This window comes from Chloroflexota bacterium (assembly GCA_016875875.1).
GTDB lineage: Bacteria > Chloroflexota > Dehalococcoidia > GIF9 > UBA5629 > 9FT-COMBO-48-23.
In genome coordinates this window covers 142,501-257,843 of sequence record VGOP01000001.1, presented here as the reverse complement: position 1 = coordinate 257,843, position 115,343 = coordinate 142,501, and the positions used below count along the sequence as shown (strand labels likewise).

The following is a 115,343-nucleotide window of genomic DNA, read 5'->3' as shown; positions in this document are numbered from 1 at the left end:
GCCTCCACAGTATCTAAACCCTGGTCTTGAAGAGCATAAGCTCGCAATTTATTATGGAAACCTATCCCCCTACCCTCCTGTCGCATGTAAAGAAAGACACCACGCCCCTCGGCAGCAATCTTCTCCATTGCCAATGCAATTTGACCACCACAATCGCAGCGTAGACTGCCGAAAACATCACCAGTAAGGCATTCACTGTGAACTCGCACTAGCACCGGCTCGTCACCAGATATATCGCCTCTAACCAAGGCTACCTGTTCATCTGGATCAACATTGCTCCTATAGGCAATAACGACAAATTCGCCATACCTGGTAGGCAATTTGGCTTCAGCTATCCTTTCCACCAACTTCTCATTGCGACGGCGATAGGTTATCAAATCGGCTATACTCACAATCTTAATTCCAAACTTATCTGCCATCACTTCAAGCTGAGGCAAACGGGCCATAGTACCATCTTCGTTCATAATCTCACAGACAACACCGGCCGGGTAAAGCCCCGCAAACCTGGCTAAATCTACTATAGCCTCGGTATGGCCAGCACGCACCAGCACACCACCCTCTCTAGCTCGAATAGGAAATGTATGGCCGGGACGAGCTAAATCCTCAGGTTTAGTACTGGGGTCAAGTACAGCCTTTACAGTTGCTGCACGGTCATGAGCTGAAATACCACTAGAAGTCTTATGTTTAGCCTCAATAGACACGGCAAAGGCTGTGGAGAACTTCGCCGTATTCTCCTGAACCATCAGTGGGACCCTCAATTCATCTAAGCGGTGACCGATTATAGGCAGGCATATCAGTCCACGAGCATGCCTGGCCATAAAATTAATTGCCTCTGGAGTAATCACTTCCGCAGCAATTGCCAGGTCACCTTCATTCTCACGGTTCTCATCATCAACTATGATGATAAATTTGCCAGCTTTTATATCTTCGATTGCCTCAGGAACAGTAGCAAATCCCATTTGAAATTCACCTCGTTTTTAAGAAGCCATGCTCCTCAAGGAAACCCGGCGTCACACCACGATTATCTCTTTGTTTAAGCCGCTCTATATACTTAGCGAAAATGTCCACCTCAAGATTAACCATATCGCCTGGTTTCCTACTACCCAATGTAGTATGCTCACGGGTGTAAGTCACCACAGAAACCAAAAAGGAAAAATCGTCATAATCAATAACAGTAAGGCTAACACCATCAACAGCGATAAAGCCCTTGGTCACCACATAAGACAGCAAATTAGCCGGTGCTGAAATTCTGGCAATACAAGCGCCCTCTTCAGGCTGTAATGACAGGATTTCCCCAACATCATCCACATGTCCTTGCACAAAATGGCCACCGACGCGTCCTTCAGCCAAAATAGCTCTCTCTAAATTCACCAGGTCTCCATAATGGAGCCTACCAAGATTTGTGCGCTTGATTGTTTCCGGCATAACGTCAACAGAAAAATTATCTTTCCTTATCAATGTCACTGTTAAGCAAGCTCCGTTTACAGATATGCTATCACCTAGCTTGGTGTCTTCAAGCACCTTTTTCGCCTCCATGGTCAAGCGCCCAGGGCTAACCCCCCTAACTATACCAATCTCCTCAATTATCCCAGTAAACATTACTATTTGCCACCCACATAGCCACTGATCAAAAGGTCATCGCCAAATTCTATTATCTTAACCTGGTTTAGATGTAGAGCATCAGCAACCTTGTTAACGCCGTTACCACCGACAGCGCTCTTGGCTTCATCCCCACCAATTATTATAGGCGAAATGAAAGCCAGCACTTTATCTACCAGACCACGGTCGAATAACGAACCGAAAAGTCCGCTCCCCCCCTCAACCAAAACACTGGCGACCTCCCGCTTCCCCAACACGTTCAATAGCTCCTGCAAATCTATTACACCTTTCTTGGCTGGCAATTCCACAATTTCAGCGCCAGCCTTCCTAAAGTCATCCGCCTTTTTCGCATTAAAGGGGGTAGCTACGGCAACGAGAGTTTTTCCTGGTTCTTCAAAAACCCGAGCTGATATTGGTGTCCGACCTCTACCATCAACAATAACCCGCAAAGGCTGCAGCTTGGTCTTACCCCCCCTACCACTGCACCCCCTGGCCGAAAGCTGAGGATCATCAGCAACTACGGTATTTGCTCCCACCATAATGGCATCAACTATATGACGCAGGTAATGCACAAATTTCCGGGATTCTTCGCCACTTATCCATTTAGAATCGCCATTTTGAGTGGCAATTTTGCCATCAAGACTCATAGCGAATTTGGCAATCACAAATGGGATACCAGTAGAAATAAACTTAATGTAACCCTCGTTTAGCTCCCGAGCTCCCTCCTCACAATGACCAACGAACGTCTTAATTCCAGCTTCTTCCAATATTCTTACTCCCTTTCCCGAAACCAAGGGGTTGGGATCGATCAAAGCTATATGAACTTCAGAAATGCCGGCGTCAATTATGGCTTGGGTACATGGTGGTGTACGTCCATGATGGCAGCAAGGTTCTAATGTAACATACAACGTCGCACCTTTAGCCCTCGGCCCCGCCTGTCGAAGCGCCATTATCTCAGCATGGATAGAACCTGGCGGCTGGGTATGACCAAACCCAACAACTAACCCATCTCTAACCAAAACAGCACCTACCGCCGGATTAGGGCTTGTATAACCTAAGGCTAAACCAGCCAATGATAAAGCGCATTCCATGAAATCTCTAGGACGAGCTAGCACTTATGACCCCTTTACAAAATCCTTGTAATACTTACTAGCAGTCGGTTCGGCCTGCCCTTGATATCTACTCCCTAACTCAGCTGCCCCATATAACCTGTCTACAGAAGAGGTTAGCTTAAGGAAAGAGATTTGCCCAATCTTCATCTCATAATAAAGGGTAATCGGCAATTTGGCAACATTGGATAGCTCGATGGTAAGGTGCCCCTGCCAACCCGGATCAACATAACCAGCTGTTGAGTGGATTAGAAGCCCAATTCTCCCCAGAGAGCTTTTCCCCTCAAGTCTTCCAACTATGTCATCTGGCAGAGTAATCGCTTCCAACGTGCTGGCCAGGACAAACTCACCAGGATTAAGGAAAAAAGCATCATCCCCATCAAGCTCTACAAGCTCATGCAAGTGATCCAGGCTACGCCTGACATCTATATAGGCAGGATGCCGTTGCGGTTTAAAAACAATGAGCTTTTTGTCCAAATGAAGGTCAACACTAGCTGGCTGGATGCAATTCGGGATTAGAGGCTCAATAATAATCCTGCCTTTGGCGATCTCGTCTTTAATTGTCCTGTCACTGAGCACCATAGCTTTGAACACATTGTAGCATCAAGCTTCTTCAAAGCGCAAACAACGACATACCAAATAAAATTGACAGCTACGCATGTAGATGCTAACATCTGATAAGCCTGACCTACTTAGACAAATCTCAGTTTGCCTGCACGGATACTCAGGCAAAATTGTGCGACATCAAAGCTGCATCAAAGAAACCATTAACGTACCAACATGGACGCAAAAGAGCTGAGGGCTTTCATAGACTCAAGGTTTCAAGTGCCTGTAGTTGAAGGAGAGGACAAGCTATGCTCGTTGGAGGAAGCCATAAGAAGGCACGTCAAGAAAGGAATGACCATCCATTTTGCAGGGAGAGGTGGAGCCTTATTCTACCAGCTTGTAAGGGAATTCTGGGGTAAAAATCCAGATTTCACCCTTATAAGCAATGGTGTTAGTGTAACCGTGCTCGCCTTAATTCAAGGAAAACTGGTTAAGAAAATCATAACTAGTTACGCCGGTGATGTTTATCCATCACCTGGACCAAACCCCGTTATTCAAAAAGCTTACCTGTCTGGCAAGGTGGAGTTCGAGAACTGGACGATGCTTACCATCCCACAAAGACTTCTGGCTGGAGCAATGGGATGGGGTTTCACCCCCACCAGGTCACTCGTGGGCAGCTCCATGGAGGAGGAAAACAAAGAATCGTTTACCGTCATAGCTGACCCATTTGACCCGGGGGAGAAAATTGGGCTGATGAAAGCTTTAAGACCTGATATAACCTTAGTTCATGGCATTGCTGCAGACCGCTGCGGGAATTTAATAATGACCTATCCCTTGGGACCCGATGTCTTTGGGGCTTGGGGGGCGAAAAACGGAGTTATAGTTAGCGCTGAAAAAATTGTCCCCACAGAATATGTACGCAAACATTCACACCTAGTCCGAATCCCATCCTATATGGTCAAGGCGGTATGCGAGGTGCCTTACGGGGCCCATCCCGGCGGAATGACAAACTGTGGATTACCCGAATTCGAGCACTACTTCGACGACTACGATTTTTTTACTGATGTCAGGAATGCCTCAAGAGATGAGGACAAATTCTTGAAGTGGATAAAAACTTGGATCCTGAGTTGTAAAGACAATGACGAGTACCTTTCAAAAGTTGGCAGAGACAGACTCCTTTACCTGAAACAAAAGGCAGATTCTGACTCGTGGAAAGCTGAGATAACGACTGAAATACCAAAGATCGATTTTAATAGGCAACCAAACCTGGCAGAGAAGATGGCTATAACTGCCGCTCATATCATAGTTGACAAATTCATCATGGGAGAATATAAGACTATATTAACTGGTGTAGGCCTCTCGAACTTAGCTTCCTGGCTAGCTATCCACAGACTTAAAGAAAGAGGGCATGATGTAGATATAATGGCTGAGATAGGCATGTACGGCTATTCGCCGAGGGCGTCAGACCCAACCATATTCAGTTACTATTGCATGCCAACATGTAAAATCCTGAATAATATAGAGACAATGCTTGGCATATTTGTCAGCGGTCCATCTAATCAATGTATAGGTGTCTTAGCAGCCGGCCAGGTGGATAAATTCGGAAATATAAACTCGACAAAAATTCCGGGTGTAACATACCTAGTAGGTTCTGGAGGAGCCAACGATATAGCTACCAACAATAGGGAAACAGTGGTCGTGACTAACTCAGGCAAGTTGAGGCTAGTGGAGAAAGTGCCGTACATCACCTGCCCTGGGAAAAATGTGAAGACACTGGTCACAGATGTCGGCGTCTTCGAAAAGATTGGAGATAAGGAAACCTTTACGCTGACAGCCTATATTCCTTCCCAGGCAAACCAGAAGGCAGAAGAGGCCGTAGCCGAGATAAAAGAAAAGGTCGGCTGGGAACTCGAAGTTGCCCCGAATTTGAAGAAAGCTGAGCCACCGACTGAAGAAGAGGTAACCCTGCTCAGGTTATTCGACCCTAAAGGATTCTTCATAGGATCGAAAGGTGCTTAAGATCAAGGCTCACGGCCAAAACCTAGATGCTTCTTTATGCACGGAACTGACGCCAAGGCGGATAAGAATTCGAAAATATCAATATGGCGTAAAAAAAGGAAACTAGGTGTCGCAAGATAAAAACTAAAGGAGGCAAAAGAATATATGGCAAAAAAAGTTGGAATTGTAGGCGCAGCGGTAACACCTTTTAGAGGCAAATGGTATCAGAAAACCTATTACGAACTGGCCCAGATGGCCACTAGGGAAGCGGTCGCAGATACAGCTATCTCTATCAAGGATGTAGACGCTGTCTTTTACGGAATATACAACGACATCTTCGAAAGGGCTTGTATTCCAGAGCATCCCTTGCAAGGCATATTAGGAATGCAAAATAAGTTTGGCATACGCATAAGTAATGGTGGGGCAACAGGTGCTTATACCTTATCAGCAGCCCATGCTTATCTGGCCGGAGAAAGATTCAAAACCGCTCTGGTCTTGGGCGTGGAGAAGGCTACCGATTGCTTTGATTTTACATCCATGTCAGCAACACCAGAGGTAATCAAGACTATCGCTTGGTCGGGTGATACCTTTTTTGAGCAGAAAATAGGCTGGAGTGCTTCAGATAGCTACGCCGAAGTAGTCTTGGGCTACATGGATGAATATCCAGGCACTCTAAAACCAGAGGTCACTGCTCAGATATCTGCATTGCTCAGCCAACAAGTGAGAGGCAATCCCTATGCCCAAAGACAATTTGACCAGGTAACTCCTGAAGAGGTAATGAACTCGAGGTACATAGTTTACCCCTTCAAAGAGCTGGAGATATGCGTCTATAGCGAAGGTGCCGCGGCTCTAATCCTGGCTGAAGAGGAAACAGCAAAGGTCATAGCCAAGAATAGTGGAAAGCCAATAATCTGGATCACAGGCGTAGGGGAAGCTAATGAACACTCCTTTGCCGGTAAGAATCAGAAAAATATGTCTCACATCGTTTCCGATTACCTCGGTGCCCACCGCGCTTACGAAATGGCCGGCATAAAAGATCCCGTAAAGGCTATACAGATAGTCGAACTCCACGATGCCTTCATTCAACAACTTGAAATCAGTATGGCGGAGTTTGGCTTGGTACCCTACCAAACAGTTGACTCCCTTATCGAAGATGGACTTATATTGCCGGGTGGTAAATATCTGGTCAATCCATGCGGCGGTCTGACCTACTGTGGGCATGCTGTTGGTGCTAGCAACATAATGTCAGTCTGGTCAGCCAGAAACGAGCTAATTAAAAGGAAGCTCAAAACCGCTCTGATACACGGCACAGGAAGCACCGTCGCCCAATATACAGTGTGCGCAACACTGGAACATGAATAATTAAGGAGGTCCAATAATGTCAGAAAAGAGACGAAAAATTATACCGGACGAGTTCATACCAGAAATAAGAAGCAGAGTAATAACTCTTGAGAATCAAGACTACCTGTTACAGAACGATGCAATGTTTACCTTTTATGAGCGAAGCATAGGTGAGCTTTCGCCCTTCTTCCTCGCCATTAAAAACGAAAGGAAAATTCTCGGCTGCAAATGCTCCAAGTGTGGCATGGTCAGGGTTCCACCTATGATGACCCATTGCCCTGACTGCGAGTTCGCACCCACCAAGCCGGTAGAAGTCGGCCAAATAGGCAGGATGAACACAACCCCACCCATTACTTACTTCGCCACTTCACTGTTTCTGGACAAAGCGCCCTTCGGCAGGGGACGTGTAATACTAAAGGGCGCCGATACAGCCCTGAGCGTCATGCTTTACACCACCACAGGAATACTGGTGCCTGGATTAATCAAAAAGGGCACAGAGGTCAAGGTGATCTTCAGAGACGAGCGCGTAGGGCAGATATCAGATATCTACTGTGTGCCCACTTCGGAACTGACTCCACAGCAAGTTGCCAAGGAAGGGCTCCAGGAGTCTGAATTAAACTGGGCAGCACCAAAAGAACCTCAATTTTCTAAGCCAACTGACAAGGACATGGCCAACTACAAACAGTGTCTTAAGGAGATGCTGGCTCTGGCCATTAAGATGAGCCAATCAAAACGCGCTCGTAAAGCGATTGAAGGTTGGAAGCGGAATATCGCGGTGAAGACAAAGGCCAGCGAGTTTGCTATGTACATAGATAACGGCGATTTCAGGATTGAAGACAAGAAGCTAGCGTCTCCCGACTTTGTCATGGCATGTGAAGACCCCAAGACTCTCCTTGACGGGCTGATGTATAAGGGCGCTATTACCGACTCCGTCATAATGAAAAAGCTGTGGATAAGCAAGAATCTGGAGTTCAACACCATTTTCAAACTCGATAGATTGGCTCGATTCTTAGTCATGGAGCAGAAGGAAAAGACAGCGAAGTAATTCAAGTGCACTATACTACTAAAGGATTAGTAGGATTTGAAATCTCTAATCGGAGCAATATAAGGATAACTCCCAACCTTAGACACAAGAAGGGGGAGGAGATTTTCTACAAACTTATTGACAAAGCAAATATCTTCTACACGAACTATCGTGAGAAGATATTGCGAGAGCTAGTTGCTGATTATAAGACGCTATCTAAAACGCGCTCTCCTTAGCCCCTACCTTATTTTACCAGTAGAGCTACATCCAAGCTGTAAAATGCTCAAGTACTCCTTATTTGAATTTTAGGGTATGTGCTATTTCTGAAAATAGCGCTTCATCGTACTTTGCCAGTAGAGACACGGTAGTTATGGCAACTATGACCCATTTGTCGCCCTTCTTAACACCGAGGGCAAAGGTGTCAGCCCCAAATCCTTGAACCTTCCACTTAACCACAGCTTCAGAGGCCGATTTGCCATCCGCCAAAGTCGACGCCCGCTCAGTAGTAATTTTGATATCCGAGCCAGCCGGCGCCAAAGCGGCAGTGAGTGCCTCAGCAAAAGTGGCACCACCCAGGACAGAAATACTCAACGCAGGAACTCTTTTCTCCGCAGCAGCATAAAAAACAGTCGTTGGCTCTTCACTTGGTTGCTGCAGCCATTCCTTAGGGTATTTCACAGAGAAACCACGGTCTGCATTCACATACTCAGCAGCCTCGAACGATAGAGCCGCTGGTTCTCCGGGTGGAGCCGGCGGCTTCTCCGTCTCAGTCGGTTTCTGGCACGTGCATGCCGGCAAGGTAAGGCCTAGAACAAGCAACATGGCAATAAACAGCACCGCGAATTTGTATTTTTTGTTCAACATGACACCTCCTTTAAAACATTAGTCGTGACATCTATCTTTATACATTGCACGGTTGTTGTCAAGTCCCCATGTTAACTCCTCGCGGACCTTGAACCCTGTGTTATAATATGTGAAGCTTCTGGCTGGGACGGATTTTATAAAAACATCTACCTTTTATCCCAAATCAATTTGTGCGCTTTTCTCAGAAAGAAATCAACCTTCAAATAAAGCTTAGGATACAAGGAGGCTTTTTGATGTCAGGAATCATCTCTTACGGAGCTTACGTGCCGCTGTGGCGACTGAGTCGAGATGCCATCGGTGCTGCCTGGGGCAGGCCATCTTTGGGCGGCGAGCGGAGCATAGCCAACAACGATGAGGATACCGTCACCATGGCCATAGAGGCAGTGCTCGATTGCCTCGCCGGAATTGACCGCAACAGTGTTGACGGCTTGTATTTCGCTTCCACTACGGCACCTTTCCGGGAGAAGCAATGTGCCACTTTAGTAGCAGGTGCCGCCGACTTGAAACCAGAGATAGTCACCGCCGATTTTGGTAATAGTCTACGAGCCGGAACCACCGCCCTCAGAGCAGCGTTGGATGCAGTCAACAGCGGTTCGGCACAAAACATAATTGTTACCGCCGCTGATTGTCGTCTGGGATACCCTCGTTCGGATTATGAGCAAAACTTCGGCGATGCCGCAACAGCTCTATTGGTAAGCAAAAATGGAAAGCCAGTTGCCAATGTCAAGGCCAGCTACACAATATCCAACGAGATGTACGATGTCTGGAGACTGGATAAGGACACCTTCGTGCAATCTTGGGAAGACAGGTTCATAATTGAGCACGGTTACATTGAAAATATGTCCAAAGCAATCTCAGGCTTAATGAAAAAGCAGAACCTTGCGGCGGGGTCTGTCACTAAAGCAGTGCTTTACGCGCCTACTGCCAGAACTCAGCAACAGCTTGCCCGACAGCTAGGTTTTGACCCAAAAACGCAACTTCAGGACTTGTTAGTTAACAACCTAGGAGTATGCGGCTGTGCCCATTCATTATTATTATTGGCAGCAGCTCTAGAGGATGCCAAGGAAAGCGACAAACTACTCGTTGCCAGTTATGGAGACGGCAGCGACGCCTTCCTCATCGAAGTCACAGCCGAGGTGGACAAAATCAAAACAGGCAAGCGTGGAGTAAAAGGCTTTTTAGCCTCAAAGCGGATGTTGCCCACCTACGAGAGATACCTAAGTTATCGTGGCATATTGGAACCGCAACCCGGAGAATCTTTCCGTCTCTTTCCATCAGCCAGCGTTAGCTGGCGAGAACGCAACTGGTCTCTTCGCTTTCACGGCAGCAAATGCAAGAATTGCGGTCTGGTCACATTCCCGATACAGCGGGTGTGTTACCAATGCCAATCTAAAGATAACTATGATGAGGTAAGGCTCTCAGATAAAAAGGGGAAGGTGTTCACCTTCTCTTTGGACAACCTGGCTGGCAGAAGTGATGACCCCATAATTCCACAAATGGTCATCGAATCAGAGTTAGAGAATGCGAGAATATACTGCGTAATGACAGATTGTGACCCTAAGGAGATTAAGATCAACATGCCAGTCGAAATGACCTTTAGAAAAATTTACGAAGGGGCCGGCATGTACAACTACTTCTGGAAATGTCGGCCGATAAGATAGGAGGCGAGAGTAATGGAGAGCATAAAAGATAAAGTTGCCATAATAGGTATGGGTTGCACCAAGTTTGGAGAGTGCTGGGACTTAGGCCTTGACGATTTAGCTATAGAGGCTGCCTATGAAGCCTATGAAGATGCCAGCATCGACCCCAAGGACATCCAGGCCTGTTGGTTTGGAACGGTGACTGCCCCGGTAACTGGCATAGGAGCTACCCACGGGGTCAATCCCTTGAAACTGCGCATCCCCATGACACGTGTTGAAAACTGGTGTATTACTGGACACGAAACCTTAAGAAACGCCTGCTTTGGTGTGGCTTCCGGAATGTATGACATTGTATTGGCCCTCGGCGTGGAAAAACTCAAGGATACAGGCTTCCCTGGCCTTGGTACTGGCCGAGGTATGGGGCCGGTATTGGAGGCCCGCCGTACTTCACCAGGCAGCTTTTCGCTCATCGCTACCAGGTATTTCTACACTTATGGACTAAGCCCAGAGGAGGGCAAGACAACTATCGGCAAGATTGCAGTCAAAAACCACAACAATGGCAGCATGTCCCCCAAAGCCCATTTTCGCAACAAGATAACATTAGAGCAGGTAATGAATGCGCCAATCATCGCCTGGCCTCTGGGGCTCTTCGATTGCTGTGGCAACAGCGACGGCGCGGCTGCTGCCATCCTGGTTCCAGCCAGCCAGGCAAAGAAATTCAGAGTTGACCCAGTTTATATCAAAGGTTTAGGACAATCCTTCGACCCCCTGCTACCGCATGCCCGTCCCAAATTTGACTGGCTAAACTGGGACGCTTTGCAAAACTCCTCACGCCAAGCCTACGAGCAAGCCGGGATACGCAATCCTCGCGAAGAGCTTAATATCGCTGAGGTTCACGATTGCTTTACTATCACCGAGCTCATTATTTACGAAAACTTTGGCTTCAGTGCTCAAGGCAAAGCGAAAGAGGACATAGATGCCGGCTTTTTTGAGCTTTTCGGAGGATTGCCGGTAAACGCAGACGGCGGCTTGAAATGCTTCGGTCACCCGGTAGGCGCCAGCGGCCTGAGAATGACATACGAAGTCTATAAGCAAATACAGGGCAAGGCACAAACACCTGAGCGCCAGCTAAAGAACGTCAAACTGGGTTTATCCCACACTTTCGGTGGCCCTCCTCAGGTAAGCGCTGTCGCCATTCTAGGCAGAGATTTGGGATAAAGCTGACGTTAATCTAAGAACAAAGAGATTCTGTTGGGAGGTGAAACACGGCTAAACATTGGGAAGATTACCAGGTAGGAGAAAAATTCATAACGCCGGGCAGGACTATAAGCGAAGGAATGATAAATATAATGGTCGGGCTCGCCGGCTTCACTTTACCCATATTTTGGGACGAAGAAGAGGCAAAGAAAACCGCTTTCGAGACAAGGATTGCCCCGGGTAGGCTGACTCTCCTTATCATGGGAGGACTTGAGGAACAATCTGGGTTCTGGGACGAGGAAACCATGGTTGCCCTCGTCGGCATAGACAAAGTGAAAATAACGAGTCCACTAAGAGCCGGAGATACCTTGAGGGTTCACGGCGAGGTAATTGAAAAGAGGGAGACCAGAAACCCCGAGAGAGGAATCGTAATCCACCGCAGCATCTGCAAAAACCAGAAAGGCGACACTGTCGCCAAAACCGAAACAGCCCACCTCGTGAGAAGAAGAAGCGAGAGTTGACTTAAGAATAATCAATCGTCAAAGAGAAATTCAAAATCTCCGGAGCAGTAGCCTTTCTCATGCATCAGGCATTTTTCTATCTTTGGACTACTAGTGAATTTAAGTCCCAAATTCTGAAACCAGTATTCAATTCTGTAGACTACACCACATACGTACCTATCTATAAGTCCCATCCGCTTCATGCCTTTATAAGCAAAGCATTCCTGATTCTCCCACTCCCAATGCAAAACATTTTTTGAGGGAATCCTCACACGGAACTTGCTGAAAACTGAGTATGTCAAAATAAATTCCATACCTGCCAGTAGGAATTCCTTAACTTCTTCAAAGCTCTTCAGCCGTTTTCCCTCTGCACCTAGAATCCTTGCAAGCCTTTGCGCTTAAATCACGGACACAGATTTTATGGCAGCTCTGTTCAATGTATTTGCTCTCTCAATACCGAATTCTTGGCATACATTGAAGAACCACATCCCATCGTGAGTCAGCCACCCCTTGCCCAGTAAATCCCTTATTTCCTCTTTCTTAACGCAATCTAATGTCCTCATTTTTGGCTCCTGCTTTCTAACCTAATGTTAGCGTCAGAATACTAAGTACTCCTTCTGAGCACCGAAGATGCGGCGAAGCACATCACACATCTCACCCAAGGTGGCATAAGCCTCGACACCTTCAATGAAGGCTGGCACAGTATTGTCCTTGCTTCGAGCTACTTCCTCCAGTCTCTTAAGCGTCTGACTCACTTTCGAATTATCTCTATTCTTCTTAATCTGATGCAGACGCGCCACCTGCTTTGTCTCCTGCTCTGCATCAACTCGGAGCAACTTTTCTACTTTGGGATATGGAGAGACAAATCTGTTAACACCAACTACTGTCCTTTTGCCTTCCTCAACTTCTTTTTGGTAACGAAAAGAACTCTCCTGAATCTCTCTTTGCTGGAATCCCTGCTCAATGGCAGCTACAGCACCACCAAGGCTATCGATTTTGACAATATACTTGTTGACCTCTCTTTCCAGAGTATCAGCAAGGCTCTCTACGAAATAGGAGCCACCGACAGGGTCAACGACATCAGCAACACCGCTTTCAAAGGCTAAAATCTGCTGAATTCGCAAAGCCAATTGCACTGACTCCTCTGTAGGCAGACACACAGCTTCATCGAAGCAGGAAACAGCCATAGATTGTACTCCACCGAGCACCGCAGCCAGCGCCTGATAAGTAGCCCTAACGATGTTGTTCATAGGTTGCTGGGCTGTTAATGTTGACCCTCCAGTCTGGATGTGGGTGCGGAACATCCAGCTACGCGGGTCTTTGGCTTTAAATCTCTCCTTCATTATCTTGGCCCACATCCTGCGGATTGCCCTCAGTTTGGCAATCTCCTCGAAGAAGTTGTTATTAGTCTGAAATATCCACGAGATTCTACCACCAAAGTCATCTACTTCTAGCCCAGCATTGAGAGCAGCCTCAACATAGGCAGTGCCATTGGCTAAGGCAAAGGCGATCTCCTGAACTGCAGTAGCACCAGCCTCTCTAATGTGATAACCCCCTATGCTGATGGTATTCCAACGGGGAAGATATTGGCTACAATAGGCGAAAATATCCGCGGTCAGCCGCATCGAAGGGCGAGGTGGAAAAATATACGTCCCCCGAGCGATGTACTCTTTCAGAACATCATTTTGTGTTGTCCCATCGAGCTTAGCAAGGTCAACCCCCTGCTTTTTAGCTACAGCAATGTGCATGGCCAGAAGAATGGGAGCAGTGGCATTAATGGTCATCGAGGTGCTTATCTTGTCCAAAGGTATATCCTTAAACAGGATTTCCATATCCTCCAGGGTATCTATGGCTACACCAAGCCGGCCAACTTCCCCTCTGGCTAGCGGGTGGTCAGAGTCATAACCTATCTGGGTTGGTAAATCAAAAGCAACGCTTAAACCGGTCTGTCCCTGCTCCAGGAGATAACGGTAGCGACGGTTGGATTCCTCGGCTGTTCCATAGCCAGCATACTGGCGCATTGTCCATATTCGGCCTCGATACATTGTCGGTTGAATACCTCGGGTAAACGGATATTCGCCGGGATAACCCAAGGATGCAACATAATCGAATTCCCCAAGGTCTTCAGACACATAGACTGGCTCAATCTGAATTCCTGAGGTGATTTCGAAACTCTCCTGTCTCTCAGGGAAGCGCTTCAACGTTGGATCTAGAGTAGTTTCCTGCCACTCTTTCTTGCTCTTGCTCGGCATAGCCGCTCCTGAACCCGTTTCTAGATATGGGGATAACCCCATATCTAGCATTACTTAAACTGCTGCAGGGAAACCATCATAGCCGCATTAAGCTCTCGCTGGTCATGAGGCGGCACTGCTGCCCCCTTCCTGAGTTCCAGTTTCAATACCTCTGTCGGGCAGACTGAGATGCACAGCCCACAGCCAATGCAGCGCTCGGCTTTACGAATCAGCATAGCTCCATCCAGAAAGAGAGCATCCATCTGGCATCTGTCTATGCAGGTACCGCAGCCGCTGCATTCATCCTCATTCACCGTCACGATGAAGCTGGAGACCGCCCCCATGGGAATGACGCCCCGCTTAATGCTCTGAAGAATACCACAGTGGCAGCCGCAGCAATTACAAATAAAGTTGATATATTTACCGGTATTGCTGGAGCAATGCACCAGACCGGCTTCCTCAGAACGGTCGAGAACCTTAAGTGCCTCTTCCCTCGATACCAGCTTGGCAAAGCCGCGCTCGGCGACATACTTGGCTTGAGGACCGAAAGCCATACACACGTCCTTGGGTTTACTACAGGGATGCCCTACCAATTCCCCGTGATGGCGACAATAGCAAATACCAACCGCTATATGGTCGGCCTTGGCAATATATTTAGAAACCCTATCGTAGGGATGGATTGTAACATCCGTTGGTATATCAGTCTCCACCGAGATCACCCTGGCAAAAGGAACAATGGTACAGCCTTTAGAGACGGCTGGGTGGTGCGCTTCCACTTCCCTAGCCAAATCAAAATAATCGTCAAAAAGGCGAGCCAGCCTTTTGGTACGCTCACTCACTTCTCCACCCATGAATTGCATCTCGAAGATGCCCGGGACAAGGGGCATCAGAACATAAAACCTCTGTCCATCTCGGTCAACTGTGAAGATAGTTCCCTTATCCGCCATAGTCTCCAGAAGGCCTTTAACCTCTTTGGGATCACCGCCAACTATCTCCTTAGCAAAGGTCTCCGCAGGAATAGGACTGATGGGCAATTTAATTGCCAGTTCCGCCTCTTCAGGAGTGAAAAGCTCCCCCAGCAGGGCGAAAAACTCCTCGCACTTCACGGCAGGAATTCCTCCGCCTCTAATACTCAACGCATCGGCTAGCTTCTCATAGACTAACTCGGTCATAAATTCACTCTCCTCGCCTTGTTATTCAACCTCGATATCTTTTACTCTAAGCTCTGTCCCGCTAAGAGTTTGTATATCTTCGCTCTGACACCTGGAACAAGCATAACGATAATCCCTTACTACAAATGTCTCACCGCACTTCTTGCATTTCCCCATTACTGCCATTATCTCCAGGTCAAGATAAGCCCCGCTGGCGATGGTATTCTCAGACATCAGCCCAAAACTAAAGATAAGCTGTGCTGGGATAATCCCCCTCAACTCCCCTGCTACCACATTGACCTTAGTAATTCTTTTGGCACCTTCTTTTTCGGCTGCAGCAACGGCAATGTTAACTATGTTCCGGGCGATCGCCATTTCATGCACGCGTTTTAGCCCCAAACTTCTTCTGGTAGTGCTGATTAAGCCACGCCATCCAATCTGAAATCCCCTCACCTGTGGTGCAGGAGATATCTATAATGTCCAGATCAGGGTTGACCCTTCGTGCGTTTGTCTTCGCTTCCTTCAAATTGAAATTGGTATATTTCAGCAAATCAATTTTATTGATGAGAAGTAGCGATGATTCTCGAAACATTAGTGGGTACTTGAGAGGCTTCTCATCACCTTCGGTTACACTGAGCATCATAATCTTGTAATCCTCTCCTAGCTTGAATTCGGCAGGACAGACAAGATTTCCTACGTTCTCAATAATCAAAATGTCAATTTCCTTTAGGTCAATATGAGGTAGGGCTGAAGCAATCATATTGGCATCGAGATGACAGGCGCTACCGGTAGTCAATTGCACCACAGGCAGCTTATATTTTTGCAGCCGCTCTGCATCTCGGCTGGTCTCAATGTCACCGGCAATGACACCGGGGCGGAGCTTGCCCTTGAGTGCTTCACCTGTTTTCTCCAGCAAGGTCGTCTTACCTGCTCCCGGTGAGCTCATCAGGTTAAGAACCAAATTCCGATTCTTATTGAAGACATCGCTATTGACAGCAGCAATGCGGTCATTAGCTTCAAGAATGTCAGTCATAACGTTGATTTTCATTTGTCACCTCATATTTTCTAATTAAGTGTAACATCCCATGTAAACCTGTGCAAAAGCAGCATCACTCAACTCAACTTTCCGACCTATAATCATAAAACCCTTTACCGGTCTTCCTGCCGAGGTCCCCGGCCTTAACCTTCATAATCAAGCACCTCGGCGGTCTAAATTGCTCCCGCATCAACTCCCAGTAGTGTGTCCCGGTACTGGCCAGAGCAATATCAAGACCGACCAAGTCGCGCAGCTCAAAAGGTCCCATTCGGAAATTATAGGCCACTTTTAAAGCCGTATCTATGTCCTGTGGCTCAGCTATGCCTTCATCGTACATATTCAGGCCTTCGTTATACCAGATCTGGAGAAGCCTGTTCACAATAAATCCCGGCGAATCCTTACATATCCCCGGCTCCTTGCCCAGCTTCTTGCATAAATTCACCACAGCGTCCAGGGTTTCCTTGGAGGTCTTATCATGAGTAATGACCTCTATCCCCCGCATGAGCTGGGCAGGATTAAACCAGTGCATCCCGATAAACTTGTCAGGCCGCTTGGTTGTCATCGCCATCTCAGTGATTGACTGAGCCGAGGTATTAGACGCAAATATAGTGTCCGGACGGCATATCTGGTCGAGTTCCCTATAGAGTTCCTTCTTTATATTAATATCCTCAACTATAGCCTCGATAACTAAGTCAACATCATTGCCCGCTTCTTTCAGGTCAGTTATGCCTTTAATTCGTCTCAATATAGCATCGGCTTCAGCCTGTGTCATCCTCTGGCGCTCAACGCTGCCGCCTAAGAATTTCCGAATCTTGCCGATACCGGTCTCCACAAATTCATCTTTAGTATCTCGCAAATTAACCGGATATCCTGCCTGAGCACAAATCTGGGCAATTCCATGCCCCATAACACCGGCTCCTAATACTGCAATCTTCTTGACTTCCATTTTCATGCCTCCAACGTTTTCAAAGTTCTTTTTCCCCCTGATGCGTGCTAGCTATATACGTAAAACCCGCGTCCTGTTTTCTTTCCCAGCCAACCGGCATCTACCATCTTCCTGAGTAAAAAACAAGGCTGATATCGATGGCCGAGCTGCTGCGACATAGAGTCCAGAATCTCCACTATCTTATCCACACCTAAAATATCGGCAAATTCGAAGGGCCCCATAGGCCAGTTCACGCAGACCTTCATCATGTTGTCAATGTCTTCCTTGGTTGCCAGCTTCGATGAATACATCACAGCCGCCTCGTTGACTATAGAAGCAATCACCCTATCCAGAATAAAGCCTGGGGTCTCCCCAAGGTTTACAGCAGTAATCCCAACCCTCGCTAGAAACTCTCTCGCAGTCTGGATTGTCTCATCAGAAGTCTGCAATCCCCTAACTATCTGAACTAGATATTTCTCCTCAAACGGATTCTTGGTGAAATTAAGCCCGATGACTTTCTCCGGCCTTTTGGTCGCCCTAGCTAACTGCGTCACCCACGGATTGGCCGTAGTCGTTGCCAGGATCGCCTCATTGCTGCACTTGGCGTCACAGTTTTTGAACACCTTCTTCTTTACGGCAATATCTTCAGGAGCAATCTCAATGACCAAGTCAACATCTACCACCTGCTTGGCATAATCTCCACTTAAATCGGAGGCAATGACCTTAAAATCTGCCTTTACCAGAAGCTCCTGTAAATTCGCTGCAAGCTCACCCTCACCGACAATGCCGACCGTAGGTATTTTCATAATTGTCCTCCTCAAACCAAAAAATAAGCATAGGAAAGTGCAAGGCCATTGTCAAGATGAACAGGCTTGCTACCCCCATGTTCAATTTCGCAGCAAAGCCAACTGAGAAATTCAACGCTCGATGAACTCCCTGATGTAGACATTAACAAGGGCCGGCTTCTCATGGATGACCCAATGCGAGCCATCAGGTATACGCTTGACTATCAGGTTGGATACGTACTTTTCAAGACCTTCCAGATTACCGGTGAGCAGATACTTGTCCTGCTCGCCCCAGATTACCAGCGTCGGCACTTTAACCGAAAATAGCGATGGGTCTGCAGACAAGACTTCGTCGCTTTCTCCAGTAAAGGAGCCGAGATGAGCAGCCCGGTAGTAGTTTAAGCCGCCGGTAAGCGCACCTGGCTGTGACCAGGCCTCAATATATGCTTTGCGGTCTTCCTCTGTGAAATAGCCCTGCTTAAGGCCATCCTCTAAGAGACCACTTACAAGCACAGCGTAGTTGTTTCGAGACAGTATCTCCTCAGCCTCAGCGGTGCGATGCACCAGAATGTACTGGCTGGCTTTCCGTTGCGCTGGGTTGTCACTCAGTTCGCGCACAAAGGTAATGGGATGAGGAGCATTGACTATGATGAGCTTCTCAAGATAGTCTGGGTGGCGCATGGCGAACGGCCACGCCACTCCCCCACCCCAATCATGCGCCACGAGGATTAACTTCTTATGGCCAAGGTGCTCAGCAAGAGCACGAATGTCTTCGACCAGATACTTCATCCGATATTGCTCAACCTCGGCAGGTTTCGATGACAAGTTATAGCCACGCATGTCTGGAGCCATAGCCTGGTAATCTCGACCGAACTCAGCAAGCTGATTTTTCCACTCGTACCAGAACTCGGGAAAGCCGTGGAGAAACATTATTAAGTTACCCTTGCCTGCAGTCACATAGTGAAGGCGGACATTGTTAACATCAGCGTACTCGTGCTTGAACATGATTTCCTCCTCATTGTAAGACGGTTTCTTTCTAATCTCGCAGTATAATTGAAGCACCGCCGATATGTCTAACTTTCGGATAGCAGAGACACTTGTTAGCATTTTCTGATAAAATCACTGGACACAGATAAACAAAATGTCCAAGACTCAACAACGGTTGGAAGCCGAAGGCTGGAAGATCGCCTCCGTCACCGGAGGTGCCCATCTCAAAAGGACTTTAGAGATGTACCGAGAACTGGGAATTGAGACATATCTTGAGGAAGTCAAACCTGAAGAATGTGAAGGCTGCACAGAGTGCTTCACAGCAAACAATGAGACTGTGTACAGAATCTACACCAAACAGTATTCCACCTAATGTAAAAACCAGAGGCTACATCAGGAACTTCCCGCTTTCTCTCACCGGCCGGTAGCAGCAACTTGATTTCTAAGACCCTGTCTTTTTAAGAAACTCCTCAACCTTAGCCACTAAATCCTTTGGTTTAATAGGCTTTGATATGTACTCAGAAACATCAAATGCAAAAGGCTGGCCGAGTGACTCTGAAAAGCTAGTCAGTGCTAGGACAGGAACCTTGGCAAGCGACGGGTCTTTACGGAATTGGTCAGCGAAGACAAAACCGTCTGCTACTGGCATCAATATATCCAAAACGACTAAGTCAGGTTTCTCCTTTCTTGCCTTTTCCAAGCCCTCTTGCCCGTTGTAAGCTACAATCACCTCGTAAGCCTTACTTTCCAAAGCTCCCCTCATCACTGTCACAAGATCAACGTCATCGTCAACAAGTAGAATCTTCGGCCTCTGTTTCATGTTCGATTACCTCCTTAGTTATTTATTCTGAGACAATAAATACAGTTTTTTAGCTAGCCTTCCCGCACAACCACCTGTCCTTTCGGCAAAGTAAAGGTAAACCTGCTTCCCTTGCCAGTTTCAGGGCAGGGACTTTCAGCCCAAATTTTGCCACCGTGAGCTTCAATTATTCTCTTAGATATGGATAACCCTAATCCAGTTCCCTTTGCTCCCACATTGCTCCCCCTGAAAAAGTCATCGAAAAGTCGAGGTAAGTCGTCGGGTGGGATGCCAATTCCGGTATCTATTACATCAACTCGTACTTCGCTGTCGCCGTCTGCCACTTTGATCAGCACCGTGCCCTCACGTGTGTAATTGATGGCATTGCTCGTCAGATTCGTCACCACCTGCTGCAGTCTGCGGCTTGCTCCGTATATTTTAGACGAACTTTTAGGTAATTCAACTTTCAGTGTTATCCCCTTCTGCCTTGCCAAGTTATCGAGACCATCCGTAGCCTGTTTGATCACCTCGTTCACAGAGATTTCCCTCATCTCGCGTTTGAGCTGACCGGCTTCGATACGAGGTATATCTAACAGGTCAGTAATAAGCGTCAGCAGCCCATCGATTCTCCTGATACCCCTTTGCATCAGATCTTTTTGACCATCAGTGATCTGCCCAGTATACCCATCCAATATATAGGATAGTATGCTCTGGGTAGCAACAAGAGGGGATTGAAGGTCATGAGCCACAACGCTGAGGAACCGGACAAAATGACGCCTCTCCTCAATCAGTTTAACTACCTCACCGGAAATCTGCTCTAACTCTATCCTTCTTTGCTCAAGGAGCTGATCTTTCAATATCATCACTTCACGTTGTCGCCTCCTCAGCTCACCGACAATAGCAGTGGCCACATAGACTGTGGCGTAAGCCAAAGTCACCAAAGCAACCAAAACAGGGATGACAAAGCCTAATTCCCTATATCGATTTGGGGGTACAAATCCCTCGAGATTTACATGTGGTATTATGCCAAAATATTCCAAAAAAACCAGAAGCGTAAACATCACCATGGCTAAAGTGGTTAGTTCATATACCCTCCGTTTGGATAGAAATATAGCTGCTGCATTAGTATGAATTATGTACAAAAATAGAAACGGATTTTCTACTCCCCCCGTAAAGTGTAGCAGCGCAGTGAGCATTACCAAGTCAAGAAATACCTGGACGTTGCCATAGGCTTCCGTTTTCCTGATGACCAACTCAGGTTTTTGATTCTGCAGACCTCGTGTCCAGCGAAACAGCAAAAAATTATAGAAGGCGATAATTGCGCAAATAACGTAGACAGGGATGGTGGGGAAGCCAATCTGAAATATTCTTGATGCTACCAGGGTGGCAATAATGATTGCTGGAATGGCCAGCCATCTCATATTGACATACACCCTGAGTCGCAGTATCAGTGCTCTCTCTTCAGGGGAGTAGTCCGTCGTTTTCTCTTCAGAGGGCGTATTATTCATCTTCAGGACTGCTTAGGGCTACTTGGTATTTAATAGCCTCAGTTTGCCTGGCATGGCAACGTATTAAAGTACAAAACCTGGACAACTGTTATCTGACCAAATTGCGCTCCAAGGAGCATCCAAAGTTCCGTGCTGAAACATGCCCTGCTGTAATCTATCGCTCACTCAAGTCAAATGATAACTCCGAAACAGGTATAGCGCAACCCCTGAAGTCTGGCTTACGGTCTCTGCACAGTTCGTATCAGGCTGCCATTTCGGTCTCTTATATTCAACATCAGGGGCATCCGGCCCGGCAGGGCATGGGTAGCACAGGACAGACAAGGGTCATAGGCTCTAAAAGCCATCTCTACCATATTAAGTAAACCTTCCTTTACCTCCGGCCCCTTGACAAATCCCATAGCTGCTTTTTTAATAGACAGACATATGGGAGCTGCATTGTGCTGGGTCGCTACGATAAGATTCACTTTCGTGGTTTTTCCGTCTCCATCAGCTTCATAATGGTGGATTAAAGTTCCACGTGCTGCCTCGACACAACCAATCCCAACCTTGCTCAATCTGAGCGCCATATTGCGTATATCTTTGCTGGTCAGCAGAGGGTCATTAGCAATCCTCTGCATATGTTCTGCAGCCTGGAGAGCCTCGATCAACCTTGCCCAATGGAAAGCCAGAGTATGATGACTTGGCTTGCCGCCTAGTATATCAAACATTGCCTCGTATTCCCTCTGTGCCAGAGGTGTGTACATACTGTCAGCTGCATTTAATCTCGCCAGCGGCCCTACACGGTACAATGATGTTGCCTCACCATCGTTCAGGCCATTCCAGCCTATCTTCCTAAGGTGAGTTAGCTTTATGTATGTCCAGGGTTCGACCCACTCCCCTATGTGATTTACATAGTCGTGATAGTCAAACAAGGCATACTCCTCGCCCTTGGGATTGACCACCCTGCATTTACCTTCATAAAAACTCACTCGGTTATTCTCATCAACCAGCCCCATATAATAGGTGTTCAGTTTGTAAGCGTCATTCAGGACAAGGTTCAGGTATTCTTTATTGTCCAGGACAATCTGCTTAAACAATTCCAGAGCAAACTGGCAAAATTCGACAGAAAAGTCAGCAGTCTCCTTCATCCATTTCCTGTCCTCCTCAGTGATACCCCTGGATACCCCTCCAGGTAAGCCACCTTCAGGATGGGGTGGCTTACTGGCAATATACCGGATTATCTCACGGCATCTTTTCCTCACCTCAATAACTTTGCCACCGATTTCCAATCCCACCTTTGCGATTACACCAAGAATGTTCCGTTCCGCCGGGTCAGCACTTGGACCGAGCACAAAGTCAGGGCCAGCAAGAATAAAGAAATGCAGCAAATGGTCTTCCACCATGAATGCGTTATAGTGGAGTTGTCTTATCAGCTTGGCGGTGGGTGTTGGTTCCACTTCATACAAGTCATCTAGGGCTTTTACAGATGCCATATTATGGGGAGTTGGACAAACGCCACAGATGTTGGAAACAATGCGTGGCAATTCCTCAACCGGCCTACCCAGGCAAAACCTTTCAAAACCCCTGAGTTCCACTACTTGCCAGTAGGCATCGTCTACATTACCCTTATCATCTAGGAAAATCTCAATTTTCCCGTGTCCCTCAAGCCTAGTTATTGGATTTATAGTTATCTTTTTGGTCACAGTGCACCTCTTTTCTATCTAATTCTTTAACCCTGTTTTTTTCTCAATGTCGAAGCAGGAAGTGAGAATCGGTACATATACCCTACAGGGTCAATAATTTGGTCTACAACCCTCGCTATGTCCTCATCGCTCTGCACATCTAGAATTGATGCCAAGGCGGAGACAAACTTAGCTCCGGAATCAGCAACTCCTTCCACGGGACCAAAGCATCCCCGGCACGGGATATTTATATTTAAGCATGATTCTCCACAGCCATCACGGGTGGCAATGCCCAGACAGATTACCCCTTGAGCCAGAAAACAAATATCAGGGGTTGTCTCCACCTCGTGAATCCTCTTAATCTCCCTTATCGCTAGTCTTTCTGGCTTTGAATTATTGCGTTTGCAGCTATCACACAAGGCCCTCTGAGGTGCCAGGGTTGAGCCTTTTGGTGGAAGCTTATTTTCGAGAACTGCGCTCACGGCGTACATCACTAGATGGGGGGGAGGAGGGCATCCAGGCAAGTAATAATCGACATCGATTATGTCATTCAATGCATGGACATGTTTATAGAATTCGGGCAGAGTGAGTTCTTTTCCAGCGACACGAGTACTTATTTGAGGATAGTTACCATCGGGATTAACTACAGTTGGGGCATCACGATAGACCCAGTTGAAAATATCTTCTTTTGTGGTGAGATTAGCCAATCCAGGCGTTCCGCCGAAGCAGGCACAGGAACCAAAGCCAAGAACCAGTTGAGATTTTTCCCTCAATAACTTTGCTACCTCTTCTTGCTCCGAGTTTCTGACATTTCCATTTATCACGCTCAATGCGATTTCACCATTCTTCATACCTTCAACACTGTGATATTTAAAGTCCAGCGCTACTGGCCACAAAACAAAATCAACCGCACTCGCCACACCAAGTATCACTTCATTTATATCTACAACCGCCTCGTCGCAGCCACCACAACCTCCCAGCCAACAAATGGCAACTTTTGGTTTCGCCATCTTATTTTCCCCCTTTAGCTTTAATTACCTCTTTCGGCATCTTGTCTGCCGTTTCGGCCTTCCTTAATGGGCCCAGTTTTCTGAGCCCCTTGCTCATCTCCTTCACTAGCTGCGGGATTCTCTTGCCCTCAGGATCAGTGGATAGCTCTATCCTAATCCTTTCCTTCTCTATACCCATAGACTCCAGCAGTGTACGGAGTAGATAAACTCTCTTTTTTGCCTCGTAGTTGCCGTCTTGATAATGGCAGTCTCCCTCTGGACAACCAAGTATCAAAACCCCATCGGCCCCTTCTTCGAACGCATTGATTATATGCGTGGCATCGATCTTTCCTGTACAAATAATGGGTATCCAGTTTTCAATTTCGTTCGAGAGTTTAGCTTCATCTGTCAGATACCCCCAGCTAAATTTACAGGAAAAACACACTACTTTGGGTTTGTATTCGCTCAATGTTGCCCTCCTTAACAATACTTACTTTGAGCACCTACGACAGAGATGCGTATACTTTGGCTATTTTGTCTGCCGTATCATCATCAATCATTTTTCTGGCCTGAGACGGACAAGCCGCAACACACATGCCACAAGATTTGCACTTGAACATATCCGTCTCAGATGTGATTTTGCCGCCAAAATTAACCAAATGAGCGGAATAATAGTTACAGACATAGACACAATGGCCACAGCCGCTACATCTTGCTGCGTCCACCTCAACTGGACTCAAAGACTTCTGAAAACCAATTGATACGCAGGCTTTGCAAGATAGGCAGGGTCCGCAAGTGACACATCTTCTCGCCTCCTCTATAGCCTCTTTTAGCGTAAAGCCTTTCTCAAAAAGTTGAAAATGCATTCTGTTTTCAGGTGGTATCCACAGCACCGCAGGCTCAGGCTTATAGTCTCTCCTGACTGGAATCTCATATCCCTCGTAATCTCTTCTTCGACCCGCCTTCATATCCACACCCCTCAAATACCTGTCAATTGATTCCGCAGCCACAAGCCCTTCACCCATAGCTTCTATCATGAATCCGACCCTCCTCACATCACCACCTATGAATAGCCAGGGCTTGTTTGGACTCTGCAGCGTTAAGTGGTCAATATCAATTCTACCCCGCTCATCCAAAAGATTTTCTTTCTGGAGCAGAGGCCTGTCAGGAGCCTGCCCCACCGTGATTATAAGCACATCACCCTCTAAATCTATACAGTCAGTACAATCGAACTTCGGATTGAACCCTTCCTCGTCAAATACGCTAACACATGTTGGACAGTTGATGCCCTTGAATTTGCCATTCTGCCCAACGATATTTCTCACGCCGCGGCTATAGACTATCCTCAAACCCTCTTCCCATGCCCCACGGATTTCCTCTTCGTCAGCCGGTATGCCATCTCTATGGTCTTTGTCATCGCGCTCGAGAGCTACGACTGTTACCTCTGCTCCCTGCCTCCTAGCTGACCTGGCCACATCAAAGGCTACATTGCCACCGCCTGTGACTATGACTTTTTTGCCTTTGAAATAATCTGCTGCAATATTGTTGTGGCTAACTTCGTACAAATAGGTGTGACCATACATCACACCAGACAGATCCTGCCCCTCCAAAGACTTCCCCTCAAATGTCAGGACTCTGGGATATGGTAACCCTGTTGCAAAGAACACTGCCTTATAGCCCTCGTTCTTCAATTTCTCCAGTGTCAGCTTCCCTGCCCCCAGCCGGCTATTATACCTGACATCTATACCGGCAATCCTTACAAGGTTCTCGACCGTGGTTTGCAGAACATCCTTGGGCAGGCGATAGTCTGGCACCAACCATAGCGCTCCACCAAGTCGGTCAGAGGCTTCGATTATAGTTACCCGATATCCTTTCTTGCTCAGATGGTAGGCACACATCAGCCCACCGGGCCCACCACCTATGACAGCCACATTCTCCTTGTCCCTAAGAACATCCCATTCCTCTCGCTCCTTCAAATGGCCGGTATAGACATCCGACAAGAACCTTTTGAGCAACCTCCTTTTGATTGCCCCGCCCTTCTTACCATAGTTACACTCCAGTTCACAAATACCACAGATGTAACCACAGATGTTGAAAAAAGGATTCTTGTCGTAGAGATAGTCACTAATCTGGATGATGCCTTCTTTTGCCAAATCCAGGTCATCTGGGAGAAGAGAGATGAGCACATTTGTCCGCTGGATATCCTCATTTATCGGGCATTTGATTTGACATGGCGGCAGACATTGCCTTACTGCAATTTCAGCATGTGCGACTCCGGTAGCTTCGGTTTTCCACATATTAAACCTCCTTACTATAGATGGGATTCTCTAAAAGCAAAATATCAAGGAACAGCTTTATTGCGATACAGCGGGAGAATCTCTAAGCACATCATGGCCGCTACCAAAAATTTGCCGTTGCAATTATACCCATTGTAATTGTAAGAAACAAGTAATTTCACCTCTTATCCTGCAAAAAATAGGCAATTTTACCTATCACCATTCAAAGAAACAAGGCGGATTGTTATTTAAGTCAAGTCTCAAACCAGACTACATATATCATCAGAAAGCCAAAAGCCTATGTGGTGGCCCAGAAATAAAAAACGATAAGGAGACTGTGTGCCGCCAACGTACTAGACGATTAAAGTGTTTTTGCAGCCAATGAGGTCATATGCTATAATTCGTCGGTTATGCAAGCTGCATTCTATTTAACCAGATGTCCAACATGTCCACATGAAACTAAAGTCCCTCAGGAATTAGAGCCAAAGGCCGATGCGATATACTTTAGCGCATTGCTAAACTCACAATTTGGAACACCAGTTATATTCTAGGAGGTGACCTTGAAACAAGCAGGAAAGGCTACATCAACAAAGGTAAAAACAAGCAAGGCGATTGGCAGTAAAACAATACAGCAAATCAAAAAAATAGTTGCAGCCACTGATGGGCAAGCAGGGGCTCCAATCCGGGTACTACAACAGGTTCAGGAATTTATCGGCTACCTGCCACCTGATGTCCTGGAAGCGATATCTAAGGAAATGAAAATCCCCCTGAGTGAACTGTATGGCATAACTAGCTTCTACTCCTTCTTCACAATGGTGCCAAAAGGTAAATATGTAATTCAGGTCTGCTTAGGTACCAGTTGCTATGTTAAGGGTGGCCAGAAACTTCTCGATACTCTGAATAAAGATCTTGGTCTTGAGTCTGGTGGGACTTCGCCCGACGGCAAATTCTCCCTACAGACGGTAAGATGCATCGGCTGCTGTGGGCTGTCTCCAGTTCTGGCAATCAAGGAGGATGTTCATAGAAAAGTAAAGCCAAGCCAGCTAAAAGACATCATGAGTTCATATCGATAGGAGAGTATAATGAAACGACTTGCGTCGGTAGAAGAACTTACAAAGCTTAGAGACAAAATCCGTGAGAACCTGTCGAAACAAGATAAGAAAATCCAAGTCAAGGTTCACCTCGGAACATGCGGCATATCTTCGGGAGCAAACAAGTCTCTCGAGGCTTTTCAACGAGGCATAGAAAGCCGCAAATTATCAGATGTCACCGTGCTGAAAGCAGCATGCGTCGGTTTGTGTGACCGAGAGCCAGTGGTCACGATTGTCCATCCCACAAAAGGCAAAACTACTTATTACGACCTTGCCGAGGACAAAGTTCCACAGGTAATTGAGCAGCATCTTGTTAGAGATAAGGTGGTGGAGGAATGGAAACTTGACCCAGAGGACCCGTTAATCAAGCTTCAAGAAATAAGGGTAATGCACAACCAAGACCTTAACCCAATGAATATAGATGAATACATTGCCAGAGATGGCTACCAAGCTCTGGCTAAAGCCCTGACACAAATGAAGCCAGACGAAGTCATCGCAGAGGTCGGAAAAGCTGCTTTAAGAGGACGAGGAGGAGCGGGCTTTCCCACTGCCACAAAGTGGTCATTTGTCCGCAGCGCTCAGGGTGATGAAAAATACGTTGTTTGCAACGGTGATGAAGGAGACCCCGGTGCCTACATGAACCGCGCTGTTCTTGAGGGTAATCCTCATTCAATAATTGAGGGCATGGCAATAGGAGCCTATGCCATAGGCAATGTCCGCCAAGGTTATGCATATGTCCGTGCTGAATACCCTCTTGCTATCGAGACGTTGAATCACGCCATAACACAGGCTCGAGAATACGGTCTTCTGGGTAAAAACATTCTGGGTACTGACTTTGAATTCGACCTGGACATATTCCCGGGTGCCGGTGCCTTTGTCTGCGGTGAAGAAACCGCCCTCTTAATCTCAATTGAAGGAAAGCGAGGAAATCCTCGCCAGCGACCACCATTCCCAGCCAACAAAGGGCTCTTTGGCAAGCCAACTACACTCAACAATGTAGAGACCTGGTCAAATGTCCCCCAGATAATCTGGAAAGGTGCTGATTGGTTCGGAAGCGTAGGCACTGCAACCAGCAAGGGTACAAAGACACTGTGTCTGGTAGGGAAGGTGACCAACACCGGCCTCGTTGAAGTACCTTTGGGTACCAGCCTAGGCAAGATTGTATTTGACGTCGGCGGTGGTATACCTGCCAGCAAAAAATTCAAGGCGGTACAAATAGGTGGCCCATCCGGCGGCGTTATCCCGATCGAGCACCTGAATACTCCCGTCGACTACGAAGCCGTCACTGCCCTAGGAGCCATCATGGGGTCAGGCGGACTTGTGGTAATGGATGAGGATAGCTGCATGGTCGACGTCGCCAAGTTCTTTCTCCAATTCACCAGAGATGAATCTTGCGGTAAATGCACCCCTTGCCGTGCTGGAATACCAAAAATGCTTGAACTTCTGACCAAGATCACAGATGGCAAAAGCACCATGGAAGAGCTCGCCATATTAGAGGAACTAGCTGAAATGGTCGGCTCTGCTTCTATCTGTGGGTTAGGACAAACAGCACCTAATCCGGTGCTCACTACACTTCGTCACTTCAGAGAGGAATATGAAGCGCATATCATAGATAAGAAGTGTCCGGCCGTGGTCTGCCAGGCTCTATTCAAGGCACCATGTCAGCACACCTGCCCTGTTGGCCTCGACGCCCCAGGATACGTTGCTCTCATAAAGGCAGGTGAATTTGAGAAAGCTTATGACCTCATCGTGCAACGGCTTCCGTTCCCACTGAGTGTTGGCCGGGTATGTCACCATCCCTGTGAAGGCAAATGTCGACGAGGTCAAATTGACGAACCGATTGCAATCAGACATCTAAAAAGGTTCGCTGCTGACTACGCCTTTGAGCACGGGTTCGAATACATCCCTGAAATAAAAGAGAGGAAAAAAGAGAAGGTAGCGATTGTCGGCGCAGGTCCAGCAGGACTTTCAGCAGCCTGGGACCTTGCTCGAGAAGGCTACCAAGTTACCGTATTTGAGGCCCTACCCGTGGCTGGTGGAATGCTTGCGGTAGGCATCCCTGAGTATCGTCTCCCCAAGAATATGCTGAATAAAGAGATCGAAACCATCAAAAAGCTCGGGGTGAATATAAGACTTAACACACCTGTCACCGAGGCCGAATCATTGCTGAAAGACGGTTATCAAGCGGTATTTATCGCTACTGGTGCCCATAAAGGTGATAAGATGGGAATCCCGGGCGAAGACCTAGATGGAGTCTTTGATGCCATTGATTTCTTGAGAGAAACAAGCTTAGGGAAGGAAATAAAGGTGGGACAAACAGTGGCTGTCGTTGGTGGTGGTAACTCAGCCATCGATGCCGCCAGGGTAGCCCTAAAAAAAGGTGCTAAAGAGGTGCATATTCTCTACAGGAGAGAAAAGAGAGACATGCCGGCGATAGACGAAGAGATTGAGGCTGCTGAAGAAGAAGGCATCCACATTCACTGCTTAATAGCACCAGTAAAGGTTCTGGGGAAGGGCGGCAAAGTCGAAGGAGTTGAGTGCGTTCGTATGGAACTGAAGGAGTTTGACAAGAGTGGCAGAAAGACTCCTTACCAAATCAACGGCTCCGAATATACTATGGACGTCGATACAGTTATCAAAGCTACAGGGCAGAGACCTGATACATCGTTCCTAAAAGGAGATGGGATAAGCACAACGAAGGGAGGCACAATAGCAGCTGACCCACGAACTCTAGCCACTGGTCGCAAAGGAGTTTTCGCAGGTGGAGATGCGCACACAGGTGCAGCCACAGTAATCGAAGCCATAGCTGCAGGACAAAGAGCAGCCTCCTCAATAAGACGATACCTCCGCGGAGAAGAACTCTCGCCCTTGGTCGAACGCAATGGATATGAGTCCATAGCCGTTCCCTCCGTGCTGCCCACCGAGGAGGAACTAAAAGAAAAATCCAGGATAAAGATTGCTGAGATCGCCACTGCTGATAAGAAGACATCCTTTAAAGAGGCGGTCCTCCCCTATACCACGAAGGAAGCGAGGGAAGAAGCCAGCCGATGCCTAAGATGTGACCTTGAGGTAGGAGAATAGACATGAAAGAGATAACTCTAACAATAAATGGTAATCAGGTTAAAGGCAAAGAGGGTGATACTGTTCTTGATATCTGCCAAGCTAACGGTATTGATTTACCGACGCTTTGTCACTACAAGGGACTGAACGATGTCGGCGCTTGTCGCCTTTGTGTAGTCGAAATCGAAAGAGAGAGACGACCGGTGCCTGCCTGTACTTATCCAGCACGGGACGGATTGGTGATACACACCCACAACGAGAAGCTGGAGAAGTACCGTCGCCTGGTTCTAGAACTCCTCTTCACTGAACGCAACCACCTGTGCGCTCAGTGCGTAGCCAGCGGCGATTGTGAACTGCAGAATCTCGCTTATAAGTACCAGATGGACAATGCCCGGTATCCATATTCATGGCCCGCCTTACCAGTAGACTCAGTAAACGATTACCTAGTTATTGACCATAATCGCTGCATTCTGTGCGGCAGATGCATCAGGACTTGCGATGAAATTGTCGGTGTTCACACACTGGACTTTGGCTACCGCGGTTGGAAAGACATGGTTGTCGCCGACCTTAATCAACCTCTGGGGCAATCATCCTGCATTTCCTGCGGAGCCTGTTTCCAGGTCTGTCCTACTGGCGCCATCTTCTCCAAAAACAGCGCCTACAAAGGTAGACCTGAAGAATGCAAAAAGGTAAATAGTGTATGTCCAGTATGTGGAGTTGGTTGTCAAATTGAGGCACTTGTCAAGGATAACAGGCTAGTCAGAATTGATAGCCCTGACCTCACCGACAAGCGCGGCATACTTTGTCACAAAGGACGCTTTGCTCCCTTGTACAGAAAGCACGAACGAATCGATACAGCACTGGTAAAAAACGGTCGCGGTAAGCTCGAATCCCGACCTTTAAGTGAAGCCATAGACATAGTAGCTAAGAGGCTCGCTGAACTGAAGTCACGATACGGCAATAACAGTATAGCCGGCATCGCGTCAAGCCAAGCTAGCAACGAGTCCCTCAAAGCTTTTAAGGAATTCATTACCGGGACTATCGGTAGCAAGTTAATCGATACTCTCGACGGAGATATCTATAGAGCCACCGCCCAGGGCATCAACATTTACCAAGAGAAGGCAGGACTGGACACCGAGACCTTGCTAGAAGAGATACTTAAAGCTGATTGCATACTCGTAGTAGGTGCCAATCCGCTTGAAAGCCATCCTGTAGCCGGTTCTTATATCGCCCGAGCAGCAAGGCAGAACAAGGCAAAGCTCATCGTTATAGACCCGGCGCAAAATGCCTTCTCTTACCACACAGCACTATGGTTGAAGCCAAAAGAGGGCAAAGAGTCATTAGCTCTAAGCACCCTGACCAAAGCTGTCATCGATAAAGGCGCCAAGAAAGACTCTGCCCAGGTAAAAAAAATAACAGCCTCCCTCAAGGACATTAATGTAAAGCAAGGCAGTGAACAGGCTGGTATCGGCGCTGATGACCTTCTTGAGGCTGCCGAGATGCTCAGCAAGGCTAAGTACAGCGTTATCATCTACGGTGAAGGCATTCTGCAACATAAAAATCCTGGACTGATAACGTCTCTACTCAATCTGGCAACTATCGCCAGCAGCCAAGGCGCAGGGAAACCACGAATCATTTCTCTAAAACCTAAGGGAAATAGCCGTGGAGCGTGGGATATGGGAATAGCCCATACATCGCAATCTATTATGAAAAACCTAACCGGAAACAACGTGAAGGCTTTATATATACTTCTGTCTGATGATTATGTTAACGCATCACAATTGCCCAACCTTGGCAAAGGATTGGAATTCGTAGTTGTTCAGTCAAGCTATCTCTCATCTGCAATGTCGAAGGCCAACGTGGTGTTACCATCGCCAATCTGGGCAGAAGTAGGCGAAAAATACAGTACGCTGGACGGTGTAGCCAAGTCAACCTCGCGCCTCATCAAACCATCTGATGACATCAAAGCAGATCCAGAGATATTGCGTGAAATCTCAAAACATATGAAGAAATAGCAATCGAAAATAAGGAGTTGATAACATGGCAAAGGTCAAAGTAGCTACGGTTTGGTTAGAGGGCTGTGCTGGTTGTCATATGTCATTCTTAGATATCGATGAGGCAATAATCGAGCTAGCTAAGGTCGTTGAATTCTCCAGAAGTCCTATAACCGATATAAAGGAATTCGTGCCGGTAGACGTCGGCATCGTGGAAGGCTCTGTCGGCAATACTGAAGAGGAGGAAGTGCTCAAGGAGCTCAGGGCACATTGCAAGATTCTTATGGCCTGGGGTGATTGCGCTTGCTTCGGTGGCGTGTGCGCCATGCGCAGTAGTTTCGACAAAGAAGATGCCCTCAGGCGTGGTTACATTGAGACTGAAAGCACCCACAAAGGCAAAATACCTCGCCCACCGGGTGTCCCGGCACTCCTTGACCAAGTGAAACCAGCGAATCATATAGTAAAGGTGGACTGCTACGTTCCAGGCTGCCCACCAGAACCTAAAGCTATCTTATATGCCTTAAACGAACTCCTGGCAGGCAGAATCCCTGTTCTGCCCAGCGATATGATGCGCTTCGATTGAAAGAGGTGAAGACATGGTTTCTAAAGTTAAAAAAACTATTGAAATAAACCCGGTTAGCCGAATTGAAGGACATGGCAAAGTAACTATCCAGCTAGACGAGGCAGGCAATGTTACTGATGCCAAGTTCAATGTAACACAGTTTCGAGGCTTCGAAAAATTTTGTGAGGGTAGGGTTTTCTGGGAGATGCCAGTAATCACGCCCAGAATCTGCGGCATCTGCCCGGTAAGCCACCATCTGACCGCAGCTAAAGCCTGCGATGCGATTTTAGGAGTTGAGCTAACCCGCCCGGCTAAATTGCTACGCGAGCTGATGCACATGGGGCAATATATCCAGTCCCACGCTCTTCATTTCTTCCACCTGGCCAGCCCGGACTTGCTTCTCGGTATGGATGCTGACCCGGCAAAGAGGAATGTAATCGGTTTGATTGCCGCAAATCCAGAGCTTGCCACCAAGGGAGTAAAGCTCCGCAGCTTCGGACAAGCAATCATCAAGAGTTTGGGCGGCAAAAAGGTTCACCCCATAGGTGCCGTGCCTGGCGGCATGAATACTGCTCTATCCACCGCTGACCGAGACCACTTCCTAAAACAGATAGGCTGGGCTATTGCCGATGCTCAGACTGCAATAGGCATAATTAAGGGCTATTACGAAAAAGACAAAGACTTTGTCTGCACCTGCGCCAGTTTTCCCACAGGTTACCTCGGGCTGGTGGATGAAAACAACAATCTGGAGTTCTATGACGGCAAATTGAGGCTAATCGACCGAAAGGGAAAAGTTCTTGAAAGCCAGTTCAACCCCTCCAATTACCTTGATATCATCAGTGAGCATGTAGAGGATTGGTCTTATCTTAAGTTCCCCTTCTACAAGAAGGTGGGCTATCCCAAGGGTATTTACCGGACAGGGCCGCTTGGCCGACTCAACGTTAGTGAGGGAATATCTACTCCGCTAGCCAATGCCGAACTTAAGAACTTTAAGAAACTGGGCAACAACGGCATAGTAGAAGGTTCATTATACTATCATTATGCCCGCCTCATAGAACTGCTTTATGCCATCGAAAGAGCCCACCAGCTACTAGAGGACAAGGATATATGCTCAACTGACCTGATAGTTACTTCAGATAAATACAACGAGCAGGGCGTTGGTGTCATTGAAGCCCCGAGGGGCACCCTATTCCATCACTACTGGGTAGACGATACTGGCAAAATTCGCAAAGCAAACCTCATAGTAGCCACGGGTAATAATAACGCCGCTATGAACATGGCAGTCTATCAGGTAGCCAAAACGCACATAAAGAATAACAAGATCACCGAAGGCATACTCAACCGAGTTGAGGTAGCTATTCGCTGCTACGACCCCTGCCTCTCCTGCTCAACACACGCTATCGGCCAAATGCCTTTTAACATTCAGGTCATATCGGTTGATGGCAAACTTATAAAAGAGATAACAAGATAATACTCTATGCCCACAAATCGCCAAAAGCAAACCATCGTAGGCCTCCAACAAAGGGGGCCTGCTCTTTTATATACTCGAGCAAAAGATCAACAGCCTTTGAATCTGACGCCCAAAATTAGTAAACTTAGGAGATGGCAAGATCAAGACGCCAAAGGCGAAAGACATAGGAGCGAAATTAATGGTGAATGAGCAACAAGTAAGAGAAAGCCTGGAGGAAATACTGATACAGGGTGCCATGCGCAGCCCGGTAAAATTAAATTTAATCCATGAAATCGCTATTTCTGACCAGAAAGTCGACATAACCCTCGCCTCTGCAGCCCTGAACCCAAGTACTCAAGACTGGCTGAAATCCAAAGTCAGTGACACTATCGGGCAACTGCCGGGTGTAAGTCAAGCAAATGTAAATTTCGTCCAGGCCCCACCCAAAGATATCAACGATGTCAGCTATGTGATTGCCGTCATGAGCGGCAAAGGTGGCGTAGGCAAGTCACTGGTGGCAGCCCTTCTCAGTATTGCCATCGCCCGCCAGGGGAACGAGGTCGGCATCCTCGATGCGGACATCACCGGCCCCAGCATGCCAAAGATATTTGGCCTCAGCGGTGTTCGGCCCAGCAGCAGCGAAACAGGCATTTTGCCAGTTTTGTCAAAACTGGGCATCAGTATTATGTCTATCAATCTTCTCTTGGAACACGAGGATGATGCAGTAATATGGCGCGGGCCTATTATAAGTAAGGTCATTCAACAATTCTGGGAAGAAGTGCTCTGGGGTAAACTGGATTATCTTATAGTAGACCTGCCGCCAGGCACTGCCGATGCTCCTCTGACTGTAATGCAAACCCTTCCAGTATCCGGGGCAGTCATAGTATTCAGTCCTCAGGAGTTGGCAGCAATGGTGGTGAAGAAAGCAGTAAGAATGGCAAAACAGATGAATATTCCCATACTTGGAGTTGTAGAGAACATGAGCTATTTCACCCTGCCTGACAGCGGGAAAAGGCTGGAGCTGTTCGGTAAAAGCCGAAGCCAGGAAATGGCAGAGGCAGCAGGTGCACCCCTTTTAGCCCAAATACCTGTTGACCCTGAACTGGCTAAGCTTTGCGACCAGGGTAAAATCGAGCGTTACAGCTCAGAAATATTAGATGTCCTTAGCCAGAACTTCATCCAAGCACTACCAATTAAGGCAAAACAAACTTAGAACATCTAGGAGACTGAATATGACTGATGAATTCGATGAGCTAGAAAAACAAATAATGGAAGCGATGAAGAAAGTATATACCGAAACGGCCATTGACCATGCCATGAACCCTAGAAACGCAGGCAGAATCCCAAATCCTGATGGTTTTGGTTCCGCAACCAGTTCTTGCGGAGAGACCATGGAGATACGGCTTAAGGCAAAAAATGGCAAGATAACAGATGTCACTTTTTGGACAGATGGCTGCAGCACAACCGCCGCCTGTGGCAGCATGGCCACGGAAATAATCAAAGGGGAAGACGTATCACAGGCGTTGGCTATAAATCAAGACGACATCCTGAAAGCTTTGGGAGGACTACCTGAAGGCAATCACCACTGTGCTCTGTTAGCTACCAATGCAGTCAAAGCAGCAATTCAGGACTATATAACCATTAGAAAGGAGCCATGGAAAAAGGCCTACAGGAAATGTTGAAGTCAAAGGTCTCTGCCTCCACTTCCACGGCAGTTGAATTTATGCCTCCCATAGTAGCAATTGTAGGTGAATCGAAATCAGGAAAGACCACGCTTATTGAAACGCTGATTTCGGAGCTAAAGTCAAGAGGCTATCGTGTAGCCACTATCAAGCACTCCGCACATAGGCTAAGTTTTGATAAACCAAGTAAAGATAGCTGGCGTCACATTCAAGCTGGCAGTGACGCTACAGCCATCGTTTCACCGGACCAGATTGTGCTAATCAAACCAGTTACTGAAGAGCCTGACCTAAACGAGATAGCCAGTCTCTTCGGCGAAGATTATGATATTATCCTCGCCGAAGGCTTCAAGCAGAGCAACACACCTAAGCTGGAGATTCACCGCAAGGCAGTCGGTCCACCACTCGGCCACATTAACAACCTCATAGCTATAGCCACTGACGAGCCACTGGAAACCAAGGCCACACAGTTTTCCTTGGACAACATCAAAGGCCTAGCCGACCTTTTAGAAAATGATTTTATAAAGTCTAAACAGGAGTAGCAAAAAGCTGTTTACTTTAACCATTGACGGTATTGAGATCAAGGCTAAAGAAGGAACTAAAATCCTCTGGGTGGCCCTGGATAACGGACTTTATATACCTAATCTATGCGCCATAAGGGAAGCCATTACGCCTTTTGCGTCCTGCCGTCTTTGCTTTGTGGAAATCGAAGGCAGAAGTGCCCCGATTACTGCCTGCACTGAGCCAGCCAGCGATGGCATGGTAGTGCACCTGAACACCCCCAAAGTCAAAAGGCTGAGGAACACCGCCTTTGAGCTTCTTCTCAGTCATCATCACCTTGACTGCGCCAATTGTGCCAAGAACCGAAAGTGCGAGCTGCAGAATACGGCCTCTCGACTTAGCCTGAAACTGAAGACTAAGCGGTTTAGGCGCATACCTCAAAATTTACCTATAGATTCAAGCCATACCCTGTTTACTTATGACCCCAATAAATGCATCCTATGTGGCAAATGTGTTTGGGTATGTCACGAGCAAGGCTCAGGCATACTCGATTTCGCCTACAGAGGTATCGAAACTGTCGTCTGTACCTTCTCAGGCATGACCTTAGCCGAGGCAGGCTGTACCTCATGCCTGGCCTGTGTTAACGTCTGCCCGGTAGGCTCCCTGGTAGCTAAATCAGGCGTAGGTCCTATCTTTATACCAAGGGCAGGGATATGAATCTTGGCATTGAAAATGGTGAAGTGGTACCAAAATGACTGAGGATAAAATATTATTGACTGAAGTTGAAGCACAGCAAATCGCTGAAAAGTTTCTGCTTTCCAAATGCTATGAATCTAAAATCAGTTTCAGTGGCTGCCAGCTCATAGCCACAGATGACAGCCACATATATCATTTGTGCGGTGACCTCACCATACGGTCTCGAAGCTCACTCAGCCGCTTTACTGGTCCTAAATCAGCAAATAAATACCGGTTTAGAATAGAAATCAACGCCCAGCAGGGAAAGGTTCTTAATTACGAGATCATATAGGCACGCCTGCGAGCCCTCATTCTTCCCAAGCGCCTTTACCTACAAGAGGTACAAAGCGACAGCCACCCAGACTTTTAACTAGATTTTTCCTTTTTCTTCTGGTAACTTTGAGCAAGTCCTGCTCCCACCTCGAACCTACGGGAATGACCAGTCGCCCCCCTAAAGCTAGTTGTCCAAGCAATGCGTCAGGGACATGGGGAGCACCAGCAGTAACTATTATGGCATCATAGGGTGCTACTGCTGGCCAGCCCAAAGCCGTACCAGCCGTGTGAATCTCAAAGTTAGTATAACCGAGCTGGTTCAGAACACGCCTGGCCGATTCAGCTAATTGAGGAATACGTTCTATGCTGACTACCCATTTCGCCAGTTCAGCTAATATTGCTGTCTGATAGCCGCTTCCAGTTCCTAACTCCAACACCTTTTCATCGCCTTTGAGTCCCAAAGCATGGGTCATCAAAGCCACAATAAAAGGCTGAGAAATAGTCTGTCCAAAGCCAATACCCAAAGGCATGTCTTCATAAGCTGCATGATAATAGTCAGGTGATACAAAGAGTTCGCGGGGCACGCGTGCCATAGCTGAAAGCACACGTCTATCGCGGATCTCTTGCTTGAGGCAATCGAACAGTCTGGCTCTAGCTGCCTCTAAACCCACACAATTACTACCTTTAGACTTCAACGGAGAATAAAGGTTAATATAATAAGGATAAGAAATAGAGCACCGGAAATTATACCGATGTGCCGCAACTCAGGTAATATGTATTGATAGCGTTTTGCTTGAACTGAAGGGACAGATGGTTCAACCGAAGGCACTACTGCTTTAGATTCTAGCGTTGGTTTAGGCGGATAAACACGTTCAACCGGGACTCTGTGTGCGAACTTGCCACCTGCTCGATATTTAGCTTTCCGTCGCGATTTTTTACCCATAATCTTACTCCAAAAAATCTAGCGTTATGCTTCGCCGCAGATTAAGGACGAACCTCCACCTGAGTATAAACCCTGGTAGTAGAAATATGAGCATGTCCCATAAGCTCCTGTACAGATTGCAAGTCGGCACCACTCTTAAGCTTATGGGCAGCAAAGCTATGCCGCAGACTGCGAGGCGTGACCTTACCACTAAGCCCAACCCTATCGGCATACCCCTGAACAATCTGCCAGAATCCTTGCCGGGTAAGCCGTTCGCCACGGCGATTAAGAAACAAAGCGACTTCCTTTTCATCATTCAATAAATCAGGACGAACGGCATCAACATATTCTTTAATAAGCCGTGCTACAGGTGGGTCAATAGGAATAACTCGAGCCCTAGAACCCGAGCACCGCACAGTATTCTTCTTCAGGTCAATATCTCGTGTGTTTAGCGCCATCAGTTCACTGGCTCTTAAGCCAGTAGCGTAAAGCACCTCCAGCATTGCTTTATCTCTCTTTGCGTCGACGGTGGAAAGCTTTGCTGGTTCCGATAACAGCCGACGGACTTCGGAAACAGGTAAGGGCTTAGGTAGTGGTTTGCCCACCTTAGGTGAAGCCAGATTCGGTGCCAAATCGCTTCTCAGCCTGCCTCTATCCACCATAAACTTGAAGAAGGATTTAGCTGCAGCTATCTTGCGGGCTACTGTAGATGGCGTGTACCTTCTTCCCCTCAGACTTTGCAGATAACCTGGCAAAAGTTCAGCGTTAAATCTAGGCTCCGAAAGGTCAAATCCAGCCGATGAGCCCTCCGATTTCACATAGTTGGCTAGCTGATTCAAATCGTTATTATAAGCTGCCAAAGTGTTTTTGGAATATTTTTTCTCGCTGGCTAAGTAATCGAGGAAGGACTTTATGTCTTCTTCCATTTCACAACGCCCTGCTTATTCTAGCACAACAAACCGAGCAACGCTACGTATATGTGTAAAATTTTTAAAACTTTTTGTCAACTTTTTCCATCCGATGCTACAATACATTGTGGCAGAATTCCCATGTCTATCAAGGATCAGTTAAAAACACTGCCGGCAAAGCCTGGAGTCTATCTTTTTAAAGACAACCAGGGTAAAGTCATTTACGTCGGCAAAGCAGCCAGCCTTCGCAACAGGATGAGAGCTTACTTCAGCCCCAGCACTAATCTATCATCCAAGCCGGAGCGGCTAGTAGCTGGGATAGGCGACTTCGAGACCATAGTTACCGACTCGGAGCAGGAAGCCCTCATCCTGGAGTGCAACCTAATTAAGAAGTACCGCCCCAGCTACAATGTGCGCTTAAAAGACGATAAAACCTTTCCCTACATTAAGATAGACCTCAAAAATGATTGGCCGGGTGTCCACATTACTCGTCGTTTCCACAAAAACGGGGACAGGTATTTCGGTCCATTCGCTAACGCCAGCTCTTTACGCCAGACATTAAGATTAATTAAGAAAATCTTCCCCTTCCGCTCTTGCAACAAGACAATCACGAGCAAAGATGCCAAGCCTTGCCTTGAGTATCACATCAATCGCTGCTTGGGGCCCTGCATCGGTGTTGTAAGCAAGGAAGATTACAACGAAGTAATAAAGCAAGTCATCATGTTTCTCGAAGGCAAGCAAGAGCTAGTTCTTCGAGACCTCAGACACAAAATGGAAAAGGCCTCGCAGCAACTCCAGTTCGAAAAAGCAGTCCTACTCCGTGACCAAATCCAAGCCATAAAAAGGGTTATTGAAGGACAGAGGATTGCTATTGCTGTAAGAGGTGACCAAGATGCCATTGCCCTGGCACAGACCAAGGACTTAGCTTACGTAGAAATCTTCTTCATCCGCAGCAACAAACTCATCGGCCGTGACTATATTCTGCTAGACGGCATCCGCGATGAAGAACCGAGCCAGATAATGACCAGCTTCATCAAACAATACTATGCTTCAGCTTCCTCAATACCACCACTGATCCTGCTCCAGTATCCCATTGAGGAGCCTGAGGTTATCACCAGATGGCTAGCAAATCAAAGAGGCGCACCGGTTAAATTGCACGTGCCACGTCAAGGAACCAAGAGGCAGCTAATGGATATAGTCGTGGAAAACGCGCGTCAGGGATTAGCCTTATACCAGGCCAAACAATCAACACTCATCGAATCCGCCCTCGTCCTGGAAGAGCTGAAGGAGAGACTTGGCCTACCCGTAATTCCGCTGAGGATAGAGAGCTATGATATTTCCAATATCCGAGGCAATCTCGCGGTCGGCAGTATGGCTGTGTTCGATAAAGGCTTACCCAAGCCGGCACATTACCGACGTTTCAGAATCAAGACAGTAGCAGGCATAGACGACTACGCTATGATACAGGAGGTGTTAAGACGACGATTTAAACACCGTTTGACTGCTGAAGAAAAGTGGGTAATAATACCTGACCTCGTTCTCATCGACGGCGGCAAAGGCCATCTCAATGCCGCCCTGGAAGTGATGCAGAAACTGGGGTTGGACTCTGTTCCAGCTGCTAGCCTGGCTAAAGAAAAAGAGGAGGTATTCATACCCGGTAAACCCGAACCACTTGATATCCCGCATACTTCCGCAGCGCTGTACCTGCTGCAAAGGATTAGAGATGAAGCCCATCGCTTCGCTTTAGGCTACCATCAAAGACTGCGGCAAAAAGAAGGAATAGCTTCAGCTCTGGATAGCATTCCGGGCATCGGCCCTAAGCGCAAAAAAATATTGCTTAGGAAATTCGGCTCAGTGCGGGGTATCAAAGAGGCATCGATGGATGAGCTTGCCAAGGTGGCAGGAATAACCAACAAGCTTGCTGAAAAGATAAAGGAATACCTGTGATTACGTTCACTGGCTAGACAAGTGCTGTCAGTTATAATATGATTACGGCAAGAGGAGGTGAACCATGTTAAAGGCATCAAGGTGGCTTTTGATAATCGGTAGCGCACTGTTGCTTGTAGACGTGATACTGATAGTCGCCAAAATACCCAACCCAATCCCTGGCTTTCCATTACCTTGCCCTATAACCTGGTGCGTACTTGGCGTCGGGCTCCTACTCTTCGCCATCAGAAGCAAAGCCTTCAAGAAATAGCCCGCAGCCAACGATAACCCCACCAATATAGTCACGAAATCAGGGCCGACCCACTTATCCCACACATGTAACGGCGACCTTTTAGGGTCGCCCGGAATCGAGTTAGTGGCGAGGCTAAAGCCTCGCCACTATATGCTCTGTTAAATTTCAGTTAATAACCGTGCTAAGGTTTTGGCGTTTCTCACCGCATAAGCTCCTGCATCGTTATTGAAATAAATATAAACTGCCTTCAGATTTTTCCCCATCTCAGCGATTTTCTTTGCCCAACCTGAAAGTTCCTCATCGCTATAGCAGCTACAATATAAGCCGGTGCTACCATGAAAACGGACATAGGCGAAATCAGCCGTAGCTGCCACTGGGCAGGTGAAATCGGGCATATCGAAGACACACAAGCCAGCATTGCATTCCTTTAGGATATTGAAAACACCATCATCAATCCATGACTCGTGGCGAAACTCGAAGACATGGCGATACTGGCGAGGTAAGATAGCCAGAAATGTCTCCAAGGTTTCATCATTACGCTTCATACCCGGAGGCAACTGATATAGAAACGGCCCAAGCTTATCTCGCAGGAAATCAGCTTGTGTCAAAAAATTCTGCATCGGCTCTTCCACATTCTTTAGCCTTTTTATATGTGTGATGAAGCGACTGACTTTAGCGGCGAAAACAAAACCTCTGGATGAAGATTCCCGCCAATTGGTAAAGGCTTTTTCCGAAGGCAAACGATAGAAGCTGTTATTGAGTTCTACAGTATTAAAATACCGAGCATAAAAGTCCAGCCACTTCGGCTTAGCTAGCTCATCAGGATAAAAAAACCCCCGCCAGTGTTCATAATGCCAGCCGCTTGTCCCGATATAATATTCAGGCATCACTACCCAAAATGGACTTCGCCATTACCTCAAGCTATAATTAACTACCAATGAAATAGCCTAACAGCCAACCAAGGCTTCCCGTGCCAGCAACTCCACCGAAGCTCCTTAACCAGGGCTTCGTCTGGATAAACAATCGCCGCAGCTTTATCAAAACTAGAAAGTTCTCAGGGATTTCCTCCACCCTGATGCTGCCCATCTTCATGCTTGAGTTCTTTTTTCTAGCCCTACTAATAGGCATACTCTTGCTCATCTTCGTACTTTATGTAATGTTCAGACTGCTGATTTCCCTGCCCAGACTGAAGAAAGGCGATTAAACGACTGCAGGTAAAACGAACCACCACGCTTCTATAGCTCTTCCAACTTCGCCAAATCAAACCTCATGCCATCACGAGCCGCAATAACCTTAATACCTGTGTCCTGGCTCAGCTTCTGTGCCAATTCCCAGGGTTTAGCCCGCCATATTGACATGCCAAAATGGGTGAGTACGGCAATTTTCGGTTTCACTTCCAAGATTATCTGCTTAGCTTCAGGTATAGACAAATGGTCAATCCCACCCTTAGTCTCCAGCATGACCACATTTATAACCAATAGCTCACTCCGATAGTAGCTGGACAGTCCATCGAAATACCTGGTGTCGGTAATCCAGGCAAGCGTATGCCGCGGCGTTCTGAAAACAAAACCATAGGTCTCAACAGGATGTCTGTGTTTCACCTGAGTTTCAAAAGAGATATCCTCTATAGAATAGGAACTGCCTTCAGACAAAATATCTATCTTTTGTGGATAATTTTGCAAGTACGGCAGAATTACAGCATCATTATTAAGAGCATCCGATGGGGCGAATACTACACCCCGCTGCTTCCAACCACCCTCGGTCATAGCTTCAATCATAATATTGATGTCGCCGGAATGGTCTAAATGTTTATGAGACAGGATGATAGCCTTCAGCTTGGAAGCACCGAGTTTCCTTTTAACGCTGTGAACAAGACAGCCGGGACCGGGGTCAAGAAGTATCTCAGTGCCACTAAAATTCAGCCAGGCACCACCTGAGGCCAGAAACTGCTTGGTTACTACAAACCGGGCACCAGCCGTGCCGAGAAAAGTTATTGTATCTGACAAATCCTCCACAGCCCTAATTATATCAGGAAAGCTGGAGAGTCTCCGCGCCATGGCAGTCTTTCCCCCATGGTCATCGCGAGCCGAAGGCATGGCAATCTCAGGACTATCTCCCCTAGCTTACACATCTAAGTTTCTGTTAAAATTGGCCCAGCCTTATAATCGGCGGAAAAAGGAGGCACATGACAGCATTACAAGACGAGATCGCCCAGCTTCTCAAAGAATATCAGGCCAAAACCGGTAAACTACTGACCATTGGCACAGTGGAATCAGCCACCGGCGGCAGGATAAGCGATAAAATAACCAACGTTCCGGGCAGCTCCGACTACTATAAAGGCTCAATCGTTTCCTATAGCAATGAAGCCAAAACAGACATTGCTGAGGTTAAAAAACAGACCATCAAAAAACATGGCGCCGTCAGTCCCCAGACAGCAATAGAGATGGCTGAAGGTGGCAGGAAGCTTCTCAAAGTAGATATCTGCATTTCCGATACCGGCATTGCCGGGCCCACCGGTGCCACGCCGGGGAAACCCGTAGGATTATTCTATCTTGGTCTATCAGCCAAAGACGCGGCCCTGGCTAAAGAGCATCACTTTTCAGACAGCCGCGAGCAAAATAAGCAAAAGGCTGCTGAAATGGCATTGACCCTATTAAAAGAGTATCTGCAAAAATGCCTCAGCGAAGTAACCGATAGCACTCTAGAAGAAAAGCACGTAGTCACCTGCTTCCTTGAGCATGGTGGTAAAATCCTGATTTTGAGACGGAGCGGTCGGGTTAGCACCTACCGCAGAAGCTGGGCAGGCGTCAGCGGCTACATCGAGACAAACGCCGATGACCAGGCATTCACCGAAATCAGCGAGGAAACAGAGCTGTATAAAAAAGACCTGAAGCTGGTAAAAAGGGGCAAGCCGTTAGAAATCATCGACAAAAGCCTGAACCGAAAATGGATAGTGCATCCATTCCTCTTTCACGTAAGGGCTCCGGAAAAAATCAAGACCGATTGGGAACATACCGAGGTTACGTGGATTAAACCAAGAGAGCTCAAAAAATATGAGACTGTCCCCGGGCTGGCGAAAGCCCTGTCACGGGTGATTAAATGACATGTATATGCCCTTCACCCCTTAACTATCTCAGGAGTTGAATATGCTGGCTAAGGTAATGAGCTGCGCCGTAGTCGGGCTGGAAGGAGCTATTGTCGAAGTAGAGGTTGATATCTCTCCAGGGCTTCCCTCTTTTACCGTCGTTGGCCTGCCGGATACCGCCGTACAGGAAGCCAGAGAACGAGTCCGTGCTGCTATCCGCAACTCCGGCTGCATTTTCCCAACCAGGCGAATTACGGTGAACCTGGCACCGGCTGACCTTAAGAAAGCCGGCCCTGCCTACGATTTGCCTATCGCTATCGGCATACTGCTCAGCTCAGAACAAGTATATGCCGAGGTAACAAAAACGCTTTTCCTCGGTGAGCTTTCTTTAGATGGCAGCTTACGCCACACCCACGGCATCCTGCCCATGGTAGCTATAGCCCGGGATAAAGGCTTGTCAGATGTCTTTGTTCCTGCTGATGATGCCAATGAAGCCTCCATGCTGGACGGCATTAAGGTCATCCCATCTACATCGCTAGCCCAACTGGTCAGCCATCTTCGAGGTGAGATATCAATCCCCCAATATCAACCGGATAAAGACTGGAGAGACATCACCACCGACTTTTCCCATGTTGACTTAGCCCATATAAAAGGCCAGGAACATGCCAAACGTGCCATAGAAGTAGCTGCAACTGGTGGTCATAATATCCTCATGTCCGGGCCGCCGGGCAGTGGCAAGACCATGCTCGCCCGCGCCCTGCCTTCTATAATGCCGATGATGACCTTAGCCGAAGCTCTGGAGGTGACTAAAATCTATAGCGTCAGCGGGCTTCTCTCAAGCGATACACCACTTATAAACCAACGTCCCTTCCGTTCACCCCATTACACAATCTCCCATGCCGGACTGGTTGGCGGCGGGCATTGGCCCAGACCCGGTGAGATAAGCTTAAGCCACCGCGGTGTCCTCTTTCTCGATGAGTTCCCTGAATTCAGCCACATGTCTCTGGAATCATTGCGCCAGCCTGTAGAGGACAAGGTCGTCACCATCAGCCGTGCTCAAGGCAGTGTCACCTTTCCGGCAAACTTCATGCTCGTAGCCGCCATGAACCCCTGTCCCTGCGGCTATTATGGAGACCCGGTTAAAGAATGCAAATGCTCCTCGAGCGAGATATCCCGCTATCAGAAAAGAATAAGCGGGCCGCTTCTCGACCGCATCGACATCTTCATAGAAGTTCCACGAGTTGAATACGAAAAGCTTACCGATGAAACCTTAGGCGAAAGTTCAGGGAAGGTTCGAGCTAGAGTTGAAGCCGCCAGGCAGATTCAGCAGAAACGTTTTGAAGGCACAAAGCTTATGTGCAATACCGAGATGACACCCATAGAAGTCAAGGAATCCTGCCGTGTAGACCCCCCAGCCCAGAGCCTGCTACGGACAGCCATGAAACAGCTCCACCTCACCGCCCGTGCCTTTCACCGCGTCCTCAAGCTGGCTCGGACAATAGCCGACCTGGATAGAGCCGAAATCATCAAAGCCAACCACCTCGCCGAAGCCCTCCAATACCGCCACAGAAGCTCGAACTAGGTAACAATTCAGGTAACATGAAAGAATAATGCACCTCCCCAGTCTATGGTGTAAAGTTTAGGCTTGGGAAAACCCAAATACATCACAAGGAGGTGCCAAATGAAGTATATAGGTTTAGACTGTCACAAGCAATACGATCACGCAACTCTAATTAACACAGAAACCGGAGAGGTGAAGGCAAAGAGGTTGGCTCATATCGAGGAGGAATTTAGAGAATTCATAGGGGATAAGGCTGACACCAAGATGGTAATAGAGTCATGTTGGAATTGGTCCAAGACATATGAGCTAGCCAAAGACCTTGTGGAAGAGATAATTCTTGCTCATCCGCTCAAGGTGAAAGCTATCGCCTCAGCCAAAGTAAAGACCGATGCTATTGATTCTCGAACATTGGCTCAGCTGTTGATGGCTGACCTCATCCCTCAGGCTATTGTTAAGCAGGTTGGCACAAGATTATCTACCAGAAGGTCTATAGGGTGCCGCGGCAAGAAATGCCGCGGCTATCTTATTGATTTGATTTGTACGGTGGGGATACTTTAATTACCCACAATCCTCTAGTTGCTACTTGGGCTACAGGTAATGCAATTGCACCGCACCCGCAAGCTAGATTAGGGTCAAAGGCAACCGCCCATGGCGGTAGCGTACTTCCATTAATTAGGTTACTTTCTTTAGCTTCGTCTGGGTGGGGAAACTCAAAAGGCTCAAATCTTATATGGAGGCTGCCGGATATTTCTGTGAAGCGTTTATTGAACTGATTCCAGACCCACTTCTTCCTTAATTTTGGCCATAGATGGCTTACATAGTGTAAATGGCAACCGTATCTCCAGTGGTTGGCACCTGATGGTTCAATGTCTTGATGGCTGAAATAAAAGCAATGCCAATCTGAGCCGCATTCAAATAAGTGTACATGGATATATCTCCGTTCCAACAGACCCGACCTAGTCTTTGTCAGAAATTTCTTTGGACTTCCTAATTTCATTTGCTCTCTATCAGTCTGTGATACTCTTAAATGAGCAGGAATATGTTGTCTAAACTTGGAACGGTGTGTAAAGTGAACCTGAGAGCAATTATGTATTAATAAGAACAAATCATATTCTGACACTACAATGTCTCGGGAACAATGTTCAGCATCCCTTTTCCTTTTTATTAAGAAAAAATCTTTAAGTTTGTCTGGGATACCTAACTGGTTTACTTTATCATGGTATTCTGTACTTTTCTGTTTTACGTCAATTTTAACTTGAGATTTGACATCTGAAGTAATAAGCACGCCTTTTGCATGTAGCTGTGTAAGTTTCATGTCTATGTCCATTTGAATTAGGCCTTGTTGGTCGGACACACAGTAGAGTGCCCCAGTACGAGATAAAGGTGAGCCAAATCTAGTGATATGTCTACTCTTCATTTATACGAGGCTCAGCTACTTAGTAGGCTTCTGATGGCCCGAACCTGTATTACTATTAGTTAATAAGAACGAATTAAAAAGTCTCTATTTACGTAGTTTTATTCATGGTTTCTAGTCTTTTCATACGAATCCCCATTAAGACAATTGCAATTGTGAGTAAACCAAAACAGAACCAGAGCCAACCAGGATTTGCATGTAATAACCAAATTATAACCACCGATATGATGGTGAGTACTACGAATGCTAGAGCCAAAGTTGCTGTTGTCCGCTTTCTACTAGTCTTTTTCATATATATGGATAGCGATGTTAGGACGGGAATCAGCAAAATTATATATCCATATGGCGCTGTTGGAAATTGGGTAGGCCACTTATTGCTTATAATCATAACTCCCCATATGACAATTGATACTAGAAATGCTATTTCGAGTGAGCGTGGTATCGGTCTTTTAGTTACTTGGTCCCTTGGCAATCGGAAAGATAACCATATTCCCGCTACAAAATACACCACGAAAAATATGCCACAGATTATCAAGATTGCATTAATTACAGGTAGGTATGGCCCAAGTGCCGGAGTTTTAGACATATTATTAAGTATATCTATTATTTTGCCTAGGGCAGCTACAGGAATGAACATAAAAATCCAGAAGGCTACAAAGTACTTATCCAATAATTTGGTAAATATATAAAACTTTTGGTGGTGTCTACTTATGAACACAGCTACAAAAAGGAAAATTGAGAGGAGTAAGGAAAAACCTGACAGCCATAACAAGAGGCTATTATTTGAGGGTTCTGCAGTGAATAGTGCAAGCAGAAATAATGCGACTGCAAAGCATCCAAAAGCAGAGGATAGCATCTTAAACAAATCATTTGGTTCTGGAGGCAAATTGACTTGATGCCATGAAGCCCTAATCTTGTTGATACATTTATCAGGGCGAATTGGATGCTCTTTATTCTGATTCTTGTTTTGGTTCATCGCAAATTATTTAATGAAGGACTCGGTGTGGTTCGAACCTGCAGTTTATTCTAGCGCTTCAGTAGTCCCTCAATGTGGTAGATGGCTTTTGGCTTAAGCAACCAAGCCGTCCCACTGAAACTGGATACGTCAATTATCCAGTCCTTTTCCTCAGCCTCTTCAATGGCCTTCAGCACCTGCGATTTCGAGAACCCTCCTTGGGTCTCTAATTGCTCTGGGGTTACTGACTTATGGCCATTGTCGCCAAGCCTGTAAATCGCAACTAGGACTCTGTCTCGGTTCCTCTCGACGGCACTCGCCTTCGCTTTCTGAAGTATGCTATCTACTATGTCGAGTGCTGCTTTTAGCTCACTTATCATAACTACCCCTGCGTATATTATATCACCAGCAAGAGTAATGGTGTTGAGGCTTATTGGAGGGTCTAGACTAAGATTCTAATGGTAGGTAGCTCCCGAGGTAGTATTCGAACCTACGGCCAAGCAGTTAACAGCTGCCCACTTTACCGCTGAGGTAGGCGGTAACAAATCGCTATTTTGTGTGCTCGAATATTTGAAGCCCTAATCCCTTATATCCTGCAACGCTTCTGCAATAACGAAACGGCTAAGAGTTTATCCCCAGATTGCGTACATAATTCTAATTATCATTACTGGTCACTAAAAAGCGCAAACCCGATTTCTACCGGACTGTTTCGCTTTGTAAAGCGCCGAGTCGGCAGCCGTTATCAGTCCGTCTTTATTATCAGCATCTACCGGAAAGGTGGCAACGCCAATACTGACTGTTACCTTTCCATCGGGTTGACTTTCCTTCTCTCCCTCAAATTGCTCTTGCCCGATTGCTTCCTGCACCCTAATTGCAATTAATGAAGCCTCCTCCTTGTTAGTATCCGGAAGCAGAATTGCAAATTCCTCCCCACCATACCTGTATATTTTGTCGGATGATCGTACATGGCATGTCAACACATTCACCAATTTGTTTAGCACCGCATCACCCTTCGGGTGCCCGTGAAAATCATTGTACTTCTTGAACCAATCTACATCTACCATGAAGAACGATAGTGGCTTTTTATATCTTTTAGCGGTGGCAATCTCAACAGCGATGTCCACATCAAATTTCCTGCGATTAAAGCAACCAGTTAGCCCATCACTTATTGAACTATCGCGGACCTCAGAATACAGAAAGGACCTCTCCATGGCTATAGAAATCTCTTTAGCTAAAAGTTGGGCAAATTCCAAATCCGCTCTATCAAAAGCATTCTTCTCCGAGGAATCTAAATGAATAATTCCCTTCACTTCGTCATCTACCATAATAGGAGCGCAAATCAGAGAATTCATAGCACATCCATGAGGGACACAGCTCGCAGCAGGACTATTGGTGACATCTCCAGTAAAGATATCTTCTTTCGTATTTAATATATGTCTTATGGCCGGCATGTCAACGCTAAATGTCATCTCTCCAAACGTTTGGGCAAAGCCTTTTTCTGCCATGATTTTGACCTCATCGCCCTCAATCAACATGATGGCACACCCATCGCAACCCAGTGCATCTGCAAGCTCTCTTACCGATATACGACAGATCTGCTCCAACTCTAAATTAGCGCCGATACTATGGTGTAGCTCTATGATCGCTGTTAATCTTTTGAGCTCTTTCTCCGTGCCTTTGCTTGCCATTGGCTATTCACCAAACATCTTTCTAATATTGGCCTAATTGAATTATACACGCATCCGATGCTAATGTCAGTACATTTCCGGGAGGAAGTGGCCATGCTAAGATATCGAACATCCCGACTACCTCACTGAAATGCAGAGAATGTCATTCAATTCATCCCCAGATAGCGTCCAAAATTTTTATCCTCATTACCCGCCACACTGGTATAAACGCAGCTGCGAGCGACACGACCAGCAGAATGAAAGCCATGCGCGCGGTGTAAGCAGTCCTGGTGGTGAGATAGGCGGGACCAAAGGGAAACTCAAAGGGATGCCGGGCTTCTATGGGGATTATCAGGTACTTGAATGCCAGAATACCAATAATTAACCCGACCACCGCATAGAACAGCGCCCGGATTAAATAGGAGATGGTAATGGAATTAGATTTAATGCCTATGGCACGCTGTATACCTATCTGGCGCCGCCTGTTGATTACATCAACATAGGTGACTATGAAGACTGTAATTCCAGCTACCAGGTAGTTGACTACGTTTAGTATCTGATTTATCAGAGTAAAGCTATCAGTCATGCTCTCCACAAGCCCAGCAGTCTCATCCCATGTCTGGAAATCAAGGCCATCTCTTAGACTGGCTATTCGTTCAATTACTATCTCAGGGTCAGCGCCATCTTCTAGCTTGACTCGTATGCTGCTGGCCTTGTTATTCATATTCGGCATTACTGAATTGAATTCCAGCTCGGTCACAAAAGCCTGCATGTCAGTTTGAATAAATCCCGTATCAAATATACCTTTAGCCGTATACTGTTTCTCAGGGCCGTTGCTATAAGTTACCACCACTTTGTCACCAGCGTGCACATGACGCAATGAACTGGAATACAACTCAATATCCTCAAGGTCGGCACCGGCTAGCTGAACGCCCAGGAGTATTTGCCCACGGTCGCGAGAATCAAGATATCTGCCCTCAATCAAACACTCCGCGACCTCAAAAACCGCTTTTTCCCGCGCTGGCTCAATCCCGGTGACAACGCAACTGACCCGCTCATCTTCAAAAGTGATGTAGGCATTTATGTTATTCCTGGCACTGGCAGCTACAACACCGTCTACAGATTCAATGCTGGCTATAAGGTCATCAGCGTGGCTTATGACATTATCATCACCCTCAGGCTCGATAATAATATCTCCCGAATAGGTCTTTATCAGTATAGCATTCATGCTCACGGTTGCCCCACTGATCAGCCCCGGGACAAAGAGAAGATTCATGGTCACCAGGATTAACATGAAAATTGTTAATATAATGACGCCGACATTCCCCTTAACAATCGACTTTAAGGCCAGGAATATCGCCACTCTCAATGACCTGGTCATTGTATTGGACTACCTTTTTTCACCATTTTGCCATCGCTGAGCACGATTAAACCTCGGGCATATCTTTTATCGTCGGGGTCATGAGAAACAAAAATAACAGTAACCTTCATCTCCTGATTAAGACTGACCAATGTTTCCATCACCTTCTTACTGGATATAGTGTCCAGATTAGCACAGGGCTCATCGGCAAAGATAATCCTGGGATTGTTTATCAATGCACGAGCAATGGCCACCCTCTGCTGTTCACCACCAGACAATTCCTTAGGATAATGACGTATCCTGCGCCCCAAGCCAACCAGCTCAAGCAGCTCTCTAGCCCTTTCCTTGAAGCCAACTCCCTTTTCTCCGAGCATCATGCCAGGTAAATAGACATTTTCATGAGCGGTCAGCTCCGCAAGCAGCGCATATTCCTGGAAAACGTAGCCCAAATGCTGGAGGCGCAGCGTGGCTCTAGCGTCATCTGACAGCTCGGTTACAGCTTCATTATCAAGAATTATTTGCCCTGAAGTAGGCCTGTCAAGCAGCCCTAACTGCCTGAGCAATGTGGATTTCCCTGAACCGCTCTTGCCCATAATGCAGACCATGTCTCCAGTCGCCACAGTGAAAGACACACTATCCAACGCCCTAACCTCCACCTCGCCAAGACCGTATATTTTGGTTAGATTTCGAACCTCTAACATATGCCTATACTATTACGAAATAATCCTTTGCTCACCGAGCAACAGAACCTATCCTCTTCTGCACCTTCTTCCACGAGCCGGTGATAAGAAAACTCTCCTCCATATTAGCAACCATCCGGGTAAACTTATTTATCGGCACCGAAAAGGTGAGCGCCTCTTTGGGTGCAAACGGCCGCGCCGAGACATCGAACATGCCGATAACGCCTCTGGGGCGCCTGGATTTCCCTTCGAGATAAGGATACTGGACAATCGAGCCACAGCCGGCGCAGAACGGGGCAAATACCCCATTCGGCTCGGCTTCGTCAAAATTCGCCAGCGTAAACAGACCTGCCACAACGTCTGGCTGGGCGAAGAAGGTGACAACTTCCGGATTATCCGAACTTTCAAGCTTGTCCCACCTCTTGAAGACTATGAAACGAGCCGGGGCTTTAAACGCAGGTGCATATTTGAACCCCTCCTTAACAAGCTCCGGCGATTTCTTATAGCGTTCCCCTTCAAGTTTGCCCTGAATTCCACAGGAAAGGAAATATTCAAAGTCAGGCATAATTTTTTGACTAAATCCGATATACCTTTTTCCACCAAAGCAACCGACTGAATCCGCATTGTAGCAAAAAGAGCTTCCTTTCCTCACCTTTGACAGGTCGCCGATTACACACCTATGCCCCGAAGTAGGCTTAACCAGCTCGGCACGCCCTTCTTCAGCAGCATAATAGAAGGTAATAGGAAATTCGGCACCATTAAAGTACTTTTGCCACAGCATACTGAATTTTTCTTTAAGCCCCGTATCCATAATTAGATTCTCCTGTTCTACTTTGCCACAGCAACTAATGGGCAAACCGCATGGTTACCAAGGCAACGGCCACATAAAGGAATACACCGATGATAACAGAAGGTATAATCCCCCACCGAGGCAGGATAAATATCATGGCGACAGCATAAAGAACCCAGGCTGGTATCAAAAACAGCATGCCCTTGAAATAGGAAACCGTGGCACCGACACCGCTGGCGAAATATATACTGAACAGGGTTACGATGGTTATGCTGGGGAAAAAGGCTATGAAAGCAGAAAGCAGCCCCTTCCCCTGAGCCCCAAAATAAGTCACCAAACTCACAATCGTTCCACCAAGCACAAAATATAACGACAGTAACTTAATATCCATAGCTTGCCTCCAGGCTATTCATTAGCATTAAAATAATATGCTAATACCCGATTATAACCTTTGTCAACATAGAAACCAGCCATTGACAAATGGATTATAATAGGACATATGCAGACAACCTTAATATCTGGGGGTGAATAAAATGACCGCTGCGCAAAAGACCTTGCTCTATATCTTCCTCGCATTCGCTATCCTTTTCATCGGTCTCCTACCGCTAGAACCTTACGCCGGTAATTTCGTCATCAAAGCCATACCGGCAATAAGCCTGGCTGTGCTGGCATTCATAGCAGTTTCCGGCTCGAGAGGCAAGCTGCTGTTTGCGTCTCTCCTGTTCTGCGCTGCTGCCGATATAGCCCTAGAACTAGCAGCAGGAAAGTACTTCGTTATTGGCCTGGGATTATTCCTCATCGCCCACATACTGTTCATAGTAACTTTTTCCAGAGATTTAAAGGCTCAAAAATCTCAGATCCCTTTCGTCGTTCTCCTCATCGTCTATGCTAAGATGATGGCTTTTGTCCTGACACCCTACCTCAAAGAGATGGCAATACCCGTCTACATATATATGACAGCTATAACTTTGATGGGCATCTTTGCATCATTACGGGCTTCAAAGAACGACTTCACACTTTATGGAGCCATATCTTTTATCGTTTCCGATTCGATTCTGGCCATCAATAAATTCATGATGCCGGTGCCGGCGGTCGACTACTTTGTCATGGTCACCTATTACCTAGCACTATTCTTAATAGTCTATGGGTTCGTGAAAGAATAATTGGCTTATCACTAGCCAGAGCTACTCTTCACCCTTAAGCGTCTCATAACCTTCTCTTATGAGAAAGGCTACAACTATTAAGCCTATGATTGGGTCTGCCTGCCACAAGCCGAACATATAATTTAGACTCAGCCCTAGAAGCAAAGCCAGTGACAGAAAAAAGCAGGCAAGCGTTTCTTTGGAATCTGCTATCAGGCTCCTGCTGTTCAGTAACTTGCCGGTTTGATATTTCCAGTAAAACAAGATTGGCATCAATATTACCGAGATAATGGCAATGATAATCCCAAGCAAGCTGGGCAACGGGATTTCCTTAAGGTACAGCTTCTTAGCCGATTCATACAAGATATAGGCACCAAGTATGAAGAAAGTATAGGCAACCAGCCTGGTTGCTTTCCTCTCAACTTGTTGTTTCTCTGCCTCTGACATGCCTTTGTGCTTTCTAAACCTCCAAATCATGACACCGCCCGAAAGGGATTCGCCAAAGCTATCGAGACCAAAACCGACCAAGGCTATACTACCGGCCAGCGACCCGGCAAAAATAGATACTACGCCCTCAAGTACATTGTAGCCAACTGTGAAGTAAGACAACAGGAGCGCCCTGCGGTGAAGTCTCGAAGCCTCAGAACTACTTGTGCTCACGCAACCATAGTATCAAAAATGTCAGCATCAGCCCAAAAAATCAGGCTAATTATTGACGAACATCTGAGGCACCCTGAAAGAACTCTCAAGAAGGTGTCTGGTTGCTATGGCCAACTAACGATTGGAACCTTCCCATAAAACGCTGAGAGGTGCAATCATGCATCATGGACTGGACACCACGCTATAGCCCAACCCGTTTTTTGTACTTCCGTGAACAAAGCGCCTTCCTAATACACTCGGCCGTATCTGGGAAGTCACAAGGCAATTTTTGATAAGAAAAAGATGACCAAGAAACCAAACATGGTAACCAGTGAAGCAGAAAATCCACTCTCTCTAAAGGACTCAGGAATCATCGTCGAGGAAACCATAGCCAGAAGCGCTCCAGCGGCTATGGCTTCAGTAACGCCCAAAACGGTTTGAGAAATGTGCCCAAAGACCATATACCCCAAGATCACAAAAATAAATCCCACAAAAGCCACTAAAACCCAGGTTAGAAGAACTCTAGTACGTTTCTGGCCAGTTCTTGTAAGGTCATAAGCTGAAGAAATACCTTCTGGGAAATTGGATAAGAAAATGGCAATCATTATCACAAAACCCAAGCTTTTACCAAGCAGCAAAGCAACACCCAAGGCTAAAGATTCTGGGATTCCATCTAAAACCGCTCCTAAAACAATCGCCCAACCGGTTGTTTCTTGAGCATTATAATGTCGTTTATGGCCTCGCCCTCCCAGTTTAATAATCAATAGGTCGCCTAAAACAAATAATAACCCCCCAAAAGCAAAGGCCCATATTGTATGGTAAAGCCCGGATAACCTGTAAGATTCCTCTAGGAGACCAAAGGATAAGGCAGCAATTAAGGCGCCGGCGCCAAAAGCCATGAGAATTCCAATTGCCTTTTCTTTGATTTTGAAAAAGCAACCGCAAATACTACCAGTAATAAGACCAAGAGCGCCAACAAAGCCGTAGATAACAACTTGAATCATTCTCTATCCCTTCAGTATATGGCATCAGGCCACAGGCAATGTGAAGAAAAAGGTGCTTCCCTTGCCCTTACGGCTTTCCACCCACACCGTTCCTCCATGCAATTCTACGAGCCTCTTCACCATAGCCAGCCCTATGCCGGCTCCTCCGTGCCCCCTCTGCCGCGACCGGTCTGCCTTGTAGAAATGGTCGAAAACATGAGGTAAGTCCTCGGTAGCTATGCCGCTTCCCGAATCTGATACAGATACCGTAACCCAACCCGGTGTTTTGTAACTTGCGCCAATTTTAATAGTCCCGCCGGCTCGTGTATACCTAAGAGCATTATCAATCAGATTGTGCAGCACTTGACGTATGCGGTCCCTGTCAATGAACACCGACGGCAATCCGGTTGGTAGCTCCGCATTAATGGAAATTAGCTTCTCTAGACAACGATTTTGGACACTGGCTATCTGTGCGAAAATGAATTCGCTCAGCTCAGTGGCATTCTGATATAACTTAAGTTGGCCGGCTTCCGCCAGTGATAGATCCCTAAGGTCGGTTACCAATCGGGAAAGAAGCACGGTTTCATCATATACCGAGGCAACCTGGTCCGGCGCAGGCGTAATAACTCCATCGAGCCAGGCTTCCAAATTCCCCTGGATAATGCTGAGTGGATTGCGCAATTCATGGGCGATGTCAGCCAGTAACTGGCGCCTGCTCTTCTCCTTCTTCTCCAGCTGCTCAGCCATAGTATTAAAAGCATCAGATACTTCACCGATCTCATCATCAGATTTCTGGGGAACCCGATGTGAAAAATCGCCGGCGGCAACTTTACGTGCTGCCAAAGTCAGTTGTCTCATGGGCCCAGTAATGAGCCAGCTGAACAAGAAACCCAAAGCAACGCCAACCAAGACCGCTACTAACGCTGCCAGCCACAAAGAATTACGAACGGCATTAAGAAAAGCTTGTTCAGCCTCACCCATGTAAAACGGCGCCCCACACCGACCACCACACTCTGGACCAGTACAAACAGAGCCTGGAGGAGCTTGCATCTGCGAATTTGTTTGACAGTAGCTACAGAATTCACTCTGGACCGAATTATTCACCCACAGAGCTATAACACCCACACTCACCAAGGCAATTCCCACAAAGAGAAGAGAGAGCTTCACCGATAAACTATGTATCATTATTTCTCCAATTTGTAGCCAACACCGCGGATTGTAACCAACGGGTTAGCAGATTCCGGCGCCAATTTTGACATCTTCTGTCTGATATTTTTAATGTGAGCATCTATAGTGCGCTCATAACCCTCATAGGACTCACCAAAGGCTGAATCCATCAACTGGAGTCTGGTATAAACTCTACCCGGATTACGGGCCAGGACGGCGAGCAATTTAAATTCAGCAGCGGTCAGGCTAAGCTGTTGTCCTGTATAAATAGCCTCATGTTTTTCCGGGTCTAGGCGAAGCTCTCCAGCAATAATCTGTTCACCCTGCTTCGGACCTTCCCTATACCTCCGCAATACAGCACTGACCCTGGCAGCAAGCTCACGGGGACTGAACGGCTTGGTAACATAATCATCAGCTCCAATCTCCAGACCGACAATTTTATCCACCTCTTCATCACGAGCTGTAAGCATGATAATCGGCACGTTTGATTGCTTTCTGATGGTTCGGCAAACCTCCAGACCATCCAGTTCAGGCAAATTCAAATCCAACAGGATAAGGTCTGGCTTATGACGCTGAGCCTGCTCAACGGCAGTTTTGCCATCGGCAGCGATGATAACATCATAACCATCCTTTACGAGGTATGCCTTAACGAGCTCGCAAACCTTAGGCTCATCGTCAACCAGCAAAATCTTACTACCTGCCATTGCTTGCCCACCGTGCTACAGTCTGAATTGTAGCATATAAAATTGATAGGGGCGAAGTGGTCGACCTTCGCCCCTATCGCTTAGGAGGTTAATTTGATACGTCGGTATTCCGACTAGACAGTTATCTAAAAAGGTTGTTTTTAGAATCTGTGGCATGGAGGCTGGTAATTGGCATCACTATCACCAGACCATCCCCTTTGCCCATAGCTGCCTCCCGCCCCCCGACAATAACCACCGCCCCCACAACCTCCCCATCTACCGGCATTGCCGGCATTTGGGCAGTTAGAATACTGCAGGCCAGGACACTGTGAGCATCCCGAGTAATCGCAATCATACGATATTGCGGGACAAGTCAAAACCGGAGTGTCATTTTCCTTAGCCAGAACTAGCCCAGTACCAATAACCAGTGCCAGCACTGCAATCAGGATTGGGACCCCGATTTTCAACAGCTTGTTCATGTACACTCGCCTCCTTTCTGGTATAAATAATAGCAGGCGAACGTGAATTTATTGTGAAGATAGTGTAAGGTTTCTGTGAATTTTGGCGCTTGCTTTCGATGTAACTATGACGACTCACAACCACATGGGTAAGATTAAGGTCTTGGCTTCAGTATGAAAACTTTGAACACATACTATTAACCCCAATCACAATTGCAAGTAGTAAAAACTATATCCGACTTACCCATTTAGTTATCTCTATCTTTGACCAACATGTGATTCTGCTACATCCACACCAACTATTCCGGCATTACCTTATATTCACACTTCACGACCTTATCATTATCAAAAGCATCTTGAGTCTAGTTCTCGCCCTCAGGGCGTGTGTTTCGTTGGCGGGCATTATGACCATTTCGCCCTCCTTCAAGCAAAAGGGCTTGCCTGAAATAACGATTTCTGCTTCACCATCAAGTAGACAAACTAAAGCGTCAAATGGGGCTGTATGCTCGCTCAAGCCTTGGCCTTCATCGAAAGCGAATAAGGTAATAGTTCCTGTTGGCTTACTTACTATCTCCCTGCTGACTATAGAGCCTTCCTGATAATTTACCAGGTCAATTAACCTTGCCACCTGAGCTGCGGATACTTTAGCATCCGCCTTTTTCTTACTATGCTGCACGCCTTTATCTCCTTTCGTTGGGGGCTTAACAAAAAGAAAAGGAGTACTTTGGGCCCCGGCTACCTACTGGATTGCTTCCAGAACCACCTCAGGGAGCATTCTTACCCGAATATCAGGCCTTTCCTGCAACTTGCCCCTGAGACTATGATAGCAACCGGAACAGATGTTGACCAAAATCTTAGTTGTCAGGCTACCAATGAGCTGTTCCATATGCGGCGGAATATAGCAGCACAAATTGGCGTCCAGATGATTCACCCTAAGTCCATTGATTTTGTTGAGCACTCGCACCGCTGGCGAAACATCCACTGGCTCAGAAGTTATCCGTCGCCGAAATCTGTAACAGCCGGCATAATAATCCAACTCCGCATCCAACTTGCCGCCGGTGAAGTAGCGGTCAAGAAGCTCGCTATAGGGAATGACCTCTAGCTTAGTATCTCTCCGGCAATTAGTATAGTTGGGTTCGCAGGCACCGCAGAACAACACAATCGCCTTCGCCCCCAACGCTTCAGCCTGCTTGAAGTTTTCCAAGATAAACTCTCTGGACAGCTCTTTGGATTTAGCGATGTCCTCTTCGTTTTTAGCCATTACCGCAGGCTGCCCGATAGGCATCCAGCTACAGCAGTACTCCTTTTGCAACAGCGTATAGTCTACTCTAAAGCGGTCGAGCAGCTCTTTCAGCGCTCGCATCACATGGGGCATTCCCTCAGGTTGAAAACAGCCCGTGATGATTACATACTCTGCCTTCTCACCTATCCTGAACCCTATATCATCGACAAGAATTTTTCGCCTTTCTTCACCCGAACCGCTACAGGCACCGTAAGCTTTTATGTTATCCACCAGCTTGCTGTCTATCATGTATCAAAACCTCCTTCCTCACTTATTGTCTCGCAGTCCGAGGCAATTACATTCAAGCACAACTCTCTGGGCCGAAATCGTATTCCTTCAGTCCTTCCTGATATAGAAGCCCGATAGCCATATTTTTCTTTCTTACCCCCACTGTCCGTAATACGAACTCGGCTTAACCTTTCAGCTCAATTTGGCACCGCAATTGCCACAGAATCTTGATGGGGCAGTAATAGCACCTCCGCATCTAGCACAATAAGATTCCAAGCTTGAACCGCAGCCTCCACAGAATCGCTGGCCTGGGACAACGTGACAACCGCATTTAGGACAAGCGACGCTCTGCTGTACCCACTGGGGTTGCTGAGCCGTTGGCTCATATTTCTTTGCCGGCTCTGTCACAAACTCTGTCCTTGCCTGTGACAGCCTGCCACCACCCCAAATAGCCGTAAAACAGACCGCGGAGACAAGTGCCACAATAATAACGTTAAATCCGACAGGAAGCCACAATATCAAGTTTAATAGCAGTCCTACTATTCCCAGAACAAGTAAAAGCACACCTACAGCTCTCATATGTCTTACCTTGTCCGAAACTGGTAAATTTTTGCAGGAATGTAAAGACAGACCTTCAGGCTTGTACGCTTGTGCCGCCACCACTCACAGGCCGGTCTAAAGAATTGTACAATGGATGGCATCGTATTAAAATCCGGCAGCCGCCAGTATGTCTGGAACCAATTCTTCCCTGCCGATGGCCATAACGTGAACTCCATCGCAAACGGAATCCTTCTTCAGCGCAGCAATCATCCTGCCGGCAATTTCAATGCCTTTATTGAGCGCTTCCCCCTTGGGAGCAGCAGCTAGCTCATCAATCAGATTCTGGGGCACAAAGATACCGGGCACATTCTCAGTCATGTACTTCGCCATCCTGGCCGACGTAAGCAATACTATCCCGGCTAGAATCTTGACGGAAAACTGGCGGGCAAACTTCATGAATTTGGCGAAATTATCCAGGTCGTAGATGGCCTGAGTCTGAAAGAATTCAGCACCAACCTCGATTTTCTTTTCAAACTTGAGCAACTGAGGTTCTATCGGATTGGCTTCAGGTGTAACTATGGCTCCAGCACAGAATTCTACAGCTCCATCAAGGTCATTCCCGCCAAGGTCTTTACCTGATTCCAGTAGGCGGATGGTTCTCAACAGTTGAAGTGAATCCAGGTCAAAGACGCCTTTAGCCTCTTTATGGTCGCCAACAGGGACAGCGTCACCAGTAAGGCAGAGGACATTCCTTACGCCCCTGGTATAAGCAAAAAGCAGCTCAGCTTGAAGGGCAAGCCGGTTGCGATCGCGGCAGGTCATCTGAAGAATCGGCTCACCACCGCGCTCTTTAATAGCCAGACAGCCACCAATCGACGGAAAACGCATCACTGAGCTTTGATGGTCAGTGACATTCATGGCAACGACTCTATCTTTGAGAAGGTCTATGTGATGGTGCATCTTCTCAATGTTCGTCCCTTTAGGTGGCCCAATCTCACTGGTTATCACAAACTTGCCGGAGTTAAGAGCTTCTTTAAAGCGTGTCGCCATAATCGTTTCCTCCCCCTCACGCGATTTTAATCGTCCGCGGCCTAGGTGTCGCCTGGAAGTTCTTGGGTGGCTGATACTTTCGCATCATATCAAGCCTGCCCTGCGCTTCCAGTCGCTGGTATATGAGTGTCCAGGCACAATCTTTCGTTATGTCAACCTCACACTTGCCCTTATTGGTGCCACCGCATGGTCCGTTTAGCAATCCTTTATGGCAAGCTGTTAACGGGCAGATACCGGCTGTCTGTCCCAGAACACAGTGACCACACTGAGCACAGACTTCGTGAAAGTTGCCCGGCTCATCCTCCAGACCGATAAACAGGGTATCCAGCGCTGGAATAACAGGCTTATCAATATAGCAACTGACCTTGTGCACCCCTAAGGCACAAGACATAACCAGAATACAGCTTGAACTGTTGATAGCTCCATTGTTCTCTTTGAGGGCGACTTCTGTCATCTCATCACAAGCAGTAGGAATAACCGTCGAGCCGGTAACAATTTTACCCAGTTCCTGAAGACGGTCCTTCATACATTGGACTTCCTCTATACCACCAGTTTTTGTCATGGTTGCACAAGTACCACAGCCAATAACGTAAACCTTGTCTAATCCTTCCAGTTGTTCTTTGATTTCATCGAAAGACTTCTGCTTGGTGATAGATTTCATCGTCGTGCCCTCCTAACTAACCAATAGAGCATTCCTCCGAGCAATCCCAGTCATCATCGCTCCAAGTCGCACCTCAAGCACCGCTTAGCTTCCTGCTTAGCCTTCTCTTCTGAAAAGCTGAGCTCTATTTCCTCGAAACTGTGCTTCCTTTCTTCGGTGGGGAGCGTCGGCACTTCTAGCCGGGGTTGCGCCTCCCACGTCTCTTCCTCAACCTTAGTGGCAGCTTCCACAATGACCTCGGTCTTCAGATCATACATCTCTACCCTTGTGATATCCGCCTTAAGATATTTATCTATGGCTAAAGCCCCTCTCCTACCAGCGGCAATAGCATCTATGACCATGCCCGGGCCAGTGACAAAGTCACCGCCGGCGAAAACGCCAGGAACATTAGTAGATAAGGTATTACTATCAACCGCCAGTGTCTCCCAACGTGTCCGCTCGAGAGCGCTGTCAGGTGGCAAGAACGAGAGGTCAGGAGCTTGTCCAACTGCAGCAATTACAGTATCAGCTTCGGCGAAGAATTCTGAGCCCGGAATCGGCACCGGGCGGCGGCGCCCACTGGCATCCATCTCGCCCAACTGCATACGGCTGCACTGCAAGCCGGTTACCTTCCAATTATCACTGGCTATACGAGTAGGACTGATGAGGAAATTGATGCCTACGCCCTCAGCCACTGCCTCATCATATTCCACCTCGGTCACTGGCATTTCCTCTCGCGACCGCCGATAGAAAATGTTGACCTCATCAGCGCCAAGGCGAAGGGCTGTACGCGCAGCATCAAGAGCTACATTCCCACCTCCAATGACCGCCACTTTCTGCCCGACTCGAACCTGCTTGCCCACTTTAACATCTCTCAAGAACCTCAGCCCGTAGTGGAAACCCTCAACGTCCTCCAGTTCACCAGGTATGCCTATTCGCTGGCTTCTCTGAGCACCAGCAGCGATAAACACGGCTGAGTAACCATCTTTCTTTAGAAGGTCATCCACTGTGTAGGTCACACCGATAGGCATGTCATACCTTATGTCTACTCCACGCTTGGCAATATAATCAATCTCCTGTTGAATAACCCTGCGAGGCAATCGAAACTCAGGTATAGCCACCGACAGCATACCCCCGCCTACAGGTAGAGCCTCAAAGGCGGTAACTCCGTAACCCATCTGAGCTAAGTAGTAGGCACAACTGAGTCCAGTGGGGCCTGCACCCACCACTGCCACCTTCTGACGTTTAGTTCTGGGGAAGGGCTCTGGCGGAGGCAACTCAGATATATGGTCAAAATACCAATCAGCAGCAAAACGTTTGAGCGACCTGATAGCTACAGATTCATCCAATTCCCCACGCCGGCATCTGCCTTCACAGGGATGATGACAGATGCGCCCGCATATAGCTGGAAACGGGTTTCGGTCTCTGATTGTCTCAACGGACTCCAGATATTCCCCGACAGTGATATGCGCCACATATTTAGGAACGTTAATCCCCACCGGACAGGTATGCTGGCACGGCGATATCATCAAGGAGTCACAGACAGCAGCAGGGCACTTCTTCTCCTTTATATGAGTCTCATACTCATCTTGGAAGTAATTAATTGTCGTCAGCACAGGATTGGGACATGTCTGACCCAAGCCACACAATGAACACTCTTTGACTGTCCTGGCTATATTAAGCAGAGTGTCCATGTCTGCATCGCGGCCTTTCCCTTGAGTTATTCGGGTCAAGATTTCCAGCATCTGTCTTGTTCCCAAGCGGCAAGGGACGCATTTCCCACAGGACTCATCCTGGGTAAAACTCAAGAAATATCTAGCCACCTCAACCATGCAGGTAGCTTCATCCATAACCACCATACCACCAGAACCCATAATGGAGCCCAGTTGAGCCAGAGAGTCATAGTCCACTGGGGTATCTATAAACCGGGTGGGAATACACCCACCTGACGGACCACCCGTCTGCACTGCTTTAAACCGCTTGCCACGAGGGATACCTCCGCCAATATCGAAGATAACAGTGGCCAGCGGAGTACCCATCGGCACTTCCACCAGACCGCTATTGGCAATCTTACCGGTGAGAGCGAAGACAGCAGTCCCTTTGCTCTTCTCGGTGCCTAAGCTGGCAAACCACTCTGCCCCCTTGTCAATGATGACGGGGACTGCGGCCAAGGTTTTCACATTATTGATATTGCTGGGCTTGCCATCCAAGCCTGATTGCGCCGGGAATGGCGGACGAGGACGAGGCATGCCCCGCCTGCTTTCAATAGAAGCAAGCAGCGCTGTCTCCTCACCACAGACAAAGGCACCAGCGCCTTCCTTGACATGAATCATGAAAGAAAAGTGCGAACCAAGGATATTATCACCCAGAAAACCTCTCTTCTTGGCTTGCTCTAACGCAATACGAAATCGCTTCACCGCCAGTGGGTATTCAGCACGGGCGTATATGTAGCCCTCTCTGGCACCTATAGCATATCCCGCAATCGTTAAGCCCTCTATAACAGAATGGGGGTCAGCTTCCAGGATAGAGCGGTCCATAAAGGCACCGGGGTCACCTTCATCAGCATTACAGATGACATACTTCGTGTCGCCGGGTGAGTTGCGACAAAACTCCCACTTGCGGCCCGTAGGAAAACCAGCCCCACCCCGACCACGCAGCCCGGACTTCTTGATTTCCTCAATGACATCTTCAGGCGCTATCAGGAGAACCTTTCTGAGCGCTCTATAGCCTCCACTGGCTATGTAGTGGTGGATATTCTCAGGATTGATGTGCCCACAATTGCGCAGAATGACACGCTGCTGTTTCTTATAAAAGTTTATCTCCGAATAGTATGGGATGCTTTGGCCAGTAACCGGGTCACGATAGAAGAGGCGCTCTACTGGCTTGCCATTTTTTAGATGGGAGCTAACAATCTCTGGTGCATCACTTGGCTCCACACGAGTGTAGAAAATGCCCTCCGGTTCAATGACCACATTAGGGCCTTGCTCACAGAAGCCATGACAACCGGTGAAATCTACTTCAACACCAGCTAGTTTATGTCGTGCTACTTCCACCTTAAGCACGTCATAAACAGCATCAGAGCCTCCTGAAACACATCCTGTACCCTGGCAAACAAAAACCGTCTTCTGGTCTGCCATGTTATTCCGTGCCCTTTCTCTCACCAAATAACTGCGCTACTTTTTTGGGATTCATATGCCCACAGGTTGTCGTGCCAATAACTATGTTGGGTGCCAGGGCACAGACCCCTATGCAAGCAACCGTCTCTAATGTATATTCGTAATCAGGCGTGGTCTCCCCTTCCTCAAGCCCCAGCTGTTGTTTCACCAATTTCAATATCGTCTTCCCACCCCGAACATGGCAGGCAGTTCCCCGACACACCCTGACAACCTTTCTCCCCTGCGGTTTTGTATACAACTGTGCATAAAAGGAGATTACCCCTTGCACTTGCACAGGAAATAGGCCTAAGGCTCTAGCTACTGGTTGTGTCGCCTCAGGAGGGATATATCCAAACTCTTCCTGTATTTTCTGAAGGAGCGGGATCAATGCCCACCTTTGACCGATATACTCAGCTATAAGCTCATCTATTCGTGCCAAGTTAATCTCAGGTTTTGTTTCCAGATTAGCCATGGCTTTCAATCCTTTCCAGTCTTACGTGACACGTTTTGAGAGCCGGGGCCTTCGTCTGAGGGTCTAAAACAATGTCAAATAGCCCATTGACCGGGCTCTCTGGAAACGACCCGGGCATAAAGACCGTCCCTTTATTGAGTGTGTCAGTAACTTTTACCTCAGCCGCCAACTCGCCAACAGGTGATACTATCTTGACCTTATCACCGTCTTCGACTTTGAGTCTTTTAGCATCAGCTCTGCTAATCTCCACAAAAGCCCCCGGCAAGAATTTCCTCAACCGTGAAGACCTTGAGCTTCTAGAGTTGGTACCGAACTGATAAAGCGTGGTTCCAGCTAAAAGAGTAAAAGGATACTCATCTCCTGGACTTGGCTGTGGGATATACTTAACAGAAGAAAACTTTCCGTGCCCGCTTGTAGTTTGACCTTTGCCAAGGCGATAGCTTTTAATGTCCAGCTTGGCATAGTCCACACCTCGATATAAAGGAACCAATTCTGCAATCTCACTCATAACCTCTCGGGGTGAAGAATACGGCATCGAGGAACTCATCCCGCTGGCTAATCGAAGTATTATCTCCCAATCAGGCAGACTGCCCCCAGCCGGCTCCAAAGCCTTTCTCACCCTCTGCACCGTACCATCAAAATTGGTAAACGTGCCTTCCTTTTCAGCAAAACTCGCAGCTGGCAAGATTACTTTTGCCAGTTTCGCCGTCTCAGTGACAAATATATCCTGCACCACCAATAAATCGAGTGATTCCAATGCCTGTCTAACAAGATTTGAATTCGGGAAACTCACTGCCGGGTTTTCACCCACAATATACATGCCTCTTATTTTGCCTGCTTCTGCTCCGTTTATTATCTCAAGAGCCGATATCCCTGAATCAGTAGGCAGTTGGCACCCCCAACGAGCTTCAAAATTCCTCCTGACTTGAACATCCTCAAAACTCTGATAGCCAGGTAAAAAGTCGGGTAAGGTTCCCATGTCATTGGCACCCCGCGCATTATTTTCTCTTTGCAGCGCATAGATGCCACCCTCTCCATCCCCAATGTTTCCGGTCAACATCGCTAAATTCGCCAAGGCGGCTACACTGCTTGCTCCATTGACATACTGAGTAATACCATCACCATAAACAATGCAGGCCTTGCTCGCCTTGGCAAAGAGTCTAGCAGCCTGGTGTATTTCCTCGCCTGTGATACCAGTAACCTCTTCTACATACTCTGGCGTATATTCCCTTAAACCATCAGCCAATGTCTCAAAACCGCTTGTCTTGCCATCCACATACTCTCTATCCAGCAGGTTTTCATCTATGATTACCTTCGCCATGCCATTTATAAGAGCTAACTCCGTACCAACTTTTGGTCTTAACCAGAGATGTGCCCAAGAGGCGAGCTTTGTCCACTGGAGATTTATCAACAGCAGCTTGGCACCCTTACGCTTAACAGCACGCTTAATGGCATATCCTACTAATGGAGCCGAGGAAGTTGGATCAGCACCGATGATCAGTATCACTTGTGCCTGCTCAAGGTCATCAAGAGAATTCGTGGTACCACGACAGCCAATAGTCTCCCACAAACCTTCGTAACTGGCAGAATTGTAGAGTCGACTACCGTTGTCAATATTATTTGTACCCAAAACACACCTGGTAAACCGCTGCAACAAGTAGTTCTCCTCATTAGTACACTTAGAAGAGCCTAAAATAGCCAAGCTGTTGGGACCATGAGCCTCCTTTATTCGCTTAAATGCACCAGCCACTACACCCAAAGCCTCTTCCCATGACACCACCTCAAAATTACCATTTACTTTGACCATGGGGCTGGTCAATCTGTCTGGACTATGCACAAAATCACAGCCATAGCTTCCCTTGACGCAAAGGGTGTCACGGTTCAACGGATTATTTTCATCGGGTCTGGCTCGTACCAAACGATTGTCCTTTATTTCCAAACAAACCCCACAGCCACAGCCACAAAATGGACAGACTGTACCAATAGTTGTCGTAGTTGTCCCTGTATACTTTCTGTCCTTTTCCATTATGGCACCGGTGGGACATAATGCCACACACGTTCCGCAGAAAGTGCATTCGGAGTTCTCTAATGGCAGATCACCAAGCGTTGCTGGTTTGGAGACAAATCCTCGACCGAGATAGTCAATAGCACCTTCGCCAACCAATTCCTGACACGCCCTGATGCACTTGGCGCAAAGGATGCATTTGCTCAAATCTCTCTCAACGAAGGGGTTCACTTCCTCGATGACAGCCAGTTGAGGAATCCTCTGGAACTCTACCAGACCCACACCCATGTCTGATGCTACCTTGCGCAATTGACAACGGTTGCCTTTATCGCATACCAGGCAGGAATCAGGATGGCTAGCCAGCATGAGCTTGATTATAGTTTTTCGGCGTTCTTGTACTCGTGGGGACTCAGTGTGAATGACCATCCCCGGTGCTATCGGAGTGACGCAAGATGCCATCAGTGCTCCCGATCTCTCATCTTCCACTATACAAATGCGGCAAGCACCAATCGGGTCTAGGTGAGAATCATGACAAAGAGTGGGAACGGCCACACCGGACTCTCGGGCCAAATCCAAGATGGTCATCCCGGGCTGACCACTTACCTCTCGTCCATTGAGCGTGATAGTGATCGCCTCCAAATTCACCTCTTCTCTGCGCTAATCTGCCACACAATGCCAGTCACTAAAAAATCGCAACCTCAACCCCTCTCAGGTTTCAGTCACGCTTAATTCACAGAAAAAATACAAAATGTCTTCAAATATTACACAACAAAAACAGTACATTCTGCTTTAAAGCAGATGCTTCCCCATTTTCGGAGTATATCGAGCGAGTTTACTACATCTAGCAGTATGTGTCAAAGGGAGCCGCACTATTAAACCCAATATGCCACCAGTATACTTCTAAAATAAAACCGATTTGGTTAATCATACATGTCTCCAATATAATCTCTGTCATAGTATTTTGCACGATAATATAATGCCTTGCTCGGCTTTACCTAGTCATCTGTGCTAGCTATAATGATGCTAGAATACCATGATCTCATTAATACAAGGGGATGCCTAAATGGATATCATGCAATTACTCAAGCGGTGTGAGGTGTTCATCGGTCTCGATGACAGCGATCTACAAAAAATAGCTAGTCTGCCCTCATGGCGAAGGAACACCTATAGCGCAGGCGAGTCCGTATTCCGCGAGAACGATGTAGCCAAAGATTTCCACATTCTAGAGGAAGGGGAGATAAGACTAGTAGTGGCATCGCGCAAAGGACGAGGGACAAGGGAACCAGTAAGAGTTTCTGTTGATACCGTAACTAAAGGGGATGTTTTCGGCTGGTCATCATTGGTAGCTCCTCATTCTCGAAATATGTCAGCAATTTGTATCAAGCGCTCTACTGTGGTAGCGGTATCAGGCACTGAGCTTAACCAACTGATGGATTGCAACCATTCACTTGGCTACGAGATAATGAAAAGTCTGGTAAGAGTTATCGCTAGAAGGCTAAGAGACCTACAAGGTAAACTGGTCGGCAAAGAAAAACTGCCACCACGAAAAGAAATACACCCAGAGTAATCACGTTACTTTTTAAGTAACCGCTCCACCCTTTGCAACAACTCCTGAGGAGATACCGGCTTGTCCACATAGTCCTCGGTATCCAAAGTGAATCCTTGACTGACACTAAGAGAAGTCTCCCCGCCTTTTTCTGAGAAGCTTGTCAACATTATAACAGGTATCTTTTTAAGCTCAGAGTCTTTCTTAAGCTGTTCTGCAGCACTAAACCCGTCCTTGACTGGCATTATTATGTCCAAGATGATCAAATCGGGCTTTTCTTGCCTCGCCTTCGCCAACCCCTCATCACCATTGCAAGCAACTACCACTTCATAAGGCTTACTCTCTAAGACAAGCTTAGTCGCTTCCACAAAGTCTTTGTCATCATCAACAAGAAGAATCTTGGTTTTGCTTTTCATTATCCTGTCACCTCCTCAAAGCATTTCACTGAAGTCTAGACTCGTTGCTTTCGTTTAAGTAGCTTTTCGACACAATCTAGTAAAACCCGTGGCAATATCGGTTTCTCTAAGTACTCATCTGGTTTAAGCACTTGGCCGGTTTCCAGCTCATAACGACGGCGGCTGGACTCCTCCCGCACCGAGCTTAAAATAAGGACTGGCATATCGCGATACTCAGACCACTTGGGAGAATGGAGCTCTTTGTAAACGGCAAAACCATCCACCTTAGGCATTAAAAGATCAAGTATCATTAAGTCAGGTTTCTCCGAGGCAAGCTTTTCCAGACACTCCGAACCGTCACGGGCGAAGACCACATTGCAGCCCTGAGCCTCTAAAATCATGCTTATCGCATCTAGAATATCAGGGTCATCATCAACTACCAGAACCTTCTTACCTACCATCGTCATCTGCGCTGCGAATTATATCAAATAGCTCCACGACAATCCATATTATAAAGCAAAACTCTACATCCGCACATACAGGCGATGATTATGCAGCTACTTTCGCTTTTCTGGGGAGCGTAAAGCAGAACTTGCTGCCTTTGCCGGTTTCAGCACAGGGACTTTCAGCCCATATCTTGCCACCATGAGCTTCTACAATTCTCCTCGAGATAGATAAGCCTAAGCCTGTCCCTTTAGGCCCAGCGTTGCTGCCACGGAAGAAGTCTTTAAATAGCCTTGGTATGTCATCAGGAGGAATGCCACAGCCCGTATCGGCCACCTCCACCAAAATCTCGCTGTCTGTCTCCATCACCCTCATAACCACTTCACCTTCGTCAGTATAGTTAATGGCATTATTCACCAGATTGGTTATCACTTGCTTCAGCCTGATAGGCGCACCATATACACAAGACAGATTTGGCTGTATATGCGCCGAGAATCTTAGCCCCTTCTGCTCCGCTAGGCTGGAGCCTTCTTCAATAAAGCTATCTATCACTTGAGCCAGCGATACCTCCGTCATCTCCTGAACTAACTGGCCCAGCTCAATGCGAGGAATATCCAGCAGATTGCTTATAAGATTGAGAAGTTCATTAATTCTCTGGCTGGCTCTTTGCATCATGTGTCTTTGCTTCTCGTTCAAATCCCCAGCAAGACCATCCAGTATCACTCCCAAGAAAGTCTGTATGGCAGCAAGAGGAGCTTTCAAGTCATGGGCGGCAATGCTGACAAAGCGAAGAAACTGCCTTTTTTCTTCTTCTAGCAACTCTGCTCTCTCCAAGGCAACAGCCCCTAGATTAGCCAGGACACTAAAGAAATCTATCTCTTGGTCAGAAAACCGGCGCAGCTCCGAAGTATAAATACGTACAATACCAATGACCTGCCCACGCCGCGTAAGAGGCAGGGAAAGCATAGACACCACACCCTCCTTTTTTGCCTGTTCCTTGTACTGAACCCGCGTATCAGTGGTAGCATCAAGGACTGCCACCGGTTTACCATCAAGAGCCTGTGCTATAGCCGCATCTACTCTTACCGGCCCTTTTCGTACATACCAATTACTCAGCCCACAAGCTACGCTATGTATTAATTCTTGACGGTCTGGGGTTAGCAACATTAACGAGCATCCTTTAACGTCTGCGGCATCACGGATGCTCTCCACAATAGTTCGCAGCACCTCTTCGGGTGCCAATTTGGAGTTAAGTTTCTGTGCTATATCATAGAGTACTTTATAGCATTGTTCTGCTTCCATCTGCCCAATTACCACCGATGCCCGACTACGATAGCCAGACGCTCAACAGATGAAGGAATTGTTTAACTTAAGTCTAAAGCGTATACATAACAGCAGAGGTTTGTCAAGCCTTCTAGGTATTATTTAGGAAATTACAACCATCTCTCACGCCGGATGCTGCAGGATAACAGCTTACCCCATGGCTGAGCTGCTTCGAGTTGAACGAGCAACAAACTATTTCCGCAAACGCTTCAACTCGAAAACGACGGGATTTGCCGGGTCTGGGCAAGCGACTGTAGCCTTATCTCGGTCCTCTTCCCACGGGAAAGAGCCACCAAACTGCAGAGCTGAAATAAAAGGGAAAAGCGTGTAAAACGCCCAGGCGCACATGCCAGGTGGAGTCTTATCCGCAATGAGAAACTTGTCACCAGCCTTGTGACCCAAAGTGCAGGTGCCTTTTTGAGATATTACCTCAGCAGTCACTTCGTAGAATTCCACTTCAGCCATATTAACCCCCCTTAACTTTAACTGGACTCAATCTTAGACCATTTAGGCCAAAACTGGCTAGCGATTGACAGAAAATCAAAGGACAGACCCTCAAGTCTGAGAGCATTTAACAATTCCGTCCTGTCACTGCGAGCGAAGCGCGGCAATCTCTGGGATTGCTTCGGGGCTTACGCCCCTCGCAATAACATTAAACTATCTCTAGGTCTGTCCCTACAATGATGCCGTCCAAAACTAGGGCTAATCGTACTACCCTATTTAACCTCCACCTTGGCCCCAGCTTCCTCAAGCTTCTTCTTGATAGAAGCCGCTTCATCCTTATTGACACCTTCTTTGACTGGTTTAGGGGCACTCTCCACCAAATCTTTAGCCTCTTTTAGACCCAGAGTGGTCACCTCTCGCACCGCCTTAATCACATTGATTTTATTCTCGCCGATTTCCTTCAGGATTACGGTGAACTCCGATTTTTCCTCCTCGGCTGCTGCCGCTGCTGGTGCCCCCGCAGCTACAGGTGCCATAGCCATCGGTGCCGCTGCAGTCACCCCAAATTCGTCCTCCAGAGCCTTAACCAATTCGGCTAACTCCAACACGGTCATATTCTTCACTACAGCTATAATGTCTTCCTTTGTCATCGCTTTAGCTCCTGTTGATGAAGTCTCCTTAGCCTTAGATTGCTTCTTAGCCTTTGGTTCTTCTTCGACCTTAGGTTGTTCTGACTCAATTTGTTCCTGTGACATTTCATCCTCCTTCAACTTGTTGAACTCTTGCTTGCATCACATTCAAAAGACCACGCAAAGGTGCACTTAAAACGTTATGTAAAGCTTGCAGCGGGGCTTGTAACTGTCCCACCAGCCTTGCAACTAGAACATCCTTGGGCGGTATAGTAGCCAGATTAGCGATATCCTCGGCGGTAAGCAGCCTATCACCAAGAATGCCACCTTTGATTTTCAGCACCGAGCCTGTAGAGCGAATATGCTCTCTCAAAACCTGAGCTGGCTTAATCACATCATCGTAGCCAAAAGCTATAGCCACGGGTCCAGTTAGCAATGCTCCTAGCTGCTTTTTGCCAGCTCTCTCGGCGGCAAACAGCGTAAGGGTGTTTTTTATCACTCTATACTCTATACCCAGCTCGGTTAAACGCCGACGCAACTGCACCATTTCCTTTGCCGTAAGCCCACGATAATCAGTGGCCACAGCAATGGTGCACCGAGACAAGCTTCCAGCCAGCTCATCTATCATCTGTTCTTTTTTTTCTTTCAACATAGTCACACTCCTGAAAATTAAAAAGTCCTTGTGCCGTGACACAAGGACCTAAAACCCGCCAAACAAAGGTACCTCGGCAGGCATATTCTTTAAGCCCTCCGGCACCTGCTGTCATGGGCACGAAAAAGAAGTCTGCTATTCAATTCATAAAGAGCTCAGGGCCCAAAATCACGATATCAGAGGCCTCAGGTCAAGTCTAATACCGGGCCCCATGGTAGTTGTCAGGAAAGCACTTTTAATGTATTGCCCCTTGGCCCCCCCAGGTTTAGCCTTCATTACAGCTTCCACCAGCGCGGTTAGGTTTTCTAGAAGCTTAGTTTCTTCAAAGCTCGCCTTTCCGATGGGCACATGAATAATCGCTGTCCTGTCCAGCCGAAATTCCACCCGACCTTTGCGAGCTTCGGCAATAGCCCTAGGCACATCTTCTCCAACCACAACTGTACCTGACTTAGGATTGGGCATTAATCCTCTACGCCCCAGTATTTTACCCAGCTTTCCAACTTTCCCCATCATATCCGGAGTGGCTATACCCACATCAAAGTCAAGCCAGCCATCTTCAATCTTCTTAACAATGTCATCGCTGCCAACGTAATCAGCCCCAGCCTCTTCAGCAGCTCTAGCTGCTTCACCCTGGGCAAAGACGAGAATCCGAACCTTCTTACCTAAACCATTAGGTAGAAGGGCTATGCCTCGCACCTGCTGGTCAGCACTTCTAGGGTCGACACCCATCCTCAAGTGCAGCTCGACTGTCTCATCAAAGCCAGCAAAGGCAGCTTTTTTAGCCAGTTCAACAGCCTCACGAGGCGCATATGCGTTCTCTCTATCAAGGAGTTTAGTTGCTTCTTTATATTTTTTCCCTCGAAATACCATAATTTACTCCACGTCAATTCCCATGCTGCGAGCGGTGCCTTCAATAATCCGCGCTGCTCCTTCAACGTCTACCGCATTTAAGTCCTTCATCTTAATTCGGGCAATCTCATAGACCTTTTCGCGAGACAATGTGCCCACATTTTGCTGGCCCGTAGTGCTGCTACCTTTCTCAATACTTAAGGCTTTTTTTAGCAGGTCAGATGCCGGCGGTGTTTTAGTGATGAAAATGAATGACCTGTCTTCATATACAGTTATCTCCACCGGAACAATAGACCCTGCCTGGGAGCTAGTCTGCTCGTTATAATCCTTGCAGAAAGCCATAATATTGACTCCATGCTGCCCTAACGCCGGACCAACTGGAGGCGCTGGGGTAGCTTTACCTGCTTCAATCTGAAGTTTAATAATAGCCTTAACCTTTTTTGCCATCTATAACCTCTGCACCTGTAAAAAGTCAAGTTCCACAGATGTCTCTCGCCCGAAAAGAGTCAGCATCACTTTTACCTTCCCCTTCGCCACACTTATTTCATCAACCACCCCAACGAAGTCAGTAAAAGGACCATCAACCACACGAACACTCTCTCCCTTCCTGAAGCCCACTTTAACCTGGGGTGCGCCTCCAGCCTTCTGAAGGATAGCATTGACCTCCTCTTCAGTCAGAGGTGTTGGTTTGTTCCCGCTGCCAACAAAGCCAGTTATACCAGGCGTATTACGCACCACATTCCAACTGTCATCATCCATCTGCATCTGCACCAAAACATACCCAGGAAAGACCTTCTTGGTCACCGTGCGCCGCTGCCCACTTCTGATCTCAATCTCCTCCTCAATTGGTATCTTGATCTTGAATATCTTATCCTCAGCATCCATAAACTTAATCCGCTGTTCTAAAGCCTTCTGAACACGGTCTTCATAACCGGAGTAAGTATGCACGATATACCACCGTTTGTCGCCATTCTTCACAGTCTAACCCCCACCTAAAAGCACTTTAGCCACCAACTCAGCAAAGCCATAGTCAAGCGCCCCCAAAAAGAGCCCTACCGCAACACATACAATGAGGACCATGATTGTCAGCCGTATGGTATCCCGCCTTGACGGCCAGGTTACCTTCCTCAACTCACCTATAATATCACCAATAAAAGCAAAACGAGACCTTTTCTTGGCGATAATTTGAGGCTGACTCTTCTTGGTCAAGGATTACTTAGTCTCCCGATGGAGCGTATGACTACGGCAACGAGGGCAATATTTCCTCAGCTCCAACCGCTGAGGGTCATTCTGTTTATTCTTATCGGTGGTATATGTTCTCTCCTGGCATTCAGTGCAAGCCAGATGAATGATACCACGCAACTCACCTTTCTTTGCCATGTTTATTCAAGGATTTTACCGATGACCCCAGCTCCGACGGTCTTGCCTCCCTCTCGAATGGCAAAACGCAGTCCCGCCTCCAAAGCTACGGGGTAAATAAGCTTTATGGTCATTTTTATGTCGTCACCAGGCATGACCATCTCCACACCTTTAGGCAACTCCGCAGTTCCAGTAATGTCCAGCGTCCTGATATAGAGCTGAGGCTTATAGCCGTTAAAGAACGGAGTGTGCCGACCGCCCTCTTCCTTGGTTAGTACATAGACCTGAGCCTCGAAATGCGTATGTGGCGTAACCGATCCCGGTGCTGCCAAAACCTGGCCTCTTTCTATATCCTCACGCTCTATGCCCCTGAGTAAGCAGCCGACAGCATCTCCAGGCTCTCCTATCTCCAGGGTCTTATGGAACATCTCCACCCCGGTTACCACAGTCTTACGTGTATCTTTTATGCCTACAATCTCGATCTCATCTCCCGTCTTAACCACACCTCGCTCCACCCTGCCCGTGGCTACAGTGCCACGCCCCTTGATGCCGAATACGTCCTCTACCGGCATCAAGAAGGGCTTATCCTTAGGTCTGACCGGAAGCGGCACCCATTCATCAATAGCATCAGCCAACTGCAGGATTTTGCCGCACCACTCGCAATCTCGCTTACCACAACCACATTCCAGTGCCTTAAGGGCACTCACCCGGACAATAGGAGTCTTATCTCCCGGAAATTGGTATTTGGACAGCAGGTCTCTTACTTCAAGCTCAACAAGGTCCAGCAGCTCCGGGTCTTCCATCATATCTACCTTGTTCAATGCCACCAGTATACTGGGCACCTCTACCTGCCGAGCCAGAAGAATATGCTCACGTGTCTGAGGCATTGGACCATCAGGTGCACTAACCACCAGTACTGCCCCGTCCATCTGAGCCGCACCAGTTATCATATTCTTGATATAGTCGGCATGCCCCGGACAATCCACGTGAGCGTAGTGCCGTTTTGCAGTCTCATATTCAATATGAGCAATAGCAATTGTCAAGCCACGCGCCTTCTCTTCAGGTGCGTTGTCTATGGAATCGAAGGCACGGAATTGAGTATCTCCTTGCTTAGATAGACATAAAGTAATCGCCGAAGTCAAAGTCGTCTTACCATGATCAACGTGGCCTATTGTCCCCACATTGAGATGGGGTTTAGTACGCTGAAAGACCTTCTTTGCCATTTTACAAAACCTCCTTCTTTACACAGCCCACAACCAGATTCGAACTGGTGACCCCGTTCTTACCAAGAACGTGCTCTACCTGCTGAGCTATGTGGGCAAATTTCCATATATTATACAGTATGGCTTTAAATTATACACTATTTTATTAAAGCCGCAAAATCTCAAACACAATAGTACTTTGTAGCAGCGAGGCTTTAGCCTCGCCAATGCGACCCTAAAGGGTCGCAACTACATTAAACGGAGCTGCCTTAAACAAATCTCCAAGATGGTGGAGGGGGTAGGATTCGAACCTACGTAGCCTAAAGGCGGCAGATTTACAGTCTGCTCCGATTGTCCACTCCGGCACCCCTCCCAACCCAACCCTAAAGCCAAAGCCCGAGAGGGGAGTCGAACCCACTAACCTACCGATTACAAGTCGGTTGCGCTACCATTGCGCCACTCGGGCAAGATTATAACCCACCAGACACCCAATGTCAGTTAGCTATTGACCCTTTAAGAACTTCGTATTCCAAGAGCCAGAATTGCTCAATGGCTTCTCTGGGGTTCCCATGAAAAAGAGCGAAGCGAATTTTTCATGGGATACTAGCTACGGGCTGTTAGTATAGAAAAAGCTATGGCAAAAGTCAAGGAATTATACCTGCTAGCCATCTCAACCACTTGAGTCTGTTGCATTGACAATGTCCCGTTGTTATAATTAGTTGACAGGCGGGGTATGAAATACAACACAAGTTAACCCTAGAAAGACTAGGTTCCGCCAAAATATTAAGGAAGGTTACGAAGATGGCAAGAAAGCCTCGGAGGGATAAAGTCAGGAATATTGTCAAAAATCTCCTCGATTCGGAGATTCCGGAGATACAGTCTATGGCAAATAAGCTGGCTGAGCAGATTAAAGAGTTGGAGGAGCAGAGCTTTAGACTCCAGGACTATGTTACTCAGATCGAAAATATGGCGACAGACGACTCCAACGCTATGGTTGAGAGCCGAATTGTAGAGATTCTCCAGGATTTGGATACGGCTTTAAAGGAACTCAGGCAGAGGCCAAAGAAAGCCTTACCTACTAGCACTGAGGGCAGAGCCGTGGCTCCTAAAAGGGCTGCAGTTAGAGAGGAACCTGAACGGGAAGAAGAGGCAGAAGAAGCAGAGGAGGAAACAGTGCCTGGCCCGGGAATGCAGCTGGAAAGGGTCATTACCCCAGAGGGGTACGTAATCAAGAAGGCGCGGTACTAAACTTAGCTTGCTGCCCCTGTAGCTCAGATGGATAGAGCAGCGGTTTCCTAAACCGCGTGTCGGGCGTTCGAATCGCCCCAGGGGTACTGGGATTTCAGAATACAGGGGTGTAGCTCAATTGGTAGAGCAGCGGTCTCCAAAACCGCAGGTCGCGGGTTCGAATCCTGCCGCCCCTGCCAGTGTTGAATACCTGCAAAATCGAGGATGCTGTGGGAGTTAAGTGCCGAGGTGGTGGAATAGGTAGACACGCCATCTTGAGGGGGTGGTGGGCGTAAGCCCGTAGGAGTTCAAATCTCCTCCTCGGCACCATTTTTGATATAATTAGAATATTTACTAAAGAAACATATTGTTGACAAACACTTTCATATAATACACTTGCTATAGTAACAACGTGCGGAAGTAGTTCAGTGGTAGAACGTCTCCTTGCCAAGGAGAAGGTCGCGAGTTCGAATCTCGTCTTCCGCTCCAAAGTAATTTAAGGCGGCGTAGCCAAGTGGTTAAGGCGGGGGTCTGCAAAACCCCTATTCAGCGGTTCAAATCCGCTCGCCGCCTCCACTTTTTGCTCACCTCTTGCCGAGGTGGCGGAATGGCAGACGCGGCGGACTTAAAATCCGCTCTCCGCAAGGAGGTGTGGGTTCGAGTCCCTCCCTCGGCACTTTAGTTCCGTTAACCCTACCCTGGTGACCGGTTAACAGAATATTCCCCCTGACACTGCGTTGCAACATTGGCCTTTGCCGGCTTCTCGGATTCCTTGACACCGGCGGGCAGAGAGATTAACATAACCACAGTTACTACTGCAGCAATCCTAGTCAAAACACTGGAGAAGGATGAAGCTATGACGCTTAAGATGTCGTTACAAGAGGCCAAGGAGCGCGCTCTCGAGCTCATGCACCGCGGCTATCACTGAGGCCCCGCAGTCCTGCAAGTTATGTGGGAAGCCTACGAACTAGGCAATGAAGACCTGCTCTGGCCAGGCATCGCTTTCACCGGTGGCATAGGTGGCCAGCAACAAGCACCCTGTGGAGCCATATCTTCCGGGGCAGTGTATCTGGGACTGCACCATCGCTGCTCATCAGAAGACAAGCAGAAGGCAAAGCAGGCGCGGCTCGATGCACGCCAGGATGCTAACGAACTGGTCAGGAGTTTCACCAAAAGGTTCGGTACCATCATCTGCCTTGACCTGGTTGGTATAGACTTCTCCAAGCCCGGCGGATACCAGCAGTTCCAGGAGTCTGGAATCTGGAAGGATAAATGCGACAACTATGTGCAGTTCGTCATCGAGAAGCTCTATGAGCTGGATGAGAAGCGGAAGGTCGCCACAGTGCCACAGAAGGTAGTTATCTACACCACGCCAGGTTGTCCCTACTGCGCTGCAGCCAAGCAGGACCTCGAGGAGCGCGGCGTGTCCTATGAGGAAATCAGCACTGAAAACAATCCCAAGGCCATCGAAAAGGTCATGCGTCTATCTGGCGGCAAGGGCATAGTGCCCATTCTAGTCAGCGGAGACGAGGTCAAGGTAGGTTTCGGCGGCGGCTGAGCCATCTAGCCTGCGGCAGTCTGCCGCAAACATCGAGCTCTCCCCGAGGAGATGTGGATTCGAGTCCCTCCCGCGGCACTATTACCTCCCATATACAAACTGTTAATCAGCCCCTGACTGCACCTATGGTATCTTGTAATCTGCAGACCTTTCGCCATGTCCTACCTGGAACAAATGAATTCTGCCGTGACCACGCAGACTGGTTGCATCCAGTGCCTGCTAATTAGTATGGTTTCACGGTTCATTGACATGATATAATGCCTTTCTGTATAGCACAGGTGCAATGGTTAGCATCAGCTTAAACTTCAAAGGAGGTATGCTGTGAACATCTTCTGGGCCATATTCTTCGTCCTATTTCCAGCCCTGGTCATCTATCTGTGCCAGAGGTTCCCCGTTCTCAATAAGCTTGGTGCCGTAGTCATCTGTTACGCCGTTGGCATCATTATCGGCAACATCGGTATCCTGCCCGAAAACATCTTCGGCGTACAGGATACGTTGATGACTCTAGTCATCCCCCTGGCCATACCCCTCATCTTTTTCTCCATAGATATCAAGAAATGGTCGAGACTAGCCGGTAAATCGCTGCTGTCATTCACTTTCGTGGTTCTGTCAGTGGTGATAGTTGTCTGTGCCGGTTATTTTATATTCAGGTCTCTGATAGGCGAGGAGACATGGAAGGTATCCGGTATGCTTATCGGTGTCTATACCGGCGGCACACCCAACCTGGCAGCTATCGGCACAGCGCTCAATATCGACCCCACGGTCTACGTGGCAACCCACGCCTCCGACGTAATTATAGGTGCCATCTGGCTGCTCATAGTAATCACTGTCCTGCAAAGGATTCTGCTCAAGTTCTTACCGCCATTCCAACACCTGGGAGACGAGAGTCAGAACCAGGAACAGGCTAATTTCGACTCTTATGCCGGCATATTCCAGCGCAAAGTGATACTGCCGCTGCTGGGCGCTTTTGGCATCGCCGTCGGCATCTTTGCCGTCGGTGCTGCGCTGACCTTAGTGGTTCCCCAGGAGTTCGCCATGGTAGTAGCCATACTAACGGTTTCTACGCTGGGGATAGCATTCTCTTTCATTCCAGCTATCAGGCGCATCCCCATGACCTTCCAGCTCGGTCAATACTTGATACTGATATTCTGTCTGGTGGTCAGCTCTATGGCTGACGTTCAGAAGTTGCTGAATACTGCACCTGCCATGATAGGACTGGTGGCTTTCGTCTATCTCGTCTCCGTTGCAGTACACGTGGCACTTTCTGCCCTCGCCAAAATCGATGCCGATACTGTCATCATTACCTCTGTAGCTGGTCTCTATTCACCGCCTTTTGTTCCCATGGTGGCAGCTGCCTTAAAGAACAAGGAGGTCATCGTTTCTGGCGTCATCACCGGCATCATCGGCTGGGTTATAGGCACTTACCTGGGTATTGCCGTAGCCTATATCCTGCACACGTTCTGATTTTAAATACCGGATAATCTCCTGTTAGGCTCATCTGAAGCAAGGAAGGAGCAAAGCCATGGCTAGCATTGAATTTCCCCAGAAAGGAACGCCCCGAGAGGAGCTTCTGTCTACTCTGCGCTCGCTGAAATCGGGCGATAGCGACTGGAAGCATGGACGTATGTTCAGCCTTATCTTCAATGCTGGTGAAGACGCAGCCAGAGTAACCGAGGAAGCCTATACCATGTTTGTGGTGGAAAACGGCCTCAGCCCCTTTGCCTTTCCCAGTCTGCTGAAGATGGAGACCGAGGTTGCCTCCATGATGGCAAACTTATTCCACGGCAAATCTGATACGGTGGGCAACATGACCTCCGGCGGTTCGGAGAGCATCATGGTGGCAGTCAAGGCAGTGCGCGAATATGCCCGCGCCAGGAAACCCCACATTACCCATCCCGAGCTGCTAATGCCGCTTTCTGCGCACCCAGCCTTTAACAAAGCTGCACACTATCTGGGGCTGAGGACCGTGATTGTGCCCACGGACAAGAAAACCCTGGCTGCCGACGTAGATGCCATGCGCCAGGCTATCACCACAAATACGGTCATGATGGTAGGCTCTGCGCCGTCATATCCTCATGGTATCATCGACCCTATAGAAGACCTGGCCGAGGTGGCAGCCAAGAACGACATCTGGATGCACGTGGATGCCTGTGTCGGCGGCCTGGTGCTGCCTTTCGTTAACAAGCTGGGCTATCCCATACCGACCTTCGATTTTCAAATCCCGGGCGTGTGCTCCATATCGGCTGACATCCACAAGTACGGCTTCACGCCCAAGGGGGCATCGGTGATACTGTACCGGAATCCAGATCTCAGGCAATACCAGATTTTCGCCTATGCCGACTGGCCCGGCGGCGTCTATGCTACCCCTAACGTCTCCGGCTCCAGGCCGGGCGGCCCCATAGCCTCGAGCTGGGCAGCACTGAAATACCTTGGAATGGAAGGCTACACGAATCTGGCTAAGAAAAGCATGGAGGCGACGAAAAGGCTACTCGAAGGCATAGAATCCATCCCTGAGCTATATGTGCTGGGGAAACCGCTGGCTACCGTGTTTGCCATCGGTAGCGATGTGCTCAATATCTTTGCCCTGGGCGAGAAGATGAAGGAATACCGGTGGTACATCGATAGCCAGCATTTACCACCCTGCCTGCATATGACCATCTCTCCAATTCATGCCACCATCGTGGAACCTTTCTTGGCTGATTTGCGCGCCGCAGTCAAAGAAGTGGCAAAGCTGAAACCAGAGGATATCACCGGCGAGGCTGCCATGTACGGTATGATAGGCTCCATGCCTGACCGCGGCATGGCCAAGGATTTTGCCGTGCAATACCTGAACGACCTTTACCGTGTCCACTAACTGATGCCATGGCTTTGACGCTTTTCCTTCTGGGCTGCATACTTGTCCTGGCGCACACTGCCGAGACCATACTGGGCTTCGGCTCCACCCTAATCGCCCTGGCTCTGGGCATTCACCTACTGCCTCTGGAGACACTGGTGCCGATGCTGGTCGTCCTTGGCTTATTGCAGAGCATCTGGCTGGTAGCCAGATGGTACCGTTACATCGATTGGCGCATCCTGTTGCTGTTTATACTGCCGCTAGCCGCAGCAGGCATGGTCATCGGCATATTCAGCAGAGAAATCGCCAATGAAGATACGCTGAAGGCGGTGCTTGGCGGCTTTATTATCATCGTGTCTCTTGCCGAGCTGGCTATACTCTTCATCAAGAAGGCGCCCGGCGGTCAGCTACGCTGGTGCTATCGCGTTCCCCTTCTTATCGGCGGCGGTATTTTCCACGGCTTGTTCGCCACCGGAGGTCCACCGATTGTGTACTATGCCAGCCGTCAGTTCAGTACGCAGGAAATCTTCCGCGCCACTCTGTCCATGCTCTGGCTTATGCTTAACGTGGGATTAATCATCGGCTTCCTGGTGGGAGGGCAGATGGACTTGGCTAAACTGGGGATGACAGCCATGGTGCTGCCCGGACTGGCAATAGGTATCATTGTAGGCAGCTTGATTCACGTCAAGGAGTTCTGGTTCAAGGTGCTGACTTACACACTTCTCTTTTTCAGTGGCTTGTTTCTGTTAATACAGGTCTGATAAAGGGTGTAAGTCCGAGTCCCTCCCTCGGTATATCAACCTTGCTTAAGGCTCCACCCAATCTGCTTGACAAGCCAAGCTACTTTGCCCAGCAACTAGCTTTATGTAATATATTAATAGTCATTTATTATTAATCGTAGCTGCTTGTCTTATCCTATGAAAATGTGTGCATGAGTACAGCGTATTCTATTCTGCTTTGAGTTGATGTATAATTGTCATGGCACATCATATCTGATAGAACGATTTGACGGTGTGTTCAAACAACGGGTAGGAGGGGGAACGTGCAGCGAATCCTTCAATGTCCCGATAAGGGAGTCCTAGTTGCTTTTGGAACTCCGTATGTACAACATGCACAAATTGTGGCATTCAGTCGTATTTGCCAAACCAAAAGCAGGTACAGCTGCATCTGTAGGAGAAGACATACAATATCAACAAAAGGCGAGGGTTTTTCGAGTGAGTCCTAATGCAGGCCATTTGGACAAGATAAGGAGGAGAATAGCAATCAGGTTTGCGGATATGTCCCCCCGTGACTTCGAGGAGTTCATTTGCCAATTGTTCAAAGACTCGGACTATGAGGCCGAAACCACCGTATTTAAAGGAGACAAGGGCGCAGACATTATCGCGACGAAGAATGACACAAAAATTGCCGTACAAACCAAGCTGTTCGCAAAAGGAAATCGAGCGGGCGTTAAAGCAGTTCAAGAGGTATGCGGGGCACGGGGATACTATCGATGCAACAAAGCCATATGTATTACCACGTCGTCATTTACTAAAGACGCCAAAAAGTATGCTACCAAAACCAATGTAGAACTGTGGGATTGGGACAGACTGAAGGACCAAATCGAGCAAGCCTACTTCGGTGGGAAAGACACTTCTGAATCATATGGCAATAGTACTGCTCCTATTGATACGGGCAAGATGGAAGACAAGAACCAAATTAATTATGAGCGTATTGCCATTATTGTCCTGAGCCTTGCGTTGTTCGCTTTGGTACTGTGGCCTAAGATTTGGCAATACGTCGCAGTGCATATTTGGGCAAAGATTGTTTTTTCAACAGCCATAGCAATCTTAGTTGCTTGTTTAATAAGATTCCCCACGTTTCGACAGTGGATAGCAGACAAACTTAAGTCCTCTTACCACAGCATTGCTAATTGGGTAATTAAAAAGTAAAGAACACACCCCATTCAAACGAGAACGCCAATCTCGCTTGACATTGTACACGCAATACATGGAACAGCTGGGGGAAAATACTCAAAGAGTTCAGAAGGCTCTGATCAAATCAATGCAAAAGCAATACACAGATGTGGTAGAGTATATCACACAGCAAAAGGATAAAAGGTGGCTCTGATGGGTAAGACTACAAAGGGCAAGAAAATAGTTCATGTACGGGGACATAAACGAAAGAAGCCAGGTGGAGTACGCAAAACTCGACAAGTCAAAACCCACCGCAGGTCTACGCCAGAATAGCCCTGATTGTCTAATTTTAGTACACACGCTTAGTGAGTACCTTGTAGCCCGAAATACGACCCACGGGATTCAAGCTATAGTTAGCCACGTCTCCTAATGCCAAGTACTTTCACCGCCTGCTCAATGGCTCCGGCGGTAAGGCCATTTTTCTGGAGAAGTTCGTCGGGCTTACCTGATTTGGTATAGACGTCTTTGATGCCGATAAAGCCCATGGGCACCGGCTTTTCTCTGGCTACCACCAGAGCTACCAGGCTGCCCAGGCCGCCGTGAAGCAGATGCTCTTCGGCAACTACAATAGCCCCCGTCTGCGTAGCGGCTGCAATAATAGCTGGCTCATCCAGCGGCTTTAAGGTGGGCATGTTGAGCACCCGACAGTCTATGCCCTGCGATGCCAGCACGTTAGCCGCCTCCAAGGCCTTGGAAACCATAATGCCGCAGGCGATAATGGTGGCATCTTTGCCGTCTCTCATTGTCACCGCCTTGCCTAAATTGAAGCGGTAGCCCTCGGTATAAACTGGTGGGAATTTGGGACGGCCGAGCCTGATATAAAAGGGGCCTTCGGTAGCTGCGGCAACTCTTACCGCCTCAACCGTCTCGATGGCATCAGCCGGAACGACGACATTAAACCCGGGCAGGGAGCAATAGAGCGCCAGGTCTTCGATGGCATGATGCGAAGCGCCGTCTTCACCCACGGTGATGCCGCCGTGAGTAGCTACAATCTTCACGTTAAGTTTGGGCTGGGCGATGCATACCCTGACCTGGTCAAAACAGCGGCAGGCAGCAAAAACGGCAAAGGTGCTGACGAACGGTATCTTACCCGTTGCTGCCAGCCCGGCGGCAATGCTCATCATGTTCTGCTCTTCCAAGCCGCACTGGAAGAACCGCTCCGGGAATTTCTCGGCGAAGTATTTGGTCATCGTCGACCGGGACAGGTCAGCATCAAGGACTACAATATCTTTATATTCCTGGCCCAGTTCCACCAGGAATTTGCCGTAAGCTTCACGGGTGGATAACTCCGCATAAGCGGTCATGCCAGCTCCTTCAAAGCTATCTCAGTCTCCTGCGCATTGGGAGCCTTGCCATGAAAATCAACATTCCCCTCCATAAAGCTGACGCCTTTGCCCTTGACCGTGTTGGCGATGATTACCGTCGGCCTTCCTTTTATTTCCCTGGCCTCTTTCAAAGCCTGCAAAATCTGCTTCATTTCATGTCCGTCTATCTCGATGACATGCCAGTTAAAAGCCCGCCATTTGTCAGCCAGCGACTCAAGGCCCATGATGTCACAGCATCGACCGTCAAGCTGTATCCCATTGTGGTCGACTACAACCGTTAGATTATCTAGCTGGAAGTGAGGGGCAGACATGGCAGCTTCCCAGATTTGCCCTTCCTCACATTCCCCATCGCCGAGAAGCACATATGTGTGATAGCCACGCTTATCGAGCCTGCCTGCCAGGGCAACGCCGATGCCGAAAGACAAGCCCTGCCCCAGAGAGCCGGCCGACATCTCTACACCCGGGGTCAATGTTCTGTCAGTGTGCCCCTGAAGCCGGCTGCCCAGTTTTCTCAAGGTGGACAGCTCCTCAACGGGAAAGTAACCACATTCAGCCAGTGCAGCGTAGAGTATAGGGGCGGCATGTCCCTTGCTCAGGACGAACCGGTCTCGGTCAGGCCACTGCGGATTTCTGGGGTCATGACGCATGACCTTGAAGTAAAGGGCAGTGACAATGTCGGCAGCAGAAAGAGAACCGCCGGGATGTCCGCTGCCCGCCGTGGCTATCATGGTGATAACGTGACGGCGCAACTGCTTTGCCATCTTCTCAAGTTCGGGGACGGACAAATCGAACTTACCTTTGGTTCGTAAGTCAGCCATAGGTGCCATGCCTCAATGGATTACTAATTATAGGCCAGTGAGGCAACCTATGTCTATACATATATTATCAACCTCACCCTCTTCGTGCTTCCCCATTAAATATCAAAATTTAGTTGAGAATATCAAGTTCCTACATTATAATGCTTGAGATGATTACAGACTTTCATACCCACGTGGTGCCGCCAGAAATAAAGGAAAGGCGCCATAAATACCTCGGTGATGCCTGCTTTTCCCTACTATATGCTGAACCAAAAGCTAAACTGGCAACAGCCGAAGAAGTAATTGCCAGCATGGATGAACATAACATTCATAAATCAGTAATCCTCAATCTAGGATGGACGAGCCATGAGCTTTGCGTCGAGACAAACGACTATATTCTGGAGGCTATCACCCGTTATCCTGAGCGGCTTATCGGCTTCTGTGTCATTCAACCTCTTGCCGGTGACAAAGCTATCAAAGAGTTGGAACGCTGCGCCCGGAACGGAGCCAAGGGAATCGGGGAGATGAGACCTGATATCCAGGGCTTTGACTTCAAGGACAACAAAATAATGAAACCCGTAGTAGAGACGGCCATAAAACATAACCTGATTTTCCTCACGCACGTCTCCGAGCCGGTGGGACATCAGTACTTCGGCAAGGGAAGCATCACCCCTGAAGTCATCTATCCTTTCATCTTGAACTTCCCTGATTTGAAAGTAGTCTGCGCTCACTGGGGCGGTGGTTTGCCTTTTTATGCCTTGATGCCTGAAGTAGGCAAGGCATTGAATAATGTTTACTTCGATACCGCGGCTACACCGTTTCTGTATAAACCACAGATCTTCAAGCAGGTAGCTGACATCACAGGCAGCAATAAAATCCTCTTCGGCAGCGACTACCCCCTTCTGTCACCAAGACGGATAATAGACCAGATCGAGTCAACCGAGCTTGGGCAAGAAGACAAAGCTAAAATTCTTGGAGGGAATGCACAAAAGCTATTGGCTATCGTGTAATCCAGGTTATTCTTTTGCCAGGTGGTAAAGACATTGAGCAACGAGCAAATTCGTTCTTTTATTGCTATTGAATTGCCTGAAGAGGTCAAATCTGGCCTGCATCGGCTGCAAGCTGAGTTGAAATTACCTCAGCATACCTTCGTAAAATGGGTGGGCCCTGAGAGTATTCATCTTACGCTCAAATTCTTGGGCAACATATCTCCCCAGAAAGTATCCGAGGTAGCCAAGGTTATGGAACAAGCCAGTAATGGCGTTAGCCCATTTCAGGTAGAAATCACTGAAGTAGGTGCTTTTCCTAACTTGAGGCAGCCACGTGTCCTCTGGTTAGGCATTAGAGGCGAGATAAATAAATTAGTAGCCTGGCAACAGCGTATCGATAATGGCCTGGCTCCGCTGGGCTTTGCCAAAGAAACGCGTCCGTTCACACCCCATTTAACTCTGGCCCGTTTGCGGGAGGGGGTTTCACCCGGAGACAGAAGAGATTTCGGCGAACTGGTCATGAAGACACCCGTTGAGGTCAATTATAAGGTAGACGCAAAAAGCCTCAGCTTGATGAAAAGCCAGCTTTTACCCGGCGGAGCTGTCTATAGCCGCCTGGCCGAGGTGAAACTGAAAGGCTAGAGCTGTTGTCGTCGCCAAAGGCACGATGCTATAATATGTGGTCTGCCTGCTAAATTAAAACCTGCAAAGCTCAACCTGAGTCCAGATTGGCAAGCCATTCCCGAGTAGCTCAGTGGTAGAGCGGGCGGCTGTTAACCGCTTGGTCGTAGGTTCGAGTCCTACCTCGGGAGCCAACTTGCACGCTCAACTTCACACAAAAGAACTTGACAGCTAGACTTCATAGCCGTATCATAAGCTCCCGAAACAACAGGCGCAGGAAACAAGAGAGCACCTGATTCAGAGATATCTAATTATTGCAAGAAGCTGTGTCAAAAAGGAGACGCAATGCCAGGTAGAGCTAAGTCTACAGCCAGAAAAGACAGGATATCCATATTTGCCGACTGGCTAGCAGCTCGACCTCTATTGACTGAATTAACAATAACCGCAGTCACAGTCTTATTCGGCATGCAAGTGCTCAGGGTGTTGGTGCCAGGCATGTTCTGGATACTCAGCGATCGGATGGGTTGGGGTACAATTGAGCTTGGTACAATAGGACTCTTGATTTTCCTCACCGGCTTCCTCGCCGGCCCCTTAAATCAGCTCGCAGGCAACCGTCGCCTACTGGTAATCACCGCCGCTGGGCTAGGCATACTGAGATTATTTATGCAACCCTGGTGGGGTGAGCCGCTCTTTAATTTAATCCTAGCAATAGCAGGAACAATTTTGTTCGTCATCTTTTTGCCAACCTGCTTCGAATATGCACGACTCAAAGGTGGCTCCGCTATCTCCCGCTACGCCTTAGGACTTCTAGGCGGGCTAGCACTGGATGTTGCCATTAACGGCACCTTTGGCACATATGATACCGTCTGGCAGGTGGAACCGCTACCATTGCTGCTAACAGTGCTACTGGTCATAATCCAACTAGTGCTCCTCGTGGGTGTTACAGACACAATCAAGGCCAGTTCAACAGCATCAGGCCGCACCAAATCTGGCAAAACCTATACTGCACGGCCATTTACCTGGCTAGCCATCGGACCTTTCTTGTTCCTGGAGTTGGTAGTTTTCCAGAACATACCACGTGTAGCAACGCTAACCAGTTGGCCACTGCCGATAGCCTTCGGGCTGACGCTACTGGCCCAGCTAGCGGGTCTGGCCGCCGCTGCCTGGCTTCTCAGCAAGAACTGGCGCATGTTATGGCCCTGGGCATTAGGCGCCGGCATTATCCTGACCGCAGCTCTGGCATTTGGCTACCAAGAACCAGCAGCCTTAATAGCCCTGCTGTTTCTAGTCGGACAAGTGCTGGTATCGGCACTTATAGTGATGGCTTTAATTGGCATCACCACCAGCACAGGCAAAACACAGCGCTCCGGCGTCTGGATTGCCAATGGCATTGGCACGGTCTTATTTCTAGCGCTCATGCTTGCCTACTACGCTGTCTACGATATCAGCCTTCCCTACAGCAACGCCGCCCTGGAACCCATAGCCGGGGGCATCGTTGCAGTCTGCGCCATATGCACCTTAATCTTCCGACAACAAGAGATAAAGGTTGACCCAAAGTTATGGCTGGTACCAATATTCGCTCTGATTCTCCTAGTATTGCCTTTGGCCGGAGCAATCACATGGCGGGCACCAGCAGCAGTTACCGGACAAGGTTTCCCCATCCGCATTATGACCTACAACCTGCACAATGGCTTTAACACAAAGGGGAAACTGAATATGGAAGAAATCGCCCAAGTTATTGAACGCAATAATCCTGATATCGTCGCCTTACAAGAAGTATCAAGAGGTTGGGTAGTCAGTGGCCGAGTAGACATGCTGGCGTGGTTATCTCAGCGATTGCACATGCCATATATTTTTGGACCAACTGCAGACCCCTTTTGGGGCAATGCCATCCTGAGTCGCTACCCGATACTGGCATATTCAAGGGAGGATCTGCCACCTCGTGATCTGTTCATAAAGCGCGGCTTCATCGCAGCATTAATAGACCTTGGAAACGGTGAACACCTAAAGGTCATCGCCACCCATTTACACCATCTCGATGAGGATGTGGAAATTCGCCAGCTTCAAACCTTAACCATACTCGACTTCTTAAATGACATCGGCAACAATCGCACTGTACTATTAGGCGACTTCAACGCACAACCTGATTATCCAGAGATAATTACGTTGCGGCAAGCTAGCCTTACAGACGTCGGAATAAAAATGGACCCTTATCTAGCATACACCTTTACCTCAGACAATCCATACAAGCGCATAGACTACATCTGGCTATCACCCGACCTCTATACAAAAACTGTTGAGGTGCCATTAAGCACTGCCTCTGACCATCTCCCCGTTGTCGCCTTGATAAATAAGTGAATCCTACGGAGGTACTGTTATGGAACATATAATTGAACTTCTAAATCTAATGGTAGACCAAAAAGCCTCAGACCTGCATTTAAGGGTGCCCGCACCACCAGTGCTGCGCGTTGACGGCGAGCTTAGACCGCAAATGCAGCTACCGCCACTCAAACCGGAGGAAATCGAAGCGGCGTTTAAACATATTTCTACTCAAGAGCAAAGGAGTCGCTTCCACCTAGAAAAGGAGCTTGACTTCGCCTACAGTGTCCCTGGGTTAGCCAGATTCCGGGTGAGTGTCATGCAGCAAAGGGGGTCAATAAGTCTTGCTTTCCGCCTGGTGCCCTTTAAAGTATTTACAATCGATGAGCTACAGCTACCGCAGATGTGCAAGGAGCTTATTCTCAAACCAAGAGGACTCATCCTGATCACTGGTCCAACGGGCAGCGGCAAATCCACCACTATGGCCGCTATGCTTAATTACCTCAATGAGAACATTGCCCGCAACGTAATCACCATTGAGGACCCGATTGAATATTTGCACCACAACATCAAATGCCTAATCGCCCAGCGAGACCTTGGCGATGATACTAAGTCATTCGATATTGCTCTCATCCACGCCCTACGGCATGACCCGGATGTTATAGTGGTTGGTGAGCTCAGAGATTTTGAAACCGTACAGACGGCGATGAGGGCCGCTGAAACCGGACACATCGTGATGGGCACACTGCACACCACTGATGCACCTCAGACTGTTGACCGTATAATTGATATATTCCCACCCAGCCAGCAACCTCAAATCAGACTACAATTCTCACAGGTAATAGTCGCAGTCTTATCTCAGACCCTATTGCCACGGACTACGGGTAAAGGTAGAATAGCCGCTTTCGAAATCATGATTGGCAATTCTGCGGTCAAGAACCTTGTTCGGGAAGGCAAGACATTTGAGCTACACAGTGTAATGCAACTCAGCTCCAGCGAAGGCATGCAAACCCTTGACCAAGCACTAGCCGATTTAGTGAGGAAGAAAATAGTAGCTTTAGAAGAAGCCAAGATGAAGAGCAGTAACCCCGACCGACTGAAGAAACTGCTCGAATACCAACCTAGCACCGTCAGTCGTTAGCCTAGAAAACATCGTGGCAATTTTTGAAATAATTCTCCAAGCAATATTTCAAGTGGGCCTGAAACTAGCCAACCTATGCCGGAAACAACTTCTCCCCTAGAGCCATACGACAGAGATCGGTAATGAAAATCTTGTTAAAGCCCCGTTCTGAGGTCGGACGCCTCAGCACACGATCACACACAGGGCAAAGGGTAACTAAAGCATCAGCACCACTAGCTATGGCATCTCCGATATTCTTTACCTGTATGCTAACAGCCCGCTCCCGGTTGACATTGATCAGCGGGCCTGTGCAACAGAGAGCGCTCTCACGGTCATATCTCCGCGGCATTCGCTCCACTCCAATGAGCTCGAAAATCTCATCAAGTAAGACGTCCTTCTCCGGAGTATATCTCGAAGCACAGGGACGCTGGTAAGCCACCTTCTTATTTAGCTTGGTAACGCTGCTCCGGTGGTCTCTCAGATAATTGCGCAGGTATTCGAAGATATGCCTGTACTTAAATGGCACAGTGACACCGTAGTCCTTGACCTTGGCATGTACCATAGCATAGCAGTCATCGTGGATGAATATGATTTCCTTACCCAAGCTGGCAATTTTATCAATGAATTTCCCGGCACTCTTCTCAATGGGGCTTTCTTTGCCAACATGCACATAGCCGATGTAACAAAAATAGTCTCCTCCCTTGACTATGGTCATACCTTCAAATAACTGGCTATTAAGGGCTCCTTCAGGAAGCTGGCGCTCCATAACACAGAGTGAGAGTACAGGCTTATCGGGGTCACCAGGTATCAGCTCACTGGGAATCTGAGCAACAAAGTCGAACGCAGCTGCTACTTCCGTGGGCACGGGAAATGCCCCATATTTCTCTTGTGCCTTCAGGATAAGGTCATAGGGGTCAGCTCCTGTAGGACAATACTCCCTGCAGGCACAGCAAGTGACACATTGGATCAAGATTTCAGCCCGTTTGCCTTCTATAAGCGCCTTGATTTCAGCTACGGCCCTGTCCTTGTCATAATCAACATAAAGACACTTCAGCAAACAATCGCCACAAAAGTTGCACTTAGAAGCATCCCACATCTTAGCACCCCCTCAATACACTCTGTTTTTGCAGCGAGCCTTGGCCTACTCAGTAGCCTCTTAACCAAGTTGTGCTGCCAGCAACTCAGCAATGTCTGCAGCTTTGAATGATTCTTCCACCGCTTTCGCTTTAATAGCATCTTCAAACATCTGCAAACAATAAGGGCAGGCTGCAGCTACGATATCAGCTTTGGTCTCGATTGCATGCTCAATGCGCTCTTCGCTGATCCGCTTGCCAATGCGCTCCTCCATCCAGTAGCGTCCACCTCCAGCACCGCAACAAAATCCGTTCCGCCGAACACGCCTCATCTCCAGCAGCCGGGATGGCGAGACGCTGGCCAGTACCTGTCTCGGAGCCTCATATATGTCGTTGTGTCTACCGAGATAACAAGAATCGTGATAGGTTAATTTCCCATCTCTCATCAAAGCTGGTTTAATCTTACCCTGCTTCAGCAGTTCAGCGATAAACTGTGTATGATGGACAACCTCAAAATCACCACCAAACTGAGTGTACTCATTCTTAATAGTGTTAAAACAATGCGGACAGGTGGTGACTATCTTCTTTGCGTTGTAGTTCTTAAACAGCTCGATATTCTTCGTCGCCTGCATCTGAAATAGGTATTCGTTGCCTAGCCTTCTTGCCGGCTCACCACAGCAGGTCTCCTCAGGGCCAAGGATAGCAAACCTGACACCGGCAGCTTTCAATATCTTGCCCATAGCTACAGCTATCTTCATACTCCTATCTTCCAAAGCCGCAGCACAGCCTACGTAATATATCAAATCAACATTGCTCTCCTCAGATAGGAGCTTGATATCCAGTCCACTGGTCCAGTCAGTCCTGGTAAGCGTAGTTCCCCTACAACTGTGGCCTCTGGCCTCAATGCACCTCAAAGCGGCTTCACCAGTCTCAGGTACCTTAGCTTGTTCCAAGACCAAATTGCGACGCATATCCACAATCTTATCAATATGCTCAACAAATACAGGACATATTTCCTGGCAAGCACGGCAGGTGGTACATGACCAAAGCTCATCCTCAAGTATCACCTCCCCAATCAGAGACTTGGCTCCACCACCATCTGTGGGAGTAGCCGCTTTGGCGGTCAGCAAAGCACTGCTTCTATCGAGCAAATGGGCTTTCAGATCTTGTATTACCTTGCGTGGAGATAAAGGCTTGCCTGTAAGATAAGCCGGGCATCTATCCTGACACCTACCGCAGTCAGTACAGGCATCCAAATCAAAGAGTTGTTTCCAGGTAAAATCTTCTATCTTACTGACACCAAAGGTCTCAGCTTCCTCAATATTAATCGGCGCCAATGCGCCCTTGGGTCGAGACGACTTGAAAAAGACATTAACCGGTGACACGATGATATGGGTCAGCTTGTCGAATGAGAGACAGACGTAGAAAATAGCGCCTAAAGCCAGGGCGGCATGAAACCACCATAAGCCAATATACCAGGCTAACCTAGTGCTTTCGGATAAACCGGAAAACAGGCCAGCTATAGCATAGCCCACAAAAGCCCAAATCGACCACTCTGGATGGCTGTAAAATTCAGGCTGAGATAAGCCTTCTGGAATAGCCGTCAGCATACGAAAGGCTTCGATAAAGAAGCCAGTGATTACAACGACAAAGATGAGGGTTAAAACAACGGTATTGTCCAGCACGGTATTTAACCTTTCCGGCTTCTGGACATACCGACGAACCACGGCCATGATAGCGCCAACCAACATAAATACCCCACCCATATCCAGCGCAAAACTAAGGCCAAGATAAATATTCCCACTTATAAAATGAAAAACGTAATGGTCTATAACGTCGAGGGCTGTTCCAACTAGCAGAACAACAGCCCCAGCAAACAGGAGAAAATGCATTATCCCGGGGTATGGTTCGCGGAAGAATCGCCTATGAAAAATGCCATCAATTATCCCAACAACTATAAAATCCCAAATTCTCTTACCTAGATTATCCCACCTCTTATCAGGCTTACCGACTGCCCACAGGCGACAACGACGGTATATAGCATAAATAAAAATCCCAAGAGCGGCTGCACCCAGAGGATACAAGATAAGAGAACCAAAAGCTATATCCCAGAAAATTTCACGAAATGCTTCCATGGTTTACTCGTTCCTCCTTATAGCTATTTATGCACAGTTTAATCGAAGTTAAAGCTTATGCTGCTTTGGTAACTCTAAACTATGCTTGTCAGCCAGGGCAAACAACCGCTCCACAGACTGAGCGGGAGTCAGTGCCCCTCCAATCATAACCTCTAAACCATCACCAAAAGCATGATAATCAGTACCTCCCGTGGGAACAAGGGCATGCTGATTAGCGACTTTCAGTAGCTCTTCAATTATACCTGAACTGTAATCACGATAATAGACTTCTATGCCGATTAGACCTACTGATTTCAACTTGGGGACAAACTCATTTAAATCAAGGATGTCTATCGGGTGAGCTAATACAGGCAATCCTTGAGCATCTAGAATCAGCTTAACTGCTTCGGCTGGAAGCAATTTGTACCGCTCCACATATGCAGGACCATCATGACCAATGTATTTGTCAAAAGCCTCCTTCTCAGAGCCAACATAGCTTTTCTCAAACAAAGCTTGAGCTATGTGAGGCCTGCATACAGAACCTCCCTGTGCTAGCTCAGACACTCGCTGCCACTCAATTTTCATGCCCAGGCTACGCAGCTTGGCAATCATCTGCTGTGCCCGCTCTCGCCGCGAATCGCGCAATCTCTGCAAGGCAATAGCCAATTTCCGGTCAGTGTAATCAATGAAATAGCCCAAAATATGAACCTCACCATGAGGCACATCAGTATTAATCTCAACGCCGGGGATAACCACAAACGAAGGAAAAACTTCAGCGGCAGCCAAAGCTGGTACAACACCGCCTACGGTGTCATGGTCAGTAATAGCTATAGCATCCAGCCCGACTTTTACCGCCAAGGAAACAATCTCCCTAGGTTCAAGACGCCCATCGGAGGCAGTAGTATGCACATGAAGATCAGCTTTCACCTATTCCTCTTTCAGCTGTATCCGCTGTATGCTTATAGCCTTTCCCGTAGCCTCTTCTACTTCGACTAGCACCGCATCAAAACTGACAGGCCCCTCACCCATAAAAAAGCGATGAGGCATACCGGCGAGAAAGCTGCGAATTACTGATTCAGCATCAACGCCGATAACCGAATCCGCAGGACCAACCATCCCCACATCAGTAACATAAGCAGTTCCTTTAGGCAAAATGTAAGCATCAATCGTGCCTATATGAGTATGCGTACCAAGCACCGCACTTACTCTGCCGTCAAGATACCTTCCCATAGCCACCTTCTCCGAAGTAGCTTCAGCATGAAAATCAACAATAATGACCTTACTAACAGCTTTGATTTCCGATAGCAGACAATCTATAGCACGGAAAGGGCAATCGAATGCGCCAATAAAAACGCGTCCTATTAAATTGACTATTGAGACACCTTTTACTTCCAGAACACCATGGCCTGGTGCACCGGGCGGGAAATTCAAAGGGCGGAGAATAGGCAACTCACTATCCAAATAAGGAATAATCTCCTTCTTGGCCCATACATGATTCCCAGTAGTTATCACATTAACGCCACAGTCAATAAGCTCTCTGGCTGTGTCTGGCGTAATACCTATGCCACCAGCGCAATTCTCACCGTTCGCTATAACAAGGCTAAGGTCATAATCATGACACAGGCCTGGTAGAAATTGCTGCACTGCTCTTCTGCCAGGCCTGCCAACTACGTCACCTATCATTAATATACGCAATACTGTTCCTCATATTGCTTAACTTATTACTTGGCGTAATCCACTGCCCTGGTCTCCCGCATCACAGTCACTTTAATTTGACCCGGATACTCCAGAGTATCCTCTATCTTCTGAACTATGTCTCGAGCCAATCTCATAGCTCCCAGGTCATCTATCTGCTCTGGTTTAACTAGAATACGCACTTCGCGCCCCGCTTGAATAGCAAAAGCCTTCTCCACTCCAGAAAAACTAGTAGCCACATTTTCCAGAGCCTCGATACGCTTTAAGTATTGTTCCAGCGACTCACGCCGGGCTCCAAGTCTCGACCCACTTATAGCATCAGCCGTAGCAACGATAAAACCGAGGGCACTGGTTGTAGTAGCTTCACCATGATGTTCAGCGACAGCTTGAGCTATCTCAGTCGATTTGTCCCACTGCTTAACTAGGTCAGCACCTATCGAGGCATGCGGGCCTTCTATTTGATGATCCACAGCTTTACCGATATCATGAAGCAGGCCGGCTCTCTTGGCCAGTATCACATCAGCACCGATCTCAGCTGCCAGCATTCCGGCGAAGTAAGCGACCTCAAGGCTATGAGTCAACACGTTCTGCCCATAGCTGCTTCGAAACTTTAGCTTGCCGATTAACCTGATCAACTCAGGATGTAACCCTATTACTCCAACTTCACGAGTTGCGCGTTCGCCCTCATCGCGAATCGCAGTCTCAACTTCACTTTTAGCCTTCTCCACCACTTCCTCTATCCGGGCTGGATGAATACGCCCATCAAGAATAAGACTGTTCAAAGCCACCCTAGCTATTTCCCGCCTCATCGGGTCGAAACTAGTGATGGTCACCGCTTCCGGCGTATCATCAATGATTAGATCCACACCAGTAGCCTGCTCCAAAGCTCGGATATTTCGACCCTCACGGCCAATAAGCCGCCCTTTCATCTCATCACTAGGCAAAGGCACAACAGATACTGTTGTCTCTGAAACTACGTCGGTGGCACAGCGCTGGATAGTGGTAGCTAAAATTTCGCGGGCTTTGTCATCAATCTCGTTCTTTACGCGGGACTCCCATTCCCGAACACGCCGTGACGCTTCCTCACGAATCTCTTCTTCTATAGCCCGAAGCAATTCCTGTTTAGCTTCATCACTTGAAATACCTGAGATAAGCTCGAGTCGCTGCAGCTGCTTAGCTCGTATCTCCTCAAGTTGAGTTTTAACACCCTCGATTTCCCTCTCCCGGTTAGTCAGACCACGTTCGCGGCGTTCCAGAGCCTCCAGCTTGTGTTCTAGCTTCTCTTCCTTCTGAGCAAAACGCCTTTCCAGTCTCTGTAATTCAAAACGTCGCTCACGACTATCAGCTTCAGCAGCTGCTCTTACCCTGATAGCTTCTTCTCTGGCTTTCTGAAGCATATCTGTATGCGCAGCCGCTGCCTCCTCTAGTAATCGCTTAGCTTCATTTTGAGTTCGGCGGAGCTGCTGGTTAGCTAATATCTGCCTGGCAAAATAGCCGAGGAGTAAACCTAAAAGGAGAACAACCCCAACAAAAACAAAGTATATTGTTGCAGAAATCATTTAACTGCCTCACTTTCCTAAAACACCACATAATATAGAACCCCTCAATCATCCCTCTAATAATAGTAAACCTTCGCCGAGCTGGTGTCAAACAAATGTCCTATTCAGGGACATTACGCAGAGTCAGTTTGCCGCTCTTGCCACAAACGCACCACAACAGCACTAATAGTACCATAATCAAAGCCGCGCCGCCGAAGATAACCGACCAAACGGCGACGGAATTCACTATGATCCGAGCCAGACAAAACACGCGCCTTCCTTAATCCTACCCTATAAGCGGCAGCTTCATCATCCAAATCGGCCACTACCTCATTAGCTGTTTCACTAGCCACACCCTTTTGCCGCAACTCAAGTTTTATCAGCCTTCGGCTTCGAGGCCTGAATGACTGGCGACTGTCCTTCCAATATTGGGCAAAAGCTTCATCATCAATCAGGCTGCGCTCCTTTAGCTTAATAATAACTTTATCCACCACCTCATCATTGAAACCTCGACGATGTAGTCGTTGTCTTACTTCAGCCTCACTTCTAGGACGATAGCCGAGATAGTGCAAAGCGGCCTCAAAACAGTTCTGAAAAATGTCAACTTGCTTCAGTTCTTTAATCTGCTCTGCCGACAAGTGTTGGCCAACTTTGATACCAGCTGTTACTGCCACCTCATCACCGATGGAAAACGAAAAGGAGCCGTCAACAAAGACACTGACTTGCTTTTTCTTACCGTTTACCCTCAGAGCTGTAATCACCCCCACTTAAACCTCCTCGAGATACAAGCTTTTAATTTTTGCTCTGGGCGGATAACAGATATGCAGAAGAGTACAGCTTACTCGAGAACTTCCTTCGTTTCGATACCTGGGCCCGGCGAAGACATTGCCGCAGCTCTTATCTCGCGCTCTATCTTCAAAGCCAGGTCAGCATGCTGCCATAGGTAATCTCTAGAATTCTCTCGTCCCTGGCCCAACTTAAGGTCACCGTAAGTAAAAAAAGTACCGGCCTTTTTTACTATCCCCAGAGCAACGCCTAAATCAATAATATCACCTTCTTTACTTATACCACATTTACCACGCCCAAACATTATGTCAAATTCGGCAGAGCGAAAAGGAGGGGCCATTTTATTCTTCACTACCCTGGCCCGAACCCTAGTACCCACCACTTCAGAACCCTGTTTAATAGAATCAACCCGCCTCAAATCAATCCGCACTGAGCTATAAAATTTCAAGGCTCTACCCCCGGGAGTGACCTCCGGGCTACCAAAAATGATGCCCACCTTTTCCCTCAGCTGGTTAATAAAAACTACAGCGGTATGTGATTTGCTAATTGCCGCTACTAATTTCCTTAACGCCTGTGACATCAATCGCGCTTGCAAACCAATATGAGCATCACCCATCTCCCCCTCTATCTCAGCCCGAGGCACCAAGGCAGCCACACTATCAATGGCTATTATATCCACGGCTCCACTTCTTACCAGTTCTTCTGTTATCCCCAAAGCTTCCTCCCCATCATCAGGCTGGGATATGCGCAAATCTTCAACCTTCACCCCGCAATTAGCCGCGTAGGCAGTGTCAAGCGCATGCTCCGCATCGACATAGACAGCAATACCACCAAGTTTCTGAGCTTCAGCAATTATGTGCTGGGCGAGAGTGGTCTTACCTGAAGCCTCGGCACCAAAAATCTCAGTGACACGTCCTCGAGGAATGCCACCTATCCCCAAGGCTAAATCTAAACTCAGCGAGCCGGTCGGAATAGCCTCCGCTACCATTCTCGCCGAGAGTTCACCCAACTTCATAATAGAACCCTCACCAAACTGCTTCTCAATACGACTTACTGCCAGTTCCAGTGCTTTCTCTTTCTCTGAAGCCATCTCTTCCCTCCTCTAAGAGCCAAGCGAATCATAACATACGTATTATGCCAACACAACCCATAGTCAATGGATTATAATTTATAGTGGCGAAATAGGCGGAGGGCAGCTTTTATGTGCGCTCTTGCTTATCATGAAATCAATCTTCTCTTTAATTCTTTTCTCAGCTTCACCTGTAGTCAAGTAACGGTCAAGCTCGTTATAGGTTAGCCCCAACTCTCCCTCATCTGTCTGCCCCTCCCACAAACCTGCCGAAGGTGGCTTATCAATAATCTCTCTAGGGATATCCAAATACCTGGCCAAATCCCGCACCTGGCTTTTGACCAAGTTTCCCAAAGGCATAAGGTCTGAGCCACCATCTCCATGCTTGGTAAAATAGCCAACCGACAATTCACTTCTATTGCTGGCGCCCACTACTAGATAATTAAGACGGTTGGCAAAATAATAGAGGGCAACCATCCGCAGCCTGGGTTTGATATTATTTCCCGCCAGTTTCCCTGTCGCCGCATCATAGCCATCACCCGGCAAAGCCTTAATCAAAATGTCAAATACCTCATCGAGAACAACAACTTTAGTAGGTATATTAAACCTGGCAGCAACAAGCTCTGCATGCTCTCTATCGATGTTACTGCTATGACAGGGCATAATGACTCCTAGAATTGCCTCAGGAAAGGCACGCTTAGATAATACTGCAGCTACAGAGGAGTCGATCCCACCGCTCATTCCCAAGACCACCCCTTTACCCCCAGCTGCCAAGACTGTCTCTCTGATCCATGAAATGAGCTTCTGAGCTAGTTCGTCAATTGATGACTTTATCACACTAGTTGCTAGTATAACATTGCGCGAAACAGTTCACCAAGGGATGACAGAGAAAAAAACAACTCTGTTCGGGAGAAGAACATAAATAATGGTAAGTCAGGCTATATTTAACCGGATTGGGTAGCAAAGTGTTTGTGCCTTAGCAGTCTCCTTTTCCTAGGCTGGTGGAACGGAAAACCGCCTTAGCTTCGCTGCCATTTCTTTCAATTTCTTGTCTACTTTGTAATTAATGCTACTATCTTGATATGTGCCAACCTCACTTTTCGCCCCTACCTCCACACCGGTAAGAATCTCTATACCTTCATCAACGGTGCTCACCGCATATACGTGGAATTTGCCCTGTTTTACTGCATCTACCACTTCCTGCTGTAACATAAGATTTCTCAAATTCTGCTGTGGTGTGATTACACCTTGATCCCCACTAAGACCTTTAGCTTTGCAAACCTGGAAAAAGCTTTCAATTTTCTGGTTCACCCCGCCGATAGGTTGTATTTCACCTTTTTGGTTCACTGAGCCAGTGACCGCAATATTTTGCCTTATGGGCACATCCGATAAGCTGGAGAGCAGAGCATAGAGCTCTGCGGAAGCAGCACTGTCCCCTTCCACACCTTCATAAGACTGTTCAAAACACACGCTGGCAGACAGCGAAAGAGGATTGTCCTGAGCATACCTCCAACCCATATAGCCGCTGAGGATCAGAACACCCTTATCGTGAATCCTGCCACTGAGCTGGGATTCCCTTTCAATGTTGATAACGCCCCCGCGTCCCAGAAACGTCTTGCAGGTTATACGCGATGGTTTTCCGAAGGTCACATCACCTAGGCTATACAGGCTAAGACCGTTCACCTGACCTACTACTACACCTTCAACATCTATCATAATAGTTCCATTATCAATCAACTCTCTGATCCGCTCATCAGGCAGGCTATGCCGGAAGCGCCTCTCTTCAACTGCCACCTCTACATACCGCCCAGCTACAAGCGAAGCATTATCCTTACGCGCCCAATATTCTGCTTCCTGTACCAATTCCATAATCTGGGCAAATCTAGATGATAATTTCTCTTGGTCGGCCACCATTCGAGCGGCATATTCCACCACCCTAGCCACCCCAGTGGGGTCAAAATGGCGCAACTCACAATCCTCACAACAACCAGCTATAAAAGCAGCAAAAGCCATCATATTTTCTTTAGTCCTATCAATCTGAAAATCGAAATCTGCTTTTACCCTAAAAGTCTCCCAGAAGTCCTCATCATAAATAGAGAGTAACTGATATAGCATACTATCACCAATGAGAACTACCTTAACATTTACCGGCATAGGTTCCGGCCTCGAGCCCTGAGAAATGATAAGCCCAAATTGCTCCATAGGGTCTTCAATGCCTACTTCTTTAGTCTTAATAGCCCGCTTCAAAGCCGGCCAGACAGCAGGATTAGTCACCACGTCCATAGCACTGAGCAATAGATAGCCACCGTTAGCCAGATGAATAGCACCGGGCTTCAACATGGTGTGGTCACTAAGATATCCGCCGAAGAAAAAACGCCTCTCCATCTTGCCAAACAGATTAGCATAGTTGGGATTGGGCTCGACGATTACCGGCGGCCCCTTGGTAACACTGTTATCCACAAATACATTCACCTGAAAAGGAAGAAAGGGGTCACGACCACGCGCAATGTAACTGGCAGGCACACCAAAGACAAATTGTGTCGGCTCTTCTTTCTCTTTAAATACATCCAGATTGTCCATAGTATAGGATTTCAAATTAGTGAGATAACGGCCAATCTTTTCTGAGTCCTTATATTCTTGCATCAGGCTATCAAATAGCCTGGCTATGGTAAAATCGGCCACTGCTTTGTCAATATTCTGCAGCTTCTCCGCTGTTTCCCTTTCTAGCTCCTTAGCTTTTTCGTAAGTAGACTGGAGCTTTCCCAGCAATTCAGCCTGCCTTTTTTCTATCTGCTCACGCACCGACTCCTCCAGTGCCGCATACTCATCCTGAGACAGAGGTTTCCCATCCACCAGAGGAATCAAGGCTGGGCCCATCGGAGTGATCTGAAATCGAAAGTTTTCCCGCTGAGCCTCTTCATCCACATCTTCGAAAAGCTTCTTTTGCTCAGACTGGCTCGTTTCTACAATCCCTTTCCTTTCTATCTTGTATTCTTCACTGGAAAACGTCTTAGCCAGCTCTTCCTTAATTCTCTGCAACAGGCTGTTTATTTGCTCTTTAAAAACTTTGCCTTTCCCTTGGGGGAGATTTAAAATCTGCGGCCTCTCAGGAGCTGTGAAGTTGTGAAGATAGAACCAATCTTCCGGAGGTTGCACCAGTTGCGACGCTTGCCTACCCTCAAGCAGTTTATCAATCTGGCTTTTGACTGCTGAGGTTTTCCCCGTCCCAGTCAGTCCAGCCACATATATATTGTACCCATCTTTATCCATAGACAAGCCAAATTCGATGGCGCGTATTGCCCTATCCTGCCCGACGAATTCCCGCAATGGCGCTAGGTCTTTAGTACATTCAAAGTCAAAAAGGGTAGGATCACATTGCCAGCGTAACTTATCTGCCGAAACTTCATATTTCTCAATGCTCATGGTTTTCTCCGTCGATATCCTAATTTTGCTTGGACTGAGATGATTTTATTATACCGCACAATTTAACTAAAAATAATAGCCTGCTACGGACACTTTAAGCACCTGCATCGGTTTTGTCAAATTGAAGTTTGACTCAGCGGCAGTTGCCAGGTAAACTATTATTCGGAGAGCAGGATGCCAATTTATGAATATATTTGCCCCGAGTGTAATTGCAGGTTTGAATTGTTACGCTCCCTAAGCAAAGCAAACGAAGATGCTTCATGCCCCCGATGCCAGCATGCTGCTAAACGAGTTCTCTCTCGGTTCTCCTCATTTTCCAAAAGCAGCGGTGGCGAATCTACACCTATAGCTGGAACCGCCGGCTCATGTTCTGGCTGTACCTCTTCCAGCTGCAGCAGCTGCAACATATAGCCTGCCCCAGTTCTTCCCAAATACCGTTTTACTAGTCAGTCCGTTTCCTGTTTACTACCTTCAATTTCAAGATACCCAAGGCAATACCGCCAATGAGCAAAGCTTCCAATATAACAGCTCCAAAACCGAACAGAGCCGCATCATAGAAAAATCCTTCGGGAAATAACCTAATCAGGTAATCCTTTGCCGGGTCAAGCATCCAGTATTCATTTGGGAAGCTAACCACGTGGAAGAGAGTAAAAAACTGCTTGAAGCCAAAGAACGCCCAAAGAGCCAGGCTAACCATCAGCCCCACAGTAATCAAGCTTCCCCAAGATAAGCCTTTGACCAATGCCCACCACCTAACCCTGAAACCCAAAAACAGTGCAAGGGCACAGATGACTATTAGGAGAAAAGCCCCTCTTTGCACCCAATAGTCCAACTGAATTAATTTTCTTACATCCTCGAGATGAGTCAACTCCCGCTCATTGAACAGGTCAAACTTTTCAAGTCCTTTGACGACCGTAATCTGTACTGTATCTATCCTTAGATTGAAGTAATCAATCAAATGCTGGGCCACATTCCTTAACTGTGGCTTATCGATATCAGTGGCCTGGCTTATTTCATATTTGTCGAAGCCATATTCATAAAGCCTAAGCTCATTTACCTCCCAGCAAATAGTGCTTGTTAGCAGCAGTACAGCCAAGCAACACACAAACAACCAATAGACTACACTTTGAGCGATCTTCATTTCACTACCCCAAAACCAAAGCTGATGATAGCCAGTATACATCCGAGTTGTCAATAGAAAAATTTTTAATTTCCTTAAAACCACCAAAGGCACTCATCTAAAACCCTGTGCTATAATTAGAGGCAGACCCCCAAGAAAAGTCTTATGTTTACCCATCTTCACGTACACAGTGAGTATAGCCTGCTTGACGGTTTATGCCGCATTCCCCAGCTTATTGCCAAAGCCAAGGCACTAGGCATGACTAGCTTAGCCATCACCGACCATGGCAGCATGCACGGCGTCATCGATTTTTACACAGCGGCCAAAGATGCTGGCGTAAAACCTATTATCGGCTGTGAAACTTATGTTGCTGAATCCAACCGTCAGAGTCGAAATGCCAGCGATAAGACTCCATACCATTTGGTCTTGCTTGCCAAAAACCAGCAAGGCTATACCAACTTGATTCAGCTGATTACCAAGGCACACCTTGAAGGCTTCTATTATAAGCCAAGGGTGGACAAAGAGCTTCTGGCACAGCACCATGAAGGCCTTATCGCACTATCCGCCTGTGCACACGGCGAACTGCCCCGCCTCATATTGGAAGGACGCCTTGAAGATGCAGCCACACAGGCCATCTGGTACAAGGAGACCTTCAACGATTATTACTTGGAAATTCAAAGGCACCCCATCCCCGAGCTCGAACCAATCAACAAAGGACTTCTTTCCCTATCTTCCAAACTAAATATACCCATTGTGGCTACCAATGACACACATTACATCAATAAAGAAGACTCGCCCATTCAAGAACTGCTGCTCTGCATCCAAACTAATACCTCCATTTACGACGAAAAAAGGCTCAAGATGGCCGGTGATTTCTTCTATCTGAAAAGTCCTAAAGAAATGGCAGAGATGTTCGCCGACTTACCCCAAGCTCTAGATAACACACAGAAAATCGCCGATATGTGCCAATTAGATATGGAGTTTGGTCGGCTTCATCTCCCAAGAATTGATTTACCCGAAGGCAAGGCAGCGGACGATTACCTGGCTGAACTCTGCTGGCAGGGGCTAAAACACCGCTATCCATCACCCACCCCAGAAATCGAACAGCGGTTGGCTTACGAACTGGAGGTTATCAAACAAACGCAATTTGCCGACTATTTTCTTGTCGTCTGGGATCTCGTCTCCTTCGCCAAAAAACAAAACATCCTTTTCGGTGTCCGAGGCAGCGCTGCCGCAAGTCTGGCTCTCTACTGTCTAGGCATCACCAACATCGACCCACTGCCTAACAAGTTGGTCTTCGAACGCTTCTTAAATATAGAGCGCCGCGAGCCACCAGACATCGATTTAGATTTCCAAGACGATCGACGTGATGAGATGATAGCCTATGTCACCCAAAAATACAGGCCTGACCATGTAGCCCAAATTATCACCTTCGGCACTTTAGGTGCCAGGGCTGCCCTCAGAGATGTAGGCAGAGCTTTAGGTATGCCTTACAGCCAGGTTGACAGAGTAGCCCGACTTGTTACACCCAGGCCGAATATAACCCTCGACCAAGCTTTAGCCGAGAATAAAAAGCTGTACGATATTTACCATGAAGATAGTGCAATCCGGAATCTGGTTGACACCGCTAAGAAGCTAGAAGGCATAGCCCGTCACGCTAGTACTCATGCCGCTGGAGTAGTCATATCCAGAGAACCCCTGACTCAATATATGCCATTGCAGCGCGCTACCAAAGACAATGAACAGGCTGCAACCATGACTCAGTTCTCTATGGAAAGCGTTGCTCGCCTCGGGCTGCTCAAACTGGATTTCCTGGGACTGGCCAATCTCACCCTCTTAGCCAAGGCCAGAGAAATAATCGCTGAAAATCGCGGCATCTCCATAGACTTGCAGCATATCCCACTAGCTGATTCAGCAACTTTTGAATTACTCGCCTCTGGAGAAACCGGCGGCATTTTTCAATTAGAAAGCGCCGGTATGCGCCGCTACATAAAGGAACTTAAGCCAACTACTTTCAATGACATCGCAGCCATGGTTGCCCTTTATCGCCCTGGGCCAATGGAGCACATACTTACATTTATTAAAGCTAAACATGGAATTGAGTCCATCCGTTATCCCCATCCCACCGTCAAGAAGATTCTAGAAGAAACTTATGGCGTCATTGTTTACCAGGACCAAGTACTCCATATAGTTCAGGCTCTAGCCGGCTACAGTTTAGGCCAAGCTGATATTTTCCGCAAAGCCATGGGGAAGAAAATATCCGAAGTGATGAAAAAGGAACGGCAAAACTTCATAAACGGTGCCAAGAAAAATGGGGTGTCTGCTGAACTAGCTACTGAGATTTTTGCCTTGATCGAGCCTTTCGCTGGCTATGCCTTCAATAAAGCCCATAGCGTGAGCTACGCCCTAATCGCTTACGAAACAGCCTATCTCAAAGCCAACTACCCCGTTGAGTACATGACTGCCTTCTTAAACACCTATGCTGCTCATTCAGACAGACTGCCCCCGGCAATTGCCGAATGCCGCCGCCTGGGTATCTCTGTATTACCTCCAAACGTTAACAAAAGCCAGGCCAGCTTCGCTATCGAGAAGGAAAATAGTAAGACAGCGATCAGCTTCAGCCTGACCGCCATTAAGAATGTCGGCTATGCAGCCATAGAGCCCATCATACTGGCTAGGGAAAAAGGCGGCCTTTTCAAATCCATCGAGGATTTCTGCCGTCGTGTTGAACTGCGTAGCATTAACAAAAAGGTTATAGAGAGTTTAATTAAAGCTGGAGCTTTTGATTCCCTGGCCCCACGAGGGGCACTTCTTCAGGCTATCGACCGAATCATATCTCTGGCCCAGTGGGAGCAACGATTAAAAGAATCGGGACAAACCAGCATGTTTGACCTCTGGGGTGATACTGTGCCGGCACCACTGCCAAACTTGAATTTGGACCATCTTGATGCTCCTCTCAAAGACAAACTTGATTGGGAAAGAGAACTGCTAGGAGTATATTTCTCTGAACACCCCCTCGCCTCAATTGCCCCCAAATTAGCCAATACTGCTACGGCACTATGTGGCGGAATAGATACTGAAATGGTCGGAGAAAAGGTGATTATCGCTGGAATGATAACCTCTATGCGGCAACTTTATACCAAAGACAGGCGACCTTTCGTCATAGCGACTCTGGAAGACCTTGACGGCAGCATCGAAGTCACTGCCTGGTCCGAGGTCTACGGCCAGACAAAAGAGATATGGCAAGAAGGCAAAATCCTCCTGGTAGAAGGTACCGTGAAATTAAGAGACGACCGAGTAGGCATTAATTGCTCTCGGGTGCGCCAGTACCAGACTGATGGTGAAGAGGAACAGGAGGCTAATCCGGCTACCCCACCCCCACAGCCTCGTAAAATAACCATTAATATCACCCAAAGCGATAAAACCGAAGAAGACGTAACACGCCTTAACCAGGTTATGGGTATTCTCGCCCACTATCCAGGGCAAGACACTGTCCTGCTTGCAATAGTCACTTCAGAAGAAACGGTCAACATGAAACTACCAAACATGATCAGCTATTGTCCAGAACTAGCACAGGAAATTTGCAGCATACTGGGGGACAACAGCCTAAAATTACAAGAAAGTCAGTGACCTATTTCGAAATACAAGGTTTTACTACCACATAAATGGCCTATCAGCCCACCACGGATAGAAGTCGGGCATATCAGTACTGGGCTTCATGGTGAAGTTCGGTGGTCTCTTCTCCAGAAATGACATGATTCCCTCGCTGGCATCTGGTTGTTGAACGAACCACCATATAGCCTTTGAATCAATCTTGTGCGTTTCCATGGGATGGTCAGCCCCCAACATTTTCCAAAGAAGCTGACGGCAAAAAGCCACGGACACCGCCGAGGTATTCTGGGCGATTTCCAAGGCGATTTCGCGTGCCCGAGGAATTAAAGTATCAGGCGGTAGCACCTCAGTCACCAACCTATGAGCCAGCGCTTCTTGAGCTCCGAACACTCTACCGCTAAGAATCCACTCCGCTGCCTTGCTCATACCAACAATACGAGGTAAGAACCACGTGCTGGCCCCTTCAGCAACTATGCCCCGTCTAGTGAAGACAAAACCGATCCTGGCATTCTCAGACGCCAGACGGATGTCCATAGGCAGCGTCATGGTAATTCCCACCCCAACAGCCGGCCCGTTGATAGCAGCGATTACCGGCTTTTTTAAGTCATACAGTGGTAAAGTGACCAAGCCGGCAAGGTCTCTATATACTTCAAAGTCACCACGACCTCCAGCTGAATGCCCTTCGAAAACCCGTGATTTAGGATCCAAATCGGCCCCGGCACAGAAAGCACGCCCGGCACCGGTCACAATTACAACCCGCACATCGTCATCAGCATCAGCCCTGCCAAAAGCGTCGACGAGCTCTTGGCACATCGTGGGAGTGAAAGCATTTAACCTCTCCGGTCTGTTGAGCGTTATTGTCATAATTCTGTCACATACCTCACATTTTATCTGGCTATATTCCATGAGTTCTCCTTTCATATTTACTTGTAGAACACAGTAAGGAAAAGATATCTTTTGTAAGTCCCTCACCAAGCAACTTAACCACTAAAATATACTTTGCAGTTCCCGTCCTGTCAAAAACTACACTAATTCAGATATCTCCGCACTCACTGCTATTCATTCCGAGCCGAGGAGCCATGGCGACAAACAAAATGCGGTATTTACAAACTGCCAAACACACATATCAGGCAGAGTTCAAACAATTAATCAGCCTGTTTTAAGTTGCTTTTATGCAAGTGGATTGATGGATGAAACACGTTCCAAGCAGAGCAAGAACTCCTTTATCTCGACACCACCACCAAAACCACCTAAGTTACCAGTGCTGTCAATTACCCGATGACACGGTATCACAATCGGCATTGGATTTCTAGCCAGGGCTTGCCCTACAGCCCTAGGTGCTTTGGGCGAATCTAACTTTTTGGCTACCCAACCATAACTCCTTGTTTCACCATAAGGGATATTGCGCACCACTTGCCACACACTCTGCTGAAAATTGGTTGCCTCAGCCATATCCAACTTGTCGGCAAAAGCTACAGGTTCACCGTCCAGGTAACGCCTTAGCCTATCAGGTAAGTCACCAAAACAGGCAGGGTCGTGGTTCCCAGAGGCGCAACCACAGCTTATAATTTGGTCATCTACTAATTCCTTTGACTTTTGAGGTAAGACGACCCTTTTCAGTCCGCGAGCTGAACCAACAACCCCCATCCACCCCAAGGAGGTATCGAATAATGCGAAGGCCAGCATATCGTCTTTTTTTGACATTTTGAAACAGTCACATAAGCCGGTAAATTAGCCAGATATCTCAGCCAGCTTTGCGCTATAAGCCTGATAGGTTTTAGAATCGTAGAGGACAAAGGATACTTCCTGTAAGGGCGTTGACCCATCACGCAAAAAAGCAATCACCGTCTCCAAAGCTACTTCGGCTGCTTCAAGCACAGGATAACCATAAACGCCGGTGCTTATCGACGGAAACGAGATACTTCTCAACTTACGAGCAGTAGCCAGCTTCAAACTCTCCAGATAGGCACTGGCCAGCAGTTCAGCCTCACCACGGCTACCACCATGCCACACCGGCCCTACGGTATGAATCACATACTTCGCTTGAAGATTCCCTCCGGTGGTTATCACAGCTTTGCCTGTATCCAGACGTCCTATTCGAGAGATAATTTGACGGCATTCATCCAATATTGCTGGCCCACCAGCCCGATGAATCGCACCATCAACACCACCGCCACCCATTAAACTTGAATTGGCAGCATTAACGATAGCATCTGTTGTTTGCCTGGTAATATCGCCTTGAATCAAGCTGAGTCTTGTTGTGCCAATAATTACTTCACTGTCCCCACTCATGGCTGTCTCCAAACAAACCCAGACAAGTTCAGGCCAATTCTGGCTCAATCAGTCCGTAATTGCCATCATCACGCCGGTACAACAAGCTAAGCGCATCATTTTCGGCGTTAATAAAAAGAAAGAAAGAATGACCCAAAAGCTCCATCTGCTCGGCTGCCTCAGCTACGGACATCGGCTTGACCGCAAAGCGCTTTACTTTAACTACCCTGGGCCAAGTCCCAGCTTCTTCCCGGTAAGCCACGTCTTCCGATACCGTTGATTGGCGAGCAAGAGAAACACCGCGTCCTTTCTCATATAATTTCCCCTTATAACGTTCGATCTGACGCTCCAATACCTCAGCCACAGCATCAACAGCTATACGAACTCCTTCACCCCTCTCTTCTCCCCTCAACAATACACCCTTACTGTTTAAAGTAACTTGTGCAGTAAAGCGGTGTTGAGGCGACTTTGTGTTCTCCTCATGTATTTCCACTTTAGCTCCAGTGATATCAGGCAAGTAGCGAGCTAATTTGCCAATCTTCTTCTGAACATAGTCTCGAACTGCTGGAGAGATCTCCATGTTCCTGCTAGAAATTTGTAGTTCCATGTCTTTACCTCCCTTATTAAACTTCCCTGGCCAAGGTCAAGCCCCATACAGAAACGGCTCCAGCAACCTTAAGTACCTCAGCGCAGGCTTCTAAAGTGGCTCCTGAGGTACATACATCATCAATCAAGATAACGCTCTTCCCATTAAGTTTTTCATCACGACAAGCGAAAGCATTTTCGACATTTCTCTTCCGCTCTTCAACGGTTGCTGTTCTGGCTTGAGGCAAGCTGTCTTTGAGGCGACGCAGACTATCATCAATCACCGGCAGAGCTATCAGTTTGCTTAGCTCCTCGGCCAGAAGAGTTGATTGATTGTAACCACGCTCCCGCAATCGTCGAGGATGAAGAGGTATTGGCACTAAGACTTCGCCGTGCACCGGGTTATCTTGAAGATAATTAGCCATTAATATAGCCAAGCAACCAGATATTGCCTTGAGATTACGATACTTTAGCTCATGTATAGCCTGGCGTGCCACTCCGTCAAAGCGAAAAACAGAACGAATGCCATCAATCTCAGTCTGTTGCCCCCAGCAAACTGGGCATAAGCCACCACTTGACTCAGGTTTGCCGCACTTTTGACAGAATGGCCGTAAAAGTCGAGGCAGCTTTTGACTACAGCCGACACACAGGAAATCCCCTATCTTCTCACACCCAACACAGCGGCGCGGAAAGAAGAAATCAACTATCTTCTCCTGGAGCTGCCCCGTCAATAGAGACAAAGCCATCACCCCAAAAGCATAAGGGAAGTGACGTGACTACTTATGAGCTATAAGCGTGAACGAGGACTAGGGCCTGTTCCACTAAAAATAGGCTCATTTAGATATACGTCGCCATTCCTGATTTTGATGTTGTAGCCGCAATCGGGATTGGTGCACACCCAAGCCTTGTAATGAATCGCCGCCCCTTGGCTACCAAAATCAGACAGCGGCACTAGATCACCGACCTTACATTTTAGACATTTAGGAAAGGAATTGTTTTCCACGATTCCACCTCCTCCAAGGGTTTAAAGTATACACTAACTGCAAGGCAATGGCAAATTTTTGTTAATCCTTTACAAGGTAACTGGCCTCTGCTAAACTTCTATTATTACCAAATATAAACTCAGCATGAGGAACTAACATGGGTACACGAGATATTAGATGGAGAGAGCGCAAAAAACCAAAAAAGGGAACCAAAAAGCCGGCTACAACTATTATCACGCCACAAATAGAAGTGGAGGTAATTAAAAAAGGTAAGAAAGCGGCACCTCCGGAAGAATAAACTAGATGGCAGCTTATTTAGAGCTTTACTACAGTGGCAAGTTAGCAGAACGGGTAAAAGCAGCCGGAGTTCTATTGGAGAATTGCCAAGTATGCCCTCGCCACTGTGGCATTAACCGACTAGCGGACGAGGCAGGGCAATGTCATACGGGTAAGCTTGCGATAGTTTCTAGCTACGTGCCACATTTTGGGGAAGAGGCACCTCTAGTCGGCAACCTTGGCTCAGGAACCATCTTTTTCACCAACTGCAACTTAAAATGTCTTTTCTGCCAGAACTACACCATCAGCCAGCTTGGCGATGGAACTGAAGCCAGCAAGGAAGAGCTAGCCAAAATGATGCTAGCTCTCCAAGCCAGAGGCTGCCACAACATAAACCTAGTCTCGCCAACCCATGTGATTCCTCAGATCCTAGAGGCGCTGGAGATAGCCATAAATCTAGGCCTAAGGTTGCCGCTGGTCTACAACTCTGGTGGTTATGATGCTGTTAAAACTCTAGAGATTTTAGATGGTATTGTAGACATTTATATGCCAGACATGAAGTATTCTAATGAGAAGACTGCTGAGGAGCTATCAGGCATAAAGAACTATCCTTCCATAAACCGAGCTGCTCTCAAGGAAATGCATCGCCAGGTAGGCGACCTCCAAATGGACGAAGATGGGATAGCTGTCCGTGGTCTCTTAATACGTCATCTGGTCTTACCCCACGAGCTTGCTGGCACAAAAGAAATAATGAAATTCATAGCTGAAGAGATTTCTCAAAACAGCTATGTCAATGTTATGGCTCAATACCATCCCTGCTACAAGGCTTTACACATACCACAATTGACCAAGCCACTATTGAGACAGGAATTCCTCGAGGCTATTGAATTAGCCAAAAGGTCTGGACTGAATCGTCTTGACAGGCTGTACCCAGTCACTGCCAGAGCGATTTAATCATGGAAATAAAGCAGACCAAAGAAGCAAATGCCCCTTCCAGGAAATCAAAGATGGAGGTTAAATGGATGTAAGATGCCTGAATTAGCTTATCTCACAGCTACAGTCTACGGTCATGTTAAAGGCGTCTACTACCGCGCCTTCACTTCTCGACTTGCTAAATCGCTGGGCTTGCGAGGCTACGTGCGTAACTTACCCCAAATGAACGCTGCTGAAATCCATGCCGAGGGCCAGAAAGAAAAACTGGAGGAGCTAATCAGGCAGCTCGAAATAGGACCACCTGAATCCCTGGTAGATCACATAGATATAAAATGGTCTGCATTCACCGGGCAATTTTCCAACTTTGAAATAAGGCACTAACCTAGGGTAAAAGCAAAGACCAGAGTTGAACTCGCTTTACTTCGCCCGAGATCTCCGGCTAAAGCCGTAGTATCGATCATTGTCTAAAAGACTCTTAAGAGTCTGAGAAGATAGTAACGCAGCGGTATCCGAGCAGGAGGTTAGCTCAGTCACCAATTCCGTAAGTGCTAACGGTTTGTTCTCCCTAGACAGAATAAGCCTGAATATCTTTTCAAGCAGTGGCAGCCTTATGTTGATAAAGCCAGGGACTTTCGAACAGCAATCCTTGATATTTGCTATCAGCGAAGTTGCCTCCATATCACTTGATTCAGAAGCCAATCGCTTTTGACAAGCTGAACAAAGACAATGTCGAGTAATAGCAGCAAAAGAGCGGCCATTCTCTTGGAACCAATCTAAATCAATGAAATAACTAGGGTCTTCTGACTTGCTGTTTTTATCTGACTCTGCCATTGTTTTATGCTTCAAGTTCAGCCTTGCCGGCTTCGATCAGCACAAGATAGCTCGCTTCGACTTCACTTGCCTGTGTTGCCTCCCGATCGACCTCATAAGGCTCACCTGCAAAAATTTTTCCGTATTCCTCTGTCTTCCCTTGGAAAGAATTGCCGGCGCTGATAAATTTCTGTCGAGCATCAACAACACTCAAATCAAACGGCAAGGTAAAATAGAGGTCGGCGATCACCTTATCCATTCCTAATTCATACAGCGTTCCCCAACCACCAGGAGCATCACCCCTGTACTTACTTATAGGCAACAAACTCAAAAGGTTCGGCACACTGAAGTAGCCGCTACCACCAAGAATCTTGAACGGAGCCACGCTAATTAAATAATCACTGGAAAGAACCACGTTTGGTACCCAAAACGTAGGCACAACAAACGGATGAGGCAAAGGATTCTCCACTTCCACCCAAATACAATCCCGAACATCCAACATCAACACCCTTGGGAAATCGTAACCCAAAGCTTGATATATTGGATACATAGACTCTCCATTGTGGGTTCCTTCAAGTATAATAATATCAGCATCGCTGACTTGTTTGATGCTCTCGATTATCAGGTTCATAGTCTCTCGACTAGTGCTAATCGGGTACGGCATTGGATAGCCAGCGTTAGGCTTGATCAAAACCCGCCGAGCTCTAGAAACCAAAGGCGGTGGCCTAAAAACAAACTCGGATGCTTCAAAAATCACCGTCTCTCAATCCTCACATCAACAATACGGTCAAAATACTAATGGCTCCATACATCTTCGCATGTTCTCTTAAACATCGAGAACTAAAACTGCACCAATCTAAAATCGCCACCCGGCAAAACAGCAACCATTTGTTCTCAATCAATCTTAAACCTCATCCCAGTCAAACGCCATTACCTCAACAACGGCTCCAGGCTTAACTTCCTTGGTGCCTTCTGGAATAACAGCTAATCCGTTTGCTTTCGTCATAGAGGTCAAAATCCCTGAGCCCTGATGACCTGTAAGACGAGCAAAATATTTACCATCTCTTCTGCTAACTATAACGCGAGCAAAAATACGGCGTCCGTCTCTATTTTTAACTGAGTCTTCCATTACCGCTGTAATATTTGGCTTAGCCAAATTGTTCCTACCCATCATCTTAAAAATGGCTGGACGGGCAAAAACTTCACATGTAATCATTGAGCTTACTGGATTGCCCGGTAAACCTAGATGAGGTACCTTTTTCCCATCACCCCTTTTGAACATACCAAAAGCTAAAGGTTTGCCTGGTTTCATACTTACTGTCCAAAAGGATACGTGTCCCTCATCTGCCAGAACCTGTTTAACTACATCATAGTCACCCAAAGAAACTCCACCAGAAGTTACCAACATATCACAGTTAAGGCTGTGGCGAACAGCTATAGCCAATTGTTCCACATCATCTGGAGCGATGCCCAAAAGCTTGGGTACACCCCCGTACCTAAGAACCTGGGCAGCTAAGCTGTAACTATTGCTATTATATATTTTCCCTGGCAGGAGAGGGTGATCAATCTCTAGGACTTCGTTACCCGTGGCTAATATACCTACCACCGGACGGCGAATCACCGAAACTCTTCCCTTTCCCAGCGAGGCTAGCACTCCAATTTCAGCAGGACGAAGCAACTTCCCCTGCTTCATTACCAATTCCCCTTTTGCTATATCCTCGCCTCGCTGACGGATATTAGAACCTCGAGGCAGGCAAACACGAATACCGATTTCAGCCCCAGAGACTAAGGTTCGCTTACGGTCAACCTCATCGGTATCCTCAAAAGGAATTACCGCGTCTGCGCCACGGGGCACGAAAGCACCGGTCATAATTCTAACGGCCGTTCCCGGTTCAACCTTCGAGTCAGAAACACAACCTGCGGCTATTTCACCAACAACACGGAGAATCTTAGGCTGCTCATAACTTGCCCCTACAATACTGCTAACCTTTA

General features: G+C 47.6%; 118 protein-coding genes, 11 tRNA genes and 1 pseudogene (2 of these 130 only partly in view). 50 read left to right on the top strand and 80 right to left on the bottom strand.

The annotated features are described in order from the left end of the window. The 4 genes in view from FJ023_01290 to FJ023_01275 are tightly spaced (at most 24 nt apart) and all read right to left on the bottom strand, a layout consistent with a single transcriptional unit that may run on beyond the window. Positions 1 to 959, bottom strand: partial view of a bifunctional 3,4-dihydroxy-2-butanone-4-phosphate synthase/GTP cyclohydrolase II gene (locus tag FJ023_01290; GenBank protein ID MBM4445971.1) — the 5' portion only. Its footprint begins 259 nt before the window's first position; the window shows 959 of its 1,218 coding nt (coding positions 1-959); the start codon lies at positions 957 to 959; its stop codon lies beyond the left edge, outside the window. A 7-nt stretch (positions 960 to 966) separates the two neighbouring features. Further along, complete coding sequence (locus FJ023_01285; GenBank protein ID MBM4445970.1) at positions 967 to 1,599, bottom strand: riboflavin synthase; 633 nt, start codon at positions 1,597 to 1,599, stop codon at positions 967 to 969. A gap of 2 nt (positions 1,600 to 1,601) precedes the next feature. Further along, positions 1,602 to 2,690 (bottom strand): bifunctional diaminohydroxyphosphoribosylaminopyrimidine deaminase/5-amino-6-(5-phosphoribosylamino)uracil reductase RibD, encoded by a 1,089-nt coding sequence (ribD, locus tag FJ023_01280; protein MBM4445969.1) that lies wholly within the window; start codon positions 2,688 to 2,690, stop codon positions 1,602 to 1,604. Positions 2,691 to 2,714: 24 nt separating this feature from the next. Further along, entirely contained in the window at positions 2,715 to 3,290 is a 576-nt protein-coding gene (locus tag FJ023_01275; protein ID MBM4445968.1) for a dCTP deaminase, read from the bottom strand. Between the two features lie 198 nt (positions 3,291 to 3,488). Here FJ023_01275 and FJ023_01270 point away from each other — a divergent pair, with 198 nt between their 5' ends. The 4 genes from FJ023_01270 to FJ023_01255 all read left to right on the top strand — a co-directional run bounded on the left by FJ023_01270 (position 3,489) and on the right by FJ023_01255 (position 7,853). Further along, on the top strand, positions 3,489 to 5,273 hold the full coding sequence (locus FJ023_01270) for a glutaconate CoA-transferase (protein MBM4445967.1): 1,785 nt from the start codon (positions 3,489 to 3,491) through the stop codon (positions 5,271 to 5,273). 144 nt (positions 5,274 to 5,417) lie between these two features. Then, positions 5,418 to 6,614, top strand: a complete 1,197-nt coding sequence (locus FJ023_01265; protein ID MBM4445966.1) for a thiolase family protein — start codon at positions 5,418 to 5,420, stop codon at positions 6,612 to 6,614. Between the two features lie 16 nt (positions 6,615 to 6,630). After that, positions 6,631 to 7,638, top strand: coding sequence for a hypothetical protein (locus FJ023_01260; GenBank protein MBM4445965.1), 1,008 nt, complete (start codon positions 6,631 to 6,633; stop codon positions 7,636 to 7,638). Beyond that, positions 7,590 to 7,853, top strand: coding sequence for a hypothetical protein (locus tag FJ023_01255; protein ID MBM4445964.1), 264 nt, complete (start codon positions 7,590 to 7,592; stop codon positions 7,851 to 7,853). The genes FJ023_01260 and FJ023_01255 overlap by 49 nt, the downstream gene beginning before the upstream one ends. Positions 7,854 to 7,911: 58 nt before the next feature. Here FJ023_01255 and FJ023_01250 read toward each other — a convergent pair whose 3' ends face one another. Beyond that, a complete protein-coding gene (locus tag FJ023_01250; GenBank protein MBM4445963.1) occupies positions 7,912 to 8,481 on the bottom strand; it encodes a hypothetical protein in 570 nt (189 codons plus the stop codon). 233 nt (positions 8,482 to 8,714) lie between these two features. Between FJ023_01250 and FJ023_01245 the strand changes: the two genes are divergently transcribed. The 3 genes from FJ023_01245 (at position 8,715) to FJ023_01235 (ending at position 11,839) form a co-directional block, all read left to right on the top strand. Then, positions 8,715 to 10,142 (top strand): hydroxymethylglutaryl-CoA synthase family protein, encoded by a 1,428-nt coding sequence (locus FJ023_01245; protein MBM4445962.1) that lies wholly within the window; start codon positions 8,715 to 8,717, stop codon positions 10,140 to 10,142. A 12-nt stretch (positions 10,143 to 10,154) separates the two neighbouring features. Then, positions 10,155 to 11,339, top strand: a complete 1,185-nt coding sequence (locus FJ023_01240; GenBank protein ID MBM4445961.1) for an acetyl-CoA acetyltransferase — start codon at positions 10,155 to 10,157, stop codon at positions 11,337 to 11,339. An 89-nt stretch (positions 11,340 to 11,428) separates the two neighbouring features. Continuing rightward, on the top strand, positions 11,429 to 11,839 hold the full coding sequence (locus FJ023_01235; GenBank protein ID MBM4445960.1) for a dehydratase: 411 nt from the start codon (positions 11,429 to 11,431) through the stop codon (positions 11,837 to 11,839). Positions 11,840 to 11,850: 11 nt separating this feature from the next. Here the strand turns inward: FJ023_01235 and FJ023_01230 are convergent, their stop codons facing one another. From FJ023_01230 to FJ023_01195, 8 genes are all read right to left on the bottom strand, one after another. Then, entirely contained in the window at positions 11,851 to 12,120 is a 270-nt protein-coding gene (locus FJ023_01230; protein MBM4445959.1) for a hypothetical protein, read from the bottom strand. A 294-nt stretch (positions 12,121 to 12,414) separates the two neighbouring features. Then, positions 12,415 to 14,112 carry a methylmalonyl-CoA mutase gene (locus FJ023_01225; protein MBM4445958.1) on the bottom strand — a complete coding sequence of 566 codons (1,698 nt, stop codon included), beginning with the start codon at positions 14,110 to 14,112 and terminating at the stop codon, positions 12,415 to 12,417. Positions 14,113 to 14,120: 8 nt separating this feature from the next. After that, entirely contained in the window at positions 14,121 to 15,221 is a 1,101-nt protein-coding gene (locus FJ023_01220) for a hypothetical protein (GenBank protein MBM4445957.1), read from the bottom strand. A gap of 21 nt (positions 15,222 to 15,242) precedes the next feature. After that, positions 15,243 to 15,584, bottom strand: coding sequence for a hydrogenase maturation nickel metallochaperone HypA (gene hypA / locus FJ023_01215; GenBank protein ID MBM4445956.1), 342 nt, complete (start codon positions 15,582 to 15,584; stop codon positions 15,243 to 15,245). Further along, positions 15,577 to 16,248 (bottom strand): hydrogenase nickel incorporation protein HypB, encoded by a 672-nt coding sequence (hypB, locus tag FJ023_01210; protein MBM4445955.1) that lies wholly within the window; start codon positions 16,246 to 16,248, stop codon positions 15,577 to 15,579. Before hypB ends, hypA begins: the two co-directional genes overlap by 8 nt. A 70-nt stretch (positions 16,249 to 16,318) precedes the next feature. Beyond that, the gene (locus FJ023_01205; GenBank protein ID MBM4445954.1) at positions 16,319 to 17,188 is read right to left on the bottom strand and encodes a 3-hydroxyacyl-CoA dehydrogenase family protein; all 870 of its coding nucleotides are present in this window, start codon (positions 17,186 to 17,188) and stop codon (positions 16,319 to 16,321) included. 41 nt (positions 17,189 to 17,229) lie between these two features. Then, positions 17,230 to 17,967, bottom strand: coding sequence for a hypothetical protein (locus FJ023_01200; protein ID MBM4445953.1), 738 nt, complete (start codon positions 17,965 to 17,967; stop codon positions 17,230 to 17,232). 111 nt (positions 17,968 to 18,078) lie between these two features. Continuing rightward, entirely contained in the window at positions 18,079 to 18,951 is an 873-nt protein-coding gene (locus FJ023_01195; protein MBM4445952.1) for an alpha/beta hydrolase, read from the bottom strand. A gap of 136 nt (positions 18,952 to 19,087) precedes the next feature. Here FJ023_01195 and FJ023_01190 point away from each other — a divergent pair, with 136 nt between their 5' ends. After that, positions 19,088 to 19,306: a hypothetical protein gene (locus FJ023_01190; GenBank protein MBM4445951.1), complete on the top strand. Its 219-nt coding sequence runs from the start codon at positions 19,088 to 19,090 to the stop codon at positions 19,304 to 19,306. Between the two features lie 69 nt (positions 19,307 to 19,375). Here FJ023_01190 and FJ023_01185 read toward each other — a convergent pair whose 3' ends face one another. The 6 genes from FJ023_01185 to FJ023_01160 all read right to left on the bottom strand — a co-directional run bounded on the left by FJ023_01185 (position 19,376) and on the right by FJ023_01160 (position 26,187). After that, the gene (locus FJ023_01185) at positions 19,376 to 19,753 is read right to left on the bottom strand and encodes a response regulator (protein MBM4445950.1); all 378 of its coding nucleotides are present in this window, start codon (positions 19,751 to 19,753) and stop codon (positions 19,376 to 19,378) included. Between the two features lie 53 nt (positions 19,754 to 19,806). Continuing rightward, positions 19,807 to 21,240, bottom strand: coding sequence for a HAMP domain-containing histidine kinase (locus FJ023_01180; protein ID MBM4445949.1), 1,434 nt, complete (start codon positions 21,238 to 21,240; stop codon positions 19,807 to 19,809). A gap of 218 nt (positions 21,241 to 21,458) precedes the next feature. Continuing rightward, positions 21,459 to 22,922 carry a Ni/Fe hydrogenase subunit alpha gene (locus FJ023_01175; GenBank protein ID MBM4445948.1) on the bottom strand — a complete coding sequence of 488 codons (1,464 nt, stop codon included), beginning with the start codon at positions 22,920 to 22,922 and terminating at the stop codon, positions 21,459 to 21,461. A gap of 26 nt (positions 22,923 to 22,948) precedes the next feature. Next, positions 22,949 to 23,911 carry an oxidoreductase gene (locus FJ023_01170; protein MBM4445947.1) on the bottom strand — a complete coding sequence of 321 codons (963 nt, stop codon included), beginning with the start codon at positions 23,909 to 23,911 and terminating at the stop codon, positions 22,949 to 22,951. A 1-nt stretch (position 23,912) separates the two neighbouring features. Beyond that, entirely contained in the window at positions 23,913 to 24,377 is a 465-nt protein-coding gene (locus FJ023_01165) for a hydrogenase iron-sulfur subunit (GenBank protein ID MBM4445946.1), read from the bottom strand. Positions 24,378 to 24,393: 16 nt separating this feature from the next. Beyond that, positions 24,394 to 26,187: an FAD-dependent oxidoreductase gene (locus tag FJ023_01160; GenBank protein MBM4445945.1), complete on the bottom strand. Its 1,794-nt coding sequence runs from the start codon at positions 26,185 to 26,187 to the stop codon at positions 24,394 to 24,396. Positions 26,188 to 26,720: 533 nt separating this feature from the next. On the opposite strand from FJ023_01160, the gene FJ023_01155 reads away from it, so the two are divergent. The 10 genes from FJ023_01155 to FJ023_01110 all read left to right on the top strand — a co-directional run bounded on the left by FJ023_01155 (position 26,721) and on the right by FJ023_01110 (position 37,530). Next, a complete protein-coding gene (locus FJ023_01155) occupies positions 26,721 to 27,239 on the top strand; it encodes an NAD(P)H-dependent oxidoreductase subunit E (protein MBM4445944.1) in 519 nt (172 codons plus the stop codon). 9 nt (positions 27,240 to 27,248) lie between these two features. Further along, positions 27,249 to 30,338, top strand: coding sequence for an FAD-dependent oxidoreductase (locus FJ023_01150; protein ID MBM4445943.1), 3,090 nt, complete (start codon positions 27,249 to 27,251; stop codon positions 30,336 to 30,338). A 2-nt stretch (positions 30,339 to 30,340) separates the two neighbouring features. Then, positions 30,341 to 32,332, top strand: a complete 1,992-nt coding sequence (locus FJ023_01145; protein ID MBM4445942.1) for a 2Fe-2S iron-sulfur cluster binding domain-containing protein — start codon at positions 30,341 to 30,343, stop codon at positions 32,330 to 32,332. Between the two features lie 25 nt (positions 32,333 to 32,357). Further along, the gene (locus FJ023_01140; protein MBM4445941.1) at positions 32,358 to 32,894 is read left to right on the top strand and encodes an NADP oxidoreductase; all 537 of its coding nucleotides are present in this window, start codon (positions 32,358 to 32,360) and stop codon (positions 32,892 to 32,894) included. A 13-nt stretch (positions 32,895 to 32,907) separates the two neighbouring features. Further along, positions 32,908 to 34,344, top strand: coding sequence for a Ni/Fe hydrogenase subunit alpha (locus FJ023_01135; GenBank protein MBM4445940.1), 1,437 nt, complete (start codon positions 32,908 to 32,910; stop codon positions 34,342 to 34,344). A 178-nt stretch (positions 34,345 to 34,522) separates the two neighbouring features. Next, positions 34,523 to 35,536 carry an Mrp/NBP35 family ATP-binding protein gene (locus FJ023_01130; protein MBM4445939.1) on the top strand — a complete coding sequence of 338 codons (1,014 nt, stop codon included), beginning with the start codon at positions 34,523 to 34,525 and terminating at the stop codon, positions 35,534 to 35,536. 19 nt (positions 35,537 to 35,555) lie between these two features. Continuing rightward, positions 35,556 to 36,005 (top strand): iron-sulfur cluster assembly scaffold protein, encoded by a 450-nt coding sequence (locus FJ023_01125; protein ID MBM4445938.1) that lies wholly within the window; start codon positions 35,556 to 35,558, stop codon positions 36,003 to 36,005. Further along, on the top strand, positions 35,978 to 36,544 hold the full coding sequence (mobB, locus tag FJ023_01120) for a molybdopterin-guanine dinucleotide biosynthesis protein B (protein ID MBM4445937.1): 567 nt from the start codon (positions 35,978 to 35,980) through the stop codon (positions 36,542 to 36,544). Before FJ023_01125 ends, mobB begins: the two co-directional genes overlap by 28 nt. Before the next feature lie 7 nt (positions 36,545 to 36,551). Further along, positions 36,552 to 37,220, top strand: a complete 669-nt coding sequence (locus tag FJ023_01115) for a ferredoxin (protein ID MBM4445936.1) — start codon at positions 36,552 to 36,554, stop codon at positions 37,218 to 37,220. 34 nt (positions 37,221 to 37,254) lie between these two features. Beyond that, on the top strand, positions 37,255 to 37,530 hold the full coding sequence (locus FJ023_01110; GenBank protein ID MBM4445935.1) for a hypothetical protein: 276 nt from the start codon (positions 37,255 to 37,257) through the stop codon (positions 37,528 to 37,530). Positions 37,531 to 37,546: 16 nt separating this feature from the next. On the opposite strand, the gene FJ023_01105 is transcribed toward FJ023_01110, so the two are convergent. From FJ023_01105 to FJ023_01095, 3 genes are read right to left on the bottom strand one after another with little or no spacing between them, the layout of a single operon-like run. Next, complete coding sequence (locus tag FJ023_01105; protein MBM4445934.1) at positions 37,547 to 38,182, bottom strand: protein-L-isoaspartate(D-aspartate) O-methyltransferase; 636 nt, start codon at positions 38,180 to 38,182, stop codon at positions 37,547 to 37,549. A gap of 20 nt (positions 38,183 to 38,202) precedes the next feature. Beyond that, complete coding sequence (locus tag FJ023_01100) at positions 38,203 to 38,454, bottom strand: hypothetical protein (protein MBM4445933.1); 252 nt, start codon at positions 38,452 to 38,454, stop codon at positions 38,203 to 38,205. A gap of 41 nt (positions 38,455 to 38,495) precedes the next feature. Next, a complete protein-coding gene (locus tag FJ023_01095; GenBank protein ID MBM4445932.1) occupies positions 38,496 to 39,359 on the bottom strand; it encodes a tyrosine recombinase XerD in 864 nt (287 codons plus the stop codon). A gap of 117 nt (positions 39,360 to 39,476) precedes the next feature. Between FJ023_01095 and uvrC the strand changes: the two genes are divergently transcribed. Together uvrC and FJ023_01085 are read left to right on the top strand one after the other, a co-directional pair. Next, complete coding sequence (uvrC, locus tag FJ023_01090) at positions 39,477 to 41,288, top strand: excinuclease ABC subunit UvrC (protein MBM4445931.1); 1,812 nt, start codon at positions 39,477 to 39,479, stop codon at positions 41,286 to 41,288. A gap of 64 nt (positions 41,289 to 41,352) precedes the next feature. After that, positions 41,353 to 41,538: a hypothetical protein gene (locus FJ023_01085; protein ID MBM4445930.1), complete on the top strand. Its 186-nt coding sequence runs from the start codon at positions 41,353 to 41,355 to the stop codon at positions 41,536 to 41,538. 140 nt (positions 41,539 to 41,678) lie between these two features. On the opposite strand, the gene FJ023_01080 is transcribed toward FJ023_01085, so the two are convergent. After that, positions 41,679 to 42,407, bottom strand: coding sequence for a DUF72 domain-containing protein (locus FJ023_01080; GenBank protein MBM4445929.1), 729 nt, complete (start codon positions 42,405 to 42,407; stop codon positions 41,679 to 41,681). 83 nt (positions 42,408 to 42,490) lie between these two features. Between FJ023_01080 and FJ023_01075 the strand changes: the two genes are divergently transcribed. Next, on the top strand, positions 42,491 to 42,724 hold the full coding sequence (locus FJ023_01075) for a hypothetical protein (protein ID MBM4445928.1): 234 nt from the start codon (positions 42,491 to 42,493) through the stop codon (positions 42,722 to 42,724). Positions 42,725 to 42,755: 31 nt separating this feature from the next. Here the strand turns inward: FJ023_01075 and FJ023_01070 are convergent, their stop codons facing one another. Further along, positions 42,756 to 43,544 carry an MBL fold metallo-hydrolase gene (locus FJ023_01070; protein ID MBM4445927.1) on the bottom strand — a complete coding sequence of 263 codons (789 nt, stop codon included), beginning with the start codon at positions 43,542 to 43,544 and terminating at the stop codon, positions 42,756 to 42,758. 161 nt (positions 43,545 to 43,705) lie between these two features. Between FJ023_01070 and FJ023_01065 the strand changes: the two are divergent. The 3 genes and pseudogenes from FJ023_01065 (at position 43,706) to FJ023_01055 (ending at position 46,724) form a co-directional block, all read left to right on the top strand. Next, a pseudogene (locus FJ023_01065) lies at positions 43,706 to 44,191 on the top strand (CinA family protein). 475 nt (positions 44,192 to 44,666) lie between these two features. After that, positions 44,667 to 46,187, top strand: a complete 1,521-nt coding sequence (locus FJ023_01060; GenBank protein MBM4445926.1) for a YifB family Mg chelatase-like AAA ATPase — start codon at positions 44,667 to 44,669, stop codon at positions 46,185 to 46,187. Positions 46,188 to 46,286: 99 nt separating this feature from the next. After that, positions 46,287 to 46,724, top strand: coding sequence for an IS110 family transposase (locus tag FJ023_01055; GenBank protein MBM4445925.1), 438 nt, complete (start codon positions 46,287 to 46,289; stop codon positions 46,722 to 46,724). Here the strand turns inward: FJ023_01055 and FJ023_01050 are convergent. Further along, complete coding sequence (locus FJ023_01050; GenBank protein ID MBM4445924.1) at positions 46,690 to 47,493, bottom strand: hypothetical protein; 804 nt, start codon at positions 47,491 to 47,493, stop codon at positions 46,690 to 46,692. The genes FJ023_01055 and FJ023_01050 overlap by 35 nt on opposite strands. Before the next feature lie 194 nt (positions 47,494 to 47,687). Here FJ023_01050 and FJ023_01045 point away from each other — a divergent pair, with 194 nt between their 5' ends. Both FJ023_01045 and FJ023_01040 read left to right on the top strand, forming a co-directional pair. Beyond that, a complete protein-coding gene (locus FJ023_01045; protein ID MBM4445923.1) occupies positions 47,688 to 48,269 on the top strand; it encodes a hypothetical protein in 582 nt (193 codons plus the stop codon). 21 nt (positions 48,270 to 48,290) lie between these two features. Continuing rightward, positions 48,291 to 48,476, top strand: a complete 186-nt coding sequence (locus FJ023_01040; protein MBM4445922.1) for a hypothetical protein — start codon at positions 48,291 to 48,293, stop codon at positions 48,474 to 48,476. 130 nt (positions 48,477 to 48,606) lie between these two features. On the opposite strand, the gene FJ023_01035 is transcribed toward FJ023_01040, so the two are convergent. From FJ023_01035 to FJ023_01005, 7 genes are all read right to left on the bottom strand, one after another. Continuing rightward, positions 48,607 to 48,915 carry a hypothetical protein gene (locus tag FJ023_01035; protein ID MBM4445921.1) on the bottom strand — a complete coding sequence of 103 codons (309 nt, stop codon included), beginning with the start codon at positions 48,913 to 48,915 and terminating at the stop codon, positions 48,607 to 48,609. Positions 48,916 to 49,001: 86 nt separating this feature from the next. Then, positions 49,002 to 49,076, bottom strand: a tRNA-Asn gene (locus FJ023_01030). Positions 49,077 to 49,209: 133 nt separating this feature from the next. After that, the gene (locus FJ023_01025; protein MBM4445920.1) at positions 49,210 to 50,223 is read right to left on the bottom strand and encodes a sensor domain-containing diguanylate cyclase; all 1,014 of its coding nucleotides are present in this window, start codon (positions 50,221 to 50,223) and stop codon (positions 49,210 to 49,212) included. Positions 50,224 to 50,374: 151 nt separating this feature from the next. Beyond that, on the bottom strand, positions 50,375 to 51,583 hold the full coding sequence (locus FJ023_01020; protein ID MBM4445919.1) for an ABC transporter permease: 1,209 nt from the start codon (positions 51,581 to 51,583) through the stop codon (positions 50,375 to 50,377). Further along, on the bottom strand, positions 51,580 to 52,263 hold the full coding sequence (locus FJ023_01015; GenBank protein MBM4445918.1) for an ABC transporter ATP-binding protein: 684 nt from the start codon (positions 52,261 to 52,263) through the stop codon (positions 51,580 to 51,582). Before FJ023_01015 ends, FJ023_01020 begins: the two co-directional genes overlap by 4 nt. Before the next feature lie 31 nt (positions 52,264 to 52,294). Beyond that, the gene (locus FJ023_01010) at positions 52,295 to 53,053 is read right to left on the bottom strand and encodes a hypothetical protein (GenBank protein ID MBM4445917.1); all 759 of its coding nucleotides are present in this window, start codon (positions 53,051 to 53,053) and stop codon (positions 52,295 to 52,297) included. Between the two features lie 34 nt (positions 53,054 to 53,087). Then, positions 53,088 to 53,423, bottom strand: a complete 336-nt coding sequence (locus FJ023_01005; GenBank protein MBM4445916.1) for a DUF3147 domain-containing protein — start codon at positions 53,421 to 53,423, stop codon at positions 53,088 to 53,090. A gap of 142 nt (positions 53,424 to 53,565) precedes the next feature. On the opposite strand from FJ023_01005, the gene FJ023_01000 reads away from it, so the two are divergent. Further along, positions 53,566 to 54,195, top strand: coding sequence for a lysoplasmalogenase (locus FJ023_01000; protein MBM4445915.1), 630 nt, complete (start codon positions 53,566 to 53,568; stop codon positions 54,193 to 54,195). Positions 54,196 to 54,216: 21 nt separating this feature from the next. Here FJ023_01000 and FJ023_00995 read toward each other — a convergent pair whose 3' ends face one another. The 13 genes from FJ023_00995 to FJ023_00935 form a co-directional block, all read right to left on the bottom strand. After that, positions 54,217 to 54,834: a hypothetical protein gene (locus tag FJ023_00995; GenBank protein ID MBM4445914.1), complete on the bottom strand. Its 618-nt coding sequence runs from the start codon at positions 54,832 to 54,834 to the stop codon at positions 54,217 to 54,219. A gap of 254 nt (positions 54,835 to 55,088) precedes the next feature. After that, the gene (locus FJ023_00990) at positions 55,089 to 55,817 is read right to left on the bottom strand and encodes a ZIP family zinc transporter (GenBank protein MBM4445913.1); all 729 of its coding nucleotides are present in this window, start codon (positions 55,815 to 55,817) and stop codon (positions 55,089 to 55,091) included. Positions 55,818 to 55,841: 24 nt separating this feature from the next. Next, positions 55,842 to 56,981 carry a HAMP domain-containing protein gene (locus tag FJ023_00985; protein ID MBM4445912.1) on the bottom strand — a complete coding sequence of 380 codons (1,140 nt, stop codon included), beginning with the start codon at positions 56,979 to 56,981 and terminating at the stop codon, positions 55,842 to 55,844. Further along, the gene (locus FJ023_00980; protein MBM4445911.1) at positions 56,981 to 57,667 is read right to left on the bottom strand and encodes a response regulator transcription factor; all 687 of its coding nucleotides are present in this window, start codon (positions 57,665 to 57,667) and stop codon (positions 56,981 to 56,983) included. Before FJ023_00980 ends, FJ023_00985 begins: the two co-directional genes overlap by 1 nt. A 140-nt stretch (positions 57,668 to 57,807) precedes the next feature. After that, complete coding sequence (locus FJ023_00975; GenBank protein MBM4445910.1) at positions 57,808 to 58,125, bottom strand: hypothetical protein; 318 nt, start codon at positions 58,123 to 58,125, stop codon at positions 57,808 to 57,810. Positions 58,126 to 58,432: 307 nt separating this feature from the next. Continuing rightward, positions 58,433 to 58,780, bottom strand: a complete 348-nt coding sequence (locus FJ023_00970) for a cupin domain-containing protein (GenBank protein ID MBM4445909.1) — start codon at positions 58,778 to 58,780, stop codon at positions 58,433 to 58,435. Positions 58,781 to 58,843: 63 nt separating this feature from the next. Continuing rightward, complete coding sequence (locus tag FJ023_00965; protein ID MBM4445908.1) at positions 58,844 to 59,635, bottom strand: (Fe-S)-binding protein; 792 nt, start codon at positions 59,633 to 59,635, stop codon at positions 58,844 to 58,846. Between the two features lie 171 nt (positions 59,636 to 59,806). Further along, positions 59,807 to 60,193: a zinc ribbon domain-containing protein gene (locus tag FJ023_00960; protein MBM4445907.1), complete on the bottom strand. Its 387-nt coding sequence runs from the start codon at positions 60,191 to 60,193 to the stop codon at positions 59,807 to 59,809. 126 nt (positions 60,194 to 60,319) lie between these two features. Continuing rightward, complete coding sequence (locus FJ023_00955; protein MBM4445906.1) at positions 60,320 to 61,204, bottom strand: 5,10-methylenetetrahydrofolate reductase; 885 nt, start codon at positions 61,202 to 61,204, stop codon at positions 60,320 to 60,322. Between the two features lie 16 nt (positions 61,205 to 61,220). Further along, positions 61,221 to 61,865 (bottom strand): 5,10-methylenetetrahydrofolate reductase, encoded by a 645-nt coding sequence (locus tag FJ023_00950; GenBank protein MBM4445905.1) that lies wholly within the window; start codon positions 61,863 to 61,865, stop codon positions 61,221 to 61,223. Between the two features lie 53 nt (positions 61,866 to 61,918). Next, positions 61,919 to 64,981 carry a hydrogenase gene (locus tag FJ023_00945; GenBank protein MBM4445904.1) on the bottom strand — a complete coding sequence of 1,021 codons (3,063 nt, stop codon included), beginning with the start codon at positions 64,979 to 64,981 and terminating at the stop codon, positions 61,919 to 61,921. Between the two features lies 1 nt (position 64,982). Beyond that, the gene (gene nuoE / locus FJ023_00940) at positions 64,983 to 65,471 is read right to left on the bottom strand and encodes an NADH-quinone oxidoreductase subunit NuoE (protein MBM4445903.1); all 489 of its coding nucleotides are present in this window, start codon (positions 65,469 to 65,471) and stop codon (positions 64,983 to 64,985) included. Further along, positions 65,464 to 68,121, bottom strand: a complete 2,658-nt coding sequence (locus FJ023_00935; GenBank protein ID MBM4445902.1) for a formate dehydrogenase subunit alpha — start codon at positions 68,119 to 68,121, stop codon at positions 65,464 to 65,466. Before FJ023_00935 ends, nuoE begins: the two co-directional genes overlap by 8 nt. Before the next feature lie 418 nt (positions 68,122 to 68,539). On the opposite strand from FJ023_00935, the gene FJ023_00930 reads away from it, so the two are divergent. After that, on the top strand, positions 68,540 to 69,043 hold the full coding sequence (locus FJ023_00930; GenBank protein MBM4445901.1) for a cyclic nucleotide-binding domain-containing protein: 504 nt from the start codon (positions 68,540 to 68,542) through the stop codon (positions 69,041 to 69,043). A gap of 5 nt (positions 69,044 to 69,048) precedes the next feature. On the opposite strand, the gene FJ023_00925 is transcribed toward FJ023_00930, so the two are convergent. The 15 genes from FJ023_00925 to FJ023_00855 form a co-directional block, all read right to left on the bottom strand. Continuing rightward, the gene (locus FJ023_00925; GenBank protein MBM4445900.1) at positions 69,049 to 69,438 is read right to left on the bottom strand and encodes a response regulator; all 390 of its coding nucleotides are present in this window, start codon (positions 69,436 to 69,438) and stop codon (positions 69,049 to 69,051) included. 35 nt (positions 69,439 to 69,473) lie between these two features. Beyond that, positions 69,474 to 69,884, bottom strand: coding sequence for a response regulator (locus tag FJ023_00920; GenBank protein ID MBM4445899.1), 411 nt, complete (start codon positions 69,882 to 69,884; stop codon positions 69,474 to 69,476). 82 nt (positions 69,885 to 69,966) lie between these two features. Beyond that, complete coding sequence (locus FJ023_00915; protein ID MBM4445898.1) at positions 69,967 to 71,163, bottom strand: HAMP domain-containing histidine kinase; 1,197 nt, start codon at positions 71,161 to 71,163, stop codon at positions 69,967 to 69,969. 213 nt (positions 71,164 to 71,376) lie between these two features. Beyond that, the gene (locus tag FJ023_00910) at positions 71,377 to 71,649 is read right to left on the bottom strand and encodes a TIGR04076 family protein (GenBank protein ID MBM4445897.1); all 273 of its coding nucleotides are present in this window, start codon (positions 71,647 to 71,649) and stop codon (positions 71,377 to 71,379) included. A gap of 251 nt (positions 71,650 to 71,900) precedes the next feature. After that, a complete protein-coding gene (locus FJ023_00905; GenBank protein MBM4445896.1) occupies positions 71,901 to 72,278 on the bottom strand; it encodes a 50S ribosomal protein L7/L12 in 378 nt (125 codons plus the stop codon). 106 nt (positions 72,279 to 72,384) lie between these two features. After that, positions 72,385 to 72,909 (bottom strand): 50S ribosomal protein L10, encoded by a 525-nt coding sequence (locus FJ023_00900; GenBank protein MBM4445895.1) that lies wholly within the window; start codon positions 72,907 to 72,909, stop codon positions 72,385 to 72,387. Between the two features lie 168 nt (positions 72,910 to 73,077). Further along, positions 73,078 to 73,779 carry a 50S ribosomal protein L1 gene (locus FJ023_00895; GenBank protein ID MBM4445894.1) on the bottom strand — a complete coding sequence of 234 codons (702 nt, stop codon included), beginning with the start codon at positions 73,777 to 73,779 and terminating at the stop codon, positions 73,078 to 73,080. Positions 73,780 to 73,782: 3 nt separating this feature from the next. Continuing rightward, a complete protein-coding gene (gene rplK, locus FJ023_00890; protein MBM4445893.1) occupies positions 73,783 to 74,205 on the bottom strand; it encodes a 50S ribosomal protein L11 in 423 nt (140 codons plus the stop codon). Continuing rightward, the gene (nusG, locus tag FJ023_00885) at positions 74,206 to 74,736 is read right to left on the bottom strand and encodes a transcription termination/antitermination protein NusG (protein ID MBM4445892.1); all 531 of its coding nucleotides are present in this window, start codon (positions 74,734 to 74,736) and stop codon (positions 74,206 to 74,208) included. It lies immediately after the preceding gene. Between the two features lie 3 nt (positions 74,737 to 74,739). After that, a complete protein-coding gene (gene secE, locus FJ023_00880; protein MBM4445891.1) occupies positions 74,740 to 74,943 on the bottom strand; it encodes a preprotein translocase subunit SecE in 204 nt (67 codons plus the stop codon). Between the two features lie 27 nt (positions 74,944 to 74,970). Further along, a complete protein-coding gene (gene rpmG / locus FJ023_00875; GenBank protein MBM4445890.1) occupies positions 74,971 to 75,138 on the bottom strand; it encodes a 50S ribosomal protein L33 in 168 nt (55 codons plus the stop codon). A 2-nt stretch (positions 75,139 to 75,140) separates the two neighbouring features. Continuing rightward, positions 75,141 to 76,340, bottom strand: a complete 1,200-nt coding sequence (gene tuf / locus FJ023_00870) for an elongation factor Tu (protein ID MBM4445889.1) — start codon at positions 76,338 to 76,340, stop codon at positions 75,141 to 75,143. A 24-nt stretch (positions 76,341 to 76,364) separates the two neighbouring features. Next, a tRNA-Thr gene (locus tag FJ023_00865) sits at positions 76,365 to 76,437 on the bottom strand. Positions 76,438 to 76,606: 169 nt separating this feature from the next. Then, a tRNA-Tyr gene (locus FJ023_00860) sits at positions 76,607 to 76,692 on the bottom strand. Positions 76,693 to 76,712: 20 nt separating this feature from the next. Continuing rightward, positions 76,713 to 76,785 (bottom strand) — tRNA-Thr (locus FJ023_00855). Positions 76,786 to 77,120: 335 nt separating this feature from the next. Here FJ023_00855 and FJ023_00850 point away from each other — a divergent pair. From FJ023_00850 to FJ023_00790, 13 genes are all read left to right on the top strand, one after another. Beyond that, positions 77,121 to 77,567, top strand: coding sequence for a hypothetical protein (locus FJ023_00850; GenBank protein MBM4445888.1), 447 nt, complete (start codon positions 77,121 to 77,123; stop codon positions 77,565 to 77,567). Positions 77,568 to 77,579: 12 nt separating this feature from the next. Next, positions 77,580 to 77,653: transfer RNA gene (locus FJ023_00845), tRNA-Arg, on the top strand. 17 nt (positions 77,654 to 77,670) lie between these two features. Next, positions 77,671 to 77,746: transfer RNA gene (locus FJ023_00840), tRNA-Trp, on the top strand. Positions 77,747 to 77,789: 43 nt separating this feature from the next. After that, positions 77,790 to 77,876, top strand: a tRNA-Leu gene (locus tag FJ023_00835). Between the two features lie 84 nt (positions 77,877 to 77,960). After that, positions 77,961 to 78,035, top strand: a tRNA-Gly gene (locus FJ023_00830). A gap of 11 nt (positions 78,036 to 78,046) precedes the next feature. Further along, positions 78,047 to 78,122 (top strand) — tRNA-Cys (locus tag FJ023_00825). A gap of 17 nt (positions 78,123 to 78,139) precedes the next feature. After that, positions 78,140 to 78,222, top strand: a tRNA-Leu gene (locus tag FJ023_00820). A gap of 69 nt (positions 78,223 to 78,291) precedes the next feature. Then, positions 78,292 to 78,474, top strand: a complete 183-nt coding sequence (locus FJ023_00815; GenBank protein ID MBM4445887.1) for a hypothetical protein — start codon at positions 78,292 to 78,294, stop codon at positions 78,472 to 78,474. 21 nt (positions 78,475 to 78,495) lie between these two features. Beyond that, positions 78,496 to 79,104, top strand: coding sequence for a hypothetical protein (locus tag FJ023_00810; GenBank protein MBM4445886.1), 609 nt, complete (start codon positions 78,496 to 78,498; stop codon positions 79,102 to 79,104). Positions 79,105 to 79,425: 321 nt separating this feature from the next. After that, the gene (locus FJ023_00805) at positions 79,426 to 80,568 is read left to right on the top strand and encodes a DUF819 family protein (protein MBM4445885.1); all 1,143 of its coding nucleotides are present in this window, start codon (positions 79,426 to 79,428) and stop codon (positions 80,566 to 80,568) included. Between the two features lie 58 nt (positions 80,569 to 80,626). Then, complete coding sequence (locus FJ023_00800) at positions 80,627 to 81,958, top strand: aspartate aminotransferase family protein (protein MBM4445884.1); 1,332 nt, start codon at positions 80,627 to 80,629, stop codon at positions 81,956 to 81,958. An 8-nt stretch (positions 81,959 to 81,966) separates the two neighbouring features. Then, positions 81,967 to 82,698: a sulfite exporter TauE/SafE family protein gene (locus FJ023_00795; GenBank protein ID MBM4445883.1), complete on the top strand. Its 732-nt coding sequence runs from the start codon at positions 81,967 to 81,969 to the stop codon at positions 82,696 to 82,698. A gap of 321 nt (positions 82,699 to 83,019) precedes the next feature. Further along, positions 83,020 to 83,868, top strand: coding sequence for a restriction endonuclease (locus FJ023_00790; protein MBM4445882.1), 849 nt, complete (start codon positions 83,020 to 83,022; stop codon positions 83,866 to 83,868). A 377-nt stretch (positions 83,869 to 84,245) separates the two neighbouring features. Here FJ023_00790 and FJ023_00785 read toward each other — a convergent pair whose 3' ends face one another. Beyond that, on the bottom strand, positions 84,246 to 85,196 hold the full coding sequence (locus FJ023_00785) for a transketolase family protein (GenBank protein MBM4445881.1): 951 nt from the start codon (positions 85,194 to 85,196) through the stop codon (positions 84,246 to 84,248). Beyond that, the gene (locus FJ023_00780) at positions 85,193 to 86,035 is read right to left on the bottom strand and encodes a transketolase (GenBank protein ID MBM4445880.1); all 843 of its coding nucleotides are present in this window, start codon (positions 86,033 to 86,035) and stop codon (positions 85,193 to 85,195) included. Before FJ023_00780 ends, FJ023_00785 begins: the two co-directional genes overlap by 4 nt. Positions 86,036 to 86,175: 140 nt before the next feature. Here FJ023_00780 and FJ023_00775 point away from each other — a divergent pair, with 140 nt between their 5' ends. From FJ023_00775 to FJ023_00755, 5 genes are all read left to right on the top strand, one after another. Then, entirely contained in the window at positions 86,176 to 87,024 is an 849-nt protein-coding gene (locus FJ023_00775) for an amidohydrolase (protein ID MBM4445879.1), read from the top strand. Between the two features lie 21 nt (positions 87,025 to 87,045). Continuing rightward, positions 87,046 to 87,645: an RNA 2',3'-cyclic phosphodiesterase gene (gene thpR, locus FJ023_00770; protein ID MBM4445878.1), complete on the top strand. Its 600-nt coding sequence runs from the start codon at positions 87,046 to 87,048 to the stop codon at positions 87,643 to 87,645. Between the two features lie 98 nt (positions 87,646 to 87,743). Further along, positions 87,744 to 87,818, top strand: a tRNA-Asn gene (locus tag FJ023_00765). A 151-nt stretch (positions 87,819 to 87,969) separates the two neighbouring features. Continuing rightward, positions 87,970 to 89,982 carry a hypothetical protein gene (locus FJ023_00760; protein MBM4445877.1) on the top strand — a complete coding sequence of 671 codons (2,013 nt, stop codon included), beginning with the start codon at positions 87,970 to 87,972 and terminating at the stop codon, positions 89,980 to 89,982. 19 nt (positions 89,983 to 90,001) lie between these two features. Beyond that, positions 90,002 to 91,084, top strand: a complete 1,083-nt coding sequence (locus FJ023_00755; GenBank protein ID MBM4445876.1) for a type IV pilus twitching motility protein PilT — start codon at positions 90,002 to 90,004, stop codon at positions 91,082 to 91,084. 73 nt (positions 91,085 to 91,157) lie between these two features. Here FJ023_00755 and FJ023_00750 read toward each other — a convergent pair whose 3' ends face one another. The 9 genes from FJ023_00750 to FJ023_00710 form a co-directional block, all read right to left on the bottom strand. Further along, complete coding sequence (locus FJ023_00750; GenBank protein MBM4445875.1) at positions 91,158 to 92,159, bottom strand: (Fe-S)-binding protein; 1,002 nt, start codon at positions 92,157 to 92,159, stop codon at positions 91,158 to 91,160. Between the two features lie 60 nt (positions 92,160 to 92,219). Further along, positions 92,220 to 94,271 (bottom strand): 4Fe-4S dicluster domain-containing protein, encoded by a 2,052-nt coding sequence (locus FJ023_00745; protein MBM4445874.1) that lies wholly within the window; start codon positions 94,269 to 94,271, stop codon positions 92,220 to 92,222. Between the two features lie 48 nt (positions 94,272 to 94,319). Then, positions 94,320 to 95,177 (bottom strand): PHP domain-containing protein, encoded by an 858-nt coding sequence (locus tag FJ023_00740; protein ID MBM4445873.1) that lies wholly within the window; start codon positions 95,175 to 95,177, stop codon positions 94,320 to 94,322. Then, positions 95,178 to 95,945, bottom strand: a complete 768-nt coding sequence (locus tag FJ023_00735) for a TIGR00282 family metallophosphoesterase (GenBank protein ID MBM4445872.1) — start codon at positions 95,943 to 95,945, stop codon at positions 95,178 to 95,180. Positions 95,946 to 95,971: 26 nt separating this feature from the next. Further along, positions 95,972 to 97,504 carry a ribonuclease Y gene (gene rny, locus FJ023_00730; protein ID MBM4445871.1) on the bottom strand — a complete coding sequence of 511 codons (1,533 nt, stop codon included), beginning with the start codon at positions 97,502 to 97,504 and terminating at the stop codon, positions 95,972 to 95,974. A 113-nt stretch (positions 97,505 to 97,617) separates the two neighbouring features. Further along, positions 97,618 to 98,250, bottom strand: a complete 633-nt coding sequence (locus FJ023_00725; GenBank protein MBM4445870.1) for a regulatory protein RecX — start codon at positions 98,248 to 98,250, stop codon at positions 97,618 to 97,620. A gap of 71 nt (positions 98,251 to 98,321) precedes the next feature. Then, positions 98,322 to 99,359 (bottom strand): recombinase RecA, encoded by a 1,038-nt coding sequence (recA, locus tag FJ023_00720; GenBank protein MBM4445869.1) that lies wholly within the window; start codon positions 99,357 to 99,359, stop codon positions 98,322 to 98,324. Between the two features lie 78 nt (positions 99,360 to 99,437). Then, the gene (gene nadE, locus FJ023_00715) at positions 99,438 to 100,160 is read right to left on the bottom strand and encodes an NAD(+) synthase (protein MBM4445868.1); all 723 of its coding nucleotides are present in this window, start codon (positions 100,158 to 100,160) and stop codon (positions 99,438 to 99,440) included. A 171-nt stretch (positions 100,161 to 100,331) separates the two neighbouring features. Continuing rightward, entirely contained in the window at positions 100,332 to 102,761 is a 2,430-nt protein-coding gene (locus tag FJ023_00710) for a hypothetical protein (protein ID MBM4445867.1), read from the bottom strand. Between the two features lie 174 nt (positions 102,762 to 102,935). Between FJ023_00710 and FJ023_00705 the strand changes: the two genes are divergently transcribed. Further along, positions 102,936 to 103,172, top strand: coding sequence for a zinc ribbon domain-containing protein (locus tag FJ023_00705; GenBank protein ID MBM4445866.1), 237 nt, complete (start codon positions 102,936 to 102,938; stop codon positions 103,170 to 103,172). 31 nt (positions 103,173 to 103,203) lie between these two features. On the opposite strand, the gene FJ023_00700 is transcribed toward FJ023_00705, so the two are convergent. Next, a complete protein-coding gene (locus tag FJ023_00700) occupies positions 103,204 to 103,986 on the bottom strand; it encodes a TIGR01906 family membrane protein (protein MBM4445865.1) in 783 nt (260 codons plus the stop codon). 60 nt (positions 103,987 to 104,046) lie between these two features. On the opposite strand from FJ023_00700, the gene FJ023_00695 reads away from it, so the two are divergent. Beyond that, the gene (locus tag FJ023_00695; GenBank protein ID MBM4445864.1) at positions 104,047 to 107,511 is read left to right on the top strand and encodes a DNA polymerase III subunit alpha; all 3,465 of its coding nucleotides are present in this window, start codon (positions 104,047 to 104,049) and stop codon (positions 107,509 to 107,511) included. Between the two features lie 24 nt (positions 107,512 to 107,535). Here the strand turns inward: FJ023_00695 and FJ023_00690 are convergent, their stop codons facing one another. The 6 genes from FJ023_00690 to FJ023_00665 form a co-directional block, all read right to left on the bottom strand. Further along, positions 107,536 to 108,399 carry an enoyl-CoA hydratase gene (locus FJ023_00690; protein MBM4445863.1) on the bottom strand — a complete coding sequence of 288 codons (864 nt, stop codon included), beginning with the start codon at positions 108,397 to 108,399 and terminating at the stop codon, positions 107,536 to 107,538. A 264-nt stretch (positions 108,400 to 108,663) separates the two neighbouring features. After that, positions 108,664 to 109,197: a methylated-DNA--[protein]-cysteine S-methyltransferase gene (locus FJ023_00685; GenBank protein ID MBM4445862.1), complete on the bottom strand. Its 534-nt coding sequence runs from the start codon at positions 109,195 to 109,197 to the stop codon at positions 108,664 to 108,666. 27 nt (positions 109,198 to 109,224) lie between these two features. Further along, positions 109,225 to 109,785, bottom strand: coding sequence for an O-acetyl-ADP-ribose deacetylase (locus FJ023_00680; protein MBM4445861.1), 561 nt, complete (start codon positions 109,783 to 109,785; stop codon positions 109,225 to 109,227). Between the two features lie 28 nt (positions 109,786 to 109,813). Next, positions 109,814 to 110,371, bottom strand: a complete 558-nt coding sequence (gene raiA, locus FJ023_00675) for a ribosome-associated translation inhibitor RaiA (GenBank protein ID MBM4445860.1) — start codon at positions 110,369 to 110,371, stop codon at positions 109,814 to 109,816. Between the two features lie 16 nt (positions 110,372 to 110,387). After that, the gene (locus tag FJ023_00670; protein MBM4445859.1) at positions 110,388 to 111,095 is read right to left on the bottom strand and encodes a ComF family protein; all 708 of its coding nucleotides are present in this window, start codon (positions 111,093 to 111,095) and stop codon (positions 110,388 to 110,390) included. Between the two features lie 41 nt (positions 111,096 to 111,136). Then, positions 111,137 to 111,352: a hypothetical protein gene (locus FJ023_00665; protein ID MBM4445858.1), complete on the bottom strand. Its 216-nt coding sequence runs from the start codon at positions 111,350 to 111,352 to the stop codon at positions 111,137 to 111,139. 283 nt (positions 111,353 to 111,635) lie between these two features. Between FJ023_00665 and FJ023_00660 the strand changes: the two genes are divergently transcribed. Both FJ023_00660 and FJ023_00655 read left to right on the top strand, forming a co-directional pair. Beyond that, positions 111,636 to 112,562, top strand: coding sequence for a radical SAM protein (locus FJ023_00660; protein ID MBM4445857.1), 927 nt, complete (start codon positions 111,636 to 111,638; stop codon positions 112,560 to 112,562). Positions 112,563 to 112,637: 75 nt separating this feature from the next. Continuing rightward, complete coding sequence (locus tag FJ023_00655) at positions 112,638 to 112,922, top strand: acylphosphatase (protein MBM4445856.1); 285 nt, start codon at positions 112,638 to 112,640, stop codon at positions 112,920 to 112,922. 454 nt (positions 112,923 to 113,376) lie between these two features. Here the strand turns inward: FJ023_00655 and FJ023_00650 are convergent, their stop codons facing one another. Further along, a complete protein-coding gene (locus tag FJ023_00650) occupies positions 113,377 to 114,108 on the bottom strand; it encodes a DUF362 domain-containing protein (protein MBM4445855.1) in 732 nt (243 codons plus the stop codon). 147 nt (positions 114,109 to 114,255) lie between these two features. After that, positions 114,256 to 115,343 carry the 3' portion of a molybdopterin molybdotransferase MoeA gene (locus FJ023_00645; GenBank protein ID MBM4445854.1) on the bottom strand. 166 nt of this gene lie beyond the right edge of the window, so only the last 1,088 of its 1,254 coding nucleotides appear in the window; its start codon lies off the right edge, out of view; its stop codon occupies positions 114,256 to 114,258.

What these genes read in the sequence shown, in the direction of transcription:
- FJ023_01285 (MBM4445970.1), bottom strand. Translation starts at nt 1,599, where the DNA reads ATGTTTACTGGGATAATTGAGGAGATTGGTATAGTTAGGGGGGTTAGC.
- ribD (MBM4445969.1), bottom strand. Translation starts at nt 2,690, where the DNA reads ATGGAATGCGCTTTATCATTGGCTGGTTTAGCCTTAGGTTATACAAGC.
- FJ023_01275 (MBM4445968.1), bottom strand. Translation starts at nt 3,290, where the DNA reads ATGGTGCTCAGTGACAGGACAATTAAAGACGAGATCGCCAAAGGCAGG.
- FJ023_01270 (MBM4445967.1), top strand. Translation starts at nt 3,489, where the DNA reads ATGGACGCAAAAGAGCTGAGGGCTTTCATAGACTCAAGGTTTCAAGTG.
- FJ023_01265 (MBM4445966.1), top strand. Translation starts at nt 5,418, where the DNA reads ATGGCAAAAAAAGTTGGAATTGTAGGCGCAGCGGTAACACCTTTTAGA.
- FJ023_01260 (MBM4445965.1), top strand. Translation starts at nt 6,631, where the DNA reads ATGTCAGAAAAGAGACGAAAAATTATACCGGACGAGTTCATACCAGAA.
- FJ023_01250 (MBM4445963.1), bottom strand. Translation starts at nt 8,481, where the DNA reads ATGTTGAACAAAAAATACAAATTCGCGGTGCTGTTTATTGCCATGTTG.
- FJ023_01245 (MBM4445962.1), top strand. Translation starts at nt 8,715, where the DNA reads ATGTCAGGAATCATCTCTTACGGAGCTTACGTGCCGCTGTGGCGACTG.
- FJ023_01240 (MBM4445961.1), top strand. Translation starts at nt 10,155, where the DNA reads ATGGAGAGCATAAAAGATAAAGTTGCCATAATAGGTATGGGTTGCACC.
- FJ023_01225 (MBM4445958.1), bottom strand. Translation starts at nt 14,112, where the DNA reads ATGGGGTTATCCCCATATCTAGAAACGGGTTCAGGAGCGGCTATGCCG.
- FJ023_01220 (MBM4445957.1), bottom strand. Translation starts at nt 15,221, where the DNA reads ATGACCGAGTTAGTCTATGAGAAGCTAGCCGATGCGTTGAGTATTAGA.
- hypB (MBM4445955.1), bottom strand. Translation starts at nt 16,248, where the DNA reads ATGAAAATCAACGTTATGACTGACATTCTTGAAGCTAATGACCGCATT.
- FJ023_01205 (MBM4445954.1), bottom strand. Translation starts at nt 17,188, where the DNA reads ATGAAAATGGAAGTCAAGAAGATTGCAGTATTAGGAGCCGGTGTTATG.
- FJ023_01200 (MBM4445953.1), bottom strand. Translation starts at nt 17,967, where the DNA reads ATGAAAATACCTACGGTCGGCATTGTCGGTGAGGGTGAGCTTGCAGCG.
- FJ023_01195 (MBM4445952.1), bottom strand. Translation starts at nt 18,951, where the DNA reads ATGTTCAAGCACGAGTACGCTGATGTTAACAATGTCCGCCTTCACTAT.
- FJ023_01190 (MBM4445951.1), top strand. Translation starts at nt 19,088, where the DNA reads ATGTCCAAGACTCAACAACGGTTGGAAGCCGAAGGCTGGAAGATCGCC.
- FJ023_01185 (MBM4445950.1), bottom strand. Translation starts at nt 19,753, where the DNA reads ATGAAACAGAGGCCGAAGATTCTACTTGTTGACGATGACGTTGATCTT.
- FJ023_01180 (MBM4445949.1), bottom strand. Translation starts at nt 21,240, where the DNA reads ATGAATAATACGCCCTCTGAAGAGAAAACGACGGACTACTCCCCTGAA.
- FJ023_01170 (MBM4445947.1), bottom strand. Translation starts at nt 23,911, where the DNA reads ATGGCGAAACCAAAAGTTGCCATTTGTTGGCTGGGAGGTTGTGGTGGC.
- FJ023_01160 (MBM4445945.1), bottom strand. Translation starts at nt 26,187, where the DNA reads ATGTGGAAAACCGAAGCTACCGGAGTCGCACATGCTGAAATTGCAGTA.
- FJ023_01150 (MBM4445943.1), top strand. Translation starts at nt 27,249, where the DNA reads ATGAAACGACTTGCGTCGGTAGAAGAACTTACAAAGCTTAGAGACAAA.
- FJ023_01145 (MBM4445942.1), top strand. Translation starts at nt 30,341, where the DNA reads ATGAAAGAGATAACTCTAACAATAAATGGTAATCAGGTTAAAGGCAAA.
- FJ023_01140 (MBM4445941.1), top strand. Translation starts at nt 32,358, where the DNA reads ATGGCAAAGGTCAAAGTAGCTACGGTTTGGTTAGAGGGCTGTGCTGGT.
- FJ023_01135 (MBM4445940.1), top strand. Translation starts at nt 32,908, where the DNA reads ATGGTTTCTAAAGTTAAAAAAACTATTGAAATAAACCCGGTTAGCCGA.
- FJ023_01130 (MBM4445939.1), top strand. Translation starts at nt 34,523, where the DNA reads ATGGTGAATGAGCAACAAGTAAGAGAAAGCCTGGAGGAAATACTGATA.
- FJ023_01125 (MBM4445938.1), top strand. Translation starts at nt 35,556, where the DNA reads ATGACTGATGAATTCGATGAGCTAGAAAAACAAATAATGGAAGCGATG.
- mobB (MBM4445937.1), top strand. Translation starts at nt 35,978, where the DNA reads ATGGAAAAAGGCCTACAGGAAATGTTGAAGTCAAAGGTCTCTGCCTCC.
- FJ023_01110 (MBM4445935.1), top strand. Translation starts at nt 37,255, where the DNA reads ATGACTGAGGATAAAATATTATTGACTGAAGTTGAAGCACAGCAAATC.
- FJ023_01100 (MBM4445933.1), bottom strand. Translation starts at nt 38,454, where the DNA reads ATGGGTAAAAAATCGCGACGGAAAGCTAAATATCGAGCAGGTGGCAAG.
- FJ023_01095 (MBM4445932.1), bottom strand. Translation starts at nt 39,359, where the DNA reads ATGGAAGAAGACATAAAGTCCTTCCTCGATTACTTAGCCAGCGAGAAA.
- FJ023_01085 (MBM4445930.1), top strand. Translation starts at nt 41,353, where the DNA reads ATGTTAAAGGCATCAAGGTGGCTTTTGATAATCGGTAGCGCACTGTTG.
- FJ023_01080 (MBM4445929.1), bottom strand. Translation starts at nt 42,407, where the DNA reads ATGCCTGAATATTATATCGGGACAAGCGGCTGGCATTATGAACACTGG.
- FJ023_01060 (MBM4445926.1), top strand. Translation starts at nt 44,667, where the DNA reads ATGCTGGCTAAGGTAATGAGCTGCGCCGTAGTCGGGCTGGAAGGAGCT.
- FJ023_01055 (MBM4445925.1), top strand. Translation starts at nt 46,287, where the DNA reads ATGAAGTATATAGGTTTAGACTGTCACAAGCAATACGATCACGCAACT.
- FJ023_01050 (MBM4445924.1), bottom strand. Translation starts at nt 47,493, where the DNA reads ATGGACATAGACATGAAACTTACACAGCTACATGCAAAAGGCGTGCTT.
- FJ023_01045 (MBM4445923.1), top strand. Translation starts at nt 47,688, where the DNA reads ATGGTTTCTAGTCTTTTCATACGAATCCCCATTAAGACAATTGCAATT.
- FJ023_01040 (MBM4445922.1), top strand. Translation starts at nt 48,291, where the DNA reads ATGAACACAGCTACAAAAAGGAAAATTGAGAGGAGTAAGGAAAAACCT.
- FJ023_01035 (MBM4445921.1), bottom strand. Translation starts at nt 48,915, where the DNA reads ATGATAAGTGAGCTAAAAGCAGCACTCGACATAGTAGATAGCATACTT.
- FJ023_01025 (MBM4445920.1), bottom strand. Translation starts at nt 50,223, where the DNA reads ATGGCAAGCAAAGGCACGGAGAAAGAGCTCAAAAGATTAACAGCGATC.
- FJ023_01020 (MBM4445919.1), bottom strand. Translation starts at nt 51,583, where the DNA reads ATGACCAGGTCATTGAGAGTGGCGATATTCCTGGCCTTAAAGTCGATT.
- FJ023_01015 (MBM4445918.1), bottom strand. Translation starts at nt 52,263, where the DNA reads ATGTTAGAGGTTCGAAATCTAACCAAAATATACGGTCTTGGCGAGGTG.
- FJ023_01010 (MBM4445917.1), bottom strand. Translation starts at nt 53,053, where the DNA reads ATGGATACGGGGCTTAAAGAAAAATTCAGTATGCTGTGGCAAAAGTAC.
- FJ023_01005 (MBM4445916.1), bottom strand. Translation starts at nt 53,423, where the DNA reads ATGGATATTAAGTTACTGTCGTTATATTTTGTGCTTGGTGGAACGATT.
- FJ023_01000 (MBM4445915.1), top strand. Translation starts at nt 53,566, where the DNA reads ATGACCGCTGCGCAAAAGACCTTGCTCTATATCTTCCTCGCATTCGCT.
- FJ023_00990 (MBM4445913.1), bottom strand. Translation starts at nt 55,817, where the DNA reads ATGATTCAAGTTGTTATCTACGGCTTTGTTGGCGCTCTTGGTCTTATT.
- FJ023_00985 (MBM4445912.1), bottom strand. Translation starts at nt 56,981, where the DNA reads ATGATACATAGTTTATCGGTGAAGCTCTCTCTTCTCTTTGTGGGAATT.
- FJ023_00980 (MBM4445911.1), bottom strand. Translation starts at nt 57,667, where the DNA reads ATGGCAGGTAGTAAGATTTTGCTGGTTGACGATGAGCCTAAGGTTTGC.
- FJ023_00975 (MBM4445910.1), bottom strand. Translation starts at nt 58,125, where the DNA reads ATGAACAAGCTGTTGAAAATCGGGGTCCCAATCCTGATTGCAGTGCTG.
- FJ023_00965 (MBM4445908.1), bottom strand. Translation starts at nt 59,635, where the DNA reads ATGATAGACAGCAAGCTGGTGGATAACATAAAAGCTTACGGTGCCTGT.
- FJ023_00960 (MBM4445907.1), bottom strand. Translation starts at nt 60,193, where the DNA reads ATGAGAGCTGTAGGTGTGCTTTTACTTGTTCTGGGAATAGTAGGACTG.
- FJ023_00955 (MBM4445906.1), bottom strand. Translation starts at nt 61,204, where the DNA reads ATGGCGACACGCTTTAAAGAAGCTCTTAACTCCGGCAAGTTTGTGATA.
- FJ023_00950 (MBM4445905.1), bottom strand. Translation starts at nt 61,865, where the DNA reads ATGAAATCTATCACCAAGCAGAAGTCTTTCGATGAAATCAAAGAACAA.
- FJ023_00945 (MBM4445904.1), bottom strand. Translation starts at nt 64,981, where the DNA reads ATGGCAGACCAGAAGACGGTTTTTGTTTGCCAGGGTACAGGATGTGTT.
- nuoE (MBM4445903.1), bottom strand. Translation starts at nt 65,471, where the DNA reads ATGGCTAATCTGGAAACAAAACCTGAGATTAACTTGGCACGAATAGAT.
- FJ023_00930 (MBM4445901.1), top strand. Translation starts at nt 68,540, where the DNA reads ATGGATATCATGCAATTACTCAAGCGGTGTGAGGTGTTCATCGGTCTC.
- FJ023_00925 (MBM4445900.1), bottom strand. Translation starts at nt 69,438, where the DNA reads ATGAAAAGCAAAACCAAGATTCTTCTTGTTGATGATGACAAAGACTTT.
- FJ023_00920 (MBM4445899.1), bottom strand. Translation starts at nt 69,884, where the DNA reads ATGACGATGGTAGGTAAGAAGGTTCTGGTAGTTGATGATGACCCTGAT.
- FJ023_00915 (MBM4445898.1), bottom strand. Translation starts at nt 71,163, where the DNA reads ATGGAAGCAGAACAATGCTATAAAGTACTCTATGATATAGCACAGAAA.
- FJ023_00910 (MBM4445897.1), bottom strand. Translation starts at nt 71,649, where the DNA reads ATGGCTGAAGTGGAATTCTACGAAGTGACTGCTGAGGTAATATCTCAA.
- FJ023_00905 (MBM4445896.1), bottom strand. Translation starts at nt 72,278, where the DNA reads ATGACAAAGGAAGACATTATAGCTGTAGTGAAGAATATGACCGTGTTG.
- FJ023_00900 (MBM4445895.1), bottom strand. Translation starts at nt 72,909, where the DNA reads ATGTTGAAAGAAAAAAAAGAACAGATGATAGATGAGCTGGCTGGAAGC.
- FJ023_00895 (MBM4445894.1), bottom strand. Translation starts at nt 73,779, where the DNA reads ATGGTATTTCGAGGGAAAAAATATAAAGAAGCAACTAAACTCCTTGAT.
- rplK (MBM4445893.1), bottom strand. Translation starts at nt 74,205, where the DNA reads ATGGCAAAAAAGGTTAAGGCTATTATTAAACTTCAGATTGAAGCAGGT.
- rpmG (MBM4445890.1), bottom strand. Translation starts at nt 75,138, where the DNA reads ATGGCAAAGAAAGGTGAGTTGCGTGGTATCATTCATCTGGCTTGCACT.
- tuf (MBM4445889.1), bottom strand. Translation starts at nt 76,340, where the DNA reads ATGGCAAAGAAGGTCTTTCAGCGTACTAAACCCCATCTCAATGTGGGG.
- FJ023_00850 (MBM4445888.1), top strand. Translation starts at nt 77,121, where the DNA reads ATGGCAAGAAAGCCTCGGAGGGATAAAGTCAGGAATATTGTCAAAAAT.
- FJ023_00810 (MBM4445886.1), top strand. Translation starts at nt 78,496, where the DNA reads ATGTGGGAAGCCTACGAACTAGGCAATGAAGACCTGCTCTGGCCAGGC.
- FJ023_00800 (MBM4445884.1), top strand. Translation starts at nt 80,627, where the DNA reads ATGGCTAGCATTGAATTTCCCCAGAAAGGAACGCCCCGAGAGGAGCTT.
- FJ023_00795 (MBM4445883.1), top strand. Translation starts at nt 81,967, where the DNA reads ATGGCTTTGACGCTTTTCCTTCTGGGCTGCATACTTGTCCTGGCGCAC.
- FJ023_00785 (MBM4445881.1), bottom strand. Translation starts at nt 85,196, where the DNA reads ATGACCGCTTATGCGGAGTTATCCACCCGTGAAGCTTACGGCAAATTC.
- FJ023_00780 (MBM4445880.1), bottom strand. Translation starts at nt 86,035, where the DNA reads ATGGCTGACTTACGAACCAAAGGTAAGTTCGATTTGTCCGTCCCCGAA.
- FJ023_00775 (MBM4445879.1), top strand. Translation starts at nt 86,176, where the DNA reads ATGCTTGAGATGATTACAGACTTTCATACCCACGTGGTGCCGCCAGAA.
- FJ023_00760 (MBM4445877.1), top strand. Translation starts at nt 87,970, where the DNA reads ATGCCAGGTAGAGCTAAGTCTACAGCCAGAAAAGACAGGATATCCATA.
- FJ023_00755 (MBM4445876.1), top strand. Translation starts at nt 90,002, where the DNA reads ATGGAACATATAATTGAACTTCTAAATCTAATGGTAGACCAAAAAGCC.
- FJ023_00750 (MBM4445875.1), bottom strand. Translation starts at nt 92,159, where the DNA reads ATGTGGGATGCTTCTAAGTGCAACTTTTGTGGCGATTGTTTGCTGAAG.
- FJ023_00745 (MBM4445874.1), bottom strand. Translation starts at nt 94,271, where the DNA reads ATGGAAGCATTTCGTGAAATTTTCTGGGATATAGCTTTTGGTTCTCTT.
- rny (MBM4445871.1), bottom strand. Translation starts at nt 97,504, where the DNA reads ATGATTTCTGCAACAATATACTTTGTTTTTGTTGGGGTTGTTCTCCTT.
- recA (MBM4445869.1), bottom strand. Translation starts at nt 99,359, where the DNA reads ATGGCTTCAGAGAAAGAGAAAGCACTGGAACTGGCAGTAAGTCGTATT.
- FJ023_00710 (MBM4445867.1), bottom strand. Translation starts at nt 102,761, where the DNA reads ATGAGCATTGAGAAATATGAAGTTTCGGCAGATAAGTTACGCTGGCAA.
- FJ023_00705 (MBM4445866.1), top strand. Translation starts at nt 102,936, where the DNA reads ATGCCAATTTATGAATATATTTGCCCCGAGTGTAATTGCAGGTTTGAA.
- FJ023_00695 (MBM4445864.1), top strand. Translation starts at nt 104,047, where the DNA reads ATGTTTACCCATCTTCACGTACACAGTGAGTATAGCCTGCTTGACGGT.
- FJ023_00690 (MBM4445863.1), bottom strand. Translation starts at nt 108,399, where the DNA reads ATGGAATATAGCCAGATAAAATGTGAGGTATGTGACAGAATTATGACA.
- FJ023_00685 (MBM4445862.1), bottom strand. Translation starts at nt 109,197, where the DNA reads ATGTCAAAAAAAGACGATATGCTGGCCTTCGCATTATTCGATACCTCC.
- FJ023_00680 (MBM4445861.1), bottom strand. Translation starts at nt 109,785, where the DNA reads ATGAGTGGGGACAGTGAAGTAATTATTGGCACAACAAGACTCAGCTTG.
- raiA (MBM4445860.1), bottom strand. Translation starts at nt 110,371, where the DNA reads ATGGAACTACAAATTTCTAGCAGGAACATGGAGATCTCTCCAGCAGTT.
- FJ023_00670 (MBM4445859.1), bottom strand. Translation starts at nt 111,095, where the DNA reads ATGGCTTTGTCTCTATTGACGGGGCAGCTCCAGGAGAAGATAGTTGAT.
- FJ023_00660 (MBM4445857.1), top strand. Translation starts at nt 111,636, where the DNA reads ATGGCAGCTTATTTAGAGCTTTACTACAGTGGCAAGTTAGCAGAACGG.
- FJ023_00655 (MBM4445856.1), top strand. Translation starts at nt 112,638, where the DNA reads ATGCCTGAATTAGCTTATCTCACAGCTACAGTCTACGGTCATGTTAAA.